This window comes from Terrabacter sp. Ter38 (assembly GCF_024519435.1).
GTDB lineage: Bacteria > Actinomycetota > Actinomycetes > Actinomycetales > Dermatophilaceae > Terrabacter.
Genome location: NZ_JALJRZ010000004.1, coordinates 56,003 through 168,946, shown reverse-complemented (window position 1 = coordinate 168,946; position 112,944 = coordinate 56,003). Strand labels below are relative to the sequence as shown.

106 protein-coding genes, 1 pseudogene and 3 riboswitches (1 of these 110 running past the window's edge) are annotated in these 112,944 nt (G+C 72.8%); of the genes and pseudogenes, 59 read left to right on the top strand and 48 right to left on the bottom strand.

Annotated elements, in window-relative coordinates; genetic code table 11:
• Positions 1 to 22: 22 nt before the first annotated feature.
• Positions 23 to 166, bottom strand: a riboswitch (cobalamin riboswitch).
• A gap of 21 nt (positions 167 to 187) precedes the next feature.
• From NR112_RS10575 to NR112_RS10560, 4 genes are all read left to right on the top strand, one after another.
• Positions 188 to 1,330 (top strand): precorrin-3B synthase, encoded by a 1,143-nt coding sequence (locus NR112_RS10575; RefSeq protein WP_374512145.1) that lies wholly within the window; start codon positions 188 to 190, stop codon positions 1,328 to 1,330.
• Complete coding sequence (locus NR112_RS10570) at positions 1,321 to 1,989, top strand: precorrin-8X methylmutase (RefSeq protein WP_256794141.1); 669 nt, start codon at positions 1,321 to 1,323, stop codon at positions 1,987 to 1,989. Before NR112_RS10575 ends, NR112_RS10570 begins: the two co-directional genes overlap by 10 nt.
• Positions 1,986 to 3,515: a precorrin-2 C(20)-methyltransferase gene (locus tag NR112_RS10565; protein WP_256794139.1), complete on the top strand. Its 1,530-nt coding sequence runs from the start codon at positions 1,986 to 1,988 to the stop codon at positions 3,513 to 3,515. The genes NR112_RS10570 and NR112_RS10565 overlap by 4 nt, the downstream gene beginning before the upstream one ends.
• Before the next feature lie 106 nt (positions 3,516 to 3,621).
• Positions 3,622 to 3,912: a DUF1905 domain-containing protein gene (locus tag NR112_RS10560; protein WP_256794137.1), complete on the top strand. Its 291-nt coding sequence runs from the start codon at positions 3,622 to 3,624 to the stop codon at positions 3,910 to 3,912.
• A 9-nt stretch (positions 3,913 to 3,921) separates the two neighbouring features.
• Here NR112_RS10560 and NR112_RS10555 read toward each other — a convergent pair whose 3' ends face one another.
• From NR112_RS10555 to cbiE, 5 genes are all read right to left on the bottom strand, one after another.
• On the bottom strand, positions 3,922 to 4,329 hold the full coding sequence (locus NR112_RS10555) for a hypothetical protein (RefSeq protein ID WP_256794135.1): 408 nt from the start codon (positions 4,327 to 4,329) through the stop codon (positions 3,922 to 3,924).
• Complete coding sequence (locus NR112_RS10550) at positions 4,326 to 5,138, bottom strand: CbtA family protein (RefSeq protein WP_256794133.1); 813 nt, start codon at positions 5,136 to 5,138, stop codon at positions 4,326 to 4,328. Before NR112_RS10550 ends, NR112_RS10555 begins: the two co-directional genes overlap by 4 nt.
• Positions 5,101 to 5,307, bottom strand: a complete 207-nt coding sequence (locus NR112_RS10545) for a CbtB-domain containing protein (protein ID WP_256794132.1) — start codon at positions 5,305 to 5,307, stop codon at positions 5,101 to 5,103. The genes NR112_RS10550 and NR112_RS10545 overlap by 38 nt, the downstream gene beginning before the upstream one ends.
• Positions 5,308 to 5,336: 29 nt before the next feature.
• Positions 5,337 to 5,524: riboswitch (cobalamin riboswitch) on the bottom strand.
• 30 nt (positions 5,525 to 5,554) lie between these two features.
• A complete protein-coding gene (locus tag NR112_RS10540) occupies positions 5,555 to 6,319 on the bottom strand; it encodes a cobalt-precorrin-4/precorrin-4 C(11)-methyltransferase (RefSeq protein WP_256794130.1) in 765 nt (254 codons plus the stop codon).
• A complete protein-coding gene (cbiE, locus tag NR112_RS10535; RefSeq protein WP_256794128.1) occupies positions 6,316 to 7,545 on the bottom strand; it encodes a precorrin-6y C5,15-methyltransferase (decarboxylating) subunit CbiE in 1,230 nt (409 codons plus the stop codon). Before cbiE ends, NR112_RS10540 begins: the two co-directional genes overlap by 4 nt.
• A 141-nt stretch (positions 7,546 to 7,686) precedes the next feature.
• Between cbiE and NR112_RS10530 the strand changes: the two genes are divergently transcribed.
• The 8 genes from NR112_RS10530 (at position 7,687) to NR112_RS10495 (ending at position 16,338) form a co-directional block, all read left to right on the top strand.
• Positions 7,687 to 8,196: a hypothetical protein gene (locus tag NR112_RS10530; RefSeq protein WP_256794126.1), complete on the top strand. Its 510-nt coding sequence runs from the start codon at positions 7,687 to 7,689 to the stop codon at positions 8,194 to 8,196.
• A complete protein-coding gene (locus tag NR112_RS10525; RefSeq protein ID WP_256794124.1) occupies positions 8,193 to 8,945 on the top strand; it encodes a hypothetical protein in 753 nt (250 codons plus the stop codon). Before NR112_RS10530 ends, NR112_RS10525 begins: the two co-directional genes overlap by 4 nt.
• 56 nt (positions 8,946 to 9,001) lie before the next feature.
• A riboswitch (cobalamin riboswitch) is annotated at positions 9,002 to 9,073 on the top strand.
• A gap of 80 nt (positions 9,074 to 9,153) precedes the next feature.
• Positions 9,154 to 11,265, top strand: a complete 2,112-nt coding sequence (locus tag NR112_RS10520; protein ID WP_256794122.1) for a magnesium chelatase subunit D family protein — start codon at positions 9,154 to 9,156, stop codon at positions 11,263 to 11,265.
• Positions 11,265 to 11,876, top strand: coding sequence for a cob(I)yrinic acid a,c-diamide adenosyltransferase (gene cobO, locus NR112_RS10515; RefSeq protein WP_256794121.1), 612 nt, complete (start codon positions 11,265 to 11,267; stop codon positions 11,874 to 11,876). The genes NR112_RS10520 and cobO overlap by 1 nt, the downstream gene beginning before the upstream one ends.
• Positions 11,873 to 13,330, top strand: coding sequence for a cobyrinate a,c-diamide synthase (locus tag NR112_RS10510; protein WP_256794120.1), 1,458 nt, complete (start codon positions 11,873 to 11,875; stop codon positions 13,328 to 13,330). The genes cobO and NR112_RS10510 overlap by 4 nt, the downstream gene beginning before the upstream one ends.
• Positions 13,327 to 14,388 carry an Rv2231c family pyridoxal phosphate-dependent protein CobC gene (gene cobC / locus NR112_RS10505; RefSeq protein WP_256794119.1) on the top strand — a complete coding sequence of 354 codons (1,062 nt, stop codon included), beginning with the start codon at positions 13,327 to 13,329 and terminating at the stop codon, positions 14,386 to 14,388. The genes NR112_RS10510 and cobC overlap by 4 nt, the downstream gene beginning before the upstream one ends.
• Positions 14,378 to 15,388 carry a uroporphyrinogen-III C-methyltransferase gene (gene cobA / locus NR112_RS10500; protein ID WP_256794118.1) on the top strand — a complete coding sequence of 337 codons (1,011 nt, stop codon included), beginning with the start codon at positions 14,378 to 14,380 and terminating at the stop codon, positions 15,386 to 15,388. Before cobC ends, cobA begins: the two co-directional genes overlap by 11 nt.
• Positions 15,385 to 16,338 (top strand): cobalamin biosynthesis protein, encoded by a 954-nt coding sequence (locus NR112_RS10495; RefSeq protein WP_256794117.1) that lies wholly within the window; start codon positions 15,385 to 15,387, stop codon positions 16,336 to 16,338. The genes cobA and NR112_RS10495 overlap by 4 nt, the downstream gene beginning before the upstream one ends.
• A 64-nt stretch (positions 16,339 to 16,402) precedes the next feature.
• Here NR112_RS10495 and NR112_RS10490 read toward each other — a convergent pair whose 3' ends face one another.
• The 5 genes from NR112_RS10490 to NR112_RS10470 are packed head-to-tail and all read right to left on the bottom strand — an operon-like array spanning position 16,403 to position 20,822.
• A complete protein-coding gene (locus NR112_RS10490) occupies positions 16,403 to 16,861 on the bottom strand; it encodes an MOSC domain-containing protein (protein WP_256794116.1) in 459 nt (152 codons plus the stop codon).
• Between the two features lie 10 nt (positions 16,862 to 16,871).
• Positions 16,872 to 18,656, bottom strand: a complete 1,785-nt coding sequence (locus tag NR112_RS10485; protein WP_256794115.1) for a SulP family inorganic anion transporter — start codon at positions 18,654 to 18,656, stop codon at positions 16,872 to 16,874.
• A gap of 29 nt (positions 18,657 to 18,685) precedes the next feature.
• Positions 18,686 to 19,426 (bottom strand): cobalt-precorrin-6A reductase, encoded by a 741-nt coding sequence (locus NR112_RS10480; RefSeq protein WP_256794113.1) that lies wholly within the window; start codon positions 19,424 to 19,426, stop codon positions 18,686 to 18,688.
• A 1-nt stretch (position 19,427) separates the two neighbouring features.
• A complete protein-coding gene (locus NR112_RS10475; RefSeq protein WP_256794111.1) occupies positions 19,428 to 20,363 on the bottom strand; it encodes a MerR family transcriptional regulator in 936 nt (311 codons plus the stop codon).
• A 3-nt stretch (positions 20,364 to 20,366) separates the two neighbouring features.
• Entirely contained in the window at positions 20,367 to 20,822 is a 456-nt protein-coding gene (locus NR112_RS10470; RefSeq protein ID WP_256794109.1) for an SRPBCC family protein, read from the bottom strand.
• 157 nt (positions 20,823 to 20,979) lie between these two features.
• On the opposite strand from NR112_RS10470, the gene NR112_RS10465 reads away from it, so the two are divergent.
• The 6 genes from NR112_RS10465 to NR112_RS10440 are packed head-to-tail and all read left to right on the top strand — an operon-like array spanning position 20,980 to position 27,855.
• Positions 20,980 to 22,263, top strand: a complete 1,284-nt coding sequence (locus NR112_RS10465) for an FAD-dependent oxidoreductase (protein ID WP_256794107.1) — start codon at positions 20,980 to 20,982, stop codon at positions 22,261 to 22,263.
• Positions 22,260 to 23,015 carry a DUF1365 domain-containing protein gene (locus NR112_RS10460; protein WP_256794105.1) on the top strand — a complete coding sequence of 252 codons (756 nt, stop codon included), beginning with the start codon at positions 22,260 to 22,262 and terminating at the stop codon, positions 23,013 to 23,015. The genes NR112_RS10465 and NR112_RS10460 overlap by 4 nt, the downstream gene beginning before the upstream one ends.
• Entirely contained in the window at positions 23,012 to 24,301 is a 1,290-nt protein-coding gene (locus NR112_RS10455; protein WP_256794103.1) for a cyclopropane-fatty-acyl-phospholipid synthase family protein, read from the top strand. Before NR112_RS10460 ends, NR112_RS10455 begins: the two co-directional genes overlap by 4 nt.
• Entirely contained in the window at positions 24,301 to 25,659 is a 1,359-nt protein-coding gene (locus NR112_RS10450) for a deoxyribodipyrimidine photo-lyase (protein WP_256794501.1), read from the top strand. The genes NR112_RS10455 and NR112_RS10450 overlap by 1 nt, the downstream gene beginning before the upstream one ends.
• A gap of 8 nt (positions 25,660 to 25,667) precedes the next feature.
• Positions 25,668 to 26,387, top strand: coding sequence for a CPBP family intramembrane glutamic endopeptidase (locus NR112_RS10445; protein ID WP_256794101.1), 720 nt, complete (start codon positions 25,668 to 25,670; stop codon positions 26,385 to 26,387).
• 4 nt (positions 26,388 to 26,391) lie between these two features.
• Positions 26,392 to 27,855 carry a tryptophan-rich sensory protein gene (locus NR112_RS10440; RefSeq protein ID WP_256794099.1) on the top strand — a complete coding sequence of 488 codons (1,464 nt, stop codon included), beginning with the start codon at positions 26,392 to 26,394 and terminating at the stop codon, positions 27,853 to 27,855.
• Between the two features lie 57 nt (positions 27,856 to 27,912).
• On the opposite strand, the gene NR112_RS10435 is transcribed toward NR112_RS10440, so the two are convergent.
• Positions 27,913 to 28,875 (bottom strand): GlxA family transcriptional regulator, encoded by a 963-nt coding sequence (locus NR112_RS10435; RefSeq protein ID WP_256794096.1) that lies wholly within the window; start codon positions 28,873 to 28,875, stop codon positions 27,913 to 27,915.
• A 91-nt stretch (positions 28,876 to 28,966) separates the two neighbouring features.
• On the opposite strand from NR112_RS10435, the gene NR112_RS10430 reads away from it, so the two are divergent.
• Both NR112_RS10430 and NR112_RS10425 read left to right on the top strand, forming a co-directional pair.
• A complete protein-coding gene (locus tag NR112_RS10430) occupies positions 28,967 to 29,128 on the top strand; it encodes a hypothetical protein (protein WP_256794095.1) in 162 nt (53 codons plus the stop codon).
• A gap of 199 nt (positions 29,129 to 29,327) precedes the next feature.
• Positions 29,328 to 29,720: a VOC family protein gene (locus NR112_RS10425; protein ID WP_256794094.1), complete on the top strand. Its 393-nt coding sequence runs from the start codon at positions 29,328 to 29,330 to the stop codon at positions 29,718 to 29,720.
• Between the two features lie 27 nt (positions 29,721 to 29,747).
• Here the strand turns inward: NR112_RS10425 and NR112_RS10420 are convergent, their stop codons facing one another.
• Together NR112_RS10420 and NR112_RS22895 are read right to left on the bottom strand one after the other, a co-directional pair.
• Positions 29,748 to 31,211 (bottom strand): HNH endonuclease signature motif containing protein, encoded by a 1,464-nt coding sequence (locus tag NR112_RS10420; protein WP_256794092.1) that lies wholly within the window; start codon positions 31,209 to 31,211, stop codon positions 29,748 to 29,750.
• Between the two features lie 126 nt (positions 31,212 to 31,337).
• Positions 31,338 to 32,270, bottom strand: coding sequence for a DMT family transporter (locus NR112_RS22895; RefSeq protein WP_256794090.1), 933 nt, complete (start codon positions 32,268 to 32,270; stop codon positions 31,338 to 31,340).
• 180 nt (positions 32,271 to 32,450) lie between these two features.
• On the opposite strand from NR112_RS22895, the gene NR112_RS10410 reads away from it, so the two are divergent.
• Positions 32,451 to 32,882: a rhodanese-like domain-containing protein gene (locus NR112_RS10410; RefSeq protein ID WP_256794087.1), complete on the top strand. Its 432-nt coding sequence runs from the start codon at positions 32,451 to 32,453 to the stop codon at positions 32,880 to 32,882.
• Here the strand turns inward: NR112_RS10410 and NR112_RS10405 are convergent.
• Positions 32,782 to 33,726, bottom strand: a complete 945-nt coding sequence (locus tag NR112_RS10405) for a LysR family transcriptional regulator ArgP (protein WP_256794085.1) — start codon at positions 33,724 to 33,726, stop codon at positions 32,782 to 32,784. The two genes, NR112_RS10410 and NR112_RS10405, sit on opposite strands and share 101 nt — an antisense overlap.
• A 70-nt stretch (positions 33,727 to 33,796) precedes the next feature.
• Here NR112_RS10405 and NR112_RS10400 point away from each other — a divergent pair, with 70 nt between their 5' ends.
• The 3 genes from NR112_RS10400 (at position 33,797) to NR112_RS22510 (ending at position 37,709) form a co-directional block, all read left to right on the top strand.
• Complete coding sequence (locus NR112_RS10400) at positions 33,797 to 34,393, top strand: LysE/ArgO family amino acid transporter (RefSeq protein WP_256794084.1); 597 nt, start codon at positions 33,797 to 33,799, stop codon at positions 34,391 to 34,393.
• A gap of 146 nt (positions 34,394 to 34,539) precedes the next feature.
• Positions 34,540 to 34,698: a hypothetical protein gene (locus NR112_RS10395; RefSeq protein ID WP_256794083.1), complete on the top strand. Its 159-nt coding sequence runs from the start codon at positions 34,540 to 34,542 to the stop codon at positions 34,696 to 34,698.
• Between the two features lie 68 nt (positions 34,699 to 34,766).
• Positions 34,767 to 37,709 (top strand): helix-turn-helix transcriptional regulator, encoded by a 2,943-nt coding sequence (locus NR112_RS22510; protein ID WP_306217041.1) that lies wholly within the window; start codon positions 34,767 to 34,769, stop codon positions 37,707 to 37,709.
• A gap of 6 nt (positions 37,710 to 37,715) precedes the next feature.
• On the opposite strand, the gene NR112_RS10380 is transcribed toward NR112_RS22510, so the two are convergent.
• A complete protein-coding gene (locus NR112_RS10380) occupies positions 37,716 to 38,924 on the bottom strand; it encodes a hypothetical protein (protein WP_256794082.1) in 1,209 nt (402 codons plus the stop codon).
• Between the two features lie 58 nt (positions 38,925 to 38,982).
• On the opposite strand from NR112_RS10380, the gene NR112_RS10375 reads away from it, so the two are divergent.
• The 12 genes from NR112_RS10375 (at position 38,983) to NR112_RS10320 (ending at position 51,709) form a co-directional block, all read left to right on the top strand.
• Positions 38,983 to 39,978 (top strand): helix-turn-helix transcriptional regulator, encoded by a 996-nt coding sequence (locus tag NR112_RS10375; RefSeq protein WP_256794081.1) that lies wholly within the window; start codon positions 38,983 to 38,985, stop codon positions 39,976 to 39,978.
• A gap of 89 nt (positions 39,979 to 40,067) precedes the next feature.
• Complete coding sequence (locus tag NR112_RS10370) at positions 40,068 to 41,033, top strand: peptidoglycan-binding protein (RefSeq protein ID WP_256794080.1); 966 nt, start codon at positions 40,068 to 40,070, stop codon at positions 41,031 to 41,033.
• Between the two features lie 281 nt (positions 41,034 to 41,314).
• Positions 41,315 to 42,307, top strand: coding sequence for a hypothetical protein (locus tag NR112_RS10365; protein WP_256794079.1), 993 nt, complete (start codon positions 41,315 to 41,317; stop codon positions 42,305 to 42,307).
• A 63-nt stretch (positions 42,308 to 42,370) separates the two neighbouring features.
• The gene (locus tag NR112_RS10360; RefSeq protein ID WP_256794077.1) at positions 42,371 to 42,613 is read left to right on the top strand and encodes a hypothetical protein; all 243 of its coding nucleotides are present in this window, start codon (positions 42,371 to 42,373) and stop codon (positions 42,611 to 42,613) included.
• Positions 42,614 to 42,767: 154 nt separating this feature from the next.
• Positions 42,768 to 43,436, top strand: a complete 669-nt coding sequence (locus tag NR112_RS10355) for a B12-binding domain-containing protein (protein WP_256794075.1) — start codon at positions 42,768 to 42,770, stop codon at positions 43,434 to 43,436.
• Positions 43,437 to 43,537: 101 nt separating this feature from the next.
• Positions 43,538 to 43,714, top strand: coding sequence for a hypothetical protein (locus NR112_RS10350; protein ID WP_256794073.1), 177 nt, complete (start codon positions 43,538 to 43,540; stop codon positions 43,712 to 43,714).
• Positions 43,715 to 44,028: 314 nt separating this feature from the next.
• Positions 44,029 to 44,283, top strand: a complete 255-nt coding sequence (locus NR112_RS10345) for a MerR family DNA-binding transcriptional regulator (protein ID WP_256794071.1) — start codon at positions 44,029 to 44,031, stop codon at positions 44,281 to 44,283.
• 114 nt (positions 44,284 to 44,397) lie between these two features.
• Positions 44,398 to 45,705, top strand: coding sequence for an SWIM zinc finger domain-containing protein (locus NR112_RS10340; protein ID WP_256794069.1), 1,308 nt, complete (start codon positions 44,398 to 44,400; stop codon positions 45,703 to 45,705).
• Positions 45,702 to 47,222, top strand: coding sequence for a DUF5691 domain-containing protein (locus NR112_RS10335; RefSeq protein WP_256794065.1), 1,521 nt, complete (start codon positions 45,702 to 45,704; stop codon positions 47,220 to 47,222). The genes NR112_RS10340 and NR112_RS10335 overlap by 4 nt, the downstream gene beginning before the upstream one ends.
• Entirely contained in the window at positions 47,219 to 48,316 is a 1,098-nt protein-coding gene (locus tag NR112_RS10330) for an AAA family ATPase (protein ID WP_256794063.1), read from the top strand. Before NR112_RS10335 ends, NR112_RS10330 begins: the two co-directional genes overlap by 4 nt.
• A 4-nt stretch (positions 48,317 to 48,320) precedes the next feature.
• Positions 48,321 to 50,546 carry a DUF5682 family protein gene (locus NR112_RS10325; protein ID WP_256794061.1) on the top strand — a complete coding sequence of 742 codons (2,226 nt, stop codon included), beginning with the start codon at positions 48,321 to 48,323 and terminating at the stop codon, positions 50,544 to 50,546.
• The gene (locus NR112_RS10320) at positions 50,543 to 51,709 is read left to right on the top strand and encodes a VWA domain-containing protein (RefSeq protein ID WP_256794059.1); all 1,167 of its coding nucleotides are present in this window, start codon (positions 50,543 to 50,545) and stop codon (positions 51,707 to 51,709) included. Before NR112_RS10325 ends, NR112_RS10320 begins: the two co-directional genes overlap by 4 nt.
• On the opposite strand, the gene NR112_RS10315 is transcribed toward NR112_RS10320, so the two are convergent.
• Complete coding sequence (locus NR112_RS10315; protein WP_256794057.1) at positions 51,702 to 52,115, bottom strand: RidA family protein; 414 nt, start codon at positions 52,113 to 52,115, stop codon at positions 51,702 to 51,704. The two genes, NR112_RS10320 and NR112_RS10315, sit on opposite strands and share 8 nt — an antisense overlap.
• 76 nt (positions 52,116 to 52,191) lie before the next feature.
• On the opposite strand from NR112_RS10315, the gene NR112_RS10310 reads away from it, so the two are divergent.
• The gene (locus NR112_RS10310) at positions 52,192 to 52,845 is read left to right on the top strand and encodes an O-methyltransferase (protein WP_256794055.1); all 654 of its coding nucleotides are present in this window, start codon (positions 52,192 to 52,194) and stop codon (positions 52,843 to 52,845) included.
• 48 nt (positions 52,846 to 52,893) lie between these two features.
• On the opposite strand, the gene NR112_RS10305 is transcribed toward NR112_RS10310, so the two are convergent.
• Complete coding sequence (locus tag NR112_RS10305) at positions 52,894 to 53,502, bottom strand: thymidine kinase (protein ID WP_256794052.1); 609 nt, start codon at positions 53,500 to 53,502, stop codon at positions 52,894 to 52,896.
• Between the two features lie 56 nt (positions 53,503 to 53,558).
• Complete coding sequence (locus tag NR112_RS10300) at positions 53,559 to 53,960, bottom strand: hypothetical protein (protein WP_256794051.1); 402 nt, start codon at positions 53,958 to 53,960, stop codon at positions 53,559 to 53,561.
• 224 nt (positions 53,961 to 54,184) lie between these two features.
• On the opposite strand from NR112_RS10300, the gene NR112_RS10295 reads away from it, so the two are divergent.
• Both NR112_RS10295 and NR112_RS10290 read left to right on the top strand, forming a co-directional pair.
• Positions 54,185 to 55,087, top strand: a complete 903-nt coding sequence (locus NR112_RS10295; protein ID WP_256794049.1) for an aminoglycoside phosphotransferase family protein — start codon at positions 54,185 to 54,187, stop codon at positions 55,085 to 55,087.
• Between the two features lie 123 nt (positions 55,088 to 55,210).
• Positions 55,211 to 55,888, top strand: coding sequence for a hemerythrin domain-containing protein (locus tag NR112_RS10290; RefSeq protein ID WP_256794047.1), 678 nt, complete (start codon positions 55,211 to 55,213; stop codon positions 55,886 to 55,888).
• Here NR112_RS10290 and NR112_RS10285 read toward each other — a convergent pair.
• Positions 55,866 to 58,355: a helix-turn-helix domain-containing protein gene (locus tag NR112_RS10285; RefSeq protein WP_256794045.1), complete on the bottom strand. Its 2,490-nt coding sequence runs from the start codon at positions 58,353 to 58,355 to the stop codon at positions 55,866 to 55,868. The genes NR112_RS10290 and NR112_RS10285 overlap by 23 nt on opposite strands.
• Before the next feature lie 123 nt (positions 58,356 to 58,478).
• Here NR112_RS10285 and NR112_RS10280 point away from each other — a divergent pair, with 123 nt between their 5' ends.
• Entirely contained in the window at positions 58,479 to 64,016 is a 5,538-nt protein-coding gene (locus tag NR112_RS10280) for a carboxyl transferase domain-containing protein (RefSeq protein WP_256794043.1), read from the top strand.
• A gap of 131 nt (positions 64,017 to 64,147) precedes the next feature.
• Positions 64,148 to 64,279, top strand: coding sequence for a hypothetical protein (locus NR112_RS10275; RefSeq protein WP_256794041.1), 132 nt, complete (start codon positions 64,148 to 64,150; stop codon positions 64,277 to 64,279).
• A gap of 111 nt (positions 64,280 to 64,390) precedes the next feature.
• Here NR112_RS10275 and NR112_RS10270 read toward each other — a convergent pair whose 3' ends face one another.
• The 3 genes from NR112_RS10270 to NR112_RS10260 are packed head-to-tail and all read right to left on the bottom strand — an operon-like array spanning position 64,391 to position 66,019.
• A complete protein-coding gene (locus NR112_RS10270) occupies positions 64,391 to 64,681 on the bottom strand; it encodes a DUF6510 family protein (protein ID WP_256794039.1) in 291 nt (96 codons plus the stop codon).
• 13 nt (positions 64,682 to 64,694) lie between these two features.
• Positions 64,695 to 65,408, bottom strand: a complete 714-nt coding sequence (locus tag NR112_RS10265) for a ferredoxin reductase (protein WP_256794038.1) — start codon at positions 65,406 to 65,408, stop codon at positions 64,695 to 64,697.
• A gap of 11 nt (positions 65,409 to 65,419) precedes the next feature.
• On the bottom strand, positions 65,420 to 66,019 hold the full coding sequence (locus NR112_RS10260; RefSeq protein ID WP_256794037.1) for a sulfite oxidase-like oxidoreductase: 600 nt from the start codon (positions 66,017 to 66,019) through the stop codon (positions 65,420 to 65,422).
• A 106-nt stretch (positions 66,020 to 66,125) separates the two neighbouring features.
• Between NR112_RS10260 and NR112_RS10255 the strand changes: the two genes are divergently transcribed.
• Together NR112_RS10255 and NR112_RS10250 are read left to right on the top strand one after the other, a co-directional pair.
• Positions 66,126 to 66,938: an enoyl-CoA hydratase/isomerase family protein gene (locus NR112_RS10255; RefSeq protein ID WP_256794036.1), complete on the top strand. Its 813-nt coding sequence runs from the start codon at positions 66,126 to 66,128 to the stop codon at positions 66,936 to 66,938.
• Positions 66,935 to 68,485, top strand: coding sequence for a fatty acyl-CoA synthetase (locus tag NR112_RS10250; protein ID WP_256794035.1), 1,551 nt, complete (start codon positions 66,935 to 66,937; stop codon positions 68,483 to 68,485). The genes NR112_RS10255 and NR112_RS10250 overlap by 4 nt, the downstream gene beginning before the upstream one ends.
• Positions 68,486 to 68,498: 13 nt before the next feature.
• Here the strand turns inward: NR112_RS10250 and NR112_RS10245 are convergent, their stop codons facing one another.
• The 3 genes from NR112_RS10245 to NR112_RS10235 all read right to left on the bottom strand — a co-directional run bounded on the left by NR112_RS10245 (position 68,499) and on the right by NR112_RS10235 (position 71,185).
• On the bottom strand, positions 68,499 to 69,503 hold the full coding sequence (locus NR112_RS10245) for a YdcF family protein (protein WP_256794034.1): 1,005 nt from the start codon (positions 69,501 to 69,503) through the stop codon (positions 68,499 to 68,501).
• A 360-nt stretch (positions 69,504 to 69,863) separates the two neighbouring features.
• Positions 69,864 to 70,622, bottom strand: coding sequence for an HNH endonuclease family protein (locus NR112_RS10240; protein ID WP_256794033.1), 759 nt, complete (start codon positions 70,620 to 70,622; stop codon positions 69,864 to 69,866).
• A gap of 176 nt (positions 70,623 to 70,798) precedes the next feature.
• Complete coding sequence (locus NR112_RS10235) at positions 70,799 to 71,185, bottom strand: DUF1801 domain-containing protein (protein ID WP_256794031.1); 387 nt, start codon at positions 71,183 to 71,185, stop codon at positions 70,799 to 70,801.
• Between the two features lie 183 nt (positions 71,186 to 71,368).
• Between NR112_RS10235 and NR112_RS10230 the strand changes: the two genes are divergently transcribed.
• Positions 71,369 to 73,618, top strand: coding sequence for a hypothetical protein (locus tag NR112_RS10230; protein ID WP_256794029.1), 2,250 nt, complete (start codon positions 71,369 to 71,371; stop codon positions 73,616 to 73,618).
• A gap of 106 nt (positions 73,619 to 73,724) precedes the next feature.
• On the opposite strand, the gene NR112_RS10225 is transcribed toward NR112_RS10230, so the two are convergent.
• On the bottom strand, positions 73,725 to 74,993 hold the full coding sequence (locus NR112_RS10225) for an ATP-binding protein (protein WP_256794027.1): 1,269 nt from the start codon (positions 74,991 to 74,993) through the stop codon (positions 73,725 to 73,727).
• Positions 74,994 to 75,226: 233 nt separating this feature from the next.
• Positions 75,227 to 76,075, bottom strand: coding sequence for a pyridoxal kinase PdxY (gene pdxY / locus NR112_RS10220; RefSeq protein WP_256794025.1), 849 nt, complete (start codon positions 76,073 to 76,075; stop codon positions 75,227 to 75,229).
• A 54-nt stretch (positions 76,076 to 76,129) separates the two neighbouring features.
• Here pdxY and NR112_RS10215 point away from each other — a divergent pair, with 54 nt between their 5' ends.
• The 4 genes from NR112_RS10215 to NR112_RS10200 all read left to right on the top strand — a co-directional run bounded on the left by NR112_RS10215 (position 76,130) and on the right by NR112_RS10200 (position 78,447).
• The gene (locus tag NR112_RS10215) at positions 76,130 to 76,486 is read left to right on the top strand and encodes a GntR family transcriptional regulator (protein WP_256794023.1); all 357 of its coding nucleotides are present in this window, start codon (positions 76,130 to 76,132) and stop codon (positions 76,484 to 76,486) included.
• Positions 76,483 to 77,442, top strand: coding sequence for a DUF1648 domain-containing protein (locus NR112_RS10210; protein ID WP_256794022.1), 960 nt, complete (start codon positions 76,483 to 76,485; stop codon positions 77,440 to 77,442). The genes NR112_RS10215 and NR112_RS10210 overlap by 4 nt, the downstream gene beginning before the upstream one ends.
• 117 nt (positions 77,443 to 77,559) lie before the next feature.
• Positions 77,560 to 77,880, top strand: a complete 321-nt coding sequence (locus NR112_RS10205; protein WP_256794020.1) for a rhodanese-like domain-containing protein — start codon at positions 77,560 to 77,562, stop codon at positions 77,878 to 77,880.
• A gap of 108 nt (positions 77,881 to 77,988) precedes the next feature.
• Positions 77,989 to 78,447, top strand: coding sequence for a CD225/dispanin family protein (locus NR112_RS10200; protein WP_256794018.1), 459 nt, complete (start codon positions 77,989 to 77,991; stop codon positions 78,445 to 78,447).
• 133 nt (positions 78,448 to 78,580) lie between these two features.
• On the opposite strand, the gene NR112_RS10195 is transcribed toward NR112_RS10200, so the two are convergent.
• The 3 genes from NR112_RS10195 to NR112_RS10185 all read right to left on the bottom strand — a co-directional run bounded on the left by NR112_RS10195 (position 78,581) and on the right by NR112_RS10185 (position 81,458).
• Complete coding sequence (locus tag NR112_RS10195) at positions 78,581 to 79,408, bottom strand: hypothetical protein (RefSeq protein ID WP_256794016.1); 828 nt, start codon at positions 79,406 to 79,408, stop codon at positions 78,581 to 78,583.
• Between the two features lie 64 nt (positions 79,409 to 79,472).
• Entirely contained in the window at positions 79,473 to 80,333 is an 861-nt protein-coding gene (locus NR112_RS10190; RefSeq protein WP_256794014.1) for an Fpg/Nei family DNA glycosylase, read from the bottom strand.
• A gap of 12 nt (positions 80,334 to 80,345) precedes the next feature.
• Positions 80,346 to 81,458 (bottom strand): App1 family protein, encoded by a 1,113-nt coding sequence (locus NR112_RS10185; RefSeq protein ID WP_256794012.1) that lies wholly within the window; start codon positions 81,456 to 81,458, stop codon positions 80,346 to 80,348.
• Between the two features lie 123 nt (positions 81,459 to 81,581).
• Here NR112_RS10185 and NR112_RS10180 point away from each other — a divergent pair, with 123 nt between their 5' ends.
• The 3 genes from NR112_RS10180 (at position 81,582) to NR112_RS10170 (ending at position 85,300) form a co-directional block, all read left to right on the top strand.
• The gene (locus NR112_RS10180; RefSeq protein ID WP_256794010.1) at positions 81,582 to 82,214 is read left to right on the top strand and encodes an N-acetyltransferase; all 633 of its coding nucleotides are present in this window, start codon (positions 81,582 to 81,584) and stop codon (positions 82,212 to 82,214) included.
• Between the two features lie 90 nt (positions 82,215 to 82,304).
• Positions 82,305 to 83,339, top strand: coding sequence for a hypothetical protein (locus tag NR112_RS10175; protein WP_256794009.1), 1,035 nt, complete (start codon positions 82,305 to 82,307; stop codon positions 83,337 to 83,339).
• 35 nt (positions 83,340 to 83,374) lie between these two features.
• The gene (locus tag NR112_RS10170) at positions 83,375 to 85,300 is read left to right on the top strand and encodes a penicillin-binding transpeptidase domain-containing protein (protein ID WP_256794008.1); all 1,926 of its coding nucleotides are present in this window, start codon (positions 83,375 to 83,377) and stop codon (positions 85,298 to 85,300) included.
• A gap of 137 nt (positions 85,301 to 85,437) precedes the next feature.
• On the opposite strand, the gene NR112_RS10165 is transcribed toward NR112_RS10170, so the two are convergent.
• The gene (locus NR112_RS10165) at positions 85,438 to 87,405 is read right to left on the bottom strand and encodes an N-acetylmuramoyl-L-alanine amidase (protein WP_256794007.1); all 1,968 of its coding nucleotides are present in this window, start codon (positions 87,403 to 87,405) and stop codon (positions 85,438 to 85,440) included.
• A gap of 232 nt (positions 87,406 to 87,637) precedes the next feature.
• Here NR112_RS10165 and NR112_RS10160 point away from each other — a divergent pair, with 232 nt between their 5' ends.
• A complete protein-coding gene (locus NR112_RS10160) occupies positions 87,638 to 88,264 on the top strand; it encodes a hypothetical protein (protein WP_256794006.1) in 627 nt (208 codons plus the stop codon).
• A gap of 131 nt (positions 88,265 to 88,395) precedes the next feature.
• Here NR112_RS10160 and NR112_RS10155 read toward each other — a convergent pair whose 3' ends face one another.
• Complete coding sequence (locus NR112_RS10155) at positions 88,396 to 90,453, bottom strand: M4 family metallopeptidase (RefSeq protein WP_256794005.1); 2,058 nt, start codon at positions 90,451 to 90,453, stop codon at positions 88,396 to 88,398.
• A gap of 247 nt (positions 90,454 to 90,700) precedes the next feature.
• Complete coding sequence (locus NR112_RS10150) at positions 90,701 to 91,351, bottom strand: molybdenum cofactor guanylyltransferase (protein WP_256794004.1); 651 nt, start codon at positions 91,349 to 91,351, stop codon at positions 90,701 to 90,703.
• Positions 91,352 to 91,385: 34 nt separating this feature from the next.
• Here NR112_RS10150 and fdhD point away from each other — a divergent pair, with 34 nt between their 5' ends.
• Together fdhD and NR112_RS10140 are read left to right on the top strand one after the other, a co-directional pair.
• Positions 91,386 to 92,234 (top strand): formate dehydrogenase accessory sulfurtransferase FdhD, encoded by an 849-nt coding sequence (fdhD, locus tag NR112_RS10145; RefSeq protein WP_256794003.1) that lies wholly within the window; start codon positions 91,386 to 91,388, stop codon positions 92,232 to 92,234.
• Between the two features lie 35 nt (positions 92,235 to 92,269).
• Complete coding sequence (locus tag NR112_RS10140; RefSeq protein ID WP_256794002.1) at positions 92,270 to 92,608, top strand: YciI family protein; 339 nt, start codon at positions 92,270 to 92,272, stop codon at positions 92,606 to 92,608.
• 258 nt (positions 92,609 to 92,866) lie between these two features.
• Here the strand turns inward: NR112_RS10140 and NR112_RS10135 are convergent, their stop codons facing one another.
• Both NR112_RS10135 and glp read right to left on the bottom strand, forming a co-directional pair.
• On the bottom strand, positions 92,867 to 94,504 hold the full coding sequence (locus NR112_RS10135) for an ABC-F family ATP-binding cassette domain-containing protein (protein WP_256794001.1): 1,638 nt from the start codon (positions 94,502 to 94,504) through the stop codon (positions 92,867 to 92,869).
• 36 nt (positions 94,505 to 94,540) lie between these two features.
• Complete coding sequence (gene glp, locus NR112_RS10130) at positions 94,541 to 95,734, bottom strand: gephyrin-like molybdotransferase Glp (RefSeq protein ID WP_256794000.1); 1,194 nt, start codon at positions 95,732 to 95,734, stop codon at positions 94,541 to 94,543.
• A gap of 42 nt (positions 95,735 to 95,776) precedes the next feature.
• On the opposite strand from glp, the gene NR112_RS10125 reads away from it, so the two are divergent.
• Complete coding sequence (locus NR112_RS10125) at positions 95,777 to 97,096, top strand: glycoside hydrolase family 1 protein (protein ID WP_256793999.1); 1,320 nt, start codon at positions 95,777 to 95,779, stop codon at positions 97,094 to 97,096.
• Positions 97,097 to 97,170: 74 nt separating this feature from the next.
• Here NR112_RS10125 and NR112_RS10120 read toward each other — a convergent pair whose 3' ends face one another.
• Positions 97,171 to 98,544: an L-serine ammonia-lyase gene (locus NR112_RS10120; RefSeq protein ID WP_256793998.1), complete on the bottom strand. Its 1,374-nt coding sequence runs from the start codon at positions 98,542 to 98,544 to the stop codon at positions 97,171 to 97,173.
• Between the two features lie 161 nt (positions 98,545 to 98,705).
• On the opposite strand from NR112_RS10120, the gene NR112_RS10115 reads away from it, so the two are divergent.
• Both NR112_RS10115 and NR112_RS10110 read left to right on the top strand, forming a co-directional pair.
• Complete coding sequence (locus NR112_RS10115) at positions 98,706 to 98,936, top strand: hypothetical protein (protein ID WP_256793997.1); 231 nt, start codon at positions 98,706 to 98,708, stop codon at positions 98,934 to 98,936.
• Between the two features lies 1 nt (position 98,937).
• Positions 98,938 to 99,894: an ornithine cyclodeaminase family protein gene (locus NR112_RS10110; protein WP_256793995.1), complete on the top strand. Its 957-nt coding sequence runs from the start codon at positions 98,938 to 98,940 to the stop codon at positions 99,892 to 99,894.
• Between the two features lie 72 nt (positions 99,895 to 99,966).
• On the opposite strand, the gene NR112_RS10105 is transcribed toward NR112_RS10110, so the two are convergent.
• The 5 genes from NR112_RS10105 to NR112_RS10085 form a co-directional block, all read right to left on the bottom strand.
• On the bottom strand, positions 99,967 to 100,635 hold the full coding sequence (locus NR112_RS10105; RefSeq protein WP_256793993.1) for an NAD(P)-dependent oxidoreductase: 669 nt from the start codon (positions 100,633 to 100,635) through the stop codon (positions 99,967 to 99,969).
• 112 nt (positions 100,636 to 100,747) lie between these two features.
• Positions 100,748 to 101,509 (bottom strand): SRPBCC family protein, encoded by a 762-nt coding sequence (locus tag NR112_RS10100; RefSeq protein WP_256793990.1) that lies wholly within the window; start codon positions 101,507 to 101,509, stop codon positions 100,748 to 100,750.
• Between the two features lie 7 nt (positions 101,510 to 101,516).
• Complete coding sequence (locus NR112_RS10095; protein ID WP_256793988.1) at positions 101,517 to 102,374, bottom strand: xanthine dehydrogenase family protein subunit M; 858 nt, start codon at positions 102,372 to 102,374, stop codon at positions 101,517 to 101,519.
• Complete coding sequence (locus NR112_RS10090) at positions 102,371 to 104,872, bottom strand: xanthine dehydrogenase family protein molybdopterin-binding subunit (RefSeq protein WP_256793987.1); 2,502 nt, start codon at positions 104,870 to 104,872, stop codon at positions 102,371 to 102,373. The genes NR112_RS10095 and NR112_RS10090 overlap by 4 nt, the downstream gene beginning before the upstream one ends.
• Positions 104,869 to 105,393: a (2Fe-2S)-binding protein gene (locus NR112_RS10085; protein ID WP_256793986.1), complete on the bottom strand. Its 525-nt coding sequence runs from the start codon at positions 105,391 to 105,393 to the stop codon at positions 104,869 to 104,871. The genes NR112_RS10090 and NR112_RS10085 overlap by 4 nt, the downstream gene beginning before the upstream one ends.
• A gap of 216 nt (positions 105,394 to 105,609) precedes the next feature.
• Between NR112_RS10085 and mgrA the strand changes: the two genes are divergently transcribed.
• Entirely contained in the window at positions 105,610 to 106,653 is a 1,044-nt protein-coding gene (gene mgrA / locus NR112_RS10080) for an L-glyceraldehyde 3-phosphate reductase (protein WP_256793985.1), read from the top strand.
• A 277-nt stretch (positions 106,654 to 106,930) separates the two neighbouring features.
• Here mgrA and NR112_RS10075 read toward each other — a convergent pair whose 3' ends face one another.
• From NR112_RS10075 to NR112_RS10065, 3 genes are all read right to left on the bottom strand, one after another.
• Positions 106,931 to 107,500, bottom strand: a complete 570-nt coding sequence (locus tag NR112_RS10075; protein WP_256793983.1) for an NADPH-dependent FMN reductase — start codon at positions 107,498 to 107,500, stop codon at positions 106,931 to 106,933.
• An 85-nt stretch (positions 107,501 to 107,585) separates the two neighbouring features.
• Positions 107,586 to 108,413 (bottom strand): sterol desaturase family protein, encoded by an 828-nt coding sequence (locus NR112_RS10070; RefSeq protein WP_256793982.1) that lies wholly within the window; start codon positions 108,411 to 108,413, stop codon positions 107,586 to 107,588.
• Entirely contained in the window at positions 108,413 to 109,150 is a 738-nt protein-coding gene (locus NR112_RS10065; protein WP_256793981.1) for a FadR/GntR family transcriptional regulator, read from the bottom strand. The genes NR112_RS10070 and NR112_RS10065 overlap by 1 nt, the downstream gene beginning before the upstream one ends.
• Between NR112_RS10065 and NR112_RS23195 the strand changes: the two are divergent.
• A pseudogene (locus tag NR112_RS23195) lies at positions 109,149 to 109,451 on the top strand (hypothetical protein); the annotation flags it as partial. The gene NR112_RS10065 and the pseudogene NR112_RS23195 overlap by 2 nt on opposite strands.
• A gap of 84 nt (positions 109,452 to 109,535) precedes the next feature.
• Here the strand turns inward: NR112_RS23195 and NR112_RS10060 are convergent.
• The 4 genes in view from NR112_RS10060 to NR112_RS10045 are tightly spaced (at most 48 nt apart) and all read right to left on the bottom strand, a layout consistent with a single transcriptional unit that may run on beyond the window.
• On the bottom strand, positions 109,536 to 110,708 hold the full coding sequence (locus NR112_RS10060) for an XdhC/CoxI family protein (RefSeq protein ID WP_256793980.1): 1,173 nt from the start codon (positions 110,706 to 110,708) through the stop codon (positions 109,536 to 109,538).
• Positions 110,701 to 111,852 (bottom strand): VWA domain-containing protein, encoded by a 1,152-nt coding sequence (locus tag NR112_RS10055; RefSeq protein WP_256793979.1) that lies wholly within the window; start codon positions 111,850 to 111,852, stop codon positions 110,701 to 110,703. The genes NR112_RS10060 and NR112_RS10055 overlap by 8 nt, the downstream gene beginning before the upstream one ends.
• The gene (locus NR112_RS10050; protein WP_256793978.1) at positions 111,849 to 112,736 is read right to left on the bottom strand and encodes a MoxR family ATPase; all 888 of its coding nucleotides are present in this window, start codon (positions 112,734 to 112,736) and stop codon (positions 111,849 to 111,851) included. Before NR112_RS10050 ends, NR112_RS10055 begins: the two co-directional genes overlap by 4 nt.
• 48 nt (positions 112,737 to 112,784) lie before the next feature.
• Positions 112,785 to 112,944: the 3' end of a nucleotidyltransferase family protein gene (locus NR112_RS10045; RefSeq protein WP_256793977.1), read on the bottom strand. The gene runs 584 nt beyond the window's last position; 160 of the gene's 744 nt are visible here — the last part of the coding sequence; its start codon lies beyond the right edge, outside the window; its stop codon occupies positions 112,785 to 112,787.

Here is a 112,944-nt window from a genome sequence, read left to right as displayed (position 1 = left end):
TGTCCGCGCCCCGCGGTCGAAAGGAAAGAGAAGCGCTGCCGGCAGTTCCTGACTCACCGCCTCCCTCACGGGTGGCGACTCACAGTGGCGGGACCGTCCCGGATTCTCACCGGGTTCCTGGATCGACGACGCTGGCCCCACCATAGCCCGGGACGGCCGGCTTGACCTCGCCGGGCTCGGGCCTAGCATGTGCCGCGTGACCGCCCCGTCGAGCCGAGAGCGCCGGGCAGGCGACGCCTGTCCCGGTGTCGGGCGACCCTTCGTCGCGGTCGACGGCTCGATCGTGCGGCTCCGTCCTGCCGGCCAGCCGGTGCGCATCGAGGCCCTGTCCGATCTCATGGATGTCGTTGCCGGACAGCCGGATCCGGCGATCCAACTGACGTCGCGTGGGGCCCTGCAGCTGCGCGGGCTCCCCGACCCGCTGACGCCGCGGATCCGTGACGCGATCCGGGCGACGGGACTCGTCCCCTCGGCGACCCACGAGCTCGTCCGCAACATCGTCGCCTCGCCACTCTCCGGCCTCGACGGCGCCGGACACTGTGACCTGCGTCCCGTGACCCGCGCCCTCGACGCCGCGCTCCGCACCGATCCCGCCCTCTCCCGCCTCGGCGGCCGCTTCCTCCTCGTCCTCGACGACGGCCGTGGTGACGTCGTGGGCGAGTCCTTCGACCTCGGCGTGTTCGCGACCGGTCCCGGTCGCTGCGTCGTGCTGGCTGGTGCCATCGACCGCGGCTGGGAGGTGCCGCTGGCGGCCGCCGTCCCCCGGCTGGTCGCCCTCGCGCACCAGTTCGTGCAAGCGGCCGGTGGCGACGAATCCATCTGGCACGTCAACGAGCTCGCGGTGCCGCTCGGACCCGAGCCGACGGCCGAGCTCGACCTGCCACGTCGGCCGGAACGCCCGCTCGGCTCAGTCGGCGACCACGCCGTCGTGGCCGTGCCACTCGGCCTGCTCCGACCCGGCCACGTCGCCACGCTCGCCGGAGTCACGGACCGCGTGCTCGTGACTCCGTGGCGCTCGCTCGTCATCGAGAAGGCCGCCGCAGCACTGCCCGAGCTCGAGGCAGCGGGCCTGGTGACCCACGCCGGCTCACCCTGGACCCGGCTGCACGCCTGCACCGGCCTCCCGGGGTGCGCCCGGTCCGCTCTCGACACCCGAGCCCTGGCCCGCGACCTCGCCCCGGTCCTGCCGGGCGGCCACCTCCCCGTGCACGTCAGCGGGTGCGAGCGTCGGTGCGGAACGCCCGCGACGGCATACGTCGACGTGCTGGCCCCGCGGTCCACCGAGCAAGCCTTGTCCACCATCGCCGAGCAGGAGTCCTCATGGACGTGACCACCGAGACACGGCAGGCGCCGACGCGCCGCTACGACTACGTCACGGACGGGGCGGAGATCTATCGCCGGTCGTTCGCGACGATCCGGCGGGAGGCCCGGCTCGACCACCTTCCCGAGGACGCCCGAGTCGTGGTCGTCCGCATGGTGCACGCGAGTGGCGACGTCGACCTCACCGAGCACATCGCCGTGCACCCCCGACTCGTCACGGCCGCGCGGACCGTGTTGCGGTCCGGTGCGCCCATCCTCACCGATGCGCACATGATCGCCTCCGGCATCACCCGGGCCCGGCTGCCCCGCGACAACGAGGTCGTCTGCACGCTGCGCGACGAGCGGGTTCCGGCTCTCGCACAGGCTTGGGGCACGACGCGATCCGCGGCCGCCGTCTCGCTCTGGGGCGACCGGGTCGACGGCGCCGTGGTCGCCATCGGCAACGCGCCCACGGCGCTCTTCCACCTCCTCGAGACCATCGCCGACGGTGGCCCGCGCCCGGCCGCCATCATCGGCATCCCCGTCGGCTTCATCGGCTCCGCGGAGGCGAAGGTCGCCCTGGCCGACAACCCCTTCGACATCCCATGGCTCGTCGTGCACGGTCGGCGCGGTGGCTCAGCCCTCGCGGCCGCTGCCGTCAACGCCCTGGCCCGCGAGGAGGAGCTGTGACCGGCTGGCTCCGCGGCGTCGGCGTCGGGCCGGGCGACCCCGAGCTCGTCACGGTCAAGGCCGCGCGGCTCATCGGCGAGGCCGACGTCCTCGCGTTCCACAGCGGGCCGCGGGGCGACTCGATCGCCCGACGCATCGCCGCCTCGTACTTCCGTGAGGGAGTCGTCGAGGAGCTGCTCGTCTACCCCGTCACCACCGGCGCGACGGACCACCCACTCGGCTACCACGGCCTCATGGCCGACTTCTACGACGAGTCGACCGATCGCCTTGCCGCACATCTGGACTCGGGCCGCAACGTCGTCGTCCTCGCCGAGGGGGACCCGCTCTTCTACGGCACCTACATGTACCTCCACGACCGTCTCGCCGACCGCTACGACACCGCGGTCGTCCCGGGTGTCACGTCGGTCAGCGGGTCGGCGGCCGCCGTTGCCACCGGCCTCTGCCGGCACGAGGACGTGCTGACCATCCTGCCCGGGACGCTGCCGGTGCCGGAGCTCGCGCGCCGGCTCGCCGACACCGAGGCTGCGGTCGTGATGAAGCTCGGCCGCACCTTCGAGAACGTCCGCGACGCCTTGCACCAGGCCGGACGGCTCGACGAGGCGCGCTACGTCGAGCGGGCCAGCTCCGATGCCGAGCGGGTGCTCCCCGTCGCCGAGGTCGACGCCTCGACGGTGCCGTACATGTCGATGGTCGTCGTCCCCGGTCGCGACCTGCGGGCCGACGCGGCCGGGCGTGCGGCATCCTCTGGCATCAGCGATCTGGCTGTCCCGCAAGAAGGTCCGGTGGACGACGCCCAGGGCGAGGTCGTCGTCATCGGCCTCGGACCCGGCCCCGACCGCTGGCTCACCCCGGAGGCGTCGGTCGCGCTCGCCGAGGTCGGTCACGTCGTCGGCTACGCGCCCTACGTCAACCGGGTCCCGCAGCGCGAGGGCCTCACCCGTCACGCCTCCGGCAACACGGTCGAGGTGGACCGCGCCCGGGACGCCCTCGAGCTGGCCCGCAAGGGCGAGCGGGTCGCGGTCGTCTCCGGTGGCGACGCCGGAGTCTTCGGCATGGCGTCGGCGGTCTTCGAGGCGGCTGAGATGCACGGCTACACCGACGTGCCCGTGCGCGTGCTACCCGGAGTCACTGCAGCCCAGGCCGTGGCGGCTCGAGCCGGCGCACCCCTGGGCGGCGACTTCGCCATCATGTCGCTCTCCGACCGGCTCAAGCCGTGGCACGTCATCGAGAGGCGCCTGCGGGCCGCCGCGTCGGCCGACCTCGTCGTCGCTCTCTACAACCCCGCCTCACGCAGCCGGACCGAGCAGGTGGCCCGCGCCCGCGAGGTGTTCCTCGAGGAACGCGACCCAGCCACCGTCGTCGTCGTGGGTCGCGACGTCGGCCGAGCCGAGGAGTCCCTCACGGTGACGACCCTCGCCGACCTAGACCCGGCGACGATAGACATGAAGTGCCTCGTCATCGTCTGCGCGTCCGGCACCCGCCGCACCGGCGCCGGCCAGGTCTGGACCCCCCGCTTCGTCCCGTGACCCCCGCTGGCTCAGCCGGAGGAATGTTCATCTCGCCACGATGTCAGCGACCGCAGGCTGTCGCAGACCACGTCGAGCGGACCGACATCGGTGCCATCCTGTGGGCATGGAGCTGGAGTTCAGCGCCGAGGTCTGGGAGTGGCGAGGTCCGTCGCCCTACTACTTCGTCACCGTGCCCGAGGACGAGTCGCAGGCGCTCCACGACGTGGCCCACGTCAGCTATGGCTGGGGCATGATCCCGGTCACCGCACGCATCGGGCGCACCCGGTGGACGACGTCGTTGTGGCCCAAGGACGGCCGCTACGTCGTCCCCCTCAAGGTCGCCGTCCGTCGCGCCGAGGACGTCGAGGAGGGCGACACCGTCGAGGTGGGGCTGGACGTCCGCACCGACTCCTGACGCGGCGCCTCAGACCGCCGTCCACGTCAGCGACAGCCCGCTCGGGGCGAACACCTGCTGCGCGAGCGGCGCCGGCACGTCCGCGACACCCGGGCCGCCGAGCGCGACCCACCCGGTGACCGCGTCGACCGTCTCGTCGTCGAGCACGGCGCGCACCCACACGGGCCGACCGCCGGCGCGGCGACCGACCACCGACGGCGTCACGACGACGACGTTCGACTCGTCGCAGGCGAGCAGGCACGCACTCCGCAGCACGCGGGCGCTCCCGCGGGTGCCGACCTCGAGGCGGGCCAGGAGCCCGTCGTGGTCGACCCCGGGGTGCTTGCCTTCCGTGCCGCAACAGCAGTCGCGGCACACGCGCACCATGCACGTGCGGGTGGAATCGCTGTCAGCAGAGGCGTTCTCGTATGCCGTCACGCCGACACGGACGTGAGAGCCCGCTGGGGCGCGGCGACCCGTTCCAGGAGCAGCCCGAAGACGAGACCCAGCGTGAGCCACATCGTCGCGAGCTGTGCGAGGGAGGCGAGCCGGAAGTCCCAGATCAGGCCCGCCGGCACGTCGGGAGGCACTGCGTCGGGCGAGCCCGGCACGAGCACCAGCACGAGCACGACGAGAACGACGGTCGCGACGACGTCGACGGCCCACCGAGTGGACGGCACCGTCCCACGCGCCGCGAGACGCTGGTCGAGCACCGGCACGAGCAGGGCGACCACGACCCCGAGGAGGAGGACGACGGCATACAGCATCGTGCGCTGCCCGACAGTCTCCGGGTTGCCCACTGCCGGTGGGTTCGATGGGATCTTCAGTGCCGGAAGGAGACTCACGGCTGCGAAGCCGATCGTGGCGAGCACCATCGATCGGCCGAAGTCGCCCCGACCGGGGAGCCGCTCGCGCATCCTGGCGAAGACGACGGCGAAGATGACCCCGACGGCGACCCCGACGAGCACCGCCGTGACGGCGCCTCCGACGACCTGGACGGCCCGGGACACGAGGGGCTCGTCGCCACCGTGGGCCGGCAGACCGGCGGGCGCCGACTGGCCGCCGTGCATCGAGCGCACGTCCTCGATGGCGAGGGCCCGACGGATGACCGGCTCGACGACGAACCAGATGACGACGGCGGCCGCGAGACCTGCGGACACGCCGGCAAGGACCCCGCGCCGCAGCACGGAGCCGAAGCTCAGGCCCACCTCAGTGGCAGGGGACGCCGAGAGCGTGACGCGCGTCATGCGTCAGCTCGTGGAGCATCTGCGCAGCGGAAGCGCTGAGCAGGGCCCCGTTCTCCTGCGAGACGACATAGAGCGCGAAGACGGCGAACGCCAGCAGGGCCCACGCCCAGACGGGGACGCGGACGCTGGTGGACGGGGAGACGGCAGACGCCGATGCAGCAGTGGTCATGGCAGATTGACCCTTTCGTTCCATGCCTCGTGGACAGATCGCGCCGCAGCCGGTCTCCTGGCTTCCAGATCGTCACGCCTCCCCAGCCTTCCCAGCGACCCGGCGTCAACCTGAGGTCACCAGTGGCGAATGGTGGGGACTTGCTCCCTGGTCACAGTGGCGAGGACCACGTCGGAATCACACCGACTTCCCGTGCACTGCGGCACTCGCATCCTGACACAGCCCGTCCGAACACGCCACGGGGACCCTAGGCGCCCGGCGTGTTTCGGGTGATCCGCGTGCCGTAGAGGTGCGACTCGACGAAGTCGTCGGTGTCGCGCGCGGCGAGCGCGCGTCCGACGAGGATGACCGCGGCCTGGCGCAGTCCGGCGGCCTCGACCTGGTCGGCGATGTCGGCCAGCGTGCCGCGCAGCACGAGCTGGTCCGGCTGCTCGGCGTCGGCGACGACGACCACGGGGCAGTCGTCCCCGTAGTCGCCGACGAGAGACGCCATGAGCTCGCGCGTGCGGCGTATCGCGAGGTGCAGCACGAGCGTGGCCCGGGACCGCGCGAAGTGGGCGAGCGACTCCGTCTCGGGCATCTGCGTCGAGTCGCGGTGCGCCCGGGTCAGCACGACGGACTGCGCGACCTCCGGAACCGTCAGCTCGCGACCGATGAGGGCCGCAGCAGCGGCGTACGCGGGAACGCCGGGCGTCACGTCCCACGGCACCCCCGCGCGGTCGAGCCGCCGGGTCTGCTCGGCGACGGCGGAGTAGAGCGACGGGTCGCCGGAGCACAGCCGTGCCACGTCGTGGCCGGCCGCGTGCGCGCGGACGCAGTGCTCGGTGATGGCGTCGAGATCGAGGTGCTGGGTGTCGACGAGCTCGGCTCCCTCGGGGCAGTGCGCGAGCACCTCCGACCCGATGTAGGTGCCGGCATAGAGACACACCTGCGCCTCCCCGACGAGCCGCACCGCGCGGAGCGTCAGCAGGTCGGCGGCACCCGGGCCGGCACCGATGAAGTGGACCGTCATGCCTCAGTCTCCGAATCCGTCTGTGTCACCGGTTTTTCCACCGACCATTGCACGATCGACCGCCCCGGCTTCCAGCCGTGGAACGACCCGATCGTGTCGAGGTCCTCGACGGCGATCCGGGTCATCGATCCACCGAACCGCGCCCGCACCTCGTGGAGCAGCACCTCGGTCTCGACCGTGACGCCGTGGACGACGAGCCGTCCCCCCGGCACGAGCGCCGCCCAGCACGCGTCGAGCAGCGGGCCGGTGGCTCCGCCGCCGACGAAGACGGCGTCCGGACGAGGCAGCTCCGCGACCGCGCCGATCGACGCCGCCTCGACGACCCGCACCCCGGGCACCCCGAGCGCACGGGCATTGCGCCGCACCCGCTCGGCCCGCTCCGGGTCACGCTCGACCGAGTGGACCTCGTTGCGCGGGTGCTGCCGTGCGAACTCGATGCCGACCGACCCGGCGCCGGCGCCGAGGTCCCACATGACGTCGCCGGGCTGCGGGGCGAGGTGGGCCAGCGCGGCCGCCCGCACGACGCGCTTCGTCAGCTGCCCGTCGTGGTCGTATGCCGTCTCGTCGAGTCCCGGCACGAGCGACCTCGGGCTCCGCTCGGGATGGGGCTCGCACTCGACGCAGACGAGGCTCAGCCGAGGGGCGGGACGGCCGTCCCATGATGCGGCCACCCCGTCGATGCGCGACTCCGCCGGTGAACCGAGGTGACCGAGCACCGTGAGCCGGCTGCCGGCATACCCCTCCTCGACGAGCAGCGAGGCGATGCGTGCGGGGGCGTCGTCGCCCGACGTCAGCACGACGAGCCGGGCCCGCGGCGCCAGGTCCCGGCGCAGCCGGTCGACGTCACGCCCCAGGAGGGTTACGACATCGGAATCCTCTGCGGCCCAATGCATCCGGGCTCGGGCGAGGGCAACCGACGAGACACCGGGGTGGATGCGCACCGCGTCGACACCCAGCTCGCGCACGAGGGTCGACCCGATGCCCGAGACGAGCGGGTCCCCGCTCGCGAGCACGACGACCCGACCGGTGCCGACGTCGTCGAGGACGCGCTGCAGGGCCGGGAGCAAGGGCGACGGCCACGGCACGAGGCGCCGGCCAGGACGGACCCCGAGCATCGCGAGATGCCGCTCACCGCCGACGACGACCTCGGCCTCGTCGACGAGCCGGCGGCCGTCGGGGCCGAGGGACTCCAGCCCGGACGCACCCACGCCGACCACCTCGATCACAGCGGCGACCCTAGCGCGACGATCCGGGGGCATTCGTTATGACCGTTCCGGCCCGATACGCCCCACCTCGGCCCCATGATGTTTATCGCACGTCGTCGGGGGACGGCTGGCAGCCAGATGGCGACAGGGGAGGAACACCAGATGACCGACGTCCACCAGGGATCGGAGCAGGTCCCGACGGCCCGACTGACCACGATGAGCGCGCGCGGGGGCGGGGTGTCGTTCGCCGTGCCCGAGCACTGGGACGCGATCGAGCTCTCGCCGGACGGGGACGTCGTCGCCGCCGTCGAGCCGGACGACTCCGACCGCTTCCGGACCAACGTGGTCCTCACGTTCGCAGACGTGCAGGGCTCGCTCGCCGAGTGGCAGCGCACGACCCAGCGCCGGGAGTCGCAGGAGCTCGACGGCTATCTCCTGCTGGACCACGAGGAGGTCACCGTGGGCGGCCACGTCGGGCTCCGCCGGCTGACGACCCACTCGACCCCTGCCCATGAGTCCGTGACCACCGAGTCGTGGACGACCCTCGTCGACGGCACGGGTCTCACGCTGACCGCCCGTGTCGCCACCCCGCGACTCGCGCAGCTGGCACCCGTCCTCGATGCCGTCGCGGCGAGCCTCGTCATGCGCACCGACGGTCTGGTGCCCGCATGAGCGTGACGTTCGACGCCTCGACCACCCGGCTGCGACTCGACGCCGACGCCTTCATCACCCTCGTGGAGTACGCCACCGACCCGGAGGGCGCCTGCGAGGACGTCGTGGAGCGCCTCAGCGACGCCGGCGCGGTCGCCGACGGTGCCCCGCACCCCGTCCTGCGCAACGCCCTGGCCGCCGTCACCAGCTCGCTCGGCTCGCTCCAGGTGCTCGTCACCCGACCCGACGGAGTGCGCCTCCACCAGGCCTGGGTGGCCTTCGTCAGCGCCATGCTCACCGACCTCGCCGACGGCACCTATGACTTCGCGGCCGTGAGCACCGAGTTCGTGCCGACGACCATCGCGCAGCTGACCGGGCTGCAGGCCCGGCCCCGTCTCGACGCGGCGTCGGCCGTCGTAGACGAGTCGCTGCTCGACGACCTCGCCTCCAACTCCGTGGCTGCCCGCACCGCCGGCAGCGAGGCCCTCGCCGGCCTGCTCGCGCCGTGGCCCCGCGCCAGCGCGGCCGTGCGTACCGGACGGTGGCAGCTGTCGGTCGTCGACATCGCCTTCCAGGCGCGGGACCGCACGGTCGTGCGTCGACTCGCATGGGTCGACGTCGACGCGGGACTGCTGCGGGTCGAGGCCGACGAGCACGGTCCCGCGCTGGTGCCCACGACATCGACCGCCGTGTGGCGGGCCATCGTGTCGATCATGCCGACCGACGCCGAGACGGGCCCCGAGACCGGCACCGTGGCACAGTCGGCCTGAGCCGCCGGGCGCCGCACCCCTGCGACGTGGCAGACTGCCGCTGGCGACTGGGAGAGGAATCCGGTGCGAATCCGGAGCGGTCCCGCCACTGTGAACCTCCGACCACGCGGTCGGCGGAAGCCAGGGCATCTCCCGTCGCTGGTCGCGCCCGCCGGGCGCGTCCGGTCCACCGACGCGGGCGCGGCACCCGCAGGAGGCTCGCAGTCACATGCGCGACGGCTCGAACGACGTCGAGAACGACGTCCCGAACGACCTAGACCAGCACGGGTCACCACCCGACACCTTCCCCTTCTCGGCCGTCGTCGGTTCCGACGACCTGGCCCTGGCGCTCGTCCTCACGGCGGTCTCGCCCGAGGTGGGCGGCGTGCTCGTGCGCGGCGAGAAGGGCACGGCCAAGTCGACGATGGTGCGCGGGCTCGCTGCCGTGCTCCCCAGCCAGCAGGTCGTCGAAGGCTGCCGCTTCGGCTGCGCGCCGGGCGACGGAGCCGGCTGCCCCGACGGGCCGCACGACCCGCACGCCGAGGCCGGCACCCGAGCGGCCCGCCTCGTCGAGCTGCCGATCGGCGCCACCGAGGACCGTGTCGTCGGCTCGCTCGACCTCGAGCGGGCGCTGGGACGCGGCGAGACGGCATACCAGCCGGGCCTGCTCGCGGCCGCGAACCGCGGCATCCTCTACGTCGACGAGGTCAACCTCCTCCACGACCACCTCGTCGACCTGCTGCTCGACGCAGCGGCCATGGGCCGCAACACCGTCGAACGCGACGGCGTCTCGGTCTCGCACGCCGCACGGATCGTCCTCGTCGGGACGATGAACCCCGAGGAGGGTGAGCTGCGCCCGCAGCTGCTCGACCGCTTCGGGTTGACCGTCGAGGTCGCCGCGCCCCGGGAGCCCGCGCTGCGCGCCGAGGTCGTACGCCGACGGCTGGCCTTCGATGCCTCGCCGGCTGCGTTCGCGGCCCGGTTCGAGCACGACCAGGAGGCGCTGCGCGCACGGATCGCCGACGCCCGGTCGCGGGTCGGGGACGTGACCCTGACGGACGAGATGCTGACCCGGATCGCGGTCGTCTGCGCCGGTTTCGAGGTCGACGGTCTGCGCGCCGACATCGTCACGGCCCGCGCCGCCGTCGCCCACGCGGCCTGGTCGGGCCGCACGGTGGTCACCGTCGCCGACGTCCGGGCGGCGGCCCGGCTGGCACTGCCGCACCGACGGCGCCGCAACCCCTTCGACTCTCCCGGCATCGACGAGGACCTCCTCGACGAGCTCCTCGGCGACGACCAGCCGGATCCCGAGCCCGAGCCCGACCCAGGTGACGGCGGCGAGCCGGAGCCCGGCGACGACGAACCGGCCCACGACGGCGAGGCGCGGCCGAGCACGTCGTCGGAGACGGGACGGACCCACGGGCAGGAGTCGCCACGACAGCCCGAGCCGCAGCGGGCGGAGCACGAGCGGGGCGATGGCGAGACGGAGTCGGCGGAGGCGCCTGCGGGCGTGGCTGCCGCGTCGGGAATCAGCGCCGCCGACGAGCCGTACCGGGCGAACATGCTGCGCGCCAAGGGAATCGGACAGGGTGACCCGGGACGCCGCTCGGCCGCCCTGACGAGCACCGGACGCCGCGTCGGATCGACAACCGCCCGCACCGGTCCGGTCCACGTGCCCGCGACGATCCGCGCGGCCGCGGGGCGCGGCCCCACGAGCGATTGGTCGGGACGCCTGCGAGTGCTCCCCGGCGACCTGCGCCGGTCGGTCCTGCAGGGTCGGGAGTCCAACCTCGTGCTGCTCTGCGTCGACGCGTCCGGCTCGATGGCCGCCCGCAAGCGGATGGAGGCCGTGAAGTCTGCGGTGCTCTCGCTGCTCCTCGACGCCTACCAGCGACGCGACAAGGTCGGCCTCGTCACCTTCCGCGGGTCCGACGCCGAGCTCACCCTGCCGCCGACCGGCTCGGTCGACATCGCAGCCCGGCGGCTTCGCGACCTCCCCCACGGCGGACGGACACCGCTCGCGGAGGGGCTCGCGACGGCATACGACACGTTGCGCGTCGAGCGCCTGCGTGACCCGAACCGGCGCGCGCTCCTCGTCGTCGTCACGGACGGCCGGGCCACGAGCGGCGCCGACGCGCTGGGCCGTGCCGCGCGCGTCGCCACCGCGCTGCGCGGCGAAGGGGTCGAGAGTGTCGTCCTCGACTGCGAGTCGGGGCGCTTCCGGATGGGGCTGGCAGCCCGGCTTGCCGAGCACCTCGGCGCCGACCACCTGCCCGTCGGCGACCTCGCCGCGTCGGCCATCGTGCGCGCCGCGCACGCCTCCCGTGAGCGGGCCGCGTGATGCGCGGCCAGCCGACGACCGTCCCCGAGGACGGCCTCACCACGCGCCAGCGGCGCAACCGACCCCTGCTCATCGTCAACACCGGCGACGGCAAGGGGAAGTCGACCGCCGCCTTCGGTCTGGCCCTCCGCGGCTGGAACCAGGGCTGGTCGGTCGGTGTGTTCCAGTTCGTCAAGAGCGCGAAGTGGCGCATCGGCGAGCAGACCGCCGTCGAGACCCTCGCCGATCTGCACCGCGAGACCGGCAGGGGCGGTCCGATGGAGTGGCACAAGATGGGCGCCGGCTGGTCCTGGACCCGCAAGGAGGGCACCGAGGACGACCACGCGGAGGCGGCTCGCGAGGGGTGGGCCGAGATCAAGCGCCGGCTCGCTGCCGAGACGCACGCGGTCTACGTGCTCGACGAGTTCACCTACCCGATGGCGTGGGGGTGGATCGACGTCGACGACGTCGTCGCGACCCTGCGCGACCGCCCGGGCCACCAGCACGTCGTCGTCACCGGACGTCGCTGCCCGCAAGCCGTCCTCGACCTCGCCGACCTCGTGACCGAGATGACGAAGGTCAAGCACCCGTTCGACGCGGGCCAGAAGGGACAGCGAGGGATCGAGTGGTGAACGCCTTCAGCAGCGCCGTCGACGCGGCCGTCACGGTGCTTCCGCGCCTCGTCGTCGCCGCCCCCGGCTCGGGCCACGGCAAGACGACCGTGGCGACCGGGCTCATGGCCGCGCTGCGCGCCCGGGGCCTCGGGGTCTCGGGCTTCAAGGTGGGCCCGGACTTCATCGACCCCGGCTACCACGCGCTCGCCACGGGCCGACCCGGGCGCAACCTCGACCCGTTCCTCTGCGGCCAGGACCAGGTGGCGCCGCTCCTCGTGCACGGCGCGAAGGCCGGCGGACCGACCGACGTCGCCGTCGTCGAGGGCGTCATGGGCCTCTTCGACGGGAGGATCGGCGGCGACGGCTACGCCTCGACCGCGCACGTCGCGATGCTGACCCGCACGCCGGTCGTGCTCGCCCTCGATGTCAGCCACATGACGCGCACCGCGGCTGCGATCGTCCACGGTCTCGCGACCTTCGAGCCCGGGGTCCACGTCGCCGGGGTCGTCCTCAACAAGGCGGCGTCGGGCCGGCACACGCGCGAGGTCTGGTCGGCACTCGAGGCCACCGGGGTCCCGGTCCTCGGAGTGCTGCCGCGCGACGCCGGCATCGAGGCGCCGTCGCGCCACCTCGGTCTCGTGCCCGCCGCCGAGCGCGAAGAGGCCGCCCGGTCGGTGCGGCGGCTCGCCGAACGCGTGGCCGAGCACGTCGACCTCGACGCGGTCCTGTCGATCGCCCGGTCGGCCCCCGACCTCGACGTCCCGGCATGGGACGCCGCCACCGTCCTCGGCGAGGCCGCCCGTCCGGCCTCGACCGGGCGGCGCCCCGTCGTGGCCGTCGCGGGCGGCCGTGCCTTCACCTTCCGCTATGCGGAGACCGACGAGCTGCTCCGGGCCGCGGGCCTCGAACCGGTGGTCTTCGACCCGCTCCACGCCCGGTCGCTGCCCGCGGGCACGGCCGGGCTCTACCTCGGCGGCGGCTTCCCCGAGGTCCACGCCGAGGACCTGTCGGCGAACTCCCTTCTGCGGCACGACATCCTGGACTCCGTGCAGTCGGGACTGCCGACCGTGGCCGAGTGTGCGGGCATGCTCTACCTCTCCGAGTCCGTCGACGGCCACGAGATGGTCGGCGCGATCCCGACGGCGGGGGCCATGGGCCCTCGCCTGACCCTCGGCTACCGCACCGCCATCGCTCCCGGCGACTCGGTGCTCGGGGTGGCCGGCACCCGCGTGACAGGCCACGAGTTCCACCGGACGACCGTCGGCGCGGGGCAGCGGCCCGGCTCGGCCGCCTGGCTGCTCGACGGGACGCCCGACGGCTTCGCCCTCGACCCCGCCGGCACCGGCCGCGCCACCCTGCACGCGTCCTACCTCCACACCCACTGGGCGGGTCACCCCCGGCTGGCCGCCTGCTTCGCCGAGGCCGTCCACGCGTATGCCGTCACGACCGCCCCGGGCCGGAGGGCGTCGTGAGCGCCCCGGTCGACCTGCACCACCACGGTGACCGGGACGTCGTCCCGGGTCTCGTCGACCTCGCCGTCAACGTCCGGCTGCCCGCGCCGCCGCCATGGCTGGCCGACGTCATCGCGGACTCCCTTCAGGACCTCGGGAGATACCCGGACCCGGCACCGGCGGTCGCTGCCGTCGCGCGACGGCACCGCGTCGACCCCGAGTGCGTGCTGCCGACCGCGGGCGGGGCCGAGGCGTTCACGCTCGTCGCCCGGGCGGTCGCCGGCAGCCGCCCGGTCGTCGTGCACCCGCAGTTCACCGAGCCCGAGGCAGCCCTCGTCGCCGCCGGTCGCCCGGTCGGACGGTGCGTGCTGCAGCACGAGGACGGCTTCCGCCTCGACCCGTCGTCCTTCGCCCCGGCGGGTGAGCACGCCGACGCCGACCTCGTGTTCGTCGGCAACCCGACGAACCCCACGGGTGTGCTGCACCCCTCCGGCGCCGTGCGGTCGCTGCGCCGCAGCGGTCGCGTCGTCGTCGTCGACGAAGCCTTCATGGACGCTGTGCCGGGCGAGTCCGAGTCGGTCGTCGGCCCCGACCTCGAGGGCCTGATCGTCGTCCGGTCGCTGACGAAGACGTGGGGCCTGGCCGGTCTGCGCGCCGGCTACGTCGTCGGCGACCCCGCGCTCGTCGCCGCCCTGCGCGACGTGCAACCGCCGTGGTCCGTCTCGAGCCCGGCCATCGCCGCCACGGTCGCCTGCCTGTCCGAGCGCGCCGTCGCCGAGGCCGAGGAAGCGGCCGTCGCCTTCGCCGCCGACCGTGCGGTCCTCGTGCACGAGCTCGCCGCTGTCGGGCTCCGCACCGCGGCCCCGTCGACAGCGCCCTTCGTCCTCGTGGACACGAGCCCTCTCGGTGCAGGGTCCGTCCGCGAGGGCCTCGCCCGCCTCGGGTTCGCCGTGCGCCGGGGCGAGACGTTCCCCGGACTCGGCCCGACGTGGATCCGACTCGCGGTGCGTGACCCCGAGACCTCACGCAGCATCGCTGCGGCGCTCGACGACCTGAGGAGAGTGCGCCATGTCGCCTGAGCTGAGCTTCTCCGGCCTCTCGGTCCTCGTCGCGCGCATCGCACCGCACTCGGTCGCGACGGTCCACGCGCTCCTGGGCGACGGGGCCCGCGTGACCGTCGCCGCGGCGCTCGACGACCTGCCGACGTCGCTGCGCGACCTCGCCGAACGCGGGCTCGTCACGCTCGTCCCGCAGGCCGACCCGACGGCATACGACGTCGTCCTCCGCGGGGACCCGTCGACGTCTCCCGCGCCGACCCCGGACGTCGCTGTCGCAGAAGGCCGGCCGGTGGTCGGGACGGTGACGCTCCTCGGAGGCGGCCTCGGCGACCCCGGCCTGCTGACCGTCGCCGGGATCGAGGCCATCCGGCAGGCCGACGTGATCGTCCATGACCGGCTCGCGCCGCTCAGCGCGCTGCGGCACGCCCGCGACGACGTGCACGTCGTCGACGTCGGCAAGATCCCGCGCGGCGACTTCACACCGCAGGACCGGATCAACGACCTCCTCGTCGAGCACGCACTCGCTGGTCAGAACGTCTTGCGCTTCAAGGGAGGCGACAACTTCGTATTCGGCCGCGGCGGTGAGGAGGCCGAGGCCTGCGCGGCGCGCGGCATCCCCGTCGTCGTCATCCCGGGCATCTCGTCGAGCATCGCCGCACCGGCCCTCGCCGGCATCCCCGTCACGCACCGCAGCCTCGTGCAGGGATTCACCGTCGTCAGCGCCCACGTGCCGCCGGGCGACCCCCGCAGCACGCTCGACTGGGCGGCCATCGCGCGGAGCCGCACCACGATCGTCGTGCTCATGGGCGTCGCCACGCTGGGAGCCGTCGCCGAGACCCTCGTCGCCGAGGGATTGTCGCCGAACACCCCTGCGGCCGTCGTGGCCGACGCGGGGCTGCCGAGCATGCGAACGGTCCGAGCATCCCTGCGCGACATCGACGCCACCGCCCGCCGTGACGGTCTCGGCGCCCCTGCCGTCGTCGTCATCGGTGACGTCGCAGCCCTCGACGTCCTGCGATGAGCCGCTCCGCCGGACTGGTCCTGGGCTGGGCGCTCGACCAGGCGTTCGGGGACCCGCGCCGCTGGCACCCCGTGGCCGGGTTCGGCTCGGCTGCAACGGCCCTCGAGGGGCGGACGTATGCCGTCCATCGGGCTCGCGGCGTCTCGCACGTCGCGCTGCTCGTGGGCACCACCGTCGGCCTCGGCGTCCTGGCGGAGCGGTCGACCCGGAGGAGCCGCGTCGCCCACACCCTCGTGACCGCTGCGGCGACATGGGCCGTGCTCGGCGGTCGCTCACTGACGCGGGAGGCGTCCGCGATCGACGGCCAGCTGCGGCAGGGTGACCTCGCGGCCGCCCGTGTGCAGGTGCGCAACCTCGTCGGGCGGGACACGACGCGGCTCGACGCCGACGATGTCGCGCGCGCCTGCATCGAGTCGCTCGCCGAGAACACGTCCGACGCCGTCGTCGCACCGCTCCTGTGGGGTGGCCTTCTCGGCGTCCCCGGCCTGCTCGGCTATCGAGCCGTCAACACGCTCGACGCGATGGTCGGTCACCGCAACGACCGCTACCGCGAGTTCGGCTGGGCCGCAGCGAGGCTCGATGACGTCGTCAACTGGGTCCCGGCGCGGGTCGCGGCCGGACTGGCTCTGGCGAGCGCCGAGTCGAGGGAACGAGCTGTCGCCGGCTGGAGGGCGATCCGGCGTGACGCCCCGGCCCACCCGAGCCCCAACGGCGGCGTCGTCGAGGCGTCCTTCGCCGGTGTGCTCGGGGTGCGGCTCGGTGGCTCGAACAGCTACGAGGGCGAGATCGAGGACCGCGGCACCCTGGGCGACGGCCCGGCGGCGAGGGCCCACGACATCACCCCGGCCGCTCGCCTCGCGCAGCGCGTCAGCGTCGGCTCCCTCGCCGTCGCGGTGGTCATCGCCTGCACCGCGACAACCCGCCGTCCGGCGCGCCGCCGCGCCACCTGACCTGCGCCGACCGCAGGAACCGACCACGTGGCGCCCAACTGCGGGCGGACCGGGAGAAGGGCGGTCAGGGAGCGAGGTCGACCTCGTCGCCGACGCTGATCGTCCCGGACGTCAGCAGCCGGAAGACCGTCCCGGCCCGCGCGTGCAGCGCCCGCGCCGCGCCCGGGCCGAGGTTGTCGTCGAGGAGGCGACAGGGCGCCGCGATGCGCACGACCTCGAGCTCGACGTCGCCGATGGTGATGCGGTCGCCCGGCCTCGTGGGGATCGTCCCGCCCGAGATCGTCAGGTTGCGTCGCGTCAGCCCCGGCTCGACCGGGCGCCCGAGGTCGGCGGCCGCTGCCTCGAGGTCGGGCACCGACTGGATCGTCACGTGCCGGTGCCGGCTGCCGTGGTAGCGGTCCCCCACGAGCCCGGCCCCCGCTTCGGCCTCGACCCTCGGGACCGAGCGCGTCGGCAGCCGGCGACCCTTGGCGACGTGGATGGAGACGACGGTCGGCGGCCCGGTGGGTGGGTCGAGGTGCATGCCCGCAAGGCTAGGCGTCCGGCTCCGGCTGGGCCGGCACGGGTGGGATGCGCAACCCCGGCGGCCCGGAGCCGTGCTCGCGCTCGTACCACGCGGCATACGCGGCGACGGCGGTCGGCAGGGTGGGGAAGATGAGGTCCGTCCCGACCTTCTCGATGAAGCCCCCCGCCTCGAGCGAGGCACGCATGTCCTCCTTGACGCGTGCCATGGCGAAGCGGATCTCCCGGTCGGCGAGGGTGGAGCGCAGGGTCTCGAGCGCGTCGACGGCCGTGAGGTCGACCTCGGTGTTGGCCTCGGCGTTGAGCAGGAACCACTCGACCCCCGCGTGGCGAGCCGCCTCGTCGACGACCGTGAGGGCACGGCGCACGAAGTCGTCGGAGTTGGCGAAGAAGAGGGGCGAGTCGTAGCGGTAGACGACGAGCCCGGGCACCTGCACGGCGTTCGGGTGGTCGTCGATGTCGTGCATGCCGGCGACGTCGGGCACGTAGCCGAGCACCCCGTCGTGCGGGTGGACGATGCGGCGCAGCAGGTCGAGCACCGAGAGCGCGATCGCCGCCCCGATGCCGGGCAGCACCCCGAAGAGGAGCACGGCGGCGGTCGTCGCGAGTGCCAGCACGAGCTCGCTGCGCCGGAACGCGCCGATGCGTCGCATCTCGGCGATGTCGACGAGGCGGATCGCGGCGTAGACGACGACGGCGCCGAGCGCCGCGGTCGGGAAGGCCGCGATGACCGGCCCGAGCCAGAGCAGGGTCGCGATGACGAGGACGAGTGAGACGAGGGAGTGCAGCTGGGTGCGCGCCCCCATCGAGTCGGCGATGACGGTGCGGCTGCCGCTCGAGCTGATCGGGAAGCCCTGGAGCAAACCGGTCGCGACGTTGGCGCCGCCGAGGGCGAGGAACTCCTGGTCGCTGTCGATGGTCTCGCGGTGGCGACCGGCGAAGGCCCGCCCGGTCAGCACGTTGTCCGAGTACGCGACGAGCGCGACGCCCAGGGCCGCGGGGAGCAGGGCCCACACGTCGACCTCGGACACGTCGGGCAGTGAGAACGACGGGAGCCCGTCCGGCACGGGGCCGACGAGCGTGATCCCGAACCGGTCGGCGAGGTCGAGGACGTCGACGACCAGCGTCGACCCGAGCATCGCGATGAGCGGCCCGGGCCACTGCGGCGCCAGGCGCTGGAAGGCGAGCAGCACGACGAGCACGACGAGCGCCAGCAGCACCGTCGGCACGTGGACGTCGCCGAGGTGCGTGATGGCGTACCTCACCTCCTGGAGGAAGGAGTCGCCCTCGACGTGGAGCCCGGTCACCTTGCCGAGCTGGCTGACGATCATGAGCGCCGCGATGCCGGCCATGTAGCCGACGAGCACCGGCTTGGACAGCAGGTCGGAGAGGAAGCCGAGCCGCGTCACGAAGCCGACGAGGCAGATGAGACCGACGGCGATCGCGAGGAGCGCAGCCATCTCCTGGCGCATCGCCATGCCGCCGCCGGCCGTCACGAGGGCACCCACGCCGGCAGCCGTCATGAGCGCCGTCGTCGACTCGGGCCCGACCGACAGCTGCCTCGAGGACCCGAGCACCGCGTAGACGAGCAGCCCCGGCCCGACGGCCCACAGCCCCGTCACGGCAGGTAGCCCGGCCACCTCCGCATAGGCGAGGACCTGCGGCACGAGGTAGGCGGCGACGGTGATGCCGCCCAGCACGTCGCCGCGCAACCACACCGTGTCGTAACGGCGCAGGACCGCCACGCCCGGGAGCAGCCGCTCCCACCGCGCCCGCTGCTGCAGGTCCGCGCTCACCTCTCGAACCTACGCGAGGTCGTATGCCGTCAGGCCGGTTTCGCGCCGATGGCGACCACGGCATCCCCCACCGACTCGACGACGGCCACGCCGTCGGGCACCGGCGGCCGCCGCACCACGACGACGGGCACCCCGAGGTCGTGCGCGGCAGCGAGCTTGTCCTCCGTCAGGGCGCCGCCGGAGTCCTTGGTGAGGAGCACGTCGACGGCCCGGCTCTCGAGGAGCTCGCGCTCGGCGGCGTAGGGGTAGGGTCCGCGCGCCCTCAGCACCTCCCAGGAGGAGGGCACGTCCCAGTCGGGCGGGTCGACGACCCGCGCCAGGACGTAGCGGTCGTCCCACGCGGCGAAGGTCTCGAGCTGCTGTCGCCCGGTCGTGAGGAACGGCCGGACCCCGAGGGCCTCGGCCGCGACCCGCGCGGCCTCGACGTCCTCGACCCAGGTGAACTCCCCGGCGAGCGGGTGGTGGCACCACCCCGGCCGCTGGAGTCGGACGAGCGGCAGGCCGACCCGGCCGCAGGCGGCGACGGCATTGCCCGTGATCCGCGCGGCGAAGGGGTGGGTCGCGTCGACGACGACGTCATAGCCGTGCGTCATGAGGTGGTCGGCCAGACCGTCGACACCGCCGAAGCCTCCGGTGCGGACCTCGCCGACCGGCAAGGCCGGGGCGCTGACCCGTCCGGCGAGGCTCGACACCACGTCGTCGCCGCGCTCGACGAGGCGACCCGCGAGGTCCCGCGCCTCCCCCGTGCCTCCGAGGACGAGGACGCGCACGTCAGGCGGGGACGCGCAGGCGGCGCGTCATCTCGCCCACGGCGACGGTGATCGAGTGGCCGAGGTGCACGCACGGTCCGCTGATCTCGTTCTGCTGGCTGCCGCCGAGCCCGATGACGACCTCCGGGTGGACGCGGGCCACGGTGTCGACGATCTCCTGCGCCGAGGCGATGTCGATGTTGCGCGGCACGGCCATGACCATGCCGGTCGCCCCTCGAGCCTCGATCGCGCGCAGCCAGTCATCGACGGGCAGGTCGGCGCCGACGTAGACCGTCGCGAAGCCGGCCCGACGCGCGGCCACGGCAAAGGCGAGCAGACCGAGCTCGTGACGGGAACCGGGTGGCAGACCGATGAGGAGGGTCGGGCCGTCGACCCGGCCCGACGCGGCCTCGTAGGCGGCTGCCAGACGGCGCTGGACGGCATACGAGACGAGGTGCTCACCGGCGACCGTGAGCCGGCCGTGCGCCCACTCCTCACCGACGAGCTGGAGGGTCGGCATGAGCCAGTCGTCGACGACGTGCTCGAACGTGCCGAGCGCGAAGCGCGCATCGAGCACCGCCGTCGCGGACGCGGAGTCGAGTCGCTCGGCCGCGCGGATGAACGCCTCGGCGTCCTCGGACTGGTAGCGCCCGCCGGGTCGCAGCGGCGCGACGCGGCTGCCGCGGCCCTCGCGGTCAACGCGGCCGAAGGGGGCCTGGCGACCGGCGGGATCGCGGCTCGAGAGCCGGCGGGTCGTCTCGGCGGCAGCCTCGCGGGCCGACCAACCCTCGTTGACGAGGGAGTTCATGATCGCGAGGGCCCTGACGTCCTCCGGACCGTAGAGCCGGTAGCCGCCGTCGGAGCGCTGCGGGCTGACGACGCCGTAGCGGCGCTCCCAGGCGCGCAGGGTGGCGACGCTGATCCCGGTCAGCTCCGCGGCACGCTTGATGGTGTACATCCGCTACCCCAGCCTGCTCAACGCGTCCCGCATCCCCTGCTCGGCCTCGTCGCCGAGCTTCTTGAACGCCGGCGCGAGCAGCGGTGCGGCGAGCTTGGCGATGCCCTTGAACTCGAAGTCCGCCCGGTAGGTCACCGTCGTGCCCTCGCCCGCGGCTGCTCCCGAGCCGGTCACGGTGCGCACGAAGGTCATCGTGTCCTTGGCGACGACCGTCGCGTTCTCGCCCCGCAGCGCGAACCGTTCGTCGGGGACGTGCTCGATGACCATGTAGTCGAGCTCGGTCTCACGGCCGAGGAACTTCGACACGTTGTGGTAGCGCGTGCCGAGGCCTCCGTCGCCCGACACCCGCTCGGTGCGGACGGTCCCGGGGTCCCATTCCGTGGTGTTCGTGAAGTCGCTGAGGTACGCGAACACACGGTCGACCGGGTGTGCCACCGTGACGCTGCGCTCGATCTCCATGCGTTCTCCAACCTTTGACAGACCTTGTACAGCCACTCTACGGTGTGGACGAAGGATGGACAACGCACGACGCGACCTCCGTCACTCGAACCGTCGGAACCATCCGGTCGGGGCTCCGCGCCGAACCACACGGGACCACATCAGCCAGGAGGCCTCGGTGACTCGACCGAACCGACCCACCCCATCGACCAGACCGACCGCAGCCGTCATCGGCGCCGGCGTGTCCGGCCTGACCGCCGCCCACGTGCTCAGCGCGACGCACGACGTCACCCTCTTCGAGAGCGACACACGGCTCGGCGGACACGCGCACACCCACGACGTCCCCGGACGCGACGGCAGCCTGCGCATCGACAGCGGCTTCATCGTGCACAACGAGAAGACCTACCCGCACCTGCTGCGCCTGTTCAGCGAGCTCGACGTGCCGACCCAGCCCACCGAGATGAGCATGAGCATCACGTGCGAGGGGTGTGGCCTGTCGTATGCCGGGGGGCGCGGTCCCAAGGGCATGTTCGCCCAGAAGCGCCGCCTCGCCGACCCCCGCTTCATCCGGATGCTCCGCGACGTCCCGCGCTTCCACGCGGCGGCGCGCGCCCTCCTCGCCGACGAGTCGCAGGACCCGACATGGGGCGAGTTCCTCACCGACCAGGGCTTCTCCGACTACTTCGTGCGCCACTTCGCGATCCCGCTCGTGGCCTGCGTCTGGTCCTGCGGCGACCTCGACGCGTCGTCCTACCCGGCGCGTCACCTCTTCCGGTTCCTCGACCACCACGGCATGCTGACGGTGACGGGGTCGCCCACGTGGCGCACCGTCACCGGCGGGTCGGCGACCTACGTCGACCGGCTCGTCGAGCGCCTGCCCGACGTGCGCAAGGAGAGCCCGGTGACCGCCGTGACGAGGCACGACGACGGCGTCGACGTGCTCGTGCGCGACGGGCGGACGGCGACCTTCGACCGCGCCGTCATCGCCACGCACGCCGACCAGGCCCTCGACCTGCTCGCCGACGCGACGCCTGACGAGAAGCGCGACCTCTCGGCGATCCGCTACTCCCGCAACGAGACCTGGCTGCACCGCGACTCGTCGGTCCTGCCGAAGCCGCGCCAGGCCAAGGCCTCGTGGAACTACCGCATGCACGCGTGCGACGCCCCGGCCCCCGACGTCACCGTCAGCTACTGGATGAACCGCCTCCAGGGCATCACCGACGCCGACGACCACGTCGTGACCCTCAACCCGGCCGGCAGCATCGACGAGTCCCTCGTGACGGCGCGGATGTCCTACGACCACCCGATCTTCACGCGTGAGGCCGTCGAGGCCGCGTCGCGCCTGCGCGAGGGCGGCGGCGACCGCCTGGCCTTCGCCGGCGCGCACCTCGGCTGGGGCTTCCACGAGGACGGCTGCCGCTCCGGCGTGGAAGCCGCACAGTCCTTCGGGGTGCTCTGGTGACGCCCGTCCTGACGCCGCCCGCGGTGCCCGCGCTCGTCGACGGCACCGTGGCCCACGCGCGCCGCACCCCGCTGCACCACAGCTTCACGTACGGTCACTACCAGTGGCTCGTCGACGTCGACCATCTGCCCCGGCTCCCTTGGCCCGCAAGGCTGCTCGCGCGCTTCGACGTCCGAGACCACCTCGACGGGGGTCGGCTCGGGGGTGGCATCCGCGGCGACGTCGAGCGCTTCCTCGGGGCGCGTGGTGTGTCGCTGGCCACCGAGGACCGCGTCCTCATGCTCGCCAACGCGCGGGTGCTCGGCCACACCTTCGACCCGCTGTCGGTCTTCTGGTGCCTGCGTCCCGACGGCTCGCTCGTCGCCGTCGTCTTCGAGGTGCACAACACGTACGGCGAGCGCCACGCCTACCTCCTCGACGTCCACGACGACGGCACGGCGACCGTCGGCAAGGCCTTCTACGTCTCCCCTTTCAACGACACCCGCGGGGAGTATGCCGTCCGCCTCGTCCTCGAGCCCGGTGCCGTCAGCGTGACGGTGGCGCTCGACCGCGACGGCGAGCGGATCATGACCGCCGTCACCCGCGGCACCCCGGAGCCGGCCACGACCCGTGCGCTGCTCCGCCTCGTCCGACGTCACGGCCTCGTCACGCAGAGAGTGACGGCCCTCATCCGGGTACACGGCATACGGCTGTGGTTGCGCCGTCTGCCCGTGATGCCTCGCCCCCGACACCCCCAGGAGGCCGTCCGATGACCGCCCAGTCCCCCACCGCGCTCCAGAACATGGCCCAGCCGCTGTGCCTGCGCCGGCCCACCCTGCGCGTCCTGTGCGTGCGCGCCCGCCTGGCTCGGAGCATCCTCGCCCAGGTGGCCAAGCGCGTCCCGGTCGACGTCGTCATGCCGGACGGCTCGCTCCTCGGTGGCGCCACGCGTCGAACCGACCGCCCCGGGCTCGAGATCGTGCGCCCGACCGCGGTCTTCGAGCGGCTCGCGCACCACCCCAAGATCGGGATCGGCGAGGCCTACATGGCCGGGGACTGGAAGGCTGCCGAGGGCACCGACCTCGCCGAGCTGCTCGTGCCCTTCGCCGAGCGCATGACGACGGCCGTCCCCCAGGGGTGGCTGCGGCTGCGCGGCTTCGTCGACCGCCGCATCCCGACGATCCAGAACAACTCGCTGCTCGGGTCGCGCCGCAACATCGAGGCGCACTACGACCTGTCCAACGACCTCTTCGCGACCTTTCTCGACGAGACGATGAGCTACAGCTCGGCGATCTTCGACGAGGACCAGCCGCTGCGCACGCAGTCGTTCGAGGAGGCGCAGCTGCGCAAGGTCCACGCGATCCTCGACATGGCCAAGGTCGGCCAGGACAGCCGCGTGCTCGAGATCGGCACCGGCTGGGGCACTCTGGCCCTGGAGGCGGCGCGGCGAGGTGCCACCGTCACCAGCGTGACGCTCTCCAAGGAGCAGGCGGCACTCGCCCGGCAGCGCGTGGCCGACGCCGGCTTCACCGACACCGTCGACATCCGCATCCAGGACTACCGCGAGGTCGAGGGTGTCTACGACGCCGTCGTCAGCGTCGAGATGATCGAGGCCGTCGGCGAGGAGTACTGGGAGACGTACTTCCGCACCATCGACGAGCGCCTCGCCCCGGGTGGCATCGCCGCCGTCCAGGCGATCCTCATGTCGCACGAGCGGCTCATGGCGACGAAGCACTCCTACGGCTGGATCCAGAAGCACATCTTCCCCGGTGGGCTCATCCCGAGCCTCCAGGCGATGAGCGAGACGACCGACGCCACGACGACGCTGCGCATGTCGGCCGTCGAGGCCTTCGGCGCGGACTACGCCGAGACCCTGCGGCGCTGGCGCGAGACCTTCCTCGCCCGCTGGCCCGAGGTGCACGCCCTCGGCTTCGACGAGACCTTCCGTCGCAAGTGGGAGTTCTACCTCGCCTACTGCGAGGCGGGATTCGCCACCGGCTACCTCGACGTCGCCCAGGTGCGCTTCGAGCGAGAGGGTGCCGCAGCCGCGGCCTCGTGATGGCTCCGTCGACGACGTCGATCCTGTGGTTCCGCCGCGACCTGCGGCTGCACGACCACCCGGCGCTGCTCGCAGCCGTCGACGCCGCGAGCCACGTCCTGCCCGTCTTCGTCCTCGATCCGCGCCTGCTCGAGACCGACACGCCCCGCGCTCGCCGGCTGCTCGCGTCGGTCGCCTCGCTCCAGAAGGACACCCGCGGGGCGCTCGTCGTCCGGCGCGGCGACCCCGTCGACGTCATCCCCGAGCTGGCCGCGCAGGGCGGCGTGCAGCAGGTGCACGTCTCGCGGGAGACGACGCCGTACGGCCGCCGCCGCGACGAGGCCGTCGAGAAGGCCCTCGCCGAGGACCGGCGCGAGCTCGTCGCCACGGGGACGCCGTATGCCGTCGGGCCGGGTCGCATCGTCAACCAGTCGGGGTCGCCGTACAAGGTCTTCACGCCGTTCTCGAAGGCGTGGCACCAGCACGGGCGGCCTGCTCCGGCGCCCCGCCCCAAGCGCATCCCCTGGCTGCGCGGCGACGTCCGCAGCGACCCGCTGCCCGAGGCACCGGACATGGAGGCCGGCGAGGCCGCCGCGCTGAAGCGGTGGGAGAGCTTCCTCCACGACGGGCTCACGGCATACGACAAGGAACGCGACCGTCCCGACCTCGACACGACGAGCCGACTGTCGGCGCCACTCAAGTACGGCGAGATCCACCCCCGCACGATCCTCGCCGACATCGCGGCGCACTCGGCCGGGCGGTCTCAGGCGGCGAGCACCTTCGTCACCGAGCTGATCTGGCGCGAGTTCTACGCCGACGTGCTGTGGCACCACCCGGACTCGGCGTGGCACGACCTGCGGCCCGAGCTGACGAAGCTCCCCTACGACTCGGGCGCCGAGACCGACCGGCTGGTCGACGCGTGGCGCGAGGGGCGCACCGGCTACCCCATCGTCGACGCCGGCATGCGCCAGCTGATCGCGGAAGGCTGGATGCACAACCGCCTCCGGATGATCACGGCGAGCTTCCTCACCAAGGACCTCCACGTCTGGTGGCCGGTCGGGGCGCAGCACTTCCTCGACCACCTCATCGACGGCGACATCGCCTCCAACAACCACGGCTGGCAGTGGGTCGCCGGCACGGGCACCGACGCGTCGCCCTACTTCCGCGTCTTCAACCCAGTGACGCATGGGAAGAAGTTCGACCCTGACGGGGAGTACGTCCGGCGCTGGGTTCCGGAGCTCGCACACCTGCCGGCGGGCGCGGCCCACGAGCCGTGGAAGCACGACAACGGGTACGACCACGGGTATCCCCAGCGTGTCGTCGACCATGATGACGAGCGCAAGGAGACCCTGGCCCGCTACGAGCGCGCCCGAGGCTAGGAGACGAGATGCGGGGCCCCGTGACCGAGCTGCGTGCGTTCGTCAACGCCGCGCTCATCGAGAAGGTGGACCGCGACCACCGCGACCCCGACGACGTCTTCCGGCGCCGCCAGATCGTCGTCGCGCTCACCTTCGTCGTGGGCACCGCGGTGCTGGCGTGGGCGCTGCGGATCACGCCGGGCGACCCGCTCTTCTACGTCGCCACGCTCGCTCTCGCAGCGGTGTGGCTCGTCGGCGCCCTCCTCTCCGGTCCGCTGCACGCGGGCATGGGGCACACGCGCCGCGGCGAGAAGGCACGGCCCATCGTCCAGTCCCTCGTGCTCGGGGTGCTGCTCCTCGTCCTCTTCCTCGTCGGTGCGCTCGTCGTCGCGCGGATCCCCGTGCTGCGCGAGCCGGTCGACCAGCTGCTCGACCACGCCCGCTTCGGGGCGTTCACGGCCGTGCTCGCCATCACCTTCGTCAACGGTGTCGTCGAGGAGCTCTACTTCCGCGGCGCTCTCTACGCCGCCCTCCCGCATCACCAGGTGGCCCTGACGACCCTGCTCTACGCCCTGACCACCGTCGGCAGCGGCATCCCCCTGCTCGTCCTGGCGGCCGCCGTCATCGGTCTCGTGACCGCCCTGCAGCGCCGCGTCACGGGCGGCTTCCTCGGCCCGATCATCACGCACGTCGTGTGGTCGACGGGGATGCTCCTGCTCCTCCCACCCGCCCTCGAGCTCACCAGGTGACCCCATGACTCCCACCCCGAACGCCACCACCCCCGACGGCACCGACGGCACCGACAGCACCGACAGCACCGGCGGCACCCGGCGACGTGCTCTCGTCACCGGCGCCTCCGGCTACGTCGGTGGCCAGGTCGTGCCGCGGCTGCTCGACGAGGGCTGGACGGTACGGGTTCTGACCCGCCGCCGGGCCTCGATGGACGACAAGCCGTGGGCCGACCGGGTCGAGGTCGCCGAGGGCGATGTCGCTTCCGCCGACGACATGCGCCGCGCGCTCGAGGACGTCGACGCGGCGTGGTACCTCGTGCACTCGATGGACGACCAGCCCGACTTCCAGGAGCGCGACCGCGAGGCGGCGACGATCTTCTCGGAAGCGGCGAAGGAGGCCGGGGTCTCGCGCATCGTCTACCTCGGCGGCCTCCACCCCGATGACGAGGTGCTCTCGCCACACCTCGCCTCGCGCGTCGAGGTCGGGCGCATCCTGCTCGACTCGGGCGTGCCGACCGCGGTGCTCCAGGCCGCTGTCGTGCTCGGTGACGGGTCGGCGTCGTTCGACATGCTGCGCTACCTCACGACCCGCCTGCCGGCGATGGTCGCGCCGAAGTGGCTCGACAACAGGATCCAGCCGATCGCCATCGACGACGTCGTGACCTTGCTCGTCGGCGCCGGCAGCCTGCCGCCCGAGGTCAACCGCACCTTCGACATCGGCGGCCCCGAGGTGCTGACCTACCGCGAGATGATCGCCCGCTTCTCCGACGCGACGGGCCGGCGCCGCCCGGTCGTCGTGACCGTGCCGGTGCTGACGCCGCGTCTCGCGAGCCACTGGGTCGGGCTCGTCACCCCGATCTCGGCGGGGCTGGCCAAGCCGCTCGTCGGCAGCCTCGTCCACGAGGTCGTCGCCAAGGAGGACGACATCCGGGAGCACGTCGACGTCCCCGGCGGATTCATCGACTTCGACACGGCGGTGCGGTCGGCGATGCGCACCGCCGAGCCCGACACTGCGATGCGCAACCTCGCCCTGACGAGCGCCGCGACGGTCGCGAGCGCGGTCGCGGGTTCGCTTGCCACGCAACCCGACTCACGCTGGTACCGCTCGCTCGACCTACCGGACTGGCAGCCCCCGACGCTCGCCTTCCCCGTGGTGTGGACCGCGCTCTACGCGGACATCGCGGCCACGTCGGCGACGGCGCTCAACGCGTACGACAAGGCCGGCGACACCGAGGGGCGCAACGCCTATCTCAAGGCCTTCGGCACCAACCTCGCCCTCAACACGGCGTGGAGCGTCCTCTTCTGGCGCGTGCGCAAGCCGTGGGTGGCGGCCGCGGAGGCGGCGCTGCTCACGGCGAGCGCGGCCGACCTCGCCCGCCGCGCCGGCACCGTCAGCAAGGGCGCGGGCATCGCCCTGTCGCCGTATGCCGTGTGGTGCGGCTTCGCGACCGCGCTCTCGACCGCGATCGCCCGCCGCAACCGCTGAGCCGGCCGGTCGGTCCGGCTCGTGACCGCCGCCATGACCGCCGCGGTGATCGCGAGGTCAGGCCGAGGCGGGCTGCTTCGTGAAGGCTCGGCGGTAGGCGACCGGTGGGATGCCGATCTCGCGCAGGAAGTGGTGCCGCAGCACGGCGGCCGTCGCGAAGCCGCTCTCCCGGGCGATCCGCTCGATGTCGAGGTCCGTCGACTCGAGCAGGTGGCGGGCCCGCAGCACCCGCTGGCTCGTCAGCCACTTGTGCGGGGTCGTCCCGACCTCGGCGGTGAAGCGGCGCGCGAAGGTGCGCTCCGACATGGCCGCCCGCTTGGCGAGCGAGGGGATCGAGTGCTCCTCGTCGAGGCGCTCCGCGACCCACTCCATGACGTCCTGGAGGCCCTCGCACGGCTCGGACGGGACGGGCGTCTCGACGAACTGGCGCTGCCCACCGGAGCGGTGCGGCGGGACGACCATGCGGCGCGCGATGCGGGTCGCGACCTCCGAGCCGAGCTCGGTGCGCACGAGGTGCAGGCACGCGTCGATGCCTGCAGCCGTGCCAGCGCTCGTCAGGACCGGGCCGTCCTCGACGTAGAGGACGTCGAGGTCCACGCAGGCGCGAGGGTGCTCGTCCGCCAGCCGCGCGGCATACCTCCAGTGGGTCGTGCACTCACGACCGTCGAGCAGGCCGGCGGCGGCGAGCTGGAAGGCGCCTGAGCAGACGGAGAGGACGCGACCGCCGTTCGCCGCGGTGTCGCGGAGGATGTCGAGGACGTCCGGGTCGTAGGGACCGTCGACGGCTCCGCCGGGGATGGCGACGAGGTCGGCGCCCCGGGCGGCCTCGAGGGGGAAGGGCGCAACGATGCTGAGGCCGCTCGTCGTGCGGAGCACCTCGCCGGGGCGTGCCGAGCAGACGCGGAAGTCGAAGGCCGGGACGCCGTCGTCGGTGCGGTCGATGCCGAAGACCTCACAGAGGACGCCGAGCTCGAACATGGCCACGGGCTCCTGGGCGATGACGGCGATGGTGCGCAGCATCCGGCCAGCATGCCACGATTGGCAGGATCTTGTCGATCATCGACAGTTCTGCCACTCGTGGCGGGATCATGATGGGCGCAGACTTTCTGCCATGGACATCATCTTCTTCCTCGTCATGATCATCGCCATCGTCGCGGCCCTCGAGCCGCACCACCGCCGGACGTTCTCACTGCCGCGCGCTCCCTTCGGCGCCGACGCCGAGGTCGACCGCGACATGGAGCGCGTCCTACACGACGTGCCCTCCGGCCACTGAGTCCCGCACCGGTCGCGTGCCGTCAGTCGACGCGCGCCCACAGGTCGCAGGCACGAGCGGTCCATCGATCCGTGGGCCGCGTCCTACGACCACTCGCTGTGCACATGGCTGTCGGCCGGGAGCCTCATCCGGCCACGCTGGGCCCACCGCCACCCTTCGGAGGGCCAGGACCGTCCGAGCCAGGTGACAGGGTGACCCCATGACGTCCTCCACGCCGCCACCCGTCGGCCGGCTCGCCTCCGTCTCATTCGACTGCCCGGACCCGTCGGCCCTCGCCGACTTCTACGGCGCCCTGCTCGGGCTTCCGCGCGCCTACGAGAGCCTGGACGGCGGGGTCGTGTCACTGTCCGACGGCGGGCTCGCCGTCACGATGATGCGCGCCACCGACCACGTCCGACCGACCTGGCCGGGGCCCGGACAGCAGCAGCAGGTGCACCTCGACATCCTCGTCACCGACCTCGATGACGGCGTGGCGCGAGCCGTAGCGCTCGGCGCAGCCGAGGCCAATCACCAGCCGGCCCCCTCGGCATGGCGGGTCCTCGTCGACCCCGCCGGCCACCCCTTCTGCCTCACGACCGTCACGGGTGACTGACACGCCACCCGCTCGGCGCACGTCGGACTAGAAGGGCGGCGGATCGGCACCGGGAGGGGCCACGGTGGAAGCCGACGTGGAAGGCACGGGGACGATCGGTCCGGGCGGGCCCGAGCCGGGGTCGCGGAGGGCCTCGCGCCAGTCCCTCGGATAGGTGATGTAGTCGCGACCCGCGAGCGAGGACCACGCGATGCCGTCGTCGCGGACCCGCTCGACCTGCCAGACGCCGGCGGTCTTGCCGTTGTGGCAGCCCCGGCTCAGGGAGTCGGAGTTGGAGACGTGGGTCGGGCCGGTCGGCCACGGGACGAGGTGGTCGAGGTCGCACCGGTCGGCCGGGACCTGGCAGCCGGGTGCGCGGCAGACGCCGTCGACGGCTCGCACGTGCTCGACCATCGCGGCGGTCGGGCGGTAGCAGTCGGTGGAGAGCTCGAGGGCGCGGCCGGTATCGACGGCGACGGCGAGGCGCTGCCAGACCGAACCCGGTGCGGTCATGATCTGCCGGGCGTGGGCGGCTGTGACCCAGCCGTGGCCGGGCAGCTCGCACGCCGCGTCCGACATCCCGACGGCGACCTCGAACGGCACGACGATGCGGACGGTCGCGGGTGCGGCGTCGGACAGCAGGCCGGTACCCGGCGACCCCTCGTCAGCGACACCCGTGCCGGACGGGACGACGCCGAAGAGGGCGAGATCGCAGAGCAGGTCGCTCCTGAGCTGGTCGATGCTGCGGTCGTCGCCGGCTGCTCGGGCGGTGCGGGCCAGGGCGTCGACCCGGTCGAGCACGCCGACGACCCGCTCGGCCGGCGCGACGACGGTGAAGGTCCCCATGCCGTCCTCGACGAGGCGGCCGTACGCCGTGCGACGCAGACGGGAGGACTGGCGGCGCTCCTCGGCGGCGCGGGAGTCGGCCGAGCGGACACACCGCTGCAGCCGGGTGGCGAAGAGGCGCGCCGAGGCGACCGAGCCGTCCGGCGCCGGCGCGAGCACCGTGGCCTCGAGGTCGGGGAGGACGTCGTCACCGAGCGCGCGCGTCTCGACGACGACGCGCAGGGCTCGCTGGAGACTGACGGCGCCGGCCCGCAGCAGTTCACGCAGCACCCGGTGACGCCGGGGTGCGGTGGCGAACTCGAGCCTTCGGGCGACCTCGCCCGCGCCCACACCGGTCGCACAGGCGATCTCCTGCGCGGCGACCTGGTCGGCCGTGATCGGGACCGGAGTGCTCGTCGTCAGCCGGGCCAGCTGCTGCTCCTCGACGGAGTGCAGTGCTGCGTAGGCATCGACGAGACGGCCCTCGAGACGAGCCTTCTGGACCTCGAGCCGCTCGATCTGCGCCAGCACCGCGTCGGCCTCGTCGTCCAGGGAGGCCGCACGACTCGCCGGCGCGCGCTCGGCGCCCGACTTGGCCTGACCGAGGAGCCAGACCACGCGAGGATTGAGGCTGCTGCCCCCGGATGTCGCGTCGGGCGCCGGACGCCCGGTGTCGAGGAATGGCACGAACTCACTCCTCCCACTCGGGTCGCCGACTCCCTCCATTAGAACAAATATTCGACTGAAATGGAAGCCTTGTCCACATCTTAATCTGATCCGATCCCCTTGCGTCGCAAGGCGATCGGAGCTACTTCACTCCTCGGCGGTCGGAGCCACTCGGGGCTTGCGCCGCGTCAGCAACACTCCCGCGATGCACAGCGCCCCACCGACGAACGTCAGGGGCGGTGGCACCTCGGAGAGCAGGGCCCAGGCGATGAGCGTCGCGATGAACGGCACGAGGAACGTCGTCAGGGTCAGCCTGCCGGCGTCGCTGCGCGCCAGGACGTAGGCCCACGTCGAGAAGGCGATCGCGGTCGGGAAGATGCCGAGGTAGGCGATCCACCACAAGGTGCTCGGGTCGCTGTCGCGCACCACGCTCACGAGCTCGCCACTCCATGGCAGGCACACGACGGCGCCGATGACGCAGGCGAGCCACGTGACCTCGGGACCCGGCAACCGCCCGAGGAGGGGCTTCTGTGCCAGGACGCCCACGGCATACGTCACCGCGGCCAGGACGGCGAGCCACACGCCCACCATGTCGCCGGAGCCACCTGAGGAGAAGCCGCGCGCGATGACGACGACTCCCGCGAAGCCGACGGCCATGCCGATGAGCAGCCAGCGGGTCATCTTCTCGCCGAGGAAGACCGTGGCGAGGAGGGCGACGATGATCGGCCCGATCTGCACGATGAGCGCGGAGGTGCCGGCGTCGATGCGCCGTTCGGCCTCGTTGAGGGCGAGGTTGTAGATGCCGAACCAGCCGACGCCGCAGAGCAGCAGCAGGGGCCAGTCCCGACGGGCCGGCCAGGTCCGGGGGCGTCGGAAGACGAGCACCCCGAGGGCGACCGACGCGACGAGCAGGCGCCCGAGCGACAGCGCGCCGGGCGGGACGTCTCTGCCGAGGTGGCGGATCGCGACGAATGCGGACGCCCACAGCAGGAGCGTGACGGCCACCGCAGCCACGACGAGCCACCTCGCACGGCTGGCGCTGGGCGGGGCCTGGGATGCAGTGCGGGAGTCCACGGTCACCCGACGACCGTAGGCGTCGACACCGACAGGGCGCCGCCGGTTTTCCGGTCAGATGTCCCCCACATCCCGCCAGCACGGAGGGGCGTCGGGTCGCACGCGCCGACGCCGGCCGTGTGGCACGGTGGACGTGCCCAACCCAAGGGTGCCGACCCGCCGCTACCCGTCCCGAGAGGCCCGACCATGTCCCGACCCCGCACCATCGACGAGGTCCTCGCAGAGGCCCGCGGTCGCCTCCACCGGCTCACGCCCGAGCAGGCCGAGGCGGCACGTGCGGACGGCGCGCTCGTCGTCGACATCCGGCCCGCGGCACAGCGTGCGGTCGAGGGCGAGCTGCCCTTCGTGACGGTGATCGAGCGCAACGTCCTCGAGTGGCGCCTCGACCCCTCGAGCGACGCGTCGCTGCCGGTCGCGAGCCACGACCTCGAGGTCATCGTCCTCTGCCAAGAGGGCTACACGTCCAGCCTGGCGGCCGCCGCGCTCCAGGACCTCGGCATCGACCGCGCCACCGACGTCATCGGGGGGTATGCCGCATGGCGGGCCTGGCTGGCCGACGCGCCGTCGAGCGCCGGGCCGTCGGGCGACGCGGTGCCGCAGACGACGCAGCCCTCCTGACCGACTCGCTCAGCCGGTCGAGGTGCGCCGAGGACAGCCGCCACCGCTGCCAGTAGAGCTGGACGTCGACGTGGTCGCGCGACCCGAGTCGCACGAGGTCACCGGCGTCGAGCAACGGCCCGAGCTGGGTCGTCAGGAGCGCACCCCAGCCGAGCCCGGAGCGGACCGCGGTCACGAAGCCGCCCCCGTCGGGCACTTCGTGCGTCGGCGGGGCAGCGTCCACGCCGTGCCGGTCGAGGATGCGCTGCTGGATGTCATCCTTGTCGTTGAAACGCACGAGGGGCATTGCAGCCCAGTTGATCCCACGTCCAGCGCGATGCCGGTCCGCGAGCCGCGGGGCCGCCGCCGGCAGGTAGCGCATCATGACGAGTGGCTCGGTCGAGCAGCCCTGGACCGGCGTCGGGTCGGACGTCACGGCGCCGAGCACCTCACCGGACCGGAGCAGCCGAGCCGAGTGGTCCTGGTCCTCGACCCGCAGGCGCAGCACGACGTCGTCCCACGCGGCCGCCTCGGTCAGGACCGCACCGAACCACGTCGACATCGAGTCGGCATTGACGACGATCGGCAGGTCGACCCGGGACCGGCCGTCGGCGACGAGACCCGCGAGCGCCTCCGACTCGAGCAGGCCCTGCTGACGGGCGAGCCGGACGAGAGTCTCGCCCGCGCCCGTGGCGCGGCACGGGGTGCTGCGCACGACGACGACCTGGCCGACCTCGGCCTCGAGCGCCTTGACCCGCTGGCTCACGGCCGACGGTGTCACGTGCAGCCGACGGGCCGCCGCGTCGAAGGTTCCGGAGTCGATGATGGCGAGGAGGGTCGCGAGGTGCTCGGGTTGCAGCCGCATGAAGCCATGCTAATGATGCTGAAGAAACCTTCGCTTCACTGAAGGTCGCGGTCCCTCTACCGTCGAGGGCGTGACCTCCCTCCTCCCCGGCTTCCTCACGATGGCCTCGCTCATCGTGGCCATCGGAGCCCAGAACGCCTACGTGCTCCGCACCGGCCTCGCGCGCCACCACGTCGGGCTGGTCGTCTCCGTCTGCGCGATCAGTGATGCGGTCCTCGTCCTCGCCGGCGTGCTCGGCGTCGGGGGTCTGCTCACGGCCCACCCGGAACTGCTGACGGTCGTGCGGTGGGTCGGGGCGGCATACCTCGTCGGCTACGGGCTGCTGTGCCTGCGCAACGCGCGGCACCCCAAGGGCCTCGAGGCCGGCGGGACCCAGCGATCGCGCAGCGGCGTGCTCGCGACCGTCGTCGCGCTCACGTGGCTCAACCCGCACGTCTACCTCGACACCGTGCTGCTCGTCGGGTCGCTCGCCAACCAGCACGGTCCGGATGGACGGTGGTGGTTCGCCGGCGGGGCCGCCCTCGCCAGCGTCGCGTGGTTCACCTCGCTCGGCTACGGCGCCCGCCTGCTCGCGCCGCTCTTCGCGCGCCCGGCGACGTGGCGTGTGCTCGACGTCGCGATCGCCATCGTCATGTTCACCATCGCCACCACCCTCCTCCTCGGCTGAGGGCCTACCTCAGACGGGTCCACCCGGCATACGCCATCGGATCTGAGGTAGTCGGCAGGCAGGGATAGGGCGGTCGTCCGATGTGGGGGTCTACCTCAGCGGCCGAGTCTGGAGGAGTCCAGAACGGCACGAACAGAGGAAAGACCATGACCACCCAGCACATCGACTTCCGCACCGTCCAGGTCGAGATCGAGTCCCGCTACCCCAGGCGTCGTCGCGTCCGCCGCGACTCGTCGCTCGAGATCATGCGGCGCACCATGGCGCGCGTCTCCCGAGATGAGAACAACCCGGGCCGCGCGCGGTGACGACGGCGACGCGACCCGTGTCGCCGTCCGATCCGCCCCTGTCGGCGGAGTACGCGATGATTCGGCGTATGCCGCTCAGCACGGGCCCCCTCATCGGGCGGGACACCGACCTGTCCCGTCTCGCCGACGCCATCGGACTGCTCCCCACCCCGGGTGCCCGGCCCGGTGGCGTCGTCGTGCTGTCCGGCGACGCCGGCATCGGCAAGTCCCGCATCGTGGGGCACCTCGTGGCCGAGGCCACCGCGGCCGACTGGTTCACCGCTGTCGGTCACTGCGTCGGCCAGGCGGGCAGCAGCCTCGCCTACCTGCCCTTCGTCGAGCTCGTCGGCACTATCGACGCGGGCCATCCCGAGGTCGTCGAGCGCGTGCTCGAGACGCATCCGAGCCTCGGCCACCTGCTTCCGGGGCGCACCGACACACCCGACCGGGACCGTTCCGGACGGAGCACCGACCCCGGCCAGGTCGCCGAGGCCGTTCACGCGCTGCTGTCCGCGCTCGGCGACGCCCAGCCGTCCCTCCTCGTCGTCGAGGACGTCCACTGGGCCGACCACTCCTCGCGCGACCTCATCACCCTCCTGCTGACCCGCGGTTTCACGCACGCGGTCGGCCTCGTCGTGACCTACCGCTCCGACGACCTCTACCGCCGCCACCCCCTGCACGAGACGCTCGCCGTGTGGGCGCGCATCGCGGGGCTCGAGCACGTCGAGCTCGCCCCGCTCCCCGACGACGCCGTGCGAGAGCTCGTCTCCGGCATCGAGGGCGCCCCCACCGACGCCGCGACGAACGCCGAGATCGCGCGCCGTTCCGAGGGCAACCCCTTCTTCGCCGAGGAGCTCGTCGCCAGCGCCGCCGCCGGCCAGGGCCTGACCGGGGGCCTGAGCCGCGTGCTCCGCGCCCGCGTCGAGCAGCTCGACGACACCGCCCAGCGCGTGCTCCGAGCCGTCGCCCTCAAGGGCGGGCAGTTCATCGGCCACGACCTCCTCTCCCGGGTCGTCGACCTCCCCGACGAGACGCTCGAGGCCGCGCTGGCCGCCGCGGTGGAGCACCACGTCCTCGAGGCCCGCTGGCCCCCGGCCTACACCTTCCGCCACGCCCTCCTCGGCGAGGCCGTCGCCGACAGCCTCCTTCCGGGAGAGCGCCTCCGCCTCCACCGGGCGTATGCCGCCGTGCTGGCCGAGCGCCCCGAGCTCGCCCCCGCCTCGGAGCTCGCCCGCCACGCCGCGGCCGTGGGCGACCTGCCGACGGCGGTCCGCGCGAGCCGCGCGGCGGCCGAGGCCGCCATGGCCGTCGGAGGCCCGCAGGAGGCGTTGCTGCTCCTGGAGCGCGCCCTCACGTGGCTCGACGAGGACGATCCCGAACGCGACGAGGTGACCCTTCGGGCGTCGCGTGCGGCGATGGTCGCCGGTGAGCCGATCCGCGCCATGGACCTGCTGCGCGACCGGCTCGACCACCCCGGCACGGCCCAGGACCCGGGCGCGCGCGCCGACCTGCTCTCGACCCTCGTCATCCGCTCCCGCATCCTCGACCTGCCCATCGACTCCATCGCCCTGACCGACGAGGCCCTGTCACTCATCGGCGAGGAGGCCGACGAGCGCCGGGTCCGGGTGCTCGTCGCCCGGGTGCAGGCGCTCGTCGACAACGGCTCGTTCGTCGAGGCCGCGGTCGTCGGCAACGAGGTGTCGCTGCTCGCCGAGCGCCTCGGCCTCGGCGGTGCGCTCGCCGAGGTGCGCACGATCATGGCGCGCATCCTCGAGGCGCAGCAGGACCTCGACTCGGTCGAGACGCACCTGCGCTCGATCGTGGCCGACATCGACCCCGACGACCCGCTGCTGCTCCGCGCCGTCCACCAGCTCGCGTCGCTCGCGCACCGGCGCGGCGACCTGCCCGGGTCGCTCGAGCTCTACGACCGCGGCGCCGCCGTTGCACGCCGGATGCACCGCGAGTGGGCACCGTGGGGGCAGGAGTGCCGCCTCCTCGGCGGCCTCACGGCCTACGAGCTCGGTGACTGGGACGGCGCGGCTCGCCGCCTCGACCTCACGGGGCGACCGGCGCCGCAGCCGGGGCGCACCATCTTCACCGGCGCCGCGCTGCTCGTGCACGCCGGTCGCGGAGACCCCGTCGACCCCGACCTCATCGCGGCGCTGCGCGAGTGGTGGCCCGTCGACGGCCTGTGCGTCGTGCTCACCGTCATGCCCGCCGTCGACGTCCTCGGCGACGCGGGCGACCTCGCCGGCCTGCTCGACCTCACGGAGGCCGCGGTCGACGTGCTCGACTCGACATGGGGTGAGTACCACGCCGTCGTGCGACTCGCCGCGCTGGTGGCCGGGCAGGCGGCCGCCCTCGTCCCGCGGGCCGACCCTCCGCTCCGGGCCCGCGCCGTCGCCGTCGTCGACGAGCTCGCCGAGCGCGGGCGCCGCATCAGCGAGCTGCGGCCCGCCGTGGAGAAGGCGAGCCGTCCGAAGTTCGAACGCGCGGCCGCCGAGTCCCTCGAGGACACGAGCCGCGAGACGTGGGCGTGGACCGCACGGCTCGAGGCGGAGGTGCTGCGGCTGCAGCGGGTCGCCGGGGTCGAGGAGCCGCCACCGGTGACCGAGCTCGTCGACGCGTGGCGCGAGAGCGTCGCGGCGTTCGAGCGCTACGGCCACGTCTTCGAGACAGCCCGCTCGCGGGCGCGGCTCGCCGAGGCCCTGCGCGCCGCGGGCGAGGACGTCGAGTCCCGCGCGGTCGCCGAGCTGGCCCGCGAGGAGGCCGTCAGGCTCGAGGCCAAGCCGCTCCTCGCCGAGCTCGACGCGGTGCGCCCCGGCGGCGTGACCGTCGACCTCACCCCGCGCGAGCTCGAGGTGCTCGCGCTGCTGGCAGAGGGCCTGACCAACGGCCAGATCGGCAAGCAGCTCTACATCAGCACCAAGACCGTGAGCGTCCACGTGTCCAACCTGCTGGCCAAGCTCGGAGCCTCCGGACGCACCGAGGCGGCCGCCATCGCGCGGCGACGCGGGCTCGTGACCGGATGAAGGCGGTCAGGCCGGCGCGCCCTCGCGCACGGCGACCCCGGGGCGCGACCGACGCAGACCGGGCGTGAGGGCGACCGAGACGACCACCGAGGCGACGGCCATGACGCCCATCGCCTGCGCGGCCGCGACCGGTCCCATCCCCAGCGCGGTCGCGACGACGCCCCCCAGCAGCGCCCCGAGGGCCTGGCCCACCATGAGGCCCGTGCCCTGCAACCCGAAGACCTGACCCCGTGCCTGCGCGTCGGTGTGGGTCACCAGCCGCTCCTGCAGGGGCAGGCTCGCGGAGTAGCCCACGGACGCCACGAAGGCCAGCGCGGCGGCATACGGCAGCGACGGGACGGCGAAGAAGGCGAGGTAGGGGACCGCGAGCAGGAGCCGCAGCGGGCCGATGAGCCGGTCGCGCACGGCCACGGCGAGGAAGCGCCCGACGACGACGTCGCCGAGCAGCATCCCCGCCGCGGTGACGGCGAAGAGGTAGCCCGCACGCTCGCCCGCGAACGGCACGAAGAGCGCCTCGCACCCGACGATGAGCCCGTTGGGCACCCACAACGTCAGGTAGAGCGGACGGATGACGCGCGACCCGAGCAGGGCGCGGTTGACCTCGCGGGTGCGGCGCACGAGAGAGGTGGCCGCGTGCCGCGGAGGGTGGTCCGCGAGGCCGAGGCGCAGCAGCACGACCGCGACGAGGAGCGCCACACCCGAGCCGAGGAAGAGCTGGGTCGTCGTGAAGGTGATGAGGAGCAGACCGCCGATGCCGTAGCCGACGATCTGCATGCCGCCGACCGCGATGTTCATCGTCGCCCGGCCCAGGATGAAGCCGTCGGGCGGGAGGATGTCGGAGACGAGCGCCATCATGCTGCCGCCGAGCGCCGAGGTGATGAGCGGGCCGACGGCCAGCAGGGCGAAACGCCACCCCCAGGCCAGACCCGGGATCGCCTGCAACAGGTCGGTGACCGTCGTCGTCGTGAAGACGAGCAGCAGCGCGGTGCGCGGACGGACGAGGTCGGAGCCGGAGCCGAAGAGGGTCTGGCCGACGATGCGCATGAGTGGCGCGCCGAACATCGCGAGGGCCGTCAGGACCGGCGACCCCGTGGCCGCGAACGTGATGGTGCCAAGCGCGAGGGACGCGACGGCATACGCCCCGATGTTGATGCACTGGACGAGGAAGAGGACCCGGAACTCACGGATGGCGAACAGCTGGCGGTAGGTCTTCACTCGCTCCACCCTGACGACTCGTGGCCCGGGCCGCTAATCTTTCGGACGGAGGCGAAACATGGGGACGTGGCGGATCTCGGCCGACCTGCTGGCACGGAGCCGCTTCGTCGTGTCCCCCCGCATCGAGACGGTCGCCGCCCTCAACGACCTGGTGCGGCCCAGCGACGCCGCGGGGCGGGCCTTCGCCGCCGCGCACCGCGAGTCGTTCGAGGCGATGCTCGCCGAGCACCCCGTGCGGCGTGCCGTCCTCGACCACAGCTGGCGCACGGGATGGATCTCCGACTGGCTCGCACTCCCGCCCGACGGTCCGGGCCGCAGCTTCGCCGGCGAGGTCGATGACGTGCGAGCCTTGGGGGACAAGCGAGTTCGCACCTACCTGCGCGAGAGCACCCCCGAGGCGTCGCTACCCCGCGTCCTCAGCCGACCGGGCACGGCCGAGCAGGCTGCCCAGCTGCTCGAGTGGGTGTGGACGCACGCCCTCGCCAGCGACTGGGGCCGCCGCGAGCGCATCCTGCGTGCCGACATCGTGTCGCGGACGGCGCGCCTCGCGACCTACGGCTGGGCCGCCGTGCTGCGCGACCTCGGCCGCGACCGCGAGTGGCTCGGCAACGGCCAGCTCCGGATCAACCGCTACGACCTGCCCTCGCGCGTCCTCGACGACGACGCCGACCTCTACTTCGTGCCCGCCCACGGCACCGCCACGTGGGTCGGCTGGGATCTCCCCCGTCGCTACGCCATCTACTACCCCGTGACCGGAGCCCTCGCCGAGGTCGACGGCCAGGCAGACGACGGGCTCGAGCGCCTTGTCGGCAGCGCTCGCGCGCGGCTGCTCCGCGCCCTCGACGGACCGTCGAGCACGAGCGCGCTCGTCGCCCGTACGGGTATGCCGCTCGGCTCGGTCGGCGACCACCTCAAGGTGCTGCTCGCCTCGGGCAGCGTGCTGCGCCGACGGTCGGGACGCGAGGTGCTCTACTGGCGCACTGCCCTGGGCGACGCGCTCGTGGCCTCCGGTCGGGGAGTTCTCCCCATGTACCGCAACGCCGCTCGCCCCTAGCGTCGGCGCTGCGGACGCGCCCGCGTCCAGCCACCGACACACGCTCAGGGGTCGTCATGTGTGAGCTCCACGAAACCTCCAGTCCCGCCGTGGGGCGCCGCACGCTGATCCGCGGCGCCGGCGGCCTCCTCATCGGCGGCGGCCTCGTCGCCGCCACGGCCACCGCTGCCCAGGCCGCCACGTCGCAGAACGGCTGGCCCGCCGGCTCGTCGTCGACCGTCCCGCTGGCCACCCTGGCTGTCGGTGCCGCGACCTTCCCGGCCGGCGTCCGCCGTGGTGACGTCCACGTCGTCCTCGGCTACGTCGCCCGCCGCTTCAACAGCGAGGTCGAGTCGCTCGTCAAGGGCTGGTGCTGGGGCCACAGCTACCGACCGATCTCGGGCAGCACCACCCTGTCGAACCACTCGAGCGGCACGGCCATCGACCTCAACGCCCCGCGCCACCCGCTCGGCACGTCGGGCACCTTCACGGCGACGCAGCGTTCGCACATCCGCTCGATCCTGAACGCGTGCAACGGAGTCGTGCGCTGGGGTGGCGACTACTCGGGCCGCAAGGACGAGATGCACTTCGAGATCAACGTCCGTCCCGGGGACGCTCGCCTCGCGGCCCTCGCCCAGCGGATCGGCGGCGGGGTCGGCACCCCGACACCCGCCCCGATCGCCTGGACCACGGTCAAGCGCGGGGCGAGCGGCTTCCGCGTCACGGCCATCCAGCACCTGCTGCGCCAGCGCGGGTTCAGCCTCACCGTCGACGGCTCCTTCGGACCGACGACCCAGGGCCGCGTCATCTCGTTCCAGCGCTCCACGGGCCTCACGGCCGACGGAGTCGTCGGACCGAAGACGTGGTCGGCACTCGTCGTCGCCGTCAAGCGCGGATCGAGCGGCCAGGCCGTCGTCGCGGCACAGAAGCTGCTGACCCACCGCGGCTACACCCTCACCGCCGACGGCGTCTTCGGCGCGATGACCGCGACGAAGACGCAGGCCTTCCAGCAGTCCCGCGGCCTCACCGCCGACGGCATCGTGGGCGCACGCACCTGGGCCACGCTCACCGCCTGACGGCAGCCCTTCTCAGGTACCGCTGCGGGGGACGTGCGTGACGGATTCATGAAGAAGAAGATCGGCCTCCCCGACTCCGACGCCGACCTCGACGCCTCTCTAGGGGACGCCGGGCAGACGCTCAGCTCGACCTCTGCCGCTGACGTCTGGCCTGGCCGGGCCTGGCCCGGCGGCGTACGTCCTGGTCTCCGGGTGCGGCGGCCCGATGCAACGACACACCCGGGCCAAAGGTTCACCGGACGCCCCTCGATTTCCGGTTGGCCGTCCGCTCACCATGGAGGATGGACAACCACCTCGCCGTGCACCATGGCACTCCCTCGCGTCGCCTCGTCCTCGGCTCGGCTGCTGCCGTCGCCGTCACCGCCCTGACTGTTCCCGTCGCCTCCGCCGAGCAGGGCCATCGCCGCGGCCGCCTCCCGGCGCGCCTCGACCTGCCGGTCGGGACCCGCCCCGAGGGCATCACGTCCGGCCCCAGAGCGACCTTCTACGTCGGCTCCGTGGCCGATGGGCGCATCGTCACGGGCAGCCTCCGCACCGGAGTCGTCCGCACGCTCCTCGCTCCCGAGGCCGGTCGCTCGCTGCGCGGCCTCTACTTCGACGCCCGCACCGGGCTCGTCTGGGCCGTGGGCTCGCTCGGCGCCGTCGGACACGTCTGGGCGGTGGACGCCCGGTCGGGAGCCGTCGTCGGCGACACCGTCGTCCCCGGGGCCGGGTTCCTCAACGACCTCGTCGTCACCCGTCGCGCGGTGTGGGCCACCGACTCGAACGTCGACCGCCTCACGATCGTGCGACTCACCCGCCTCGGCCGCCCGTCCGGGGCCCCAGCCGAGTTCATGAACCTCACCGGCGACTGGCCGACAAGTCCCCCGAACACCTTCAACGCCAACGGAGTCCGCACCCTGCCACACGGACCCATCGTCCTGAACCACAGCCGCGTGGGAGGCCTCTGGCAGGTCGACGGATCGTCTGGCGTCGCCCGCCAGATCCCCGTTTCCGGAGGACCGCCGATCACGAGCGGCGACGGGCTGGAGCTCGTGGGCCGAACCCTCTACAACGTGCGCGGGAGCGGCCCCCAGGACGTCAGCGTCGTGCGGCTCCACACCCACGCCGGTGAGCTGCGGGGCCGGTGGGTCGCCACACTCACCGACGCCGGACTCGACGTGCCGTCGACCGCCACGGCCGCGCTCGGGTCGCTGTGGGTCGTCAACGCTCGCTTCGGGATCCCCTCGCCCGACACGGCACCCTTCTGGGTCACCCGCCTCCCGGCCGGATGACGAGGCCGTCCGGCCGCCGGGTCACCCATGGACCCGGCGGCCGGACGGGCGCACACTGGACGGATGGACACGCGCCGCAGCAGGTTGACCCGTCGCAGCGCCCTGACCGCCGTCGCGGGCTCGGCACTCGTCGCCCTCACGGCCCTGGCCGGATCGTCGGCCGTCGCCGCTCCCCGGACGGCGGCCCCGGCCGCCCCCGTCGTCACGACATCCCTCGCCGACGTGCGCCTGCCGTCGGCGTCGACCCCGCACCACGTGCCCACGCGAGCTGGGTCGTGCTCCGTCTCGATGATGAGCGACCTCTAGCGTCAGCCCCCGGGCCGGCTCGCTGGTGCCGGTGCGGCGCGCCCGGCCACGATTGGGTCACGGTCGGTGACGACGACGGCCCGACTGGGTACGTCGCGTCAGTTCGGACCCGGGTGACGTCCCGGGTCCCCGTCCCGCCGGTGAGGAGCCCGCCATGCCGACGTCGCCCCGCACTACGCCGCGCGAGTGGATGAACCACCTCGAGCACACGCTCGAGGCGTTCGACGAGACCGGCGGCCACCGCGTGCTGACCCAGGTCTTCGACGAGCTCGGCGTCGAGGACGCCCTCTCCCTCGTCGTGCTGCCCTACCTCCAGGAGCTCGGCGAACGCTGGTCGACCGGGTCGATCGGCGTGGCCCAGGAGCACTTCGCGAGCAACGTCCTGCGCTCGCGGCTCTCGGTGCTCATGGGGGCCGACGAACGCCCCGAGGGTCCCCTCGCCGTGCTCGCGTGCATGCCCGGCGAGCAGCACGAGTTCGGGCTCATGGCCACCGCGATCGTGCTCTCGCGCCTCGGCTGGCGCACCTGCTACCTCGGGGCCGACACACCCTCCGCAGAGCTCGCCCTGACCTGCCGGACGCTCCAGCCCGAGGTCGTCGTCGTCGCGGCACGCCGGGCCACCGCCTTCGCCGCCCACGCGCCCGCGCTGCGCCGCGTCGCCCGCTCCACGCCCGTGCACGTCGCGGCGGCGGGCGCCACCGACGACGCCGCCCAGCTCTGCCACGCGACCCGCCTCCTCGGCGACCCCGTCCGCGGCGCCCGCACCCTCCACGCGGCCCTCGGCGACTCCGCCAGGGAGATCGACGAGTCCGCGGCTGTCTGACGACGGGCCGGCCCGCCCACGACGCGCGTGACCTGTTCGGCGATAGGCTCGTTTGCCGTGCCCAGGCACCGTGACCGCAGGACCCGACCGATGGAGCTCCCATGAACGCAGGACCGAACGGCCCGCAGCACCTCGTCGACCAGGTCGGGTCGGAGCCCGTCGAGGGACCCGGCCGCAAGGGCCGCGACCCGCGGATCGGGCTCGTCTTCGCGGGCATCGCCGCCGCCGCGCTCCTCGTCGCCGGCCTCATCACCGTCGTGGTCAGGATGGCCGGCTGAGCGAGGCGTGCGCACGATCTGAACGACCTGGCGTCGAGCGCATGACCTCGGCCGGACGCCTCCCCGCGAGCCGCGAGTACCGCCGCATCCTCGTCGGGCTCGGTTCTGCCGGCATCGCGACGTTCGCGCACCTCTAGTCACCGCAGGGCTGCTGCCCACCTCGCACGCGGCCTCGAGGTCAGGCCCGCCGACGCGGCCCTGTCGGTCTCCCGGCCCGTCGCTCGGTTCGCCGACTGGCGGCTGCCAAGGGTGGGTATGGTGTGGTTGATCGCGCGTCGGGGGACGTGGCGCACAGGGGATACAGGGGCAGCACCATGGCGACAGCACACTCATCCGGCCACGGGCACGACGGCGATGACCGGGAGCTCATGGCTCCGCACGAGGTCGCCCGGATCTTCCGGGTCTCTCCGGCCACCATCACCCGGTGGGCGCGGGTGGGCCTGCTGGCCTCGACCCGGACGCCCGGCGGTCACCGGCGGTTCGAGCGCGCCAGCGTCATGGCGCACCTGGAGCGGCTCGTCCGCGAGGGTGACGCCGACCGCACCCGTAGCGCGGCCGGCGACGCCTGACCGCGCGCCGACACGGCACGCGCCGACACGGCACGCGCTGACACGGCACGCGCTGACACGGCATACGGCGGTCCGCCCACGGGTGTGGGAGGTGTCGGTCATGATGTGCGAGTCATGACGCGATGGACTTCCCAGCAGGTGGCCGGTCTGGCTCCCGACGCCTCGTCGCTGGCCGCTGCCCGGAGGCTCGCGCGCCCGGGGCCGTGGTCCGACACCGGCTCCACCGAGACGTTGCTCTGGGGCAAGTGCCAGGGGTCGGGCAAGACGCCCTACCAGGTGAGCATCGACCTCACGGCGCCGGCGTTCCGGTGCTCGTGCCCGAGCCGCAAGTTCCCGTGCAAGCACGGGCTCGCGCTCCTGATCCTCTGGGTCGACGGGTCGGGGTCGGTCGCCGAGGCGACCGAGGTGGCCGGGTTCGCCCAGGAGTGGGCAGCAGAGCGCTCGGCCCGGGCCGAGTCGAAGGCCGCGGGGGACGCCGCCCGCCCGCCGAGGACCCCCGACCCTGCAGCCGCGGCGAAGCGCCTCGAGGAGCGGCTCGCCCTCATGGACGACGGCATGGACGACTTCGCGCGGTGGCTCACCGACCTCGCGCGCAGCGGCACGGCAGCCGCCCGGCACCAGTCCTACGCGTGGTGGGACGGCACGGCCGCGCGCCTCGTCGACGCCCAGCTGCCCGGACTCGCCGACGACGTGCGCTCGGTCGGCGGCGCCGTGACCGGTCGCCCCGACTGGGCCGAGCGGCTGCTCGTCGCTCTCGGCCGATGGTGGACCGCCACCCGGGCCTGGTCGGGGCGCGAGTCCCTCGACGAGGCCCGGCTCGGCGACCTGCGCGCCTACCTCGGCTGGTCGACGAGCACCGAGTCGGTGCGCCGGGGCGACGCCGTGACCGACCGCTGGCTCGTCCTCGGCGCGCATCGCACGGACGACGGCCGCCTCCAGCAGCAGCGCACGTGGCTGCGCGGCAGCGCTACCGGCGAGACGGTGCAGGTGCTCGACTTCGCGGCCGGGGGCCAGGTGCTGCCGGTCGCGCGCATCGTCGGCTCCGGCCTCGACGCGACGCTCGCACGCTATCCGGGTGCCGCCGTGCGGCGGGCCCTCTTCGTCCACGAGCCCACCGTCTCCGACGGCGACGTGCGTATGCCGTCCGGTGCGTCCCTCGAGGACGCGCGGTCGGCCGCGGCCGAGACCTGGGGGCGCAACCCGTGGGCGCGCCGCATCCCCGTCGTCCTGTCCGACGTGCGCGTCGGCGTCGACCGGGTCGTCGACGCGGACGGTGCGAGCGTCCCCCTGACCGACGACGCCGACGTGTGGTCGCTGCTCGCCCTGACCGGCGGAGAGCCGGCACGCCTCTTCGGCGAGCTCGAGGAGACCCGCCTGCGGCCGCTCACCGTCGTGCTCGACGGCGAGGTGGTCGGACTGTGAGCGACCTCGACACGTGGTGGCGCGACATCGGCAACGCCGCGCTGCTGGGCACGGCGCGCCGGCCGGTGCCCCCGCTGCCCGACCTCGGGAGCGCCGGCGTCCTGGGACGTTCCGGCGAGTCCTCCCGCGAGGAGGCCCTCCTCGACGCCGCGGCGCTGGGCGGAGCGGCCGTCCGCGCGGGACGGCGCCTCGACCACACCGAGCCACCGGGAGCCGCCCCCGACGACCACCGCCCCGTCGCTCCGCGGCGGGCCGTCCAGCTGCTCGAGCTCGTCATGACCCAGCCCCCGGCCGGGGCCCAGCAGCGCAGCGCCCTGCTCGCGCACTGGTTGGGTGCCGCCGACGACGCCGACTGCCGGGTGCCGCACGCCCTGCTGCCGACGGTGATCGCGCTCGCCACCGGGGCGCGCGAGCTGCGACGCCCGGCGGCCGCGGTGCTCGACGAACGGGGACGATGGCTGGCCGGGCTGCGCGACGAGTGGTCGTGGGTCGCCGACGCCTCCGCCGGCGCCGAGGCGCGCACCGCCTCGCGCACCACCGGCACCGCGCCGCACGCCGACGACTGGGCCAGGCTGCCCTCGACCGACCGGGTCTCCGTGCTCGCGGGTGTCCGGGCCCACGACCCGGCTGCTGCACGCGACCTCGTCCGCGCCACCTGGGCCACCGACGCGGCACGCGATCGTCGGGCACACCTCGACGCGCTGCGCATCGCCCTCGGCCCCGACGACGAGCCACTGCTCGAGGACGCCCTCGACGACCGGGCCGCCAGCGTCCGCGAGCTGGCGGCCGAGCTGCTCGACGCCCTGCCGGGCTCGGCCCGGGCCGCCCGCATGGCCGCACTGTTGCGACCGCTCGTGCGGCGCAGTGGCCTGCTCGGTCGCGCCGTCGAGGTGACCCTGCCCGACGAGCCCGACCCCGACGCCGTGCGCGACGGCCTCGGCAAGCCCCCGCCGCGCCGCTCCGCCCGTGGGTGGTGGCTCGAGCAGCTCTGCGCCGGCGCCCCGCTGGAGCTCTGGGCCGAGCTGACCGGAGCCGGTCCGGTGGCAACGGTCAAGCGCCTCACCGACGCGCACGCGACGGACGCCCTGGCCGGCATACGCCGTGCCGCGCGAGTCCGACGCGACCCCGAGTGGGCGGCGGCCCTGCTCGACGGCGGCTGGGACCCGACGCTCGTGCCCGCCCTCCCGCGCGAGCTGCGGGAGCGGGCCGTGCTGCGGCGCGTCGACGCGACGAACACCAAGCCGCACCACGCGGCCGCCGTCATCGCGGCCGTCGAGCCCCCGTGGTCGGCGGACTACAGCGTCGCGCTCGTGTCCCGGCTGCGCGCCGCACCCCAGGGCTCGGCGATCGTCGTGGCGACGTTGCCCTACCTCGTCGCCGGGCTGCACCCCGCCGCGCTCGACGCGGTCGAGCGCTGGCTCGAGTCCACCGGCGCCGACCACACGCTGACGACCAACCTGCGCAACCTGCTCCAGTTCCACTCCGTCAAGCGATCGATCACCGAGGCCTTCAGATGAGCGAATCACTCTCTCCCACCACGGTCCTGCGCGCCCACGCCGAGGACGCATATGCCGCCGAGCTGGCCGCCCTCGCCGCCTCCGACGACCGACCCCGCCCACCGCGCTGGCGGCTGTCACCGTGGGCCGTCACGACCTATCTCCTCGGCGGCACGCTCGACGACGGCACCGAGATCACGCCGAAATACCTCGGGTCACGACGGCTCATGGAGGTCGCCGTCGCCTCCCTGGCCACCGACCGGGCCCTGCTGCTCCTCGGCGTCCCGGGCACGGCCAAGACGTGGGTCAGCGAGCACCTCGCGGCCGCCGTCAGCGGCTCGTCGACCCTCATCGTCCAGGGCACGGCCGGCACGCCCGAGGAGTCGCTGCGCTACGGCTGGAACTACGCGCGGCTGCTCGCCGAGGGGCCGACGCGCGGCGCGCTCGTGCCGAGCCCGGTCATGCGAGCCATGGAGACCGGCACCCTCGTGCGCATCGAGGAGCTGACGCGCATCCCGGCCGACGTCCAGGACGCCCTCATCACGATCCTGTCGGAGAAGCACCTGCCGATCCCCGAGCTCGACTCGGAGGTGCAGGCGCAGCAGGGCTTCAACGTCATCGCCACCGCCAACAACCGCGACAAGGGGGTCAACGACCTCTCGTCGGCCCTCAAGCGCCGCTTCAACACCCTCGTGCTGCCCCTGCCCGACACCCTGGCGCAGGAGGTCGAGATCGTCCGCACCCGGGTCGACTCGCTCGGCCGCTCGCTCGAGCTGCCGCCCGGCCTCGAGTCCCTCGCCGAGATCGAGCGCGTCGTCACGATCTTCCGCGAGCTGCGCTCGGGGGTCACCGCGGACCAGCGGACCACGGTCAAGTCGCCGTCGGCGACCCTGTCGACCGCCGAGGCCATCTCCGTCATGACCAACGGGCTGTCGCTCGCGGCCCACTTCGGCGACGGCGTCGTCCGGGCCGACGACGTCGCGGCCGGCCTCGTCGGTGCGGTCGTCAAGGACCCCGTCCAGGACCGCATCGTGTGGCAGGAGTACCTCGAGACCGTCGTCAAGGACCGGTCGGAGTGGACCGACCTCTACCGCGCGTGCCGCGAGCTCGGCTGAGCCCATGAGCGTTCCAGGGGTGGACGTGCGGGTCGAGGTGCTCGGCGTCCGGCACCACGGCCCGGGCTCCGCGCGGTCCGTCGGCCGCGCCCTCGACGAACTGCTGCCCGACGTCGTCGTCATCGAAGGGCCCCCCGAGCTCGACGCGCTCGTCCCGCTCGCCGCAGACGCCGACCTCGTGCCGCCCGTGGCCGGTCTCGTCTACGCCGTCGACGAGCCGAGGCGGGCGGCGTTCTACCCGTTCGCCGTCTTCTCCCCGGAGTGGGTGGCGCTGCGGTGGGCCCTCGAGCACGGGGTCGACGTGCGCTTCGCCGACCTGCCCGCCACGCACCACCTCGCCGGCGGCGACTCCGAGGACGCTCCGCGTCGTCCGGGCCGGCGCCTCGACCCCATCTCGGCCCTCGCGTCGGCAGCCGGCTACGACGACCCCGAGCGCTGGTGGGAGGACGCCGTCGAGCACCGGCGCACGTCGTCCCTCGCCCACTTCGCCCACCTCCGCGAAGCGATGGAGGGAGTCCGCGTCGACCTCGAGGTCGACGACGACGCGCGCCGAGAAGCCTTCATGCGCAGAGTGATCCGCGCCGAGATGCGTGGCGGACGCGAGCGCGTCGCCGTCGTGTGCGGTGCCTACCACGCCCCGGCCCTCGACCCCGCATCCTTCCCGCCGGTGAGCCGTGACACCGCGCTCATGAGCAAGCTGCCGAAGGTCAAGGTCGCCGCCACGTGGGCGCCGTGGAGCTCCGAGCGCCTGTCGTATGCCAGTGGCTACGGCGCAGGGGTCCGCTCGCCCGGCTGGTACCACCACCTCTTCGTCACCCCCGACGACGAGGTCGTGCCGTCGTGGTTCGTCCGCGTCGCACGGGCCCTGCGCGGCGAGGACCTCGATGCCTCGACCGCCTCGGTCGTCGAGGCGACCCGTCTCGCGGCCGCGCTCGCCGCCGTACGGGGCCGGCCCTCGGTCGGGCTCGCCGAGCTGACCGATGCCGCACGGGCAGTCCTCACGGAGGGCTCCGACCTTCCCCTGCGGCTCGTCGACCGCACGCTCGTCATCGGTGAGCTGCTCGGCAGAGTGCCCGAGTCGACCCCGACGGTGCCGCTGGCCGGGGACCTCGCGAAGCAGCAGAAGACCTTGCGGCTCAAGGCGTCCGCGACCTCGACGGTCGTGCGGCTCGACCTGCGCCGCGAGTCCCAGCTCGCCCGGTCCGTGCTGCTGCACCGACTCGCCGTCCTCGACGTCCCGTGGGGCACGCAGGTCGACGCCGGCCGCACGACGGGCACCTTCAAGGAGGCGTGGGAGCTCGAGTGGACACCCGAGCTCGCCGTCGCCGTCATCGAGGCGAGCCTCCACGGCACGACGGTCCGCAGCGCCGCCGAGTCCCGCATCGCGGAGGAGGCGCGGGAGGCGGCCGACCTCCGCGTCCTCGGAAGGCTCATCGAGGAGTGCCTCCTCGCCGACCTGCCCGAGGGACTGCGCGCCGTCGTGGCCGCGCTGGCCGAGCGCACGGCCCGCCAGCACGACACCCAGGCCCTGCTCGAGACCGTCGAGCCGCTCGCGCGGACGTGCCGCTACGGCGACGTGCGCGGAGTCGACGTCGCCGACGTGGCGCGCGTGCTCCAGACCGTCGTCGTGCGCGCGTCCGTCGGGCTCCGCGCCGCGTGCTCGAGCCTCGACGACGACAGCGCGGCCGCCATGCGTGCCGCCCTCGAGGCGGCCCACCGCGGTGTGGCGCTCGTCGACCGCGACGACCTGCGCGACCCGTGGACCGAGGCGCTCGTGACCGTCGGTCGCGACGAGGCCATCCACGGCGCCGTCGCCGGACGCGTCAACCGGCTGCTGCTCGACGGCGGGCACCTCGCGCACGACGAGGCGGCCGCGCGCCTGAGCCGCCGGCTCTCCCCCGGCACCCCGGCCCCTGCTGCCGCGGCCTGGCTCGACGGCTTCCTCACCGGCGAGGCCCTGCTCCTCGTCCACGGCGACGACCTGCTCTCGATCATCGACGAGTGGCTCGTCGGCGCGTCCGAGGAGGCCTTCGAGGACCTCCTGCCGCTCGTGCGCCGCACGTTCTCGCGCTACCAGCCCGCCGAACGCCGCCTCATCGGGACGCACCTGCGCGACCTCGCCAGCGGCACGCGTACGACCCCGTCGTCGACCGACTCGCTCGACCTCGACCGGGCGGCACCCGCGATCGCCGAGGTCGCCCGGCTGCTGGGGATGGAGGTGGCCTCATGACCGACCGCGACCGGCTCACCCGCTGGCGCCTCGTCCTCGGCGGCGACCAGTCCGACGGCATCGGCGAGGGTGCGAGCCTCGATGCCGACGACCTCAAGCGCGACGAGGCGTTGCGCGAGCTCTACGACGGCGAGCGCCGCAGCGGTCTGGGGGCATCGGCGCCACGCGTCGCGCGATGGCTCGGCGACATCCGTGGCTACTTCCCGTCGTCGGTCGTGCAGGTCATGCAGCACGACGCGATGGACCGCCTCGGCCTGACCCAGCTGCTCCTCGAGCCCGAGCTGATGGAGGCCGTGCAGCCCGACGTCAACCTCGTCACGACGCTCGTCGGGCTGGGCCGCGTCATCCCCGAGCGGTCGCGCGCCACGGCGCGGGCGGTGGTCCGCGTCGTCACCGACGAGCTCGAGGAGCGGCTCCGCTCCGAGACGGTGCAGGCCGTCTCCGGCGCGCTCAACCGGGCGTCACGCACCCGGCGCCCGAAGGCTTCCGACATCGACTGGAACCGCACCATCGCGGCCAACCTCAAGCACTACCAGCCCGAGCACGGCACCGTCGTGCCCGAGCGGCTCGTCGGTCACGCCCGGCGGGCACACCGGGTCGAGCGGCGGATCATCCTCTGCATCGACCAGTCCGGCTCGATGGCCGAGTCCGTCGTCTACTCCAGCGTCTTCGGTGCGGTGCTCGCCTCGCTCCGCTCGGTCGAGACCCGCCTCGTCGTCTTCGACACCGCCGTCGTCGACCTCACCGACGTGCTCGACGACCCCGTCGACGTGCTCTTCGGCGTGCAGCTCGGCGGAGGCACCGACATCAACCAGGCGCTCGCCTACTGCGAGGGCCTGATCGAGCAGCCGGGTGAGACGATCCTCGTGCTCATCAGCGACCTCTACGAGGGCGGAGTCGCCGAGGAGATGGTCCGACGCGCATCCTCGATCGTCGCGTCCGGCGCGACGATGGTCGCCCTGCTCGCCCTCAGCGACTCGGGGCGCCCGAGCTTCGACGCCGACCACGCCTCGGCCCTCGCCGCCGTCGGGGTGCCGGCCTTCGCGTGCACCCCGGACCAGTTCCCCGACCTCATGGCGACGGCCATCGAGAAGCGCGACATCACCGCTTGGGCCGCGGCCAACGACATCGTCACCACCCACGAGCCCGAGCGGGCTACCTGAGGGCCGCGACGGCCTCGATCTCCACGAGCTGGTCGGGGTAACCGAGGACGGTGACGCCGTGCAGGGTGCTGGGCACCTCGTGCTCGCCGAAGGCGTCGTGGACGACGGTCCACGCCGCCACGAGATCCTCCCGCACGGTCGTCGCCACGAGGACGCGCGTGTAGGCGACGTCCGCCAGTGTCCCGCCGGCCGCGTCGAGGGCGGTCACGAGGTTGGCCACACACTGCCGGGCCTGACCTGCGATGTCGCCGGGTGCCACGGTCGCGCCGGACTCGTCGAGGGGACAGGCTCCCGCCGTGAAGAGGAGCCGGGCGTTGGCCTCGGTCGTCGCGGCATACGCGTAGGGCGCGGTGTCGGTGAGCGCGGCGGCCCTGATGAGGCGTACGGCGCTGGTGGGTCGGCTCATGCCCAGGACGGTAGCGGGAGGGCCGGTGGCTCGGGACGCGGAGCACGGCCCTGGCCCCGGGGCGTAGCGTTCGAGGATGCGTAGCTTCCCGGTGACCGACGCGATCCGCTCCTACGCCGTCGCCCACGGCACCTGGCGTCCCGATCCCGTGATCCAGGGGCTCCAGGCGGAGACGGCCGGGCTCGGGGACGCCGCCGGGATGCAGATCGGCGACGACCAGGGGCAGCTGCTCACCCTGCTCGCCCGGCTCGTCGGCGCCCGCCGGGCCGTCGAGGTGGGGACGTTCACCGGCTACTCGAGCCTGTGCATCGCCCGGGGCCTGGCCGAGGGAGGTTCCCTGCTGTGTTGCGACGTCAGCGCGGAGTGGACCGAGATCGGTCGACGGGCGTGGGCCTCCGCCGGCCTCGATGACCGGATCGAGCTGCGTATCGCGCCGGCCCTGGACACCCTGCGGGCACTGCCCACGGCGGCGGACATCGACCTCGTCTTCATCGATGCGGACAAGCCGGCGTATGCCGCCTACTGGGCCGAGCTGGTGCCGCGGGTTCGCCCTGGGGGGCTCTTGCTCGCGGACAACGTCCTGTGGAGCGGTCGGATCACCGATCCCGAGATCGACGACGCGAACACCGTCGCGTTGCGCGCCTTCAACGACCTGGTGGTCTCCGACGATCGCGTCGAGACCGTCGTCCTGACCGCCTTCGATGGACTGACCATCGCCCGGAAGCGGTGACCTCGGCGCGTGAGGGCCTGACCACACACGACGGCTCGAGCAGGCGCGTCAGGACGTCACAGGTCGGACGAAGCACGATCGGCAGCGGGCCTCGTAGGTGAAGGTGCCGTCGTCCGGCAGCGCCTCGGACCCGCCGAGGCTGTCGAGGAAGGGCTCACCCGCGCGGAGGACCTGCGTGTGCGTGGCGCTGAAGTCCCGGCACCGGTCGCACACGGCACGGCGGTAGGTCACGGTGTCGGGCCCGAGCTCGAGCAGCGCCCGGACGGGGGCGAAGAGCTCACCACGGTGGTCGAGGTCGATGCCGGCGACGACGACACGGGTGCCGCGACGCAGCAGCTGGTCGACGACCCCGACGTCGTCGAGGTCGAACATGTGGACCTCGTCGACGGCCACGACGTCGAGCTGCTCGTCGAGGGCCTCGTGCAGACTGCTGACCTTCGTCGTCGCGAGCACACCACCGCTGCGGGACGTGACGCCGCTGTCACGGACGTGCCGCTCCGACTGGTAGACGCGGTGGCGCACGCGCGTGAACTGCAGCGGTGACAGCAGCGAGATGAGTGCCAGGCTCTTGCCCGACTTCATCGGCCCGAGGACGACGTCGAGCGACACCTCGGACGCGGTGCGGACGGCCTGCCTGACGTCGTCGATCGTGGTCACGGGCGAGAACGCTATCGGCCCCCGGTGTCAGTCGGTGGCAGCGCCTCGCACCCGGGTCATCGGCCGTAGCCGTTGGCGCCTCGGATGACGTTCTCGGTGCACGCGTCGACGATGCCCGACGTCGTCACCTGCCCGACGAGCTCCTTGGCGTGACCGGCGGCCCGGGCCTCCGCGCCGATGAGCCAGCACAGCGTCGGGTCGGTCTCGGGGGACGGGACGGACGCGTTGACTGTCGCAAACTGCGACTGGAGCATCTGGAACTGCTCGTCCTGGTGGTTGACGAACCACAGCCAGCCGATGGTGTTGGCGACGACGAGCAGGAGCACGAGGCCCACGCTCACGGGGCGACCCACTGAGCGCTCCACGCCGCTGAGAGGCGAGTCCGGACCGCGCTGCCCCGGCTGCCCGAGCACGTCCGGCGCCTCAGCCCGCGTCGCGCTCGTCACCGTCTCGTCCATGCGACTGCCCCTGTCACCCGTGGCGCTCCCCTGCGCCGGTGAGGGAAACGTACTCCTGCTGCCACGCCGGAGGTACGCCGTCGCCCCAGAAGAACGCGTCCGTCTCAGGAGTGCGCAGTGCACCGCGCACCTCCGGGGGCGAGGTGCGCCTCTGCGGCGAAGACCCACCTCGCCCGCCGGGAAAGCAGTCGCCACGGACGCCGCTCACCCCCTAGCGTGCGCGCATGCCGATGCACGAGGACGAGGTCCGCGCGACTCCCGAGCTGGTCGGGCGGCTGGTCGCCGAGCAGTGCCCGCAATGGGACGGGTTGCCCGTGACGGCACTCCCCAAGGACGTCGAGGGCACCGACAACGTGCTCTTCCGGCTCGGCGACGCGCTCGTCGTGCGGATGCCCAAGGTCGAGTGGGCCGCGCAGCAGGCGGACTCCGATGCCCGGTGGCTCCCTCGCCTCGCACCGCACCTGCCCGTCAGCGTGCCGGTCCCCGTCCACCTCGGACGCCCGTCCGACGACTACCCCTGGGCGTGGTCGGTCGTCCCCTGGGTCGACGGCACGACCCCGCCGCGCCTCGGCTCAGACGACGTCCCGCTCGCCCGCGACCTCGCGACCTTCGCCCTGCGCCTGCGCGCGGCCGATGCCACGGGCGGCCCCACCAAGCCAGCCGGCTCGCGCGGCACCCCGCTCAGCCACGTCGACGCCTCGGCGCGCAGCGGGATCGAGCGCCTTCATGGCCACGACGACGGCCTCGACCTCGATGCCGCCGCGCGGGCTTGGGACACCTGCGTCGCCGCCCCGGACTGGACCGGCGACCCGGTCTGGTTCCACGGTGACCTCCAGCCGGGCAACCTCGTCGTCGATGACGGCCGTCTCGCCGCCGTCATCGACTGGGGCGCCCTGGGTGTCGGCGACCCGGCGCCCGACGTCGCCGCCGCCCTGTGGACCTTCACCGGCGACGCCCGAGCGCTCTACCGCGAGGCCGTCTGCCCCGACGACGCCACGTGGCTCCGGGCCTGCGGCTGGGCGCTCGCGCCGTCGCTCACCGGCATCGACTACTACCGCCACACCTTCCCGCGGATGGCCGAGCACGGCCGCCGCATGGTGCGAGCCGTCGTCGCGGAGCTGACCTGACGCGTCACTGTGGCGGGATTGTGGGGGTGGCGTGGGGGTGGCGTGGGCCCGCCGTGGCTGGGACCGCGCGCTTCGTCGGCCGACGCTGGAGGGGACCGCTCGTCCTCGTCGAAAGGCACCACCGTGAGCAGCACGACCTTCAGCACCACCCCGACCTCCGACCTTCCGTGGGTCCACGAGATGGTCATCATCCACCGCGCCTTCCGCCGCGAGACGCGCCTGCTGCCGGGACTCGTCCGTCAGGTCGCGGACGGCGACGGGGCGCGGGCCAGGAGCCTCGCCGAGGCGCTGCGCCTCGTGCTCGCCGGCCTCGAGATGCACCACACCAGTGAGGACGCCGTACTGTGGCCGGCGCTGCTCGAACGGGCCGCACCGTCCACCGGTCTCGTCGAGACGATGCAGGCCCAGCACCACGGGATCGAGGACCACCTCGAGCGCGTGGTGCACCTGCTGCCCGCCTGGGAGGCCGCGCCGACCCGAGAGCGCGGCGTCGAGCTGGCCGACGTCCTCGAACGGTTCGCCGCCGACCTCGCCGAGCACCTCGACCTCGAGGAGCGCGAGATCCTGCCACTGTGCCTGCGGTATGTCACCGTTGCAGAGTGGGACAGCCTCGGGCAGCACGGAATGGAGGCGATGACCCGACCACAACTGCCGTTGCTCTTCGGTGCGCTGCTCGAGGAGTGCTCGCCCGAGGAGCGCCGGGCGATGCTCGCGAAGCTGCCCCTTCCGGCTCGTGTCCTCGTGCGGACCCTCGGCGCACGGCAGTACCGACGCTTTGTCAGCCGCGTCCGCGAAGGCTGAGGTCCGTGTCGCCGGGGGAGGCGATGTCGGCCACGACAGCGGCCGCGAAACGGGCCACCTCCTCCTGCGTCGCCGTCCGACCCGCATCCCACGCGGCGGTGAACTCGTCGGAACCCAGCTGCGTCCGGGCGACCGCCAGCCCGGACTCCGCGCCGGCGCGCGAGGGCGGGTAGTGCGGGTCCACCGAGGTCGTGTCACCGAGTGTCGCCGCCGCGCCGAAGAGGTGGGCCGCGGCCACGGGGCGGCCCGACCGCGCCGCCACCCCGGCGAGCTCGGGGACCGCGTAGCCGAGCGTCCAGCCGAGTCGTAGCGGGAACGACACGGCGAGGGACTCGCCGAGGAGGGCCGCGGCCCCGGCGTCGTCCCCGGCAACCTGGCGTGCCGTCGCGAGCGTGTTGAGCGAGGTGGCGAGCCCGAACTCGTTGCCCAGCGCCCTTGCCGCCGTCACCGCCTCCGCGAGCAGTCGCGTCGCACCCTCGGCGTCGCCCGCGAGCAGCAGGCCCTGTCCGCGCCCGACCTGCACGTGCAGCCGCGCCCAGCGGAGGGGGTCGACCGGGTGGGCCTCCTCGACGCCCAGATCCTCAGCGCGGGCCTCCGCCAGGGCCAGGAGCCTTTCCCCTGCGGCGAGGTCGCCGGCGAAGAGCGCACCAAGCCCACTGAGCAGGGAGGCCTCCACGACAAGGAGCGTGTCGCCGGCCCGCTCGGACAGCCGGATCGCCAGGTCGCCGAGCATGCGAAGGCCGTCGACGTCCCCGACGACGAGCATCAGTCCCATGCGGCCGACCGCTGACCAGGCCACCGCCGTCGAGCTGCCGGTGCCGTGAACGCGCTCGAGCCACTCGTGGCCCTCGCGCACGCGACCGCGCATCGCGAAGTACGGCCAGAGGCCTCCGGCGAGGTCGGCGGCCTCTGACACCCGGCCGAGCTCGAGGAGCCGGAGCAGTCCCGACCTCAGGTTGCCGCGCTCGGCCTCGACGCGGTCGAGCACCGGTCCGATGCCGGCCGACCACAGGCGTCGGTGCGCGTCCACGGCCACCTGCCGGGCGTACGCGGCGTGGGCGTCGGCCGCCGGCAGCGCCAGACCCGCGGCGTGCGCCTGCGTGATCGCGTGCTGCCGAACCGGCTCGAGGAGGCGGAATCGGGGGACGCCGTCCGGCGAGGGCGCCGGCAGCACGAGTGCCTGCTCGACGAGCGCGGCGACGCGGGGCAACACGTCGTCGGAGCCGACGGTCGTAAGTGGCTCCAGGATCGGCTCCACGGCTGCGAGCCAGTCGAGCGAGAAGCCGCCGGAGAACACGGCAGCGCGCAGGAACAGGTCGCGCTGTCCGGCCTCCAGCAGTCCGACACTCCCGGCGATCACGGTCGCCATGCTGCGCTGCCGTTCGGGCAGGTCGCGCGGGCCGCCGACGCCCACGTCGATGGTGCCTGCCTCCAGCCGTGACAGCAGCGCGTCGGGCTGCAGGACGCGCGCCGCCGCCGCGGCCAGCTCGATGGCGAGCGGGAGCCCGTCGAGGCGTCGCGCGATGGCTGTGAGTGTGGCGGCCCCGGCAGCGCCGTCGAGCACCTGACCGCCAACGGCCGAAGCGCGGTCGAGGAACATCGCGACGGCAGGGGAGGCGGCCACGGCGGTCATGGCGTCGGGCCCGTCATCGAGGGCGGGCAGAGCCAACGGCGCCACGGGCACCTCCTGCTCGGCGCGGACCCGCAGCGGAGCGCGACTGGTGGCGAGCACCGTGAGCCCCGGCGCGAGCCCGAGGAGCTCGGCCACGCGAGGCCCGCACGCGAAGACCTGCTCGAGGTTGTCGAGGACGAGCAGCACCCGACGATCTGCGAGGTGGCCCGCGACCCGCTCCACGAGGTGGACGGTCCCGGTCGGTTCCTCGATCACCCCGAGCGCCGCCGCGACCTGTGGCAGCACCTCGTCCGGCTCGCGCACAGCCGCGAGGTCGAGCAGCCGGACGCCGCCGGGAAAGGCGTCGCGGACCCGCACCGCGGCCTCCGTCGCGAGACGGGTCTTCCCGACGCCGCCCGGTCCGGTGAGCGTGATGAACCGCGCGCCGCGCGCGGTCAGAAGGTCCGTGAGACGCGTCAGGTCATCGTCGCGACCGAAGAGCGACGTCAGTCCCGACCCCGCAAAGGCGCCACCCACTGCTGTAGACCAGCCCTCGGGCTCAAGCGGCCCCGACGGCCCTGATGGCGCCGACGGCCCTGATGGCCCCGACGGCCCCGCCCGGCGCGGGACCGATGCCACGAGCGCAGAGCGTTCCACGTCGCCGAGGAGAAGCGCGTCGGCCAGCGCCCGGACCGTGTGCGGATGCGGGCGCAGGCGCTCGCCGCGCTCGAGCGCCCCGATCGCCTTGACGCTGAGGCCGGATCGCTCCGACAGCTCCTCCTGCGTCAGCGACCTGGCCTCGCGCAAGGCGCGGAGCCGCGTACCGAACGCGCCGACGGCCGAGCTCCCCTCCACGAGCCGACGGTAGCGCGCCGGCCAGCCGCCCACGGGTGAACGACTGGCCTGTCTACTCGCCGGTCACCGGGCAGGCGTGGAAGGCTGCAGGGTGCGACACCACCCCCGTCTGAAGGAGCACCGATGATCTCGCGCATCGCCATCGTGAACCGCGGCGAGGCCGCCATGCGGCTCATCCACGCGGTGCGGGACCTCAACGCCGCCGCGGGTCGCGACGGCCACCGCATCGAGACGATCGCGCTGCACACCGAGGGCGAGCGGCGGGCCATGTTCGTGCGCGAGAGCGACCACGCATACGACCTCGGGCCGGCCTCGGCGCGGCCCTACCTCGACCACGCCGTCCTCGAGCGTGCCCTGCGCGAGACGAACGCCGACGCGGCCTGGGTCGGCTGGGGCTTCGTCGCCGAGGACCCCGCCTTCGCCGAGCTGTGCGGACGCATCGGTGTCACCTTCATCGGCCCGAGCCCCGACGCCATGCGCAAGCTCGGCGACAAGATCGGCAGCAAGCTCATCGCCGAGGAGGTCGGCGTCCCCGTCGCGCCGTGGAGCCGCGGCGGCGTCGACACCCTCGAGGACGCGAAGGCCGCGGCGGCACGCATCGGCTACCCCCTCATGCTCAAGGCGACCGCCGGAGGTGGTGGCCGCGGCATCCGCCGCGTCGACTCCGACGCCGACCTCACCGACGCGTACGAGCGCACCCGCGACGAGGCCCAGCGCGCGTTCGGCTCGGGCGTCGTCTTCCTCGAGAAGCTCGTCACCGGCGCCCGCCACATCGAGGTCCAGGTCATCGCCGACGGCCAGGGCTCCGCGTGGGCGGTGGGCGTGCGCGACTGCTCGGTGCAGCGCCGCAACCAGAAGGTCATCGAGGAGTCCGCCTCTCCCGTCCTGGGCCCCGAGCAGGAGGACGAGGTCCGCGCGAGCGCCGAGCGGCTCGCCATCGCCGTCGGCTACGCCGGCGCGGGGACCGTCGAGTTCCTCTACCACCCGGGCGAGCGCTTCTTCGCCTTCCTCGAGGTCAACACCCGCCTCCAGGTCGAGCACCCCATCACCGAGGTCGTCACCGACACCGACCTCGTCAAGCTCCAGATCCACGTCGCGAACGGCGGCCGTCTCGACGACCTGCCCGGTGGCCGCCCGTCGCAGCGCGGCCACGCGGTCGAGGCCCGCCTCAACGCCGAGGACCCCGACCGCGACTTCGCCCCGAGCCCCGGCCGCATCAGCCTGCTCCAGTTCCCGGCCGGTCCCGGCATCCGCGTCGACACCGGCGTCGGAGAGGGCGACTCGATCCCCGCCGACTTCGACTCGATGATCGCCAAGATCATCGCCCACGGCCGCGACCGCGACGAGGCCCTCGCCCGCCTGCGCCGCGCCATGGCCGAGACGACCGTCGTCATCGACGGCGGATCGACGAACAAGAGCTTCATCCTCGACCTGCTCGACCAGCCCGAGATCATCGACGGCTCGGCCGACACCGGCTGGATCGACCGGGTCCGCGCCGAGGGCCGCCTCGTCTCGCACCGCCACTCCGGTGTCGCGCTCGTCGCCGCCGGCATCGAGGCCTACGAGGACGCCGAGGCCATCGAGCGGGCCCGCCTGCTCGAGTCGGCCCGTGGGGGACGCCCGCAGGTGCAGCACACGGTCGGCCGCGCCATCGACCTCAAGCTGCGCGGCACGGCATACAAGGTCATGGTGCTGCGCACCGCGTCGCACCGCTACCGCGTCTCCATCACGAACGGCGGCGACGAGCACGTCGTCGACGCGACGCTCGACCGCATCGACGAGTATGCCGGCCGCATCGTCGTCGAGGGACGCGCGCACCGCCTCGTCACCGCCACCCACGGCCCCGTCCACCTCGTCGAGGTCGACGGCGTGACCCACCGCGTGTCCCGCGACGAGGGCGGCGTCGTGCGCTCGCCGGCGCCCGCGCTCGTCGTCGCGACCCCCGCGGCCGTAGGCGACGAGGTCGCGGCCGGTGCCCCGGTGCTCGTGCTCGAGTCGATGAAGATGGAGACGGTCCTCCCGGCTCCCTTCGCCGCGCGCGTGCGCGAGCTCCTCGTCTCCGTCGGCAGCCAGGTCGAGACCGGCGCACCGCTCGTTCGGCTCGAGCCCACCGGCGACGAGGCCGAGGTCGTCGAGGCCGCGGCCACCGAGACGGTCGACCTCGACCTGCCCGACTCGAACGCCGGGCAGGCGAGCGTGCGCGAGCGCGTCGACCGCGGTATCGAGGACCTTTCCGCGAGCGTCCTCGGCTTCGACGGCGACCCGAGTGGCGACCGCAGGGTGCTCGCCGGCTACCTCTCGGCGCGCGACCAGCTCGCCGCGGAGGGGACGATCCCGCTCGCCGAGGAGATCGCGGTCCTCGATCTGCTCACGGACTTCGCCGAGCTGAGCCGCAACCGCCCGGCCGCCGAGGAGCGCCACACCGAGCTGCTCGTCCACAGCCCCCGCGAGCACTTCCATTCCTACCTCCAGAGCCTCGACGTCGACCGGGCCGGTCTGTCGGCCGACTTCCGCGACAAGCTCGCCCGCGTCCTTCGCCACTACGGCGTCACCGACTTCGAGCGCACGCCCGACCTCGAGGAGGCGGTGTTCCGGGTCTTCCTCGCGCAGCAGCGCTCCGCGCCCGAGGTGCAGCTCGCGACGTCGTTCCTCCAGCGGTGGCTGGCCGAACCGATCCCGGCGGCGCCGCTCGACGGGGCCGCCCGTGACGCGCTCGACCGACTCGTCGTCGCGACGCAGCTGCGCTTCCCGGTCATCGGCGACCTCGCCCGCAGCGTCCGCTTCCGCTGGTTCGACCAGCCGCTCGTCGACGAGGACCGCCAGAGCGTCCTCTCCGGTGTCCGCGACAAGCTCGCGTCGCTCGCGGCCGAGCCCGACGCGCCGGACCACGCGGCGCGCATCGACGAGCTGGCCGCGATCCCCGAGCAGATCGTCCGGTTCCTCACGGAGCGTCTCCACGAGGAGGCGCCGGAGCGGCTGCCCGAGCACGAGCCGATGCTCGAGGTGCTCATCAAGCGGCACTACCGCGAGCACGAGCTGCACGGCCTGCGCACCTTCTCCGAGGGCGAGCGGCCCTTCGCCGTCGCCGACTACACGCTCGACGGGCGTCCGACGCACCTGACGTCGACGATCGGTGGGGTCGACGAGCTCGTGCCGGGCAGCCCGCTCGACGCGGCCGTCTCCAACGACGTGTGGTCACGCGCCACGGGGCTCCAGTCGGTCGTCGACCTCTACCTCCGCTGGCCGCAGGAGCCCGAGTCGCCGGACGCCGCGAGCGAGCAGCTCGCCGCGTTGATCCAGCAGCTGCCCTTCGCCCAGGACGTACGCCGGGTCGCCGTCGCCGTGAGCGCCGGCCAAGGGCGCCCCGTCGGCTACTTCACCTTCCGCCCCGTCGACGGCACGCTCGTCGAGGACCGTCTCGTTCGCGGCGTGCACCCCATGGTCGGGCGCCGCCTCAACCTGTGGCGTCTCACGTCCTTCGACGTGACGCGGCTCGAGGCCCCTGAGGACGTCCTGCTCTACGAGTGCGTCGCCAGGGACAACCCCGACGACCACCGCCTCGTCGCCCTGGCGCAGGTGCGCCAGATCGTCGTCGTGCGCGACGAGTCCGGCCAGGTCACCGGCCTGCCGCACGTCGAGCGGGCCATCGCCAACTGCCTCGAGGCGATCCGTCGGGTCCGAGCGAGCCGCGGCGCCAAGGGCTCCCGGCTCGACATGAACCACGTGTGGGTGCAGATCTGGCCGACGATCGAGGCCGACCTCGGCCAGCTGACGGCGCTCCAGAGCAAGATCGCCCCCGTCACCGCCGGCGCCGGCATCGAGGAGGTCCTCGTCCAGGCGCAGGTGGCCGGAGCACCCGGCGAGGCGCCCGCCCCGATCGCAGGCCGCTTCTTCTACCAGCCCGGCTCGGGCGTCACCGGCTCGCTCGGCGCCCCGCCCACCGAGCCACTCAAGCCGCTCGACGACTACGCCTCCAAGGTCGTCCGGGCCCGACGCCGGGGTCTCGTCTACCCCTACGAGCTCCAGTCGATGATCGCCGGCGACGGCGGCACCGTGGTCGAGCACGACCTCGACGACTCGGGCACGCTCGTGCCCGTCGACCGTCCGCAGGGCCTCAACAAGGCCGGCATCATCGTCGCCGTCGTCAGCACGCCGACGGTCCGCCACCCCGAGGGGGTGACGCGCGTCGTCCTCTCGGGCGACCCGCTCCGGTCGCTCGGCTCCGTGGCCGAGGCCGAGTGCGCCCGCGTCATCGCGGCCCTCGACCTCGCCGAGCGGATGCAGGTGCCGCTCGAGTGGTACTCCCTCTCCGCCGGTGCGCGCATCTCGATGGACTCCGGCACCGAGAACATGGACTGGGTCGCCCGTGCCCTCAAGCGCATCATCGAGTTCACCCAGGCAGGTGGCGAGATCAACATCGTCGTCGCCGGCATCAACGTCGGCGCCCAGCCCTACTGGAACGCCGAGGCGACGATGCTCATGCACACCAAGGGCATCCTCGTCATGACGCCCGACAGCGCCATGGTCCTCACCGGCAAGCAGTCGCTCGACTTCTCGGGCGGCGTCTCGGCCGAGGACAACTTCGGCATCGGCGGCTACGACCGCGTCATGGGCCCGAACGGCCAGGCGCAGTACTGGGCCAAGGACCTCGCCGGCGCCCGGGCCATCCTCATGGCGCACTACGAGCACGCCTACGTCAGCCCGGGCGAGTCCGGTCCGCGCCGGGTCACGACGAGCGACCCGTCCCACCGTGACGTGACGCTCTACCCCCACGAGCTGGCCGACTCCGGCTTCACGACGGTCGGCGACATCTTCAGCCCGCTCACCAACCCGGACCGCAAGAAGCCGTTCGACATCCGCACGCTCATGCGGGCCGTCAGCGACCAGGACCACGAGCCGCTCGAGCGTTGGGCCGGCATGGCCGACGCCGAGACCGCGGTCGTGCAGGACGCCCACCTCGGTGGCATTCCCGTGTGCCTCATCGGCATCGAGTCCAAGTCGGTCCCGCGCCGCGGCTTCCCGCCCACCGACGGCCCCGACACGTACACGGCCGGCACGCTCTTCCCGCGGTCGAGCAAGAAGGTGGCGCGCGCCATCAACGCGGCGAGCGGCAACCGCCCCGTCGTCGTCCTGGCGAACCTGTCGGGCTTCGACGGCTCGCCCGAGTCGATGCGCAGCCTCCAGCTCGAGTACGGCGCCGAGATCGGCAGGGCCATCGTCAACTTCGACGGCCCGATCGTCTTCACCGTCGTCTCCCGCTACCACGGCGGCGCGTTCGTCGTCTTCTCCAAGACGCTCAACCCGCGCATGACGGTACTGGCCATCGAGGGGTCGTTCGCCTCGGTGCTCGGTGGGGCGCCCGCCGCGGCCGTCGTGTTCTCGCGCGACGTCGACGCCCGTACGGCGTCCGACCCGCGCGTCACCGAGCTCGAGGGGCGGCTCGCGTCGACCACGGGCGTGGAGCGCGCCCGACTGGCCACCGAGCTCGCCGAGCTGCGCAGCTCGGTGCGCTCCGAGAAGCTCGGCCAGGTCGCGTCGGAGTTCGACACGGTGCACAGCATCCACCGCGCCGTCTCGGTCGGGTCGGTCGACGCCGTCATCGACGCCCACGACATGCGTCCGCGCATCATCGCCGCCATCGAGGCGGGCCTGCAGGGCTGACCGGGTGGGCGCGAGGTGTCCCACGCGCCCGCCACCGACACCCCGGGGAGCACGCGAGCAGCAGCACGCAAGAGTTCACCGACCGTGCCCGCACGGCAGCCGAGGGCACGCCACGCGACCTCATCCGGGGTGTGGCCCAGGAGCTCGGCTGGAAGGAGCGGATGAACGCCGAGCAGCGTGGCGGCCTCATCGTCGGCATCGCCGCGATCGTGCTCGCCGCGGGCGCGTTCGCCGCCATCGGCATCCACGCCCTGCTGAGCTGACCAGGGTCACCGGCAGCGGTGCGAGGTGGCGCTGGAGATGGTCCCCGACGGCAGGAGTGCGCGTCGCAGCGCGCACCTGCGGCACAAGGACGCACCGTTGAGCTGAGCAGGCTAGCGCTTCGGGGCAGGAACCCGCAGGGACGAGACGCCGCCGAGGTCGAGCCACACCGCGTCGGGAGTGCGGACGACCCGGACCAGCACGTCGTCACAGCCCGGGCACCGGCCGACGAGGCCGGGGTCGGGCCCGTAGACGCGCAGCGTCGCGACCTCCGCGTTCGCGCCACAGCCGCGGCACCGGACGACGGCCACGCTGACGTCGAGCGCGAAGAGCTCCGAGAGCGGGCCGGCCATGAGGTTGCCGTCGTACGCCGCCGTGGGCCCTGGACCATCGGGGATCGTCATGGGAGGTCCTCCTTCACGGGCCGCTCGGCCCGAATCGCTCTGTCCGGACACGGTCGGCCGCGTGGCCGAGCGCGACGAGCAGGTCGGCAGCGCCCTCGACGAAGCCGGTCGGCCCGCACACGTAGCACGTGGGTGCGTCCGCCCCCGTCCAGCCCGGAGCGACGAGGTCCGACTCACGCAGCCGGCCGACCGGGCGCTCGTCGCCGTCGGGGGCCCGGCGCGTGTGGACGAGCCGGACCTCGACGCCGTCCGTGGCGGCGAGTCCCGCGAGCTCGTCACGGTAGATGACGTCGTCGGGCCCGCGGACCGAGTAGACGAGGCGGAAGGGCGGTGCGCCTGGGATGCGGGCCCGCAGCATCGCCATGAGTGGGACGACGCCGGACCCCCCGGCCACGAGCAGCACGGGCCCGGGCTGCCCTGCGCGCCAGACGAACCAGCCACCGACGGGCCCACGCACGCGGACGGCGTCACCGGCCGCGAGACCGTCGGCGAGGAAGGTCGACACCTCGCCGTCCGGGACCCGCTGGACGGTCAGCTCGACCCGGTCACCGCGCTCGGGCGCCGAGACGGAGTAGCTCCGGGTCGCGGTGTAGCCGTCGGGCGCGGTGAGCCGCACGTCGACGTGCTGACCCGGGAGGTGACCGGGCCACCCGTCGACGTCGAGGACGAGCGTGACGGCGCTGTCGGTCTCGGGACGCCGCTCGACGAGGGTGGCCTCACGCCACACGCGCCGGGCGCTCAGTCCCCCTGGTATCGCTGCTCGCGCCATGGGTCGCCGTAGTCGTGGTAGCCGAGCTGCTCCCAGAAGCCGGGGGAGTCCTCGAGCATCAGCTCGATGCCGCGCACCCACTTGGCCGACTTCCAGAAGTAGAGGTGCGGCACGAGCAGCCTTGCGGGGCCGCCGTGCTCGGGTCGGAGGTCGTCCCCCTCGTAGCCGTAGGCGACCCAGGCCTGTCCGTCGAGGAGGTCCTCGAGCGGCAGGTTCGTCGTGTAGCCGCCGTAGCTGTGCACCATCGCGAAGTCGGCGGCCGTCCCGACGTCGGCGAGGAGGGTGTCGAGCGAGACCCCGCGCCACTCGGTGTCGAGCTTGGACCAGCTCGTGACGCAGTGGATGTCGACGGTCACCGTCTCGGCCGGGAGGGCCATGAGCTCGGCCCACGACCACGTGTGGCGGGTGCCGTCCTCGGTCGCGACCCACAGCTCCCACTCGTCGTGGTCGACGTTGGAGGTGGGGCCTGCCGACAGCACCGGGAAGTCGCCGGTGAGGTACTGGCCCGGGGGCAGCCGGTCGTCACGGCCGCGGGGCCGACCCTGGAACCCTCGTGTCACGAAGTCCATGGCCAGTCACTGTACGGGGCCGCCGACCGCGCCGGACGGCATACGCGAGCGGTCGTTCCGTGCGCCACCCCTCCCCAGGGCGGCTCCGGCGGGGCAGGATGAGCCCGTGACGACGACGGTGCCGCTCCTGTCGGTGTCGGACGGCGTGGCCACGATCCGGCTCGCGCGACCCGACGCCGGCAACGCCGTGGACCTGCCGACCGCCATCGCGCTGCGCGACGCCGTCGGCGCCGTCGCGGGCGCAGCGCGGGTGCACGTCGTCGTCCTCCGGGCCGACGGCAGGCTCTTCTGCGCCGGCGGCGACGTGCGCGCCATGGCCGCGGCACCCGAGCGCCGGGCCTTCGTCGCCGAGCTGGCGGGGGTGCTGCACGAGACGCTCGTGGCCCTGCGCGCCCTGCCCGTCCCCGTCGTCGCGGTGGTCCAGGGCGCCGCAGCCGGGGCCGGTGTCGGCCTCGTCCTCGCCTCCGACGTCGTGCTCGCGGCCGACCACGCGACATTCGTCGCGGCCTACCCCAGCGTCGGGCTGTCGCCCGACTGCGGCGTCAGCGCCCTGCTGCCCGGCGCGGTCGGCGCTCGCCGGGCCGCCCTCTTCCTGCTGACCGGCACCCCCATCGACGCGGCGACCGCGCTCGACTGGGGTCTTGTCACCGAGGTGTGCCCGGCCGCCGACCTCGACGCTCGCGCGGGCGAGGTCGTCGCCGCCATCGCCGCCCTTCCTCGGGAGGCGGTCGGCGAGGCGGCCCGCCTGCTGCGCCTCGCGGGTGAGCGCCCGTATGCCGTGCAGCTCGCCGACGAGGCCGCGACCATCGCGCGACTCGCCGGGGGCGCCGAGGCGGGCGCGCTCCTCGAGTCCTTCGCCGCCCCGGCCCACCGAACCCGTCGCACCGACGACCGCCCGAGCCCCGGAGACCCCTCATGACCGTCAGCACCGCGCAGATCACCTCGAGCACCGTCGACGACATCGTCCGCCGCAGCGCCGCGCGCCATCCCGACCGGGTCGCGCTCGTCTTCGACGACCGCACCTGGACGTATGCCGCCCTCGACGACGCCGTGTCCCGCGCGGCCGCGCACCTGCTCGGTCTCGGGCTCACCGGCGGCGACCGCGTCGCGACGGTCGGGGTCAACTCCGACGCCTACCTGCTCGCCTACCTCGGCTGTGCCCGCGCGGGTCTCGTCCACGTCCCCGTCAACTACGCCCTCACGGGCCCGGAGCTGACCTATCTGCTGCGCGACTCGGGCGCCAGGCTGGCGCTCGTCGACGTGGCGCTGCGGGACGGCGTCGAGGCCGTCCGCGCCGACACCGCCGTCGAGCAGGTGCTGCTGCTCCACGGCGGCAACGACGCCGTGCTGCCGAGGTGGAGCCAGGGTGAGGTGCCGGCGCTCGACGTCGAGACGCGCGACACCGACCTCGTCCAGCTGCTCTACACCTCGGGCACGACCTCCCAGCCCAAGGGCGCGATGATGACGCACCGGGCCCTCGTCCACGAGTACGTCTCCTGCATCGTCGGCCTCGACCTGCGCGAGGACGACGCCCCGCTGCACTCGATGCCGCTCTACCACTCGGCCCAGATGCACGTCTTCCTCCTGCCCTACCTCGCGGTCGGCGCGACGAACCACCTGCTGGCCCGGCCCGACGTCGAGGCGATCCTCGAGCGCGTCGCCGCGCACGGCATCGGCTCGCTCTTCCTCGCGCCCACCGTGTGGGTGCCGCTCTCGAACCACCCTGCGCTCGAGACCGCCGACCTCAGCTCGCTCCGGAAGGCGTACTACGGCGCGTCGATCATGCCGGTCCCGGTGCGTGACCGGCTCCAGCAGCGCCTGCCCGGGCTCGGCTTCTGGAACTGCTTCGGGCAGTCAGAGATCGGCCCGCTCGCCACGGTGCTGCGGCCCGAGGAGCACGCCGAGCGACCCGAGGCGTGCGGCCGCACCGTCCTCTTCGTCGAGGCGCGCGTCGTCGACCCCGAGGGCGCCGACGTCCCTGCCGGAGAGTCCGGTGAGCTGCTCTACCGATCGCCGCAGCTGTGCACCGGCTACTGGAACAAGCAGGACGCGACGGCCGAGGCCTTCCGTGACGGGTGGTTCCACTCCGGCGACCTCGTCACCCGCGACGACGCCGGATACCTCACCGTCGTCGACCGCATCAAGGACGTCATCAACACCGGCGGCGTCATGGTTGCCTCGCGCGAGGTCGAGGACGCGCTCTACACCCACCCGGCCGTCGCCGAGGTCGCCGTCATCGCGACCCCGCACGAGCGCTGGGTCGAGGCCGTCACAGCCGTCGTCGTCCTGCGTGACGGGCTGACGGTGACCGAGACCGAGCTCGTCGACCACGCCCGCGCCAGTCTCGCGCCCTTCAAGCTGCCCAAGGCGATCCACTTCGTCGACGAGCTGCCCCGCAACCAGAGCGGCAAGCTGCTCAAGCGGGTGCTGCGCGACGACCTGGCGAAGGGGTCAGCCACGTCGTGACCGCAGGGCGCCGTCAGACGGGCAGGACGGCATACGCGAGCCACGCCGTCCACGCCGCCCACAGGCCGAGGCCCGCGAGGTTGGTGCGCGGATGGAGGGTCAGCGCTGCGAGGAACTCACGCATGAAGGCGCTCGGCACGAAGTACCACGCCGTCGGGCCACCGGTGACGTCGGCGTCGATGCCGAGGCGCCGGGTCAGCAGCGCCGCGCGGCCGACGTGGTAGTTGCTCGTCACGACGCGCAAGGGCCCCGCGTCGCCGATCCCGCGCGACCGCAGGATCTCGCGTGAGAGCAGCAGGTTCTCCTCGGTCGTCGTCGCGCGGTCCTCGGTCGCGACCGACGCCTGGGGTATGCCGTGGGCCATGAGATACGCCGTCATCGCCACCCCCTCGGACATCGGCTCGTCGTCGCCCTGGCCGCCGCTCGGCACGAGGAGGCACTCGTGGCCGCGGTCGCGCTCGGCCCGCCACGCCTCGGCGGCCGCGTCGAGCCGGTGGGCGAGCAGCTGCGGCACCGTGCCGCCCACGAGTCCCGAGCCGAGGACCACGACCGCCGCCGGTTCGGCGCGCGCGCGGTGACGCCGGTAGGTCAGGCAGTAGAGCACGAAGCTGCCGAAGGCGAGCGCCGGGTAGCCGGGCAGGAGCAGGACGACGATCCCGACGACCTCCGGCCCCGTCGGCACGGCGTCGATCGCGCCGGTCGTGGAAGAGCCGGCCACGCCGATCCCGACGGCCGTCGTCGTCAGGATCGCGAGGCCGAGGAGCAGGGCGAGGACGTTGGTCAGACCCCGGCCCTGCGGGCGCAGCAGGCGCAGGCCGTTGCCGACGAAGAGGAGTCCGAGCACGACCGAGAGGACCCGCGGGAGCAGGAGGACGTCCACCCCGACCGCCGACAGCGCGGCCCAGAGCGCGCCGACGAGCAGGACCCCGATCCGCCATCGACGCGGGTCGGTGCGCGCGAGGTGGACCGCGAGGGCGAGGAGCGCCACGACGAGGAGGAGGTCGAGGGCCGGGCGCATGCGACGAGCATGCCCTCCCGGGGGCCTCGTCGCGAAACCGGCTGGTGGCCAGGGCGTCCGGGCCGGTCAGTCGCCCGACCGCACGAGACAGTCGGGGGCCGGCGCCCCCGTGGCCGTGAAAGCCCGGGCCAGCGCGTCGGCGATGCGCTTGCCGCGCTCTGCGTCAGCCCCCGTCGTGAAGCCAGAAAGGGCGTTCTCGGTCGAATCGCCGGATTCGCCGGGATCTTCGCCCCGCTCGGCACCCCGCGTCCCGTAGCGTGTCCTACTGGAAGGGCCGGGATTGACTGCCACTCCACCCCTCCCTCACGGCTTGGCAGTCAGGTGGGGTCCGGCCCTTCCACCTCCTTGGCGTCAGCCGGGTCAGCGCGCTCGCGAGCACCCGGCGAGGACCCGAGCGATCTGCGCCCTCTCCGCCACCGTGACCCAGAGGTGGTAGCGCGACTTCACGGCTACCTGACGTGCGACGTACGTGCACCGGTAGGCCCTGTTCGGAGGCAGCCACGACGCCGCGTCTGCGTCACGCTTGGCGTTGTTCGTCGGGCCGTCGACGGCGAGCAGGTTGAGCGGGTCGTTCGCGAGCGTCCTGCGCTCGGTCGGGGTCAGCTGCTGCGCGCCCGTGACCCAGGCATCGCCGAGGGCGACGACGTGGTCGATCTGCACCTTCGACGACGTGGCGCGTCCTCGGACGAAGGTGATGCTGCGCCCCGTGTAGGGATCCGCGAGCGTGCCTGAGACGACGACACATCCGTGCGTGCCGTCCTTCAACCGTTCGGGGACGAGGTCGCGGCGCAGCACGTCGTTGCGCGTGTCGCACCCGTTGTGGCCGAGGCTCACGTCGACGTCGTCGCTCCAGGCCGGGCCGAAGGCGTCCCGATCAAAACCGGTCTTGGGCGCTCGGCCCTTGACCGGGAGACCGTCGAGCGTCACGAGTGCCGTGCGCGCCTGCGCGGGTGTCAGGGTCGGGACGGGGGACGACGTGGAGTCCGCGGTGGCTCCGCCTGCCGCACTGCCGGGAGCGACGCGGGTCGGGGCGTGCGGGACGCCGGCGCCGGCCCCGGGCGACCGCAGAGGGAGGCCGCAGCCGGCGAGGGCCACGATCGCCGCGACGACAACAGCCAAGGACGCGGGCAAGGAGCGAGCTGGCACAATCAGCCACCTTGCCACACAAGGGAATTCGGGCGCATCCCGACCCGCCGGGCAGGTGAGCGCCCGGTGCGCACGTCATCGGGGGGTGCCGTGGTCCGACTGGCTGTTCGCGAGGTCGACGTGGTGGCCGCGACCCTCAGCAGCGCAGCTCACCGCCCACCGAGGGTCCTCCAACCACCGGCGCGGTTGTTGGCGATCACGGCCCGGAACAGCGCGACCAGGGCCGCGTCCTCCAGCGCGTCACCCTCGTGGATCTGGATCGAGCGGGCCGTGAGGTTGCCGTGCCCCTGGTTGATCAGCCCCGTCGGGTCCGGCGCGATGGGGTCATAGACGAACACGTTGAGGTGCGTCTTCGTCCCCAACAGGGCCGCGATGTTGCCCTCGAGGACGAAGTACGGCTGCACGCGCCGCTTGATCGTCTCCGCGACGTCCGGGTCCGCCTCGTGCAGGAGCTCACGCACCTGCCGTGCGACGTCCTGCTGCCAGACGACCAACGTCGCGATGTAGTCGTCGACGCGCGGATCTCGCTGTCCCATTCCATCAGCGTGCCACGCACCCGAGGACGTGTGCCGCGGGATGCCCGACGTGGCCGCACGGCCCGCAGCGCCGCGGGTGGACCCACCGCCGGTGCGTCAGCCGTCGGTATCTATCGGCTCGCTCAGACCTCTGGGTGGTGTCGGCGCGGCCTCGGGGGCCGGGCCCCGCCCAGAGGAGCTCCCATGCCCACCACATCAAAACAGGCCGCGCTGCGTCCGAGCCGGGTGAACAAGACCCACCTCGTCCTTCGCTCCCGTCAGCCGGCTCTGCTCATGGCCAATCCGAACTACTTCGGGACCCTGGCCGAGTCAGAGCTTCCGGTCATCACGCCGATCCAGGGCAACACGTCCTTCGAGGCGCTGACCTGCGTCGGCCTCAATCCCGCTCTGGACCAGGCCGAGGCCGTCGTCCGGATCAACGCGAACTCCGGCTACGGCGGGACGCTCTGCAACGGCGGATCGCGCGAGTACGTCCGCTTCTTCGTGTCCTACGACGGCGGTGCGAGCTGGGTCGACGTCGGCATGGACTCGTTCAGCGTCCACGACACCACGGGGGTGCGACCCCTCGACTTCGCGGTCAACCTGCCGATCCCGGTCAAGCACCGGTGGTGCTTCCTGACGAACCAGCCGACGCTCCGGGCGATCCTCTCGTGGAGCCAACCACCGACGGCCGGCGATCCGACCTTCGTCCCGGTCTGGGGCAACGTCGTCGACGTCGTCGTGCAGCCCACGGGTTCCACGCTCCTCGTCGTCGGCGACCTCATCGAGGCCCTCGAGGTCACGCTTCCGGCGCCTCTCCTCGACATCGTCGAGGTCGACCAGCCGCTCGTGCTCAAGGATCCGCCGCCGGCTCCCCTCTCCACCCTCGTCAAGACCTACACCGAGGACAAGGTCGAGCCGCACCGCTTCGTCTTCCCGCAGATCACCCAGGCCCTGCAGGCCTCGGGTGGTCTCCTGGCCGACATCACCGAGGTGCAGCCCGGACCCGATCCGACGAAGCCGCGGGTGCTCGCCGCCGACGCCGGGCTCGCGGCGTCGACGTCCACCGCGTCGATGTTCGACTTCGGTGGTCTCGACCTCGACCTCGGCGACATCTTCGACACCCTTGCCAAGACCGACGGCAACACCGATTTCGAGGAGCTCGGCTGCATCGGTTACGACCCGGTCGAGGACGCCCTGGTCGGCGTCATCACCATCAAGCGGCCCAGCGGCTACTCCGGTGGTCCGTGCACCGCGGGCAGCACCGAGTACGTCGCCTTCTGGATGGACTGGGGCAGCGGCCTCGAGTACGTCGGGACGGCGAGCGTCAAGGTCCATGACGTGACGGTGCCGCCCGGGGGCCTGCGTTACGCGGTCTTCCTCCCGATCGCGAGCTTCTCCCACCGACGCGCCTGCGTCGACGGGCCGGTCCAGCCGAAGGTCCGCGCGATCCTCTCCTGGGCGGCGGCGCCCCCGACCGGCAACCCGGACTGGGTGCCGACCTGGGGCAACCGAGAGGAGACGACCGTCCAGCTGCCGGCCGGAGTCGTCGTCGGGCTGCGTCCCGTCGTCGACGCGATCAGCGGTGTGCCGGTGTGCTCGATCGACCAGACAGACGGTCGCACCCTGGACCCGGCCGACCAGCCGTTCGGCGGCGTCGTCACGATCACCGGGTTCATCCCCGGCGCGCCGGACATCAGTGCCTCCCCGATGAAGTACCGCGTCCGCGTCCGCGACGTCGACAACGGCGGCTCCTTCAAGGCGTTGACCAACGACTTCGGGATCACCGTGACCCAACAGGTCGGGGCTGCCCTGCCGACACAGTTCGGGATGACGCAGTCGACCGACTCGGACGACTTCTACACCTACCGAGAGGACCCCAACGTCGCCGGCGCAGGATGGCGTCGCGTCGTGGGCAACGTGCTCGCCGTGTGGTCGACGTCGGTGCCGATGAGCGGCCGGTGGGAGATCGAGGTGGTGGCGAAGGACCCGATCGGCACGATCTACTCGGCGCAGACCGTCCTCTGCGTCGACGGGACGACTCGCACCAACGTCCGGCTCCGGCTCGACGAGGTCGCGCCGACGAGCACCTTCACGATCACGGAGTTCATCCGCGGTGGGACGACGTTCCCGGCGCAGGAGTGCATGAAGTTCAAGCTGGGCGACATCCTCGTCGGCTCCTACTCGGTCTCGGACGAGCACTTCCGCACCCTGGCGCTGGAGCTCGACCCCGCCGGTCCGGCTGCGGGCACGACGCCGACGGTCTCCGGACCCTCGACCTTCCCGCTGGCTCCCACGGTCGGCACGTCCGGCACGTGGCAGCTGAACACCGCGATCATGGCGCCGTGCGGTTACGTCCTGCGCTTCCGAGCCTGGGACCGCACGATCGTCTCGGGCAGCAGCATCGGCTGGGAGGCGGTCCCCCGGGCGATCGGGTTCTCGCTCGAGGCCTGAGACCGGACCGGAACGAGGGGTGACGTCCGCGCCCGCGTGAGCCCAGCGGCATACGACACACGTCGTGTGCCGCTGGGTTCCGTCCTCGCTCGCGCGGGACCGGGCTTCAGGACTGGGTGCGCAGGTAGCGGCCGAAGTGGGGCACCGTGAAGGCGATGAGGCCGCGCTCGCCGGAGTAGATGAGTCCCTTCTTGATGAGGGCGTCGCGCGCGGGCGACAGCGACTGCGGCTTGCGCCCCAGCACCTCCGCCACGGCGGACGTCGGCACGGCCTCGCGCTCGGCCACCCCGTCGCGGAGGTATGCCGTCTCGTCGCCGTCCGCTGGAACGTCCCGTTCCGCGCGCCCCTCCCCCGCCTGCGGGTCGACGAGGGCCGCGTCGGCCATGGCCCGGAGGTACTCGCGCTCGGCCGGCGTCGCACGCTCGAAGCGGGAGCCGAAGAAGCCCACCGCGAGCTCGGACTCGGCCTCGGGGACCGCCACCCGGATGTCCTGGGCGGTGACGGGTGAGGAGGGCGCGACGTCCCACACGACCTTGCCGTAGGCCTGGATGAAGTACGGGTAGCCCGCCGTCACGGCATACATCTCGTCGAGCGCCTCGGGCGTGAACTCGCACCCCTCCTCGGTCGCCGGTCCGACGAGGGCCCGGTCGGCGGAGTCGCGGGGTAGCCGGTCGATGCGCGAGTAGCGAAAGAGCCTCTCCGAGTATGACTTCGAGGCGGAGAGCACCGTGGGCAGGTGCGGCAGCCCGGCACCGACGACGATGACGGGCAGACCCGACTGCGAGATCTCGTGGCACGCCGCGCAGAGCGCCGACACGTCGTCGGGGTCGAGGTCCTGCATCTCGTCGATGAAGAAGGCGACGCCCTTGCCGACGTCGGCGGCGAGGCCACCGATGTCGGTGAAGAGCTCGACGAGGTCGATCTCGATGTCGCCCGAGTCGGCGCGGCCGGTGACGGCCGGGACGTCGATGCCCGGCTGCCACTTGTCGCGCAGCTTCGCTCCCGTCGGGGCGTCGCGCAGCGCGAAGGCCTTGATGGTGCCGAGCACGTGGTCGATGTCCTCGCCCCGCGGGTGACCGAGCTCGCGCACGGCCTGGTGCGCGGCCGCGGCGAGCGGTCGCCGCAACCGCTGGTCGGGACGCGCCTCGAACTTGCCCGTGCCCCAGTCGGCCCGCACGGCCGAGCTCCGCAGGGCGTTGAGCAGGACGGTCTTGCCGACGCCGCGCAGGCCGGTGAGGACGATCGAGCGCTCGGAGCGCCCGCGGGCGACGCGCTCGAGCACGACGTCGAAGGTGCGCAGCTGCTCGTCACGGCCGGCGAGCTCGGGCGGGCGCTGGCCCGCGCCCGGGGCGTACGGGTTCGTGATCGGGTCCACGATCGGAGGCTATACGCATCTCTACCGAAAACCTGAGACATCCCGATCGACCCCGATCGGCGCGTCGTCGCAGGGCCCGGCGAGAGCGCGAGGCCACACCGACTCCATGGAAAGCGAAGTCATTTGATTCGGATTCCACTCAATTCAGGCATGAAAAAACGCCGTTCCGCACGGTCAGGGGTGGTCATGCGGAACGGCGCGTTGCGACTATAACCCGCTCTCGGGCGAAACGGTCAACTGATCGAAGAGATTTCAAAAACTTCGTCGGGGTGCGCGATCGCGTCCTGCTCCGCGACGAGGAGCATCTCGTCCGAGCCGCTGGCATGGGTGCGCTCGAGCACGGCATACATCGTCGCTGCCGTGCGGCGCAGGGCCACCTCCGGGCCGTCCGTCAGGTAGTGCGCGAGGAAGACCGCAGCGGTCACGTCACCACCCCCGCGCACCGTCATCGGCAGCATCGGGGTCGTCACGACCCAGGCGTCGTCGGCGGTGACGCACGCCATCTGGATCGAGCCCTCAGGGGTGTCGGACGTCAACGCGCTCGTCACGAGGACGGCGCTCGGGCCCTGCGCGACGAGCTCGCGCGCCGCGGCGACGAGGTCGGTCTGCGTCGACACCGGGCGACCGACGAGGAACTCGAGCTCGAACTGGTTGGGCGTGACGATGTCGGCCTTCGGCACGACGTGGTCGCGCATGTACTCGGGGATGCCCTCGCGCACGAAGAAGCCCCGGCCGACGTCGCCCATGACGGGGTCGCAGCAGTAGACGGCGGCCGGATTGGCCGCCTTGACCCGTGCGACGGCGTCGAGGACGACCTCGCCGACCGCCTCGGCGCCCTGGTAGCCGGAGAGCACCGCGTCGATGGCCGGGAAGGCACCCCGCTCCTCGACGCCGTCGATGACGGCCGCGACGTCAGCGGGCGCGATGAGCGGGCCTCGCGTCGAGCCGTAGCCCGTGTGGTTGGAGAAGGTCACCGTGAGCACCGGATAGACCTCGTGCCCGAGCCGCTGCAGCGGGAAGACCGCGGCCGAGTTGCCGGCGTGACCGTAGGCGACGTGGGACTGGATCGACAGGATCTTCACGGCCTCCACCCTAGCCGCTTGCCTTTACAAGATATTTATAGCGATACTAGAACTATGTTGTGGCAGGTGGACCCCACGTCGAGCACGGCGTTGCACGTGCAGGTGGCGGCCTGCGTCCGACGCGAGATGGCGTCCGGACGACTGGAGAAGGGCGACCGCCTGCCCTCCGCCAAGGAGGTCGCCGGCGTGCTCGACGTCAACCTCCACACGGTGCTGCGCGCCTACCAGTCCCTCCGGGACGAAGGGCTCATCGACCTGCGCCGCGGCCGCGGGGCCGTCGTCAGTGCGTCCGACCCCGGAGGCGACGCGCGGCTGCGCACCCTCGTCGCCGAGCTCGTCGCCGAGGCTCGACTCGTCGGCGCCACCCCGTCCGACCTCACCCGACTCATCGAGAGCGAGTTCCAGCGATGACCACCGACCGCCGCCCCACCCACGCCCTCGTCGCGAGCGCCGTCCTGGCTCCCCTCGTGGCCGCGGTCGGCACCGGGCTGGCGTATGCCGTCCGCGACCTGGTGCCGGACCCGGTGGCCGTCCACTGGGGCCTGGACGGCGAGCCGGACCGCTGGCAGCCCTTCGGGGCGGCCGTCGTCACCGCCGCCGCCATCACGACGGTGATGCCGCTCGCCCTCGTCGGCCTCGCCGCCGTCATGCACCGCTCCGCCCGGGGTCCGCTCGCCGCCGTCGCCGGTGGCCTCGCCGTCTTCCTCGGCGGCGTGCTCTTCGGCGGCCTCGTCGCGCAGCGACCGGGGCAGGTCCCGCAGGCGTTCCCGCCGCAGTGGGCGGTGCCCACCCTCGTGCTGACCGCCGTCGTCGCCGTCGGGCTCTGGCGCTGGGGACGCACGACGCCGCCCGAGGTCACGGGAGCCCGTGAGCCCCTCCCCGTCGACGCGCCTCGGCTCGAGGTCATGCCGACGACCCGTCTCGCGTGGACGGGGCGGGCGAGCCTGCGCGTGGGCCCGACGGTGGCGCTCGCCGTCGTCGTCGCGCTGCCCCTCGTCTGGGTGGCGCTCGCCGGGCTGGCCTGGGTGTGGCTGCTCGCCCTGGCCCTCGGGGCGCTGCTCGCTCTCACTGTCTCCGCCCGGGTCACCGTCGACGCGTCCGGCCTGCGGGTCTCGAGCGCCGGGCTCTCGTGGTCTCGCGTGCCGCTCGAGCGGGTGGCGTCGGCCGGTACGACGACCGTCTCCCCGCTGCGCGAGTTCGGCGGCTGGGGCTGGCGCATCGGCGTCGACGGCCGGCGCGGCTACGTCACCCGCGCCGGCGAGGCCCTCGTCGTGCACCGCATCGGCGAGCCCGACGTCGTCGTCACGGTCGACGACGCAGACGAGGCCGCCGCCGTGCTCAACACCCTCGCCGCCCGGGCGTCCTGAGCCAGCGGACGACCGTTGGTCGCCGCGCGACGCCCACCCAGGCGTGTCCCACCGCGCGTCGCCTGCGGGCCCTGACCAACGGTCGTGGGTCGGGTGCGGTCGTGTCACGATGAAGGCATGAGCATCCCCACGACGACCGTGTCCGAGCTGCCCGACGACGCCGTCCTCGTCGACGTCCGCGAGGCCGACGAGTGGGCTGCGGGCCACGCTCCCAACGCCATCCACATCCCCCTCGGCGAGCTGCCGGCACGCATCGACGAGCTGCCCGACACCGACGCCACCGTCGCGGTCGTGTGCCGCATGGGCGGCCGCTCGGCGCGTGCCGTCCAGTGGCTCGTGCACCAGGGCTACGACGTCGCCAACGTCGAGGGCGGCATGCTCGAGTGGGAGCGCGCCGGCAAGCAGCTCAGCGCGGACGGCGACCCGACCATCATCTGACTCGGGGGATTCGTCCGGTTCACACCCGCACGCGTCTTCTCCATGGAACGCTGTCGCTCCTGACGGGTCTCACAGGGACCGACCCGCCGAGCCAGGAGCACCCGGACCATGGACGACCGTCGACCCGATCCCACGCAGGACACCTGGTCGCAGTGGCTGCCCGACCTCGAGTCGCCGGGTGCCACCACCTCGACGCCGCCGAGCGCTCCGGTGATGCCGCCGCCCGTCCCGCTGCCGCCGCCCGCAGGCCGGGTCGACCCGCTGCCGTATGCCGCCACCCCCATCGCCGGGTGGGTCGGCCCGCGACGTGGCCAGGCACCGCCACCGCCGACCCGCCTCGGCTGGGCGATCGTGTGCACCCTCTTCTGCTTCGTGCCGTTCGGGATCGTCGCGATCGTCAAGTCAACCCAGGTCAACTCGAAGTGGGCGCTCGGCGACTGGGAAGGAGCCCGGGCCGCCTCACGGTCGGTCAAGACGTGGTGCCTGCTCGCCGCTGCCGTCTCGCCCGGCGCCTCGATGCTGCTCTTCGCGTGCTCCTCGGTCGGGCACGTGGTCGGCTCCCTGTAGGTCAGTCCTGGCGGACCACGGCCCCCTGGGCCACGACGACCCGGACGCGCTCGACCGCGCTGCCGTCTCGGCGGGCTCGCCTTCCTCGACGACCGCGTGACCCGGGCCGACGCGCACGCCCGAGCCGGGCGCGTCAGGCGACCGGGATCGTCGACGGTGGGGTGCAGACGAGCTCGTCGCCCTGGGGGGCCGTCGACGGGGCCTCGACCACACCACCTCCGACTGCGGACGGACGGGCCTGCGCCGTGCGGTCGTCGACCTGGACGCAGAACTGCCACTGCTCGAGCCCCGGGTCGACCGTGGCGCGCGGGGCCTCGAACGACTCACTCGGCACGTCGAGCGTCGGGGGCGACACGGCATACGCCTTCCCGGTGATGCTGGCACCGGGGGCGATCGTGTGGCCGCCCATGACGGGCGCGGCCGCGAAGCGGACGTTCGGGCCGGGAGCGAAACCCTGCTTGCTGAGGCGGAGGACGCCGGACTCCTCGTAGACCCACGCGTGCTTGGCGTCGACGTCCGCGGGCAGGGTCGCGCTGCCGAGGTCGGCGGGGACGACGTCGTAGGCGAGGACGGGCTTCGTGCCGGTGTTGGTCAGCGTGTAGTCGACGACGAGGCCGGGGCTCGCCGCGATGCCGGCACCCGTTGCGCCCGTCGCACCTACCTCGGGGCCGCCCGGGGCCATCGTGGCCTCGAGGTGCACGCCGCCGGGCGTCACCGTCTCGCCGCCCGCACCCACGCCGGTGTCGGTGTCGGTGTCGACCGCCCCGCTCGCCGGCGTCGACGAGCCGTCGCCGCCGGCCGGCGTGGCGGCCCCGGGGGACGGCGTCGCCTGGCCGCAGGCACTCGTGACGAGCACGGATCCGAGGGCGAGCGCGACGAGCGCCCGACCGGGACGAACCGGGTGGAAGGGACCGCGCGGGAGGTGGTGGGTCAACGGCTTCATGACGATGAAGACAACCACGAGACCGGAAGCGTTGCATTCCGGACGAATCCGCGCCCCGTCCGTCGGGGCCCGGGGGACGTGCTCACTTGAGCAGCTTGGACATCCGCCGGTCGGCGAGCGGCTTGCCACCGGTCTGGCAGGTGGCGCAGTACTGCAGGGACGTGTCGGCGAACGACACCTCGCGGACGACGTCGCCGCACTCCGGGCACAGCTCGCCGGTACGCGCGTGGACCCGCATGCCCGCGCGCTTCGCGTCCTTGAGCTCCTTGGCCGGCTTGCCCGACGCCGTCGTGACCGCGCTCTTCAGCGTGTCGCGCAGGGCGGCATACAACCGGTCGACCACCTCGGGGGCGAGCGTGCCCGCGATGGCGAACGGGCTGATCTTGGCGACGTGGAGGATCTCGTCGGAGTAGGCGTTGCCGACGCCGGCGATGAACTCCTGGTCGCGCAGCAGCCCCTTGATCTGCGTGCGGCGGCCCTCGAGCATCGAGCGGAACGTCTCCAGCGTGAAGTCGTCGGCCATCGGGTCGGGACCGAGGCGCGCGATGCCGGGGACCTGGGCTGGGTCGGTCACGATGTAGGCCGCGAGGGACTTCTTCGTGCCGGCTTCGGTCAGGTCGAAACCGGAGCCGTCGGACAACCGCACCCGCAGCGCGATCGGCGACTTGCCCGGCCGCAGCACGGTCATCGGCAGCTGGTCGGACCAGCGCAGCCAGCCGGCCCGCGCGAGGTGGAAGACGAGATGGGTGCCGTCGGCGTCGATGTCGAGGAACTTGCCGTGACGGTGGACGCCGTCGATGGGTGCGCCCTCGAGCGCCTGCGGTGGCGGGTTGAACGTCTTGAGCACGCTGAACGAGGCGAGCTCGACCTTCGTGACGGCAAGGCCGTCCGTCCGCTCGGCGAGGAAGTCGACGAGCGCCTGCACCTCCGGCAGCTCAGGCATGGCCCCAGTCTGTCACCCGGAGCCGACGGAACGGCCCGGACGCGAGGGCTGCTCGTCGGCGGCGACGACCTCACCGACCTTGCCGGCACCCTCGAGGACGCGGAGCATCCCGTGCCCGTCGGCCGCCGAGAAGGTCGGGACGGACCGCGACGCCCACGGACGGATCGGCGAGTCGATCTTCATCGGGTTGGACAGGACCTGCTCGGTCGGCGAGAGGTGCCGGATGCAGATGGCGTCGACGCGGTCGGGGCGCGCCTCGGCGAAGTCGGCGTAGATCTGGGGGTCGTGCTGGCCGTCGTCGCCGACGAGCAGCCACGTGATCTCGGGGAAGTCGCGGGCGAGGCGGTCGAGGCAGGTGCGCTTGTGCGCCTGCCCGCTGCGGAACCACCCGGTGTTGGTGGGCCCCCAGTCGGTCAGCATGAGCGGGCCGAGCGGGAAGCCGTTCTCGACGAGGAAGCGGTTGAGGGTGGCGGCGACGTTCCACGCACCGGTCGAGACGTAGACGATGGGTGCACCCGGGTGCGCCGAGAGGATGCGGCGGTACATCGGTGCCATGCCCGCCACCGCGTGACGCGCCTTGCCCCTGCGCACGAACGTGTTGAACGCCGCGATCATCGGGCGGGGCAGCATCGTCGTGATGACGGTGTCGTCGATGTCGCTGACGATGCCGTGCGTGACGCCGTCGGCGACGATGAAGACGTCGGCCGCGACGGGGTCGGTGCCCTGCACCTCGACGACCACCTGCTGCCAGCCCGGGGCGAGACCGTGGTCGCGGGCGACGATGTCGACGTGTCCGCCGCGGTCGGAACGGCCGTAGACCTCACGGTCACCGGCGGTGACCTTGACCGGGACGCCCGTCGCGGGCGAGGTGATGAAGGCGCGCCAACCCCGGTCGTAGCGGGCCGGGCTGAGTGCACCGGTCGCGTCCTGCCTGGCCTCCGGACCCTCGACGTCCTCGCGGCCCTTGCGTCCGAGGAGGATCCGCGCATAGACACGGACGAAGGAGGACGAGCCGTAGCCGACGTGGGTGATGACCCGGTTGCCCCAGCCTCGGCTGCGGAGCACGCGCTCGACCTGCTCGTGGACGGCGTCCTCCACGATGGCGGCCGCGTGCGGTCGGGACATGGCCACAACCTACCCGGCAGGGGTGTCGGGTGAGCAGAGGAGCGGGCCGGGAGGGCAGCGGGAGGGTGCCAACAGGTGGACCCCGGCGGGCGCCGGGTCGAGGCGGCGGGTTTGATGGACGCCGTGCACCCCATTGCCGAAGTCCTGAGCAAGGCCGCAGGCGGCGACTTCCCCACCGTCGACGGCGCGTGGCAGCGCGTCGAGCCGTGGCGCCCCGGCGTCGAGGGCGTCGTCGCCTTCACCGGGCACGCCTACCTCGCCGTCGAGGACGACGTCTCCGACGGCACCCTGGACTCCCTGAGCCCTGACGGCTTCGGCGGCGCGAGCAACCCGCGCCTCGTCTCGCGTCTGGCCGGCACCGGCTGGATCGACGCCCTCGACATCATCCTCGTGGCCCGGGGCGCCGGCGGCGAGCCCGCGCTCGTGCCGCGCAGCGACCTGCGCAACCACCCTCGCGCCGAGCACGCGACCTCCGTGCGCAGCGACGTCAGGACCTTCGGGTATGCCGCCCCCGACGACCACACGCTCGTGACCCTCTCGACCGGGCTCGGCGGACTCCCCGAGGTGGGCCTCGAGACCGATTCGTCCAAGGACCACGTCGGGACCGACGTCGTGCGCGACGCGCTGACGCTCATCGACGAGGGTGACGTCGTCGTCGCGGCCTGCGCACCCGGCAACGCCCGTGCCCTGCGCGCGTTCCTCGCGGCCGGCTTCGAGCCCGTGGCGTCCGTGCAGCTCTGGCGCCCCGAGCGCTGACCGGAAGGCTGACCCGGAGCGCCGCCCGCCGGCGGCGCACGAGCGCGCCGACGATTGGCGGATGTGGGTCAGTCATGATCGGATCTGCGCGTGGACACCGGCGTCGGCGTGGGCAGTGAGGCACACCGTCGGCCTGCGCGCGCCCACCTGTGGCCGGTCCTCCCCCTCGCCGCGGCGGCCTGGTGGGTCGGCGGCGCTCTGCCCTGGGTCCTCGACGGGCTCGGCGCGCGGTCGCCACGCAACTGGCCCTACGACGTCGCCACCGGCTCGGCGGCCGACGGCTACATCAGGCTCCTGCCGTTCACGACGGCGCGGCTCGGGCTGCTCCTGACGATCACGCTCGTCGGCGGCGGGCTCGCGGCCCTCGCCACGCTCTGGGTGCGTCCCCGCGGCGGCCGACGGCTCCCACTGGCCGTGCTCGCCACCCTCGGAGCCCTGACGTCCGGCGCCTACACGATCGCCCAGTCCGCAGGCGCCACCCGCCAGCTCGGCAGCGACTTCGACCGCGACGACCGCGTCCTCCTCGGCGTCCTCGCGGTCGCCGTCCTCGGCACGGTCCTCGGTCTCGCGCTCGGCCTGACCGTCGCGCTAGGCGGGCCGGTGCTGCGCGCCCTCGCGGCCGCCCCGCTCGCCGTGGCCCTGGGCAGCTGGGTCAGCGCCGTCGTCGTCGCGCTGCTCGGCCTCCAGCGGTCGCTGGGTCTGCTGCAGTGGAGCTCCGTCGTCGTGGGGGTGGCCGCGGGTCTCGCCCTGGCCGCCCTGGGACTGCGACCGGCCCGGCGCCTCCTCGCGTGGCTCGCGGTGCTCGTCCTGCTCTCCGTCTGCGGCGCCGGCCAGACCGCCTTGTCCTACCTCGCGTCCTACCTGAGGCCGCGCTCGGGACTGCCCGACGGGCTGCGCGACCACGTCGAGGCGAGCCGCGACGTCTTCCTCGCCGCCCTGTCGCCCGCCAACCAGGCCTGGGCCGTGCATCTCATCGCGGTGGTCGTCGGCCTGGTCGGGTCACTCGTGCTGTGGCGGCGTCCGCGTACCCCCACCCGCGGGAGCGGAGGCACGGGACCTCGCCCGGCCGCCCGGCACACGCCCGTCCCCGCACACGACCGTCACGCCGGCGCCACGACCTCATGACACGGCGCCCACAGCCGGGCACGTACCGTGGAGCCATGCTCAGGGGATCTCGTGCCAGGACTCTCGTCGCCGTCTCGCTCTCGGGGGTGCTCGTCGGCACGCTCGGCGCCGGCTGCTCCCTCTTCGACTCGCCGCCGAAGCCCGACGAGACGGCACGTGCCCTCGCCTCGGGGCTGGCGAGCGGTGACCTCGGCGCCGTCACGTTCAAGAACACGACGGCCGCCCAGGCGACCGCCTTCGTCAAGGCCGCCTACAAGGACCTCGGCACGCTGCGGCCGCAGGTGTCCCTCAGCGAGATGAGCCACACCGAGGGCTCCGACCACGCCACGGCCACGCTCTTCAGCCGCTGGGACGTCTCGGCGTCCCCGACCGACTGGACCTACGAGACGCAGGTCGACCTGAGTCTCGTCGACGACCAGTGGCGCGTGGCGTGGACGCCCGGCGTCGTCGCGCCCCAGCTCACCTCCGACGAGACCCTCGACCTCGCCCGCAAGTGGCCTCGACGGGCCGACATCGTCGACTCCTCGGGCGGCAAGATCATGACGGAGCGCGAGGTCGCCGCCGTCGGCATCGACAAGACGAAGGTGTCGGGCACCGAGGCGACGTCGGCAGCGAAGAAGCTCGCCGCGCTCATCGAGATCGACCCCGCCCGCTTCGCGGCGAAGGTCGAGGCAGCCGGCTCCAAGGCCTTCGTCGAGGGCGTCACCCTGCGGGCCACCGACCCGATCATCGAGGAGCGGGGCGCCGCGATCGAGAAGGTCAAGGGTGCACTCACCGTGCCTGCCCTGCAGGTGCTCGGCCCGAGCCGCACCTGGGCCGCCCCGATCCTCGGCACGGTCGGCGAGGCCACGGCCGAGCAGATCAAGGCCTCGAAGGACACCCTCGAGGCCGGCGACACCGTCGGCAAGAACGGCCTCCAGTACCGCTACGACGCCCGGCTGCGGGGCACGCCCGGCCTGGCGGTCCACGCCGTCAAGCGCGGCGCCGACGGCAGTGCCCTCGACAAGCGCGAGCTCTTCGCCGAGCAGTCGACCGAGGGCGAGCCGCTGACGATCACCCTCGACGCCAAGGCCCAGTCCGCGGCCGAGGCGGCCCTGGCCAAGCAGACGAAGCACCCGACCGCGCTCGTCGCCGTCCGCGTGTCGACCGGCGAGGTGCTCGCCGCGGCCGTCGGGCCTGCCGCCGCCGGCACGACCCTCGCCCTTGCCGGCAAGGAGGCGCCGGGTTCGACGTTCAAGATCGTCAGCTCGCTCGCCAACGTGCGCAAGGGCGCCACGGCCGACGCGTTGCTGCCGTGCACCGAGACGCTCACCGTCAACGGTCGCCGGTTCAGCAACTACACGACCTACCCCAAGGACAAGCTGGGCGACATCCCGATGCGGACCGCCCTCGCGTACTCGTGCAACACGGCCTTCATCAGCCAGCACGAGAAGGTGAGCCAGGACGACCTCGTCTCGGCCGCCCAGTCGCTCGGCATGGGCGAGAAGCTCGACCTGCCCTTCACCGGCTTCCTCGGGTCGGTGCCGACGACCGACGACGTCGTCGAGCACGCGGCGTCGTTCATCGGGCAGGGCCGCGTCGAGGCGTCGCCGCTGACGATGGCGATCGTCGTCGCGTCGGTCATGAAGGGCCAGACGGTGCGACCGCAGCTCGTGGCGGGCGCCCCCGCCCTGCCCAAGCCCGCGACGCTCCTCGACCCCACCGAGGCGGGCGTGCTGCGCCAGGAGATGCGCGACGTCGTCGCCGAGGGGTCCGGCACCGTGCTCAAGCCGCTCGGGGTGGAGTACGCCAAGACCGGCACCGCCGAGTTCGGCACGAAGAGCCCGCCCGACACCCACGTGTGGATGGTCGCCGGCCGCGGGGACATCGCGATCGCGGCCTACAACGAGGTCGGCGACAACGGCGTGACGGGTGCCGCGCCCTTCATCGTCAGCTTCCTCAAGGCATACGACCTCCGCTGACCTCCCTTCCACCGTCGAGAGGCCACGTCCTGCCCACCGTGGGTCGTCGAAAGGCCACTTCTCATGACGAGAAGTGGCCTTTCGACATCGGTGAGGCGGCGGAACGTGGCCTCTCGACGGTTGGGGGGTGAGCCGGGCTACCGGGCCGTGACGACGTCCACGTCGGCCGCGCGCACGTAGGCGAAGCGGTGGCCGAGCGAGATCTGGTAGTAGCGGTCCTGACCGACGACGTCGACGTGGTCGTTCGGGGTGTCGGGCGAGAACGTCGTCGCCCGGTAGTAGTCGGTCGGGACCGTGAGGTCACTGACGGCATACCGCTGTCCCGCGGCGAAGGAGTACTGCAGCGGCGCGAGCGCCTGGACCGGGATGCCCGCCGGGTAGGCCGACGCCTCCGGGTAGGCCCGCCCGTAGACCGGGGCCTTGGCCAGACCGGCCTTGGGCACGACGTAGGAACCCTTGACCGGGACGGCCGTCGGGTCGGACGCCGGGTTCAGGAACCAGCCCTTGACGCCGTTGAACCAGATCGCCGTCCAGTCACGGCTGCGCTCGGCGACCGCGAAGGTCAGACCGGTCTGGGCGCGCGCGCCTATGTCGGAGACGGAGGTCGTCGAGGGCGCACCGTTGGCCTTGCGGCCGATGTCGTTGACCAGCGGAGCCGACTCCGACGGGGCGGTGTGCAGGTAGACGAAGTTCGTCGGCTGCGAGCCACAGCTGTCGGCGACCTTGTCGTCGCAGTACGTCACGGTCTGCCGGTTGTCCTCGAAGCCGGGCAGGATGCGGACGAGGTCCTTGGCGTGACCGGAGGTGTGCGACTGCAGCGGCGCACCGAGGAGCTGGAAGTAGTGCTCCCAGTTCCAGTAGGGGCCCGGGTCCCAGTGCATGCCGGCCACGTTGGCGGGCGTGACACCCGGGACCTGGTCATGGCCGAAGACGTGCTGCATGTCGAGCGGGATGTCGTACTCGTGAGCCAGGTAGCGCACGAGCCGTGCCGACGAGCGGTACATCGGCTCGCTGAACCACTGGGCGCCCGTGGCCGCGAAGCCCTCGTGCTCGAGGCCGATCGAGTGGCCGTTGACGTACCAGTTGCCGGCGTGCCAGCCGACGTCCTTCGGGTCGAGGTGCTGGGCGACGTGGCCGTCCGACGAGCGCAGCGTGTAGTTCCACGCGAGGTAGGTCGGATCGCTCGCCAGCTTGAGCGTCGTGTCGTAGGTCGCCTCGGTGTTGTGGATGACGATGTTGGTGATCTTCGGCGCCGCCGGGCGGTTGGCGAGGTCGTGGTTGCCGTAGTCACCGGCGCCGGGCCCGGTCTTGGCGTAGGGCGCCGGCACCCACTCGCAGTCAAGACCGGGCGGACAGTCCACGGGACCGTTGCTCTGCTTCTTCAGCAGGCCCAGCTTGCCGACGAGCCCCTTGTCGGGCTTGACGTCGGAGGGCACGAGGGAGACGTCCTTGCCGTCAATGGTCCGTCGTGAGGCGCCGGACCGGATGACGGAGTACGTGTCGTCCGCGAACGCCGATGCGACGTCCTCCTCGGCGGAGCTGGAGGCGTCCGCCACAGCGGCGTACCACTCACCGGCGTCGGTGTCCTGACCAGCCGGCAGCCCCAGTCGCTTCTGGGTGGCGGCAAGCAGCGCGGCGCCGCCGCGGATGTTGGCGACCTCGTCGGTGCGCAGGGCGTCCTCGGCGAGGCCGGTCAGCTTCGCGGCGCGGCCGAGCGTGTCGGCCACGGGTGCGGCCTCCGGAGCGGACGGCTCCCCGAGGCCCTTCGCGTCGGCGCGGGTGCCGAGATCGGCGTCGACGAGGTGCATGGGACCGTAGCCACCGGACGTGCTGTGCCCGGGGTTGAAGTCCCAGCGGGTCTGGGCGTACGACACGGCCTCGAGGACCGAGCGCGGCACGCCGTACTCCGTCGAGGCCGCCGCGAAGGCCCGCTCCCGGCTGGCAGGGTCGGTGCCGGAGGCCGAGGCCGACGGGTCCGCGGCCTGCGCGGCCGGGCTCGTCAGGGCCAGACCGGCCGCGACGGCCGCGACGGCGCCGAGCGCTGCGACGGACCGCCGCGCCCTGCGGCTTCCCGGAGTTCGGTGTGGCGTGGAGCTGGGTATCACGCGATCGTCCCTTTCCTGTCCTGGTGAGAGCAGGACGCTGACGCCGACGTGGATCCGTCGGTGCCGCCTCCCTGCGAAGGGGTGGGTCCGGCCCCGAGCCCGACACACACCTCTGACACCGAGCATTACCGCGCACCCCGAGGCCCGCCACTTGAAACCGTCACCCAAGCGTTGTCCCGATTCCACCGCGTCGGGCGTGCATCGCCCGCCGCGAGGGGCCACCATGGACGTCATGGGGCGCGCAGGCCTGTGTGTGGGGATGGCCGTCGCAGCACTCTTCGTCGGGGGCTGCGGTTCCACCACGCCCGAGGACGGATCGACGGGTGCGGTGACCTCGGCGGCCCCGGCGCCCACATCGTCCACGACCACGGCGCTGCGCTTCGGCGCCGCCGGTGACGACGCGCTCGGGTCGTCGTACGGCCCCACGTTCCCGCTGACCTTGCGTCGCACCGGGGGCATCGCCGGCTTCGACGACCAGATCGTGCTCGAGGCCAACGGCCGGGTCCGCGTCGAGACGCGTTCGGTCCACGGCCGCGTGTGCACGCTCAGCGTCCCGCAGCAGCGCCAGCTCGTCACCCTCCTCGCGACGCTCCGCCTCGGCTCATCGACGGCCCCGCCGCTGACCGACGGCTCCACGGCGCTCGACCCCGACGCCGTGCCCGAGAGCGACCCGATCACGATCTCGGTCACCGACCACCAGGCTCGGGCGGTCGACCTGAGCGACCCGTCGCTCGGCGAGATCTCCGGCCTCGTCGGCATCCTCGTCAGCGACGTCACCCTCTCGGTGCCCGCGACCACCCGCTGCACGACCCCGACCGCCGCTGCGCCGGGCGCGGCGGCCACCGCGCCCGCCTCCTGAGCGTCCGCGCGGGCAGGAGTCTCCCCCGAACGCACGAGGTCGGTATGCCGCGGCGCTGACCCGGCGGCATACCGACCTCTGGTGGTGCGTGTCCTGCAGGGCAGCTCACGCGGCCCGGCGCGCTCGATCCGTCAGAAGTTCGTCGCGACGTCGTCGATGACGAAGCTCGTCTGGAGCGAGGAGTCCTCGGTGTCGGCGAACTTCAGCGTGACGTTCGTGCCCTTGAAGGCCGTGAGGTCGATCGTCTTCTGGACGTAGGAGGCCTTCGGCGTGGACAGGTTGGAGTAGCTCTGCTTGGTGACGCCGTTGATCTGGACGGTGGCCGTGTCGTAGGCGGTCGTCGTCGTGGTCTCGGCCGTGTCGATGCGGATCCAGTAGGTCAGCGCCGGAGCGGTGGCCGTGGACGGGACGGCGAACGTCTGCGACTCATTCTCGGAGCCGGCCGTGCCGTTGCCGCCGAGCCACAGCTTGTACGAACCGCCGTGGGCCGGGCGGCCCGTGTTGTTCGTGATCGGGCCCGTCGTGCCCGTCCAGCCGGTCTGCCCGGACTCGAAGCCGCCGTTGGTCAGGGCAGCACCGCCGCCACCGCCGCCGCCGGTGCCGCAGGTCTCGGTGCTGGCGGGGGCCGAGATGGCGCCCATGGCCTTGTCGACTGCGGTGCACTCGGCCGATCCGACGCCGTAGAGGTCCTTGGCCGCCTTGATGACGCCGGTGCGGGCCGCCGCGTAGTTGCTGCTCGAGGTGAGGTACGTCGACAGCGTGCGGTACCAGATCTTCTCGACCTTGAGGTGGCCGATACCGGTCACCGTCGAGGCGTTGCACGTCGGGCTGTTGTAGCTGACGCCGTTGATCGTCTTGGCACCCGAACCCTCGGAGGCCAGGTAGTACCAGTGGTTGAGCGGGCCGGACGAGTAGTGCGGGTCGAGGCCGCCGAGGGAGCTGCTCCAGCAGTCCTTCGAACCGCCGTCCTTGCTCGGCTTGTCCATGTAGCGCAGCGGCGTGCCGTTGCCGTTGATGTTGATCTCTTCGCCGATGAGGTAGTCGGGGGTGTCGCTGGGGTTGTTCGTGTACCACTCGACACCCGTGCCGAAGATGTCCGACGTCGCCTCGTTGAGGCCGCCCGCGTCGCCGGTGTAGGCCAGGCCCGCGGTGTTCTCGGTGACGCCGTGGCTCATCTCGTGGCCGGCGACGTCGAGCTCGACGAGCGGGGCCGCGTTGCCCGCGCCGTCGCCGTACGTCATCTGCGTGCCGTCCCAGAAGGCGTTGACGTAGTTCTGGCCGTAGTGGACGCGGCTGCGCGCACCGGTGCCGTTGTTCCAGATGCCGGCGCGGCCGAGCTGGGTGTTGTAGTAGTCGTACGTCTTGCCGGCGCCGTAGTGCGCGTCGACGGCCGCCGACTGGCGGTTGCTCTGCGAGCCGGTGCCCCAGACGTCGTCGGCGTCGGTGAACGTCGTGCCGTTGCCGCTCGTGGCCTGGTTGAGGTCGGTCGTGTAGTTCCCGTGCGTGTCCTTCATCGTGTACGTCGTTCCGGCGGTCGTGGCCAGCGTGACGGAGCCGACGAAGATGCCGTTGCCGGTGCCCTGCTTGACGTCGTCCCAGCTCGTCAGGGTCTTGCCCGTGGTGGCGTCGACGATCGTGTGCAGACGGGTCGGGGTCTGGTCGGCCTTGATGCCCTCGGTGATGACCTCGTAGGCGAGCTTGGGACCGGCGGCCGACTGGAAGACGACGAGCTCACCGGGGGTGGCGGTCTCCTTGTCGGCCTTCGACGCGGCGAGACCGGCCTGGTGCGCCTCGCTCTTGGAGACGCTCGGGGTCATCGTCGCGGGGGTGACGTTCTTGCGGTAGTTCCACGTGACGCTCTTGACGGCACCCGAGGAGTCCTTGTGGCTGACGAAGTCGCCGCCGATGACGCGCAGGCCGTCGAGGGTCCGCTCGTAGCGGACGTGCGTCGCGCCGTTGGCGTCCTGGATGACGGACTTGACGGTGAGCTTCTCGCCCGAGGCGAGGCCGAGGGCGCTCGCGGACGATGCTGCCCGGGACTGCTCGGTCGCCTTGAGGCTCTGCGACTCGGGGGCAGGCGCCTTGTCGCGTCCTGCACCGGCTGCTGCGCCCGCCGGGATCGCCGGCGAGATGGCGAGGGCGAGCGCGAGCAGCCCTCCGGTCGCCAGCCCAGACTTCAGTCGATTCACTGGTTGCTCCTTGTCGAGATGCGGCTCGTGGGCCGCCTGGAGGGAGTTCCGCTCATCTCACGACGTGAGATCGGGCCGGAACGAGCGTGACGTTGGCAGCAGCCCAGAACACGGGTCAACGGGGCTTACCAAGTCTTTGCCAAATGCCTCCGAAGTCCGGAGTAGCACTTGGCCGCAGGGCGATTCGCCGCAGGGCCCGACTTGGGCGATCTCCCAGAGTCGCCCGTCGAGGGGCCTCCGTCGGCCTTCAGTCGGCGCTCGGTCGGTGCTCCGCGCGGCCGCGCGCACGGCCGCGCGCACGGTCGCGCGCACGCGCCAGGTCGGCCGGTGTGTCGACGTCCAGCGCCACGTCGGAGGGGTCGTCCACCGTCTGCGTGCGCATGCCGTCGGCGAGGTCGCGCATGCTCCGGCCGTAGGGGTCCCCGAGCTCGTCGAGACGCCCCTGCAGGGCGGCGAGGCGCCAAGCCGAGCAGAGCCAGTTGGTGCGTCCTTCCCGGTCGACCGTCACGGCGAGGTCAGCCGACCCCAGCGCCTCGAGGAGCCGGTCGACGTGGGCGGAGGTGACGAAGGGCAGGTCCGCGGCCAGCAGCACGACGGCATACGGCAGCGGCGTGGCGCTCGTGGCGGCATCGGTGGCAAGGGAGTCGACGGCGGTGGACACGCCGGACACCGGACCGCCGCCCGGGACGCGCTCCCACACGACGCGTACGCCGTCGGGGACGCCCTGGCCGGGGCCGACGACGAGCGCCGGGCGGTCGCCGGCAGCGTCGAGGACGCGCGCGACAAGCGGGCGACCGCCGACGTCGAGGACGGGTTTGTGCGAGCCCATCCGCCGGGAGGCCCCGCCCGTCAGGACGATAACGACCGGGGGCGCTTCAGGTGGGCGGGGCGGCACCATCGGAGTCTGGCACGGAGTCTGGCAGGCTGAGGTCATGGGACGGGTCACGGTCAGGCGCAAGGTCACGACGATCGACCTCGCGACCCCGTCGTCGACGACGCGCCCGGACACCCTCACCGTCGAGGAGCCCCTCGAGCTGCGGGTCAACGGCACGCCGCTCACGGTGACGATGCGCACGCCGGGGCACGACATCGAGCTCGTCCACGGCTTCCTCATGTCGGAGGGGCTCATCAGGTCCGCCGACGACATCGCCCTGGCCCGGTACTGCGAGGGCGCGGTCGTCTCGGGTGAGAGCGGCTTCGACGAGAACACGTACAACGTCATCGACGTGACGCTGGCGCCCGGCGTGGCAGCCCCGGCCGCGTCGGTCACGCGCGCCTTCTTCACGAACTCGTCGTGCGGCGTCTGCGGCAAGGCCAGCATCGAGCAGCTGCGGGCGCAGTCGGCCTTCGACGTGCGCGGCGACACGACGGAGTTCGCCGCCAGGATCATCGCCGAGCTGCCCGATGCCCTACGCGCCGAGCAGCGGTCGTTCGACAAGACAGGCGGGTTGCACGCCGCCGGCCTCTTCACCGCCGACGGCGAGCTGCTCGTCGTCCGCGAGGACGTCGGCCGGCACAACGCGGTCGACAAGGTCGTCGGGTGGGCGCTGCAGAGCAACCGCGTGCCCGGGGTCGGCTGCGTGCTCGTCGTGTCCGGTCGCGCGTCGTTCGAGCTGACCCAGAAGGCGATCATGGCCGGGATCCCCTGCCTCGCAGCAGTGTCGGCGCCGTCGTCACTGGCGGTGGAGTGCGCCGAGGACGCCGGGATGAGCCTGCTCGGCTTCGTGCGTGGCACCCGCCTCAACGTGTATGCCGGCGCGCACCGGATCACGGCCACCTGACCACCCTCACCACCCCAGCGACCGGAGGCACACCCGTGGCGATCTTCGCGATCCACTACACCTACCCCGACGACGCGACCGAGATGCTGACGATCCGGCCCGAGCACCGCGAGTGGCTGAGCGGGCAGTCGGGGCTGCTCGTCGCCGGGATGTACCAGGACGGCACCGACGAGGTGAGCGAGGGTGAGCCGACCGACCAGGAGGCGGCCAACGCGGCGCTCATCGTCTGCTCCGGCGAATCCCTCGAGGCGGTCACGGAGACCTTCGACCAGGACCCCTACTGGCTCGGCGGGCACATCCTGCGCCGCGTCGTGCGCCGGTGGGACCCGCCGCTCGGCCCGTGGGTGGCCGACCCGACCAACTCCCCCGGCTGACGCTCCGCACGCCCCTCGGCAACACACCGTGCAGGTCGCGACACACCGGGATCGGACCGCGGTGCGTTGTGACCTACACGGTGTGTTGCGGTCCGGGTGGGTCAGAGCTGATGGGCCGGGCCGGGTGACGCACCGGCGCCCTTCGTCGACACCCACCCGGTCGCACACCTCGAGGCCAGGCGCACCTCGTGGACGGTGTGCGGGAGGCCCGGAGGTGTGCGGCTGGTGTCGCCGGGTGCGGCGGCGGCGGGCGGCGCCTCAGGTCGCGGTGACCTGGCCGGCCTCGACGTGCCAGCGCTCGTCGAGGCGGACGTTCTCGAGCAGCCGGCGGTCGTGCGAGACGAGCAGCAGGGCCCCGTCGTAGGAGTCGAGCGCCTCCTCGAGCTGCTCGATGGCGGGAAGGTCGAGGTGGTTCGTCGGCTCGTCGAGGACGAGGAGGTTGACGCCCCGCGCCTGCAACAGCGCCATCGCCGCGCGCGTGCGCTCGCCGGGCGACAGCCGCCCGACCGCGCTGCCGACCTGGTCGGCCTTGAGCCCGAACTTCGCGAGCAGGGTGCGGCGGTCGGCCGGGTCGAGGCCGGGCACGGCCTCGCCGAACGCGTCCCCGAGCGGGAGGTCGTCGCGCAGACCCGTGCGCGACTGGTCGATCTCGCCGACGGCGACACTCGCCCCGAGCGAGGCGCTTCCCTCGTCGGGGTCGACCCGCCCGAGCAGGAGCGAGAGCAGGGTCGTCTTGCCGCCACCGTTCGGCCCGGTGATGCCGATGCGCCGCCGCGCCTCGACCTGCAGCGACGCCGGACCGAACGTCCACTCACCCCGGCGTACGACGGCCTCGTTGAGCGTCGCGACCAGGGAGCTCGACCGGGGCGCCGCGGCGATGCTGAACTGGAGCACCCACTCCTTGCGCGGCTCGGCGACCTCGTCGAGCCGGGCGATCCGCGACTCCATCTGGCGCACCTTGCGCGCCTGCTTCTCGGCCGAGTCCTGCTGCGCCGAGCGCCGGATCTTGTCGTTGTCGGGGCTCTTCTTCATCGCGTTGCGGACGCCCTTGGACGACCACTCGCGCTGGGTGCGGGCGCGCGCCTCGAGGTCGGACTTCGTGCCGGCATACGCCTCGTACGCCTCCCGCGCGTGCCGACGGGCGACCTCGCGCTCCTCGAGGTAGGACTCGTAGCCGCCGTCGTGGACGGCGACGGAGTTCTGCGCCAGGTCGAGCTCGACGATGCGGGTGACGCAGCGGGCGAGGAACTCACGGTCGTGCGAGACGAGCACGACTCCCCCGCGCTGGCCGTGGACGAAGGCCTCGAGCCGGTCGAGCCCGGCGAGGTCGAGGTCGTTGGTCGGCTCGTCGAGGAGCACGAGGTCGAAACGGCTGAGCAGCAGCGCGGCGAGCGCCGCCCGGGCCGCCTGGCCTCCGGAGAGTGACGTCATGAGCGCGTCAGGTCCGACGTCGAGGCCCAGCTCGGCCAGCATCGGCGGGATCCGGTCGTCGAGGTCGGGCGCACCGCTGACGAGCCAGTGGTCGAGCGCGACGGCATACCTCTCGTCGGCGGCTGGGTCGTCACCGCCGAGCGCGGCAGCCGCCTCCTCCATGGCGAGGGTCGCGGCGGTGGCGCCCGTGCGGCGACCGATGTGGTCGGCGACGGTCTCGCCGGGGATCCGCTCGTGCTCCTGCGGCAGCCAGCCGACGAACGCGTCGGAGGGCGCCGTCGTCACGGTGCCGCCGAGCGGCTCGACCTCGCCGGCGAGCAGGCGCAGCAGCGTCGACTTGCCTGCCCCGTTGGCGCCGACGACCCCGACGACGTCACCGGGTGCGACCGTGAGGTCGAGGTGCTCGAAGAGGGTCCGGTGGGCGTGGCCCCCGGCGAGGTCCTTGGCCACGAGGGTCGCGCTCACGCCCACCAGCCTAGGGGCGCTCGGCGGGTGCCCCGTTCACACCGGGTGGACGGCGACGAGGTCGCCCTCGATGAGCTGGTCGACACCTTCGGGCACCTCGATGAGGCAGGTCGCCGCGGCGAGCGCCGTCAGGTGCCGGGCGTCGGGAGCGCTGACGGTGCCGTCGTCGTGGAGCACGCTCGTGACGAACTGCACGCGCCCCGTGCGCGTGCGTCGGGTCCTGCCGACGTATGCCGCCCGGCCGGCTCGCGTGGGCGGCACCCCGTGGCGTCGGTCGAGCGCCGGGCGGACGAGCACGTGGAAGGCGACGAACGCGCCGACCGGCGTCCCCGGCAGGCATACGACCGGGGTGGAGCCGTAGCGGCCGAGCCCCTGCGGGCCGCCGGGCTGCATCGCGAGGTGGACGAAGTCGAACGTCGGGAGCGGCTCGCAGACCTGTCGCACGACCTCGTAGGCGCCGGCGCTCACGCCCCCGGTCGTGACGACGAGGTCGACGTCGGGGTCGGCGTCGAGCGCCTCGAGCCGGGCCCGGAGGTCGTCGGGCTCGTCGGAGCACACCTCGACCCGGCGCACGTCGCAGCCGTTGGCCTCGGCGAGAGCGGCGACCATGTCGGAGTTCGACTCGTGGATGCCGCCGGCGCCCGGGTCGGCCTCGGGCGGTGCGAGCTCGGCGCCGGTCGCGATGACCGCGACCCGCGTCGGCGCGTGGACCTCGACCGTCGTGCACCCCGCCGACCGGCCGAGCGCGATGAGCGCTGCCGTCACGGCCGTGCCGGCGGTCGCGATGACCGACCCGGCCACCACGTCCTCGCCGCGGCGACGGATGTGCTGGCCGGGTGCGGGGTCGAGGTCGACGGTCACGTGCTCGGGCGCAGGCCCGGTGGGGCTCGCGTCGGTGCGCTCGACGGGGACGACGGCGACCGTGCCCCGCGGCACCCGCGCGCCCGTCATGACCCGGGCCGCCCCACCGGGGGTGAGCACGAAGTCGGGTGCTGACCCGGCGGGCACGTCCCCGACCACGGGGTAGGCGCGCTGGTCCGGCGAACCCGGGCACACGGCGTACCCGTCCATGGCGGAGGCGTCGAAGCGCGGCAGGTCGTCGGCCGCGACGAGGTCGGCGGCGAGGCGGCGTCCGGCGGCGTGGCGGTCGAGCGTCACCCGCTCGAGGGACCCGTCGCCGAGCAGCCGCCCGACGGCGGCACGGTGATCTGCGACGGACACGTGACCCACGGGCGCCAGTCTGTCGCATCGGGCGCCGGTACGTTGAGCGGCATGGCGACCGCTGACGGCTTCCGGCTCGACGGGCTGCTGCTCGGCGTCGCGACCGCGGCCACTCAGGTCGAGGGCGGCGACGTCGAGAGCAGCTGGACCGACTGGGCGGACCGCCCGGGCACCATCGCCGACGGCTCGACGCCACGGCGCGCCACCGACCACTGGCGGCGCTGGCGCGAGGACACCGAGCTGATGGCCTCCCTCGGGGTGCAGGTCTACCGGATGAGCGTGGAGTGGGCGCGCCTCGAGCCGCGTCCGGGCGTGTGGGACGACGCCGCGTTCGCCCGCTACCGAGAGGAGCTGGAGCTCCTGCGCGCCAAGGGGATCCGCCCCCTCGTGACGCTGCACCACTTCAGCCACCCGCTGTGGTTCGAGCGCGACGGCGGGTGGCTCGCGCCCGGCGCCCTGTGGGTGTGGGAGCGCTTCGTCAGCGAGGTCGTGACACGACTCGGCGACCTCGTCGCGGAGTGGGTGACGATCAACGAGCCGAACGTCTACGTCACGGGCGCCCACGTCTTCGGCGACTTCCCGCCGGGCCACCGGAGCCTCCGCGAGGGGATGCGGGTCTACGGCGTGCTCGCGACCGCGCACATCCGGGCGTACGCCCTCATCCACGCACTGCGGCCCGCGCCGGACACCATGGTCGGGGTCGCCCACCACCTGCGGCCCTTCCGGCCGGGCAACGCCCGCAACCCGTGGCACCGGGCGCTGACGCCCGTCATGCGCCACCTCTTCCAGGACGCGATCGTGCGGGCGATGACGACCGGGGAGTTCGCGCCGCCGCTCCGCCGGCCGCCGGGGATCGCCCCCGGGCGCTACGCCGACTTCTTCGGGCTCAACTACTACTCCCGCACCACGGTGACGCGCTTCGACGACGGCACGCCGCCGGGCGTCCCGGTCAACGACCTCGGCTGGGAGGTGTATGCCGCCGGGCTCGGTGAGACGGCCAGGTGGGCGTGGGAGACCTACCGGCTCCCGGTCTGGGTCACCGAGAACGGCACCTGCGACGCCGCCGACGCCTTCCGGTCGCGATACCTCTGGGAGCACCTGTCGGTCCTGAGGGACGTTCGGGCTCAAGGGGTTCCGGTCGATCGCTACTACCACTGGTGCTTCGTCGACAACTGGGAGTGGAACGAGGGTGAGGGGCCGCGGTTCGGTCTCGTGGCCCTCGACTACGAGACGCAGGCACGCACGGTCCGTGACTCGGGGCGCTTCTTCGCCGAGGTCGCTCGTGAGGGTGGAGCGACGGGTGACATGTACGCGAGATACGTTGCGGGACAGACCTATCCGGTCAGCAGCGCCGAGGCCCACCACCGCTGACCGACCGACACGGGCCCGAACCACGCACGGTGACTCGGCCGGACGGCATACGTCCTCAGCCTAGCCGTGCGGCGTCAGCACTCGATGACGTTGACGGCGAGGCCGCCACGGGCGGTCTCCTTGTACTTCACCTTCATGTCGCGACCGGTCTCGCGCATCGTCTTGACGACCTTGTCGAGGGAGACGACGTGCGAGCCGTCGCCGCGCAGGGCGGTCCGGGCCGCGGTGATGGCCTTGACGGAGGCGATGGCGTTGCGCTCGATGCACGGGATCTGCACGAGGCCGCCGACGGGGTCGCAGGTCAGGCCGAGGTTGTGCTCCATGCCGATCTCGGCGGCGTTCTCGACCTGTTCGGGCGTGCCGCCCATGACGGCGGCCATCGCTCCGGCCGCCATCGAGCAGGCCGAGCCGACCTCGCCCTGGCAGCCGACCTCGGCGCCCGAGATCGAGGCCGTCTCCTTGTAGATGACGCCGATCGCACCGGCGGTGAGCAGGAAACGGACGATGCCGTCACGGTCGGCGCCGTTGACGAAGTTCGCGTAGTAGTGGAGCACGGCGGGGATGATGCCGGCCGCGCCGTTCGTCGGGGCGGTGACGACGCGACCACCCGAGGCGTTCTCCTCGTTGACGGCGAGCGCGTACAAGGTGATCCAGTCCATGCCGCGCAGAGGGTCGTCGCTGTTGGCCTCGAGCGAGAGTCGGCGGGCCAGCTCGGGAGCGCGGCGGCGCACGCGCAGGCCGCCGGGCAGCACGCCCTCGGTGGCGATGCCGTTGCGCACGCACTCCTTCATGACGCGCCAGATCTCGAGCAGGCCGTCGCGGACCTCCTGTTCGGTGCGCCACGACAGCTCGTTCTCGAGCATGATGCGCGCCACCGACTTGCCCGTCTCCTTGCAGTGGGCGAGCAGCTCGTCCCCGGTCCGGAAGGGGTGCGCGACGGGCGTCGAGTCCTCGACGATCTTCGTCGACCCGTCGGCGTCCTCACCGACGACGAAGCCGCCGCCGACGGAGTAGTACGTGTGCTCGGCGACCGTCGCGCCGGCGGCGTCGAGCGCCGTGAACGTCATGCCGTTGGGGTGCAGCGGGAGGGTCTTGCGGCGGTGCAGCGTGAGGTCCTCGGGCTCGATGAAGTCGATCTCGTGCTCGCCGAGCAGGCGGAGCCGCTTCGTCGCGCGGATCTCGGCGAGGCGTCCCTCGACGGCACGCGGGTCGCACAGCTCGGGCCGCTCGCCGGTCAGACCGAGCAGGACCGCCTTGTCGCTGCCGTGGCCGTGCCCCGTGGCGCCGAGCGAGCCGAAGAGCTGGGAGCGCACGCGGGCGACCCGGTCGATGACTCCTTCGTCGCGCAGCCGCTCCGCGAAGAGGGCGGCGGCCCGCATCGGCCCGACGGTGTGCGAGCTCGACGGCCCGATGCCGACCGAGAAGAGATCGAAAACGCTGAGCGCCATGGAGTCCTGACTTCGTGTCGTCGTTGACGGCTGCCGCCCGGGGTGGTGGGCGATCCGCTCGAGCCTACGTCCCGGGGGCACCGACGCGCACATGCGTGGATCCGGGCCCCCCAGCACAGCCCGGACGGGCGGCACCCGACGCCGACACCTACAGTCGAGGAGTGCCCCAGGTCAGTGCCGATGTCCACGTCCCGCTCCCGCCGTCCGTCGCGCGGGCGCTGGCCGCGTCCGTGGGCGAGCCGGCGCTCCGACTGCCTCCGCACGTGACCCCCGAGCCCTTCTCGTGGCGCTTCGACGCCGAGGGCGACGGCACGCTCGTCGCGCTGACGCCGGCGTATGCCGTCGACCCGGTGCGGGTCGAGCGCGCCCGCTCGAGCGCGAGCGAGGACTGAGGTGCAGCAGCCGCGCTGGGTCGACGCCGCCGCCGTGCGCCGGACCCTCTCCCCCGACCGCGCCCGCAGGCTGATCCGTCGCGAGCTCGCTGACGGCCTCGACCCGGCGTCGGACCCCGCCCGGCTCGTCGCCGACGTCGGTGACGGCAGCGGACAGCTGCTCGTCATGCCGTCGACGAACGGCCGCGCGGCTGGGGTCAAGGTGCTCACCGTCGCACCGGGAAACGCGGCGCGTGGCCTCGACCGCGTCCAGGCGGTCTACGTCCTCATGGACGCGGACACTCTGGCGCCGTCGGTGCTCGTCGACGGCACCGCCGTCACGTCGCTGCGCACCCCGGCGGTCTCCGCCGTCGCCATGGACGCGCTCGCCCCGGACGAGGTCGAGTCGGCCGTCATCTTCGGCAGCGGACCCCAGGCCCTCGGTCACGCGGAGGCGCTGCTCGCCATCCGGCCCACGACCGCCGTGACCGTCGTCGGCCGGCGGGGTGATGCGGCGCGAGCGACCGCGCAACGGATCTCGGGGCTGGCCTCGACGCACCGGCTCACCACCCGCGGGCTCACCGTCGACGACCCGCAGGAGGTCGAGGCAGCCGTGCGCGAGGCGCAGGTCGTCGTGACGGCGACGTCGGCCGCGACCCCGGTGCTCGGCGACGACTGGGTGGCCGATGGCGCCTGCGTCGTGGCCATCGGGTCGCACGAGCCGCACCGGCGCGAGCTCGGCTCGGCGCTGCTCGGTCGCTCGCTCGTCGTCGTCGAGGACATCGGCACGGCGCACCGCGAGGCGGGCGACGTCATCCTCGCCGCCGCGCAGGGCGCGCTGGACTGGGGTGACGTGCGGACGCTCGCCGATCTCGTGCGCGGCCGGGTCGAGCGGGCGACCGACCGGCCCAACGTCTTCAAGAGCGTCGGCATGGCCTGGCAGGACCTCGTCATCGCCGAGCACCTCGCCCGCCCCTGAGTCGAGCGCGCGCCCGGTCACCGTCGAGCGAGGACGCGGTCCGACGCGAGCCAGTCACGTGGGACGGAGCGCTCACTCGGCTGGGGAGGTGGGGTTGGTGACGACCTCGCCGATGGGCTGGTAGCCGTCGTTGAAGGGCAGGATGCGCCGGGCCGTCGTGTCGGGGTGCTCGACGACAGCGCGGATGACGTGGGCGACGTTGTCGCGCGAGACCCTTCCGGCCACGACGCCCTCACCCGTCTCGATGTGCCCGGTCGCCGCATCGGTGGTCAGGGCGCTCGGCCGCAGGATCGTCCACGCGAGGTCGGTCCCCCGGAGGTGCTCGTCGGCCGCGGTCTTGGCCTCGGCGTACGCGTGGAAGAAGTGGTCCTCGGGGATGCCGTGGTCGGGACCGGCTCCGAAGTAGGAGACCGTGACGTAGCGCCCGACGCCCGCCTGCCCCGCGGCGTCCATCGAGCGGATCGCCGCGTCGCGGTCGACGGCATACGTCCGCTCGGGGCTGCCGCCGCCGGCGCCGGCCGACCACACGACGACGTCGCTGCCGCGCACGAGCTCGGCGATCTGCTCGGTCGTGGCGTGCTCGACGTCGAGCACGACAGCGGTGGCACCGGTCGCCTCGACGTCGGCCGCGTGGTCGGGGTTGCGCACGACCGAGGTGACGTCGTGGCCGTCGGAGACGAGCAGCGGGGCGGCGAGCAGCGCGACCTTGCCGTGGCCGCCGATGAGGATGACGCGGGACATGACTCTCCTGGGGTTCGGGGACGGGGTCTCGTCAGGTCCAACGCCACCGGACCCCTCGGGTATGCCGCAGGCCCGGCCGGGAGCGCGACCGGGCCTGCTGCACGTGCTGGGGTCAGTCGCCCCGGTGGCCGATGAGCCAGCCGATGACGACCCCGATGGCGGCAGCCGCTGCGTAACCGGCATACCGCTGGACCAGCACGGGCATCACTGCCGAACCGAGGTCGAGGGGCGCGTCCTCCTCGACGGAGGCCGGGACCCGGCGCGGGGACGGCGACGTGTGGGCCGCCGCGGCGGTGACACCGACCTGCGGACCGGTGTCCGCGGCGAGCGCATCCGACCCCGTCTCGACGTAGCCCGCGCCAGCCGAAGCCCCCGCCGACGCGCCCGCCGAAGCGCCGGCCGCCGCCGGGGCGGCCTCCGGCTCGGCCGACGGACCGGTCAGCTGCTTCTCGATGCACGCGACGAACGCGTTGAGCAGCTTGTCGGACACGTCCTGCATGACACCGCGGCCGAACTGCGCCGGCTTGCCGGTGACGGCGAGGTCGGTGACGACGTCGGCGCGGGTGCCGTCGCCGTCGGGGCTCAGGGTGATCGTCACGGTGGCGCCGGCCGTGCCGTTGCCCCGTTTGTCCTTGCCTTTGGCCTCGATGACGGCGTGGTGCGCGGCGTCGTCGCGCTCGACGAACGAGCCCGACCCGGAGTAGACGAGCGCGATCGGCCCCAGCTTGACCTTGACCGTGCCGGAGAAGCCGTCGTCGGTCACCTCCGTCACGGTCGCCCCGGGGAAGCAGCTGCCCACGCGCTCGAGGTCCATGAAGAGGGCCCAGGCGTCGTCGACGGAGGTCGGCACGCTGAAGGAGTGCGTCAGGTCCATCCGACGATCACGCTCCTGCCGCGGCGAGGACCGCGCGCCGCGTCAGCACCGTGGCGAGGTGCTTGCGGTAGTCGGCGTCGCCGTTGAGGTCCGACGGCGGGTTGGTGCCGTCGTTCACCGACGCGACCGCCGCACGGACGGCCTCGTCGGTCGCGGGCTGCCCGACGAGGGCCTCCTCGACCGAGCGCGCCCGCAGCGGCGTCGAGCCCATGTTCGTCAGGCCGACCCGAGCCTCGGCGATCGAGCCTCCCTCGCTGCGCACGGTGGCCGCGACGCCGACGATCGACCACTGGTGGCTGACCCGGACGAACTTCTCGTAGTGCGCGCCCCAGCCCGTGTGCTTCGGGATGCGGATCTGGGTCAGCAGCTCGCCCTCGCCGACGGCTGTCGCGAAGAGATCCTCGAAGAAGTCCTCGGCCGCGACGGTGCGGGTGGAGCCGTCCGCGCCCGCGATGACGAGCTCGGCGCCCAGCGCGAGGGCCGGGGCCCCGACGTCACCCGCCGGGTCGGCGTGCACGAGCGCACCGCCGACGGTGCCGCGGTGGCGGATCTGCGGGTCGGCGACGGTCGCGATCGCCTTGGACAGCAGGGCCGCGTGCGTGGTCACGGCCTCCGAGGCCAGCACGGCGGCATACGTCGTCATGGCTCCGATGACGAGGTGGTCACCGTCCTCGGAGACGCCCTGCAGCTCGGGGATACGACCGAGGTCGATGACGACCCCGGGCGCGTTGAGCCGCATGCGCAGGATCGGCAGCAGCGACTGACCGCCCGCGAGCACCTTGGCCTCGTCGCCGTGCTCGGCGAGCGCCGCGACGGCGTCCGCCACCGACGTCGGAGCGAGGTAGTCGAACTGGGCGGGGATCACGACTGGCTCCCGTCGCTCGTGGACTCGGGACTCGCGGCCCCGGGGTCCTGGTTGGGCGCACCTTCGTCGAAGTGCGGCTGCGCGTCGCGGTCACCCTCGGTCGACACCGCGCGGCCGGCCTGGATGGCCTTCCACACGCGCTCCGGGGTGCACGGCATGACGACGTCGTCGACCCCGAGGGGTCGCACCGCGTCGACGATCGCGTTGACGACGGCGGGCGTCGACGCGATCGCGCCGGCCTCACCGACTCCCTTGGTGCCCAGTGCGGTGTACGTGGAGGGGGAGGTCGTGTGGTCGGTGACGAAGCTGATCGTGTCGGCCGAGGTCGGAAGCGTGTAGTCGACGAACGAGCCGGTCACGAGCGTGCCCTGGTCGTCGTACTCGGCGCCTTCCCAGAGCGCCTGCGCGATGCCCTGGACGAGGCCGCCGTGGACCTGCCCCTCGACGATGAGCGGGTTGATGATGGTGCCGATGTCGTCGACGCAGACGTACTTGCGCATCGACGTGGCACCGGTCTCGGTGTCGACCTCCATCGCGCACAGGTGGGTGCCGTGCGGGAACGAGAAGTTCTCGGGGTCGAAGGTCGCGTCCGCGTCGAGGCTCGGCTCGACGCCGTCGGGCAGGTTGTGACCCGTCCACGTCGCGAGCGCCACCTCGGGCATGGTGACGCCCTTGTCGGTGCCCTTGACGCCGAACTTCCCGGCCGTGAACTCGATGTCGTCGACGCTCGCCTCGAGGAGGTGGGCCGCGACGACCTTGGCCTTGTCGATGACCTTGTCGGCGGCGCGGACGACGGCCTCGGCGCCCACGACGAGGGAGCGCGAGCCGTAGGTGTCCATGCCCTTGGACGAGATCTGGGTGTCGCCGTGCAGCACCTCGACGTCCTCGAAGGGCACCCCGAGCCGGTCGGCGACGATCTGGCTCCACGCCGTCTCATGGCCCTGCCCGTGCGGCGAGACGCCGGTGAGGACCTCCACCTTGCCGGTGGCGAGCATCCGGATGCTGGCGCTCTCCCAGCCGCCCGCGCCGTAGTTGAGCGTGCCGAGGATGCGGGACGGCGCGAGGCCGCACATCTCGGTGAACGTCGAGATGCCGATGCCGAGCTGGACCGGGTCCTTGCTCTCGCGGCGGCGCCGCTGCTCGGCGCGCAGCTCGTCGTAGCCGAAGAGCGCCTTCGCCTTGGCCGTGGCGGCCTCGTAGTTGCCCGTGTCGTAGGTCATGCCCGCGACGGAGGTGAAGGGGAACTCGTCGTGGGTGATCCAGTTCTGCTCGCGCACCTCGAGCGGGTCGCGTCCGAGCTCGGCCGCGAGCTCGTCCATCATCCGCTCGATGGCGAAGGTCGCCTCCGGGCGACCGGCGCCGCGGTAGGCGTCGACCCAGGTCTTGTTCGTCAGCATCGTCCGCACGGTGAAGTGGTAGGCGGCGAACTTGTAGATGGAGTTGAACATCCACGCGCCGAGCACCGGTACGCCGCCGCCGACGACCCCGATGTACGCGCCGAGGTCGGCGAGCAGCTCGACCTTGAGGCCGGTGACGGTGCCGTCCTTGCGGGCGCTCAGCGTCAGCTTCTGCCACTGGTCGCGGCCGTGGTGGCCGGAGAGCAGGGACTCGCTGCGCGTCTCGGTGTACTTGCACGGCTTCCCGAGCCGGCGGGCCACGGCGATCGTGGCGAACTCCTCGGGAGTCGTCTGCAGCTTGCCGCCGAAGCCGCCGCCGACGTCGGGCGCGATGATCCGCACCTTGGACTCCGGGATGCCGGTCGTCGCGGCCACGAGGAAGCGCAGGATGTGCGGCACCTGGGTCGAGGTCCAGACCGTCATCTGCTCGCCGGTCGGGTCGCACACGGTCGACCGCGGCTCCATGAACGCGGGGATGAGCCGCTGCTGGCGGAACTCGCGCTCGATGACGACGCCGTCGCTGCGGGCAGCGGCGATCTCGTCCTCGACGTCGGTGCCCGACCCCTGGGCGGCCGAGTCCAGGGTCCACACCGCGGAGGTGTTGGTGCCGAGGGCCGGGTGCGCGAGCACCTCGTCCTTGACCGCCTCCTTGAGGTCGAGGACCGCGGGCAGCTCGTCGTAGTCGACGTCGACGAGCTCGGCCGCGTCCCTCGCCTCGGCGGCGGTGCGGGCCGCGACGACGGCGACGATCTCGCCCGCACAGGCCACATGTTCGACGACCACCGGCAGGTGGTCCGGGGTCTTCTGGTCAGCCGTGATCGGCCACGCGTTGGCGACGGCGCCCTGGACGTCCTTGATGTCCGCGCCGGTCACGACCCCGACGACGCCGGGGGCCTTCCTCGCCTCGTCGGTGTTGATCGCGGTGATGGTGGCGTGGGCGAAGGGGCTGCGCACCATGGCGAGGTGGAGCATCCCGGGGAGCTGGATGTTGTCGGTCCACCGGGTGCGTCCGGTGATGAGGCGCGCGTCCTCCTTGCGGGTGCGCGCCCTGCCGATCTCGGGTGTCGCGGCGTCCGCCGCGCGGTCCTCGGTGATCGTCATGACGACACCGCCTGCGAGCCGGCCGAGCCGGCCGAGCTGGCCGAGCTGGCCGAGCTGGAGCTCATGGCGCCGGCCGCCTGCTGCACGGCCTTGACGATGTTGTGGTAGCCGGTGCAGCGGCAGAGGTTGCCCTCGAGACCCTCACGGATCTCCTGCTCGCTGGGGTCGGGGTTGTTCTTGAGGACGTCGCACGCCTGCATGATCATGCCGGGGGTGCAGTAGCCGCACTGGAGGGCGTGGCACTCGTGGAACGCCTGCTGGACCGGGTGGAGCTCGCCGTTCTCGGCGAGCCCCTCGATCGTCGTCACCTCGTGGCCGTCCGCCTGGACGGCCAGGACGTTGCACGACTTCACGCTCGTGCCATCGAGGTGCACGGTGCACGCACCGCAGTTGCTCGTGTCGCATCCGATGACGGTTCCGGTCTTACCGAGGCTCTCGCGAAGGTACTGGACCAGAAGGGTCCTGGGCTCGACCTCGTCGGAGTAGCTCACCCCGTCGACGGTCATGGTGATTCGGGTCATGCTGTCGGTCCTCCTGCCACGCTGCAGTTGACATCGTTGACTTCCCCACGCGCAGTCTGACTCGCGTTCAACTACTGCACAAGGGCAACGGGAGAAACCCTCCACATCCGCAGGGCACCCGCAGGCGGGCCGCATCGGATCCCCAGCCGGAGGAGGCGACGGCCGCAGCGTGAGCCGGCTTTGGCGGCATACGCCATGGGGACGAGACTGGGTCGCATGACTCTTCACGCCGACGACTACCAGGCCTCACGCAGCCGCTACGACTCGATGACCTACCGCCGCACCGGCCGTTCGGGGCTCGACCTCCCGGCCGTCTCGCTCGGGCTGTGGCACAACTTCGGCGACGACGTGCCCCTCGACCGCCAGCGCGCGACGCTGCGCCGCGCGTTCGACCTCGGCGTCACGCACTTCGACCTCGCCAACAACTACGGACCGCCCTACGGCAGCGCCGAGCGCAACTTCGGCACCATCTACGCGCAGGACTTCAAGCGCTACCGCGACGAGCTGATCCTGTCGACGAAGGCGGGCTACGACATGTGGCCCGGCCCTTACGGCCAGGGCGGTGGCAGCCGCAAGTACGTCCTGTCCTCGCTCGACCAGTCCCTCGCCCGGATGGGCGTCGACTACGTCGACATCTTCTACTCCCACCGCTTCGATGAGACGACGCCCCTCGAGGAGACGATGGGCGCGCTCGACACCGCGGTCCGCCAGGGCAAGGCGCTGTATGCCGGCATCTCCTCCTACTCGGGTCCGCGCACGCGCGAGGCCGTCGAGATCCTCCGCGCCCTGGGCACGCCGCTGCTCATCCACCAGCCCAGCTACTCGATGCTCAACCGCTGGGTCGAGGAGGACCTGCTCGACGTGCTCGGCGACGAGGGCGTCGGCTGCATCGCGTTCAGCCCGCTCGCCCAGGGCATGCTCACGAGCAAGTACCTCGACGGCGTCCCGGAGGGCTCGCGCGCGTCGCAGGACAAGTCGCTCTCGACCGACCTGCTGACCGAGCAGAACCTCACGCACATCCGCGCCCTCGACGAGATGGCGCAGTCGCGCGGCCAGTCGCTCGCGCAGATGGCGCTCGCGTGGATCCTGCGCGACCAGCGCGTCACGTCGGTGCTCATCGGCGCCTCGTCGGTCGCCCAGCTCGAGGACAGCCTCGGCTCGCTCGACCACCTCGACTTCTCGCAGGAGGAGCTCGACACGATCGACCAGCACGCGGTCGAGGGCGGCATCAACCTCTGGAAGACCTCCAGCGCCCACTGACGATGGCGTATGCCGTCTGGCCGGGACCGCGCCCCAGCGCGGTCCCGGGTCCGGTCCTCTGCGTCAGTGCCCCGCCAGGCGGGGCACTGACGCAGACCTACGCCGACGGGCAGGGCCACGAGACGGTCGAAGACGCCGACGGGGATCGACGCGTGGACCTGGCCGGGACGTCGCGTCGTCGTCGACCACGGCGACGTGCTCCGGGCCGCACTGTCCTGATACCGCCGTGCTCGCTCGCGACACGGCGTACGCAGGTTGGTGGCGGCGGCCGCGGGACTCAGTCGCGGGGCAGCACCGTGAGGACGCGTTCGACGTGGTCGCGGAACTCCTGCATGAAGTCGCGGAGGAAGGCCGCGGTCGACTCGTCGGTGACCTCGCCGTCGTCGGTGACGAGCCCCGGCCGGAGGGTCACGTAGGCCTCCGGGGAGGTCATCTGGCGGGCGTTGCAGAAGCTGAGGACGCCGCGGAGGCTCTGCTGGGCGAGCGCGGTGCCGATCTGGCCGGGCGAGGCGCCGATGACGGCGGCGGGGACGTGGTTGAAGGAGTTCTGGCCCCACGGGCGCGACGCCCAGTCGATGGCGTTCTTCAGGGCGCCGGGGATCGACCGGTTGTACTCCGGCGTGACGAAGAGGACGGCCGACGACGCGGAGATCGCCTCCTTGAGGGCGCGCGGCTCGGCGGGGTAGTCGGCGTCGAAGTCGGGGCTGTAGAGCGGGAGGTTGCCGATGGGGATCTCGGTGAACTCGAGGTCCTTCGGGGCGAGGCGGATCAGTGCCTTGCTCAGCGTCCGGTTGATCGACGCCGATGACAGGCTGCCGACGAAGTAGCCGACCTTGTACGTGCTCACGATGGGTCCTCCTGGTCCGGGGGCGCGCGCCGCTCCCATCCCTCCATCGTGGCCCTCGGAGCCGACCTCGGCCAGACGCGCCGTCTCAGGTGCGGGGCTGCCAGCCCGGGCCTCGGACGACGAAGCCCCAGCGGTCGCGCCACGAGCGGGCGCCGCGGACGTCGGCCCAGATCGACGCGTACTCGTGGGTGGCGACGACGAGCGGGTTGTAGGTGCGCAACTGCTTCGTCAGGCCGTAGACGACGCGCTCGCCCTCGGGCTCGAAGGAGCGGAAGAGGCGGTCCCAGATGACGAGGATGCCGCCGTAGTTGCGGTCGAGGTAGGCGTTGTTCATGCCGTGGTGCACGCGGTGGTGCGAGGGCGTGTTCATGACGAACTCCACTGGGCGCCAGAGCTTCCCGACACGCTCGGTGTGGAGGAAGAACTGGTAGAGGAGCGAGATCGACTGCTGGAGGAAGATCGCCCAGACCGGCACGCCGAGGAGCGCGAGCGGCGCCCAGAACGGGATGCCCCCGAAGGGCGTCCACGTCTGGCGCAGCGCCGTCGAGAAGTTGTACCGCTCGCTCGAGTGGTGCACGACGTGGCTGGCCCAGAGGATCCGCACCTCGTGGTGGGCGCGGTGGTACCAGTAGTAGGCGAGGTCCTCGGCGAAGAAGATGACGACCCACGCCCACCAGAGGGAGGTGTCGAGGCGAAGGGGCGTCACGGCATACAACGCGGCGTAGACGACGAGCTGGGAGGCCTTGTAGAGGATCCCGACGCCGACGCTCCCGATGCCCATGGTGAGGCTGGTGACGGTGTCGCGGACCTCGTAGCCGACCTCGTCGTCGTCGGGCGCGAGCCAGAGCGACAGCACCTCGATGACGATGAAGGCGATGAAGAAGGGGATCGCCGTGAGGATGATGTCGACCATCACGCCCCCTTGGTCATCGGGTCGAGCGTGCGCCCGTCGTCGGTGAGGGAGGCCCACACGTCGACGGCCTGGGTGAGGATCGCGTCGGCGAGCCGCGCGGCGTGCGCAGCGTCGCCGCGCGCGATGGCGTCGGCAAGCGGTGCGTGCGACAGCAGGTCGGCGCGGTCGCCGGCGAGCAGGGCGTCCATGACCTCCGGGCTGCCGTCGATGGCGTGGACGAGCGAGTTGAGCGCGAGCCGGAAGGTGAGGTTGCCGCTGGCCTCGACGACGGCGAGCCAGAAGTCGCGGTCGGCGTCCTCGATGTCGGGGCAGCCGTATGCCGCTGCTGCCGCCACGACGCTCCCCCGTGCCGAGTCGGTCGCCCGGGTCGCGGCGAGCCGGGAGGCCTCGACGCCGATGCAGCGGCGCATCTCGAGGCCGTCGCGCAGGATCATCGGGTCGAGACCGTCGCCGGACCGGGCCAGGTGCGCGAGCAGGTCGAGGCCGGCGGTGCTGCGCACGTCGAGGACCGTTGTCCCGCCGCCGTGGACGACGCGGACGAAGCCGGCGAGCTGGAGGCGCTGGAGTGCCTCGCGGACGGCGTGCCGGTTGACGGCGAAGGAGGCGGCGAGCTCGCGCTCGGGCGGGAGCGAGTCGCCGGGGGCGAAGCGGCCGGTGAGCACGGCGTCGCGCAGTTCGGCGAAGACCTCGTCCGAGACCGACCGACGAGCGACGGGACTGAATCCACTCTGACTCATGCGGTCGAGGATGACACCGCCGGCATCAACTCATCAAGTGGTTGGACCAGTTCGTGATCGAGTACCCGCTTGGACGTTGGGTGCATGCCGGACACCGACGTCGACACCGCAGTGGCTGCTCCCGGGCTCAGCATCCAGGAGCGGCTCTACCCCGACCTCCCGTGCTTCGGCTGCGGTGATCCTCGAGGCCGAGCGCCGGGGCTGGCCGCCGCTGCCGGGCGCGGACCTCTCCTACGTCACGGCCGGGCTCGACGTGCGCTACCTGCGACCGGCTCCGTTGCACGACCAGGTCGAGCTCGTCGGCACCGTCATCGAGTCGGACGAGCCGCAGATGACGGTCGAGGTGGAGCTTCCGAGCGCCACGGGTCAGGCCGGCCCGCCGCCGTCAGTGCCCGAGCGGGTTGTCGTGCGCCGGATGGTGGTGGTGGATGGGGCCCTCGGTGGCGGCGAGCCGCTCTCCGGCCCCGCCCCAGCGCAGCGCGATGATCTCGGCGGCGATCGAGACCGCGGTCTCCTCCGGCGTGCGGGCGCCGAGGTCGAGGCCGATGGGTGAGCTCATCCGGGCCAGCTCGTCGTCGGTGAGCCCGGCCTCTCGGAGCCGCTCGAGCCGGTCCTCGTGGGTGCGGCGCGAGCCCATGGCGCCGATGTAGGCCACCTCGGGCAGGCGCAGCGCGACCTCGAGGAGCGGCACGTCGAACTTCGGGTCGTGGGTCAGCACGGCGATGACGGTGCGGCTGTCGATGCGGCCCTCGTCGACCTCGTGCTGGAGGTAGTCGTGGGGCCACTTGACGACGACCTCGTCGGCGCCGGGGAAGCGCGTCTTGGTCGCGAAGACCGGCCGGGCGTCGCAGACGGTCACGTAGTAGCCGAGGAAGCCGCCGACCCGCGCGACGGCGGCGGCGAAGTCGATGGCGCCGAAGACGAGCATCCGCGGCTTGGGCGCGTGCGCGGCGACGAACACCCGCATCCCCTCGCCGCGACGCTCACCGTCGGGGCCGTAGGTGAGGATCGCCGAGCGGCCCTGCGCGAGAAGGCCTCTCGCGTCGTCGCGTACAGCATCGTCCGCTCGCCCGCTGCCGAGCGAGCCGAGCACGGACGTGTCCTCGTCGTCGCCCTCCGCTTCCGGGTGCACGACGACGCGGCGGCCGACCCACGTGGGCTCGGGGTGCTCGATGACGGTGACGACCGCGACCGGCCGGCCGGCCGCGATGTCCGCCGCGACCTCGCCGAGCTCGGGGAACGTCTCGCGGTTCACCTTCTCGACGAAGACGTCGAGGATGCCCCCACAGGTCAGCCCGACGGCAAACGCGTCGTCGTCGCTGACACCGTAGCGCTGGAGCACGGGCCTGCCGGACTCGACGACCTCCTGGCCCAGCTCGTAGACGGCGCCCTCGACGCAGCCGCCGGAGACGGAGCCGACGGCCTCGCCGCCGGGGCCGACGAGCATCGAGGCGCCGGGCTGGCGCGGCGCCGAGCGCCACGTGCCGACGACGGTGCCGACGCCGACGGTCTCCCCGGCCGACCACCACTGCATCAGCTCGTCCATCACCTCACGCACGGGCCACCACCTCGATCAGCTCCTCGAACGCCGCGAGCGAGTGCCCCGCGACGAAGTCGTCGATGTGCGGCAGGGCCGCCACGATCCCCTGCTGCACCGGCTCGTAGCCGACCTTCCCGCGGTGCGGGTTGGCCCACACGACCCGGTGCGAGAGGGCACCCAGCCGGCGCATCTGCTCTCCGAGCACCTCCGGACCCTCGCGTTCCCAGCCGTCGGAGAAGACAACGACGACGGAGCCCCGGGCCATACCCCGCCGTCCCCAGCGGTCGAGGAAGGCGCCGATGGCCTCGCCGAGGCGGGTGCCACCGGACCAGTCGGGGACGACGCGTCCGGCGGCGGCGAGCGCCCGGTCGGGGTCGCGCTCGGCGAGCGCGCGCGTCACGTGGGTCAGGCGGGTGCCCATGGTGAAGACCTCGACGTGCGGCACCGTGCGCACGAAGACGTGGGCGAGGCGCAGGAGGCTGTCGGCATACGGGCTCATGGAGCCGGACACGTCGATGAGCAGGACGATGCGGCGCGGGCGGGTGCCGCGGCGGCGGTGGTGGATGCGGCCGGGCTCGCCCATCCGGCGCAGCTGCTCGCGAAGTGTGGCGGGCCCGTCGACGGTGCCGCTGCTCGCGCGGACGTGGCGGCGGGCGCGGCGCAGGGGTGAGCGGGGGTCGAGGCTCGCGAACATCCGCGCGGCGGCGGCGCGGTCGGCCGCGCTGAGGGTCGCGACGTCGCGGTGCCGCAGCACCTCCTGGGCGCTCGCCTCGGCCTGGATCGTGTCGGCGTCACCGTCGCCGGCCTCCCCCTCGGTGTCGCCGAGGGGCGCTTGGCGCACGGGCGGGCGCTGGATGTCGACGCGGCGTCCCTGCGGGATGGACTCGCCGCCGAACCAGCGCTCGAAGATCTCCTCGTATGCCGGGAAGTCGGCTGGCGTGGACGTGAGCGTCGAGCGACCGGACCAGTAGACGCCGGTGCGCTCGCCCATGCCGACCGTGGCCGCGGCGATGAGGAAGGTGCGCTCGCGGTCGGCCGTGACGTTGACGCCGGCGGCGCGCAGGGCGCGGGCGAAGCCGAGGAGCAGCTCGTCGACGTCGGGTTCGGCCGGGGGCCGGGTGGCTGCGGCGGAGCGCGCGGCGGGGCTGACGTCTCGAGTCATGCGGTGAGCAGCTTGTCGAGCGAGGCGCGGATCCTCTCGGAGTCCTCGCGGTACTTCAGGGCCGCCCCGAGGGTAGCGGCGGCGACCTCGGGGTCGAGGCGGGTGGCGCCGACGGTCTCGAGGGCGCGGGCCCAGTCGAGCGTCTCGGCGACCCCCGGGGGCTTGATGAGCTCGCCGCTCGTGCGGAGGCGCTGGACGAGGGTGACGACCTGCTCGGCGAGCGCCGCGCTGACCTCGGGCAGGCGGGTGCGGACGATCTCGAGCTCGCGGGCCAGGCCGGGGTGGTCGATCCAGTGGTAGAGGCAGCGGCGCTTCAGGGCGTCGTGCAGCTCGCGGGTGCGGTTGGAGGTGAGGACGACGATCGGCGGGGTGGCGGCGCTGACGGTGCCGAGCTCGGGGATCGTCACCTGCCACGTGCTCAGGACCTCGAGGAGGAAGGCCTCGAACTCGTCGTCGGCGCGGTCGATCTCGTCGATGAGCAGGACGCACGGGGCTTCGCGGAGGGCCTGGAGCACGGGTCGGGCGAGGAGGAAGCGCTCGTCGAAGAGCTCGGCCTCGAGCTGCTTGGGGTCGTGGTGCTCATCGCGGCTCAGTGCCTCGACGGTGCGCAGGTGGAGGATCTGGCGCGGGAAGTCCCAGTCGTAGAGGGCCTGAGTCGCGTCGATGCCCTCGTAGCACTGGAGGCGGATGAGCTTGAGGTCGAGCGCCTGGGCGAGACCCTCGGCCAGGGCGGTCTTGCCGGTGCCGGGCTCACCCTCGAGCAGGATCGGCCGGTTCAGCCGGGTCGCGAGGAAGGTGATCGTCGCGAGCGCCTCGTCGGCGAGGTAGCCCGTGCCGCCCAGGGCGGTCGTGACGTCGTCGGCACTGTTGAACAGGTGATCCATCCCCTGAGCATCACCCATGAACGGGGGTTCCGGAAGCGGAGGGCCTTCTCAACGGGACGTGTCGAGCTCCTCGCGGGTGTCTGCGTCTCGGCCGGTCGCGAGATCGCCGCACTCGACGAGCTGGTGCGGGGTGGTGCGGAAGTAGTGGCGGGCGCCGTGGTCGCCACTCGCCGAGGCGATGACCTGCTCCCAGTGGTCGCGCCCGATG

Bases quoted from the DNA above. Each gene is read 5' to 3' on its own strand.
- NR112_RS10575 (WP_374512145.1), top strand. From the start codon at position 188: ATGTGCCGCGTGACCGCCCCGTCGAGCCGAGAGCGCCGGGCAGGCGAC.
- NR112_RS10570 (WP_256794141.1), top strand. From the start codon at position 1,321: ATGGACGTGACCACCGAGACACGGCAGGCGCCGACGCGCCGCTACGAC.
- NR112_RS10560 (WP_256794137.1), top strand. From the start codon at position 3,622: ATGGAGCTGGAGTTCAGCGCCGAGGTCTGGGAGTGGCGAGGTCCGTCG.
- NR112_RS10550 (WP_256794133.1), bottom strand. From the start codon at position 5,138: ATGACGCGCGTCACGCTCTCGGCGTCCCCTGCCACTGAGGTGGGCCTG.
- NR112_RS10545 (WP_256794132.1), bottom strand. From the start codon at position 5,307: ATGACCACTGCTGCATCGGCGTCTGCCGTCTCCCCGTCCACCAGCGTC.
- NR112_RS10540 (WP_256794130.1), bottom strand. From the start codon at position 6,319: ATGACGGTCCACTTCATCGGTGCCGGCCCGGGTGCCGCCGACCTGCTG.
- NR112_RS10530 (WP_256794126.1), top strand. From the start codon at position 7,687: ATGACCGACGTCCACCAGGGATCGGAGCAGGTCCCGACGGCCCGACTG.
- NR112_RS10525 (WP_256794124.1), top strand. From the start codon at position 8,193: ATGAGCGTGACGTTCGACGCCTCGACCACCCGGCTGCGACTCGACGCC.
- NR112_RS10520 (WP_256794122.1), top strand. From the start codon at position 9,154: ATGCGCGACGGCTCGAACGACGTCGAGAACGACGTCCCGAACGACCTA.
- cobO (WP_256794121.1), top strand. From the start codon at position 11,265: ATGCGCGGCCAGCCGACGACCGTCCCCGAGGACGGCCTCACCACGCGC.
- cobA (WP_256794118.1), top strand. From the start codon at position 14,378: ATGTCGCCTGAGCTGAGCTTCTCCGGCCTCTCGGTCCTCGTCGCGCGC.
- NR112_RS10495 (WP_256794117.1), top strand. From the start codon at position 15,385: ATGAGCCGCTCCGCCGGACTGGTCCTGGGCTGGGCGCTCGACCAGGCG.
- NR112_RS10490 (WP_256794116.1), bottom strand. From the start codon at position 16,861: ATGCACCTCGACCCACCCACCGGGCCGCCGACCGTCGTCTCCATCCAC.
- NR112_RS10475 (WP_256794111.1), bottom strand. From the start codon at position 20,363: ATGTACACCATCAAGCGTGCCGCGGAGCTGACCGGGATCAGCGTCGCC.
- NR112_RS10470 (WP_256794109.1), bottom strand. From the start codon at position 20,822: ATGGAGATCGAGCGCAGCGTCACGGTGGCACACCCGGTCGACCGTGTG.
- NR112_RS10455 (WP_256794103.1), top strand. From the start codon at position 23,012: ATGACCGCCCAGTCCCCCACCGCGCTCCAGAACATGGCCCAGCCGCTG.
- NR112_RS10450 (WP_256794501.1), top strand. From the start codon at position 24,301: ATGGCTCCGTCGACGACGTCGATCCTGTGGTTCCGCCGCGACCTGCGG.
- NR112_RS10445 (WP_256794101.1), top strand. From the start codon at position 25,668: ATGCGGGGCCCCGTGACCGAGCTGCGTGCGTTCGTCAACGCCGCGCTC.
- NR112_RS10440 (WP_256794099.1), top strand. From the start codon at position 26,392: ATGACTCCCACCCCGAACGCCACCACCCCCGACGGCACCGACGGCACC.
- NR112_RS10435 (WP_256794096.1), bottom strand. From the start codon at position 28,875: ATGCTGCGCACCATCGCCGTCATCGCCCAGGAGCCCGTGGCCATGTTC.
- NR112_RS10430 (WP_256794095.1), top strand. From the start codon at position 28,967: ATGGACATCATCTTCTTCCTCGTCATGATCATCGCCATCGTCGCGGCC.
- NR112_RS10425 (WP_256794094.1), top strand. From the start codon at position 29,328: ATGACGTCCTCCACGCCGCCACCCGTCGGCCGGCTCGCCTCCGTCTCA.
- NR112_RS10410 (WP_256794087.1), top strand. From the start codon at position 32,451: ATGTCCCGACCCCGCACCATCGACGAGGTCCTCGCAGAGGCCCGCGGT.
- NR112_RS10405 (WP_256794085.1), bottom strand. From the start codon at position 33,726: ATGCGGCTGCAACCCGAGCACCTCGCGACCCTCCTCGCCATCATCGAC.
- NR112_RS10395 (WP_256794083.1), top strand. From the start codon at position 34,540: ATGACCACCCAGCACATCGACTTCCGCACCGTCCAGGTCGAGATCGAG.
- NR112_RS22510 (WP_306217041.1), top strand. From the start codon at position 34,767: ATGCCGCTCAGCACGGGCCCCCTCATCGGGCGGGACACCGACCTGTCC.
- NR112_RS10375 (WP_256794081.1), top strand. From the start codon at position 38,983: ATGGGGACGTGGCGGATCTCGGCCGACCTGCTGGCACGGAGCCGCTTC.
- NR112_RS10365 (WP_256794079.1), top strand. From the start codon at position 41,315: ATGGACAACCACCTCGCCGTGCACCATGGCACTCCCTCGCGTCGCCTC.
- NR112_RS10360 (WP_256794077.1), top strand. From the start codon at position 42,371: ATGGACACGCGCCGCAGCAGGTTGACCCGTCGCAGCGCCCTGACCGCC.
- NR112_RS10355 (WP_256794075.1), top strand. From the start codon at position 42,768: ATGCCGACGTCGCCCCGCACTACGCCGCGCGAGTGGATGAACCACCTC.
- NR112_RS10350 (WP_256794073.1), top strand. From the start codon at position 43,538: ATGAACGCAGGACCGAACGGCCCGCAGCACCTCGTCGACCAGGTCGGG.
- NR112_RS10345 (WP_256794071.1), top strand. From the start codon at position 44,029: ATGGCGACAGCACACTCATCCGGCCACGGGCACGACGGCGATGACCGG.
- NR112_RS10340 (WP_256794069.1), top strand. From the start codon at position 44,398: ATGACGCGATGGACTTCCCAGCAGGTGGCCGGTCTGGCTCCCGACGCC.
- NR112_RS10330 (WP_256794063.1), top strand. From the start codon at position 47,219: ATGAGCGAATCACTCTCTCCCACCACGGTCCTGCGCGCCCACGCCGAG.
- NR112_RS10325 (WP_256794061.1), top strand. From the start codon at position 48,321: ATGAGCGTTCCAGGGGTGGACGTGCGGGTCGAGGTGCTCGGCGTCCGG.
- NR112_RS10320 (WP_256794059.1), top strand. From the start codon at position 50,543: ATGACCGACCGCGACCGGCTCACCCGCTGGCGCCTCGTCCTCGGCGGC.
- NR112_RS10315 (WP_256794057.1), bottom strand. From the start codon at position 52,115: ATGAGCCGACCCACCAGCGCCGTACGCCTCATCAGGGCCGCCGCGCTC.
- NR112_RS10310 (WP_256794055.1), top strand. From the start codon at position 52,192: ATGCGTAGCTTCCCGGTGACCGACGCGATCCGCTCCTACGCCGTCGCC.
- NR112_RS10300 (WP_256794051.1), bottom strand. From the start codon at position 53,960: ATGGACGAGACGGTGACGAGCGCGACGCGGGCTGAGGCGCCGGACGTG.
- NR112_RS10295 (WP_256794049.1), top strand. From the start codon at position 54,185: ATGCCGATGCACGAGGACGAGGTCCGCGCGACTCCCGAGCTGGTCGGG.
- NR112_RS10280 (WP_256794043.1), top strand. From the start codon at position 58,479: ATGATCTCGCGCATCGCCATCGTGAACCGCGGCGAGGCCGCCATGCGG.
- NR112_RS10270 (WP_256794039.1), bottom strand. From the start codon at position 64,681: ATGACGATCCCCGATGGTCCAGGGCCCACGGCGGCGTACGACGGCAAC.
- NR112_RS10260 (WP_256794037.1), bottom strand. From the start codon at position 66,019: ATGGACTTCGTGACACGAGGGTTCCAGGGTCGGCCCCGCGGCCGTGAC.
- NR112_RS10250 (WP_256794035.1), top strand. From the start codon at position 66,935: ATGACCGTCAGCACCGCGCAGATCACCTCGAGCACCGTCGACGACATC.
- NR112_RS10245 (WP_256794034.1), bottom strand. From the start codon at position 69,503: ATGCGCCCGGCCCTCGACCTCCTCCTCGTCGTGGCGCTCCTCGCCCTC.
- NR112_RS10235 (WP_256794031.1), bottom strand. From the start codon at position 71,185: ATGGGACAGCGAGATCCGCGCGTCGACGACTACATCGCGACGTTGGTC.
- NR112_RS10230 (WP_256794029.1), top strand. From the start codon at position 71,369: ATGCCCACCACATCAAAACAGGCCGCGCTGCGTCCGAGCCGGGTGAAC.
- NR112_RS10215 (WP_256794023.1), top strand. From the start codon at position 76,130: ATGTTGTGGCAGGTGGACCCCACGTCGAGCACGGCGTTGCACGTGCAG.
- NR112_RS10210 (WP_256794022.1), top strand. From the start codon at position 76,483: ATGACCACCGACCGCCGCCCCACCCACGCCCTCGTCGCGAGCGCCGTC.
- NR112_RS10205 (WP_256794020.1), top strand. From the start codon at position 77,560: ATGAGCATCCCCACGACGACCGTGTCCGAGCTGCCCGACGACGCCGTC.
- NR112_RS10200 (WP_256794018.1), top strand. From the start codon at position 77,989: ATGGACGACCGTCGACCCGATCCCACGCAGGACACCTGGTCGCAGTGG.
- NR112_RS10190 (WP_256794014.1), bottom strand. From the start codon at position 80,333: ATGCCTGAGCTGCCGGAGGTGCAGGCGCTCGTCGACTTCCTCGCCGAG.
- NR112_RS10185 (WP_256794012.1), bottom strand. From the start codon at position 81,458: ATGTCCCGACCGCACGCGGCCGCCATCGTGGAGGACGCCGTCCACGAG.
- NR112_RS10170 (WP_256794008.1), top strand. From the start codon at position 83,375: ATGCTCAGGGGATCTCGTGCCAGGACTCTCGTCGCCGTCTCGCTCTCG.
- NR112_RS10160 (WP_256794006.1), top strand. From the start codon at position 87,638: ATGGGGCGCGCAGGCCTGTGTGTGGGGATGGCCGTCGCAGCACTCTTC.
- NR112_RS10150 (WP_256794004.1), bottom strand. From the start codon at position 91,351: ATGGTGCCGCCCCGCCCACCTGAAGCGCCCCCGGTCGTTATCGTCCTG.
- fdhD (WP_256794003.1), top strand. From the start codon at position 91,386: ATGGGACGGGTCACGGTCAGGCGCAAGGTCACGACGATCGACCTCGCG.
- NR112_RS10125 (WP_256793999.1), top strand. From the start codon at position 95,777: ATGGCGACCGCTGACGGCTTCCGGCTCGACGGGCTGCTGCTCGGCGTC.
- NR112_RS10120 (WP_256793998.1), bottom strand. From the start codon at position 98,544: ATGGCGCTCAGCGTTTTCGATCTCTTCTCGGTCGGCATCGGGCCGTCG.
- NR112_RS10105 (WP_256793993.1), bottom strand. From the start codon at position 100,635: ATGTCCCGCGTCATCCTCATCGGCGGCCACGGCAAGGTCGCGCTGCTC.
- NR112_RS10100 (WP_256793990.1), bottom strand. From the start codon at position 101,509: ATGGACCTGACGCACTCCTTCAGCGTGCCGACCTCCGTCGACGACGCC.
- NR112_RS10090 (WP_256793987.1), bottom strand. From the start codon at position 104,872: ATGACGATCACCGAGGACCGCGCGGCGGACGCCGCGACACCCGAGATC.
- NR112_RS10085 (WP_256793986.1), bottom strand. From the start codon at position 105,393: ATGACCCGAATCACCATGACCGTCGACGGGGTGAGCTACTCCGACGAG.
- mgrA (WP_256793985.1), top strand. From the start codon at position 105,610: ATGACTCTTCACGCCGACGACTACCAGGCCTCACGCAGCCGCTACGAC.
- NR112_RS10070 (WP_256793982.1), bottom strand. From the start codon at position 108,413: ATGGTCGACATCATCCTCACGGCGATCCCCTTCTTCATCGCCTTCATC.
- NR112_RS10065 (WP_256793981.1), bottom strand. From the start codon at position 109,150: ATGAGTCAGAGTGGATTCAGTCCCGTCGCTCGTCGGTCGGTCTCGGAC.
- NR112_RS10055 (WP_256793979.1), bottom strand. From the start codon at position 111,852: ATGACTCGAGACGTCAGCCCCGCCGCGCGCTCCGCCGCAGCCACCCGG.
- NR112_RS10050 (WP_256793978.1), bottom strand. From the start codon at position 112,736: ATGGATCACCTGTTCAACAGTGCCGACGACGTCACGACCGCCCTGGGC.